Here is a 93,948-nt window from a genome sequence, read left to right as displayed (position 1 = left end):
TAGACCAGTTATCAAAAACTTCATTGATGACTTTATTCTCGATAAAAATCATCTGCTACCACAGAGAATCTATAAATAATAGTGCGTAAGTCCTATTAATTATGAAAAAGCTGCTGATCAGGCAGCTTTTTTATTAGCCATAAGTCTAAAAAATAGATGAAAAATAAAGCTTTACAAATGCGATAAATTTAGGAAGAATCATGCGCGAAATTTAGAAAAGATTCATATAACTAAACAATTAGGACTTACGCACTATTATTTATAGATTCTCTGTGGTAGCAGATGATTTTTATCGAGAATAAAGTCATCAATGAAGTTTTTGATAACTGGTCTAAATAATTTCTTCTGCCAACGATATACATTTTCAAAGATCCGCTCAAACTGGTTCTTTTGTATCTCAACGTAGGCCATCAAGGCTGAAAAAATATGATTCAAAATCAGTTTAGATCGTCTTACTTGAAACTTTTCAATATGACAAACCTGTTTAATCACCCGGTGATATTGCTCTATTTTCCAATGACTTGAATGTAATTCATGAAAACCCTCAAAGGACAATAAATCATCTTCATCTTGATGCACAATATAAAACCTCTGCTGTTCTTTTAACTGAGTCTTAAATAATTGTACAAAGCCAAAATCTTTGAGCCAGACCACTTGACCCTGATGGAAATCTGGCAATAAACGCAGTTGAAACCATTGTCCTTTTTCTGGGGAAACCTTACGGTTACAGTCGATACCAAACATAAATCGAATACCATATTTTCTTATGGTTTTTAGATTTCCAGTCGATGAATACCAACTATCACCTGTAATAAATTGAATCTTTGCACCCCAACTGAGTACTTCACTTAACATATCCATAAAGTAATCATTCTTGGTTTTACTTTCAGATTTGTCATAAATTCGGAAATTAATTGGAATATTTTGACCATTCTGATCTGTCGCATACAAGGTAATGAGATTAATACCCTTGACGGATCGGTGGTGTTTGCCTGACCAAAAATAGCTAACCAAGTCCATATGTTGACTATATGGTTTATCTAAAACAGTATCATCAATACTGACTATAAGTTTATTATTATCAATATGTTGAATTGATTCTTGATATAGGTCGTGAGGTGTGTAGTCTTCACGCTCTAGAAAGCGATTTACACTATCATGCGAGATATTATAAGTCTCGGCAAGTTGTGTGCAGCTAATAGAGTTCGGTTCTGTCATGAGAAAGCCCATATAAATGGGTAATGTACAAGTTGCTGTAGAAGCATGTTTAATTCGTCTAATCACAGATACTTTATAAAGTATTTTAATACTTTTTTGAATCCGTCAATGCGTAAGTCCTAACAATTTAAATTTTTTAGTGTTTTTGAGGGGGAGTAATGAGCTTCATAAAACTATTTTCACTTTCAACTTTTGTACTGATGACTGGCTGTAGTTCTATGGTCGTCACTTATGACGCATCGGGTCAGGTGATTGGATCATGTAAAGCTACACGTGGTCTGCTTTCAATTGCTAGTGCTCATTGTAATGGATCAGGCAATGCAATTGGCGTGAACTACAATACGGTGGATGCCAAAACAGGTTTATTGCCAGTACCACCAAGTCAAAATCAGATTCATTTAGCACCATAAATCTTAGAGGGGAATATCATGAAATTATCAGCACTTATTGCATTAGCAGCGACTATTGTACTAACTGGTTGTGCATCAACAGTGACTACATTTGACTCACATGGCCGTATGATCGGTTCATGCAAAGCAGAAAGCGGTTTTATTATCGGTGGTGGTGCAGGCTGTTCAGGTTCTGCAAACCAGGAAGGTCGCGATCGTTAATTTTTAATAATGATTGCAATAAAAAACCGAAGCCTAAGCTTCGGTTTTTTCTTTTTTACCATCAAAAATTATTTTTGATCAGGTAAAGCAAAGGCAATGATATAGTCGCCGACATCTTTAGAGTGGCTTGCACCACCTGCAGAAATCACAACATATTGTTTGCCAGTTTTTGGAGATTTATAAATCAGCGGTGCAGCAACAGCAGCAACAGGAAGCTCTGCTTTCCACACTTCTTTACCAGTTTTTGAATCAAGCGCACGTAGGTAATAATCCTGAGTACCTGCGAAGAACACTAGACCAGACGCTGTTGAAGTAGGACCACCGAGTGTTGGCATACCTAAAGGAATTGGCATATGGGTTTTAACACCTAACGGCCCCAATTCTTTTGCTGTCCCCATTGGCACTTCCCAAACAACTTTTTTAGATTTCAAGTCGATGGCAGTCATGGTACCAAATGGAGGTTTGTTACAAGGAACACCCAGTTTAGATTGCATGATGTCAATTTTCACACCCGCATAAGGACCAGCCAATTGCGGACGTACGGTACCCATGAATCCTGGTACTTCGTCAGTTGACATATAATATTTACCCATATCTTCTTTACGAACCAATGACATACGAAGTGGCATACGCATATCGTTAACGTACATCATGCCAGTAGATTCATCAATGGAGATACCACCCCAGTTGAAACCACCAAGCAGGCTAGGCCATTCGATATATGGTTTTTCACCAGGTGCAGTATAAAGACCGTTATACACAGAGTCTTTAAAGTCAATACGACAAGCCAATTGGTCAAAGGTTGAGATGCCCCACATATCCTGTTCAGTCAATGTCGCATTACCAATTTGTGGCATGCCAACAGAGAATGGTTGGGTAGGAGAAAGTTTTTCACCTTCAGCACCATTGGTGTCGACTGGACGTTCTTCAACTTTAGTGACTGGTTTACCAGTACGGCGGTCAAGAACGAAGATTTGACCCATTTTGGTAGTTTGAATCAACGCTGGAACTTTTTTGCCATGATCATCAGTCATGTCATAAAGTACAGGTTGTGACGGCAAGTCATAATCCCAGACATCATGGTGAACAGTTTGATAAGACCAAACAGTTTTACCAGTCAAGGCATTTACGGCAACAATGGCAGAACCAAATTTTTCTTTGGCTCCGTTACGGTCACCACCCCAGTAGTCAGGAGGACCATTACCTGTAGGTAAGTAAACCAGATTCAGGTCTTTGTCATAAGTCGGGATGGTCCACATGTTTGGTGTTTCTAAAGTAAAGCCTTTGCCATCTTTAGGTTCACCAACCAGTTCAGGATTACCGACATCCCAAGCCCAGGCCAATTTACCAGTACGAACGTCATAAGCACGAACCACACCAGACGGTTCGCCATGCACAATATCACGTACCCAGCCACCTAATACGGCAACATGACCCACAATGAGTGGAGTAGACGTTGGATGGTAACGTTTACTTTGTTCGGTAGGACCCATGTCATGCAGAACATCGACCTGACCGTTAGTACCAAATTCTGGACATAAAGCACCAGTTTTAGCATTTAAGGCAATTAAACGGCCATCAACAGTAGAAGTTAGAATACGTTGTGGACAAGCTTTAATACCAGGTGCTTGTAGGTCTGCCGCAGTTAAAGATTTGTCTTTAGTTGCATCATAGTAACCGACACCACGGCAGGTAATATGCTCTGCAGTTTTTGCATGTGGATCATATTTCCAAAGTGCTTTACCACTGTCACCATCAATCGCTGAAATGATATTAGTTGGTGTACATGAGTACAATGTGCTGCCAATTTGGATCGGTGTATTTTCATCGACACCGGCAGAGGTATCACGACCAGTGTGATAAGTCCAAGCGACTTTCAGATCTTTGACATTTTCAGGGGTAATGTCAGTGTACGGTGCAAAACGGGTACCATTACCATTACGACCGAAATATTCCCAGTTGTCCGGGTTTTCTGCATTTGGTTTAGCCAGCGCAGGGTCTTGTACGATGTCCACTGGATTGAGGATTTTGCCGTGTGGGAAGAATGCAGCAATCAGGGCTGCCACACAGGCAAAGAAACCGACAAAGCCAACAAGATTGGCAGCTTTGATTTTTGCAGCATCGAGTGCTGGCAGGTTTTTGCTTGCCCACATGCTGAGGACAAACAGAATAGTTGGAACCACCAAACGTGGAATATATTGCCAGAAGCTCAAACCTTGAACTTCAGCAATCGCCCAGATGATGGTTGCAATAAAAGTAACAATAGAAAGCCAGAAACCAAGGGCTTTTTTCATCGCATAGAAAATGGCGATTGCAACATAGGCAATCCCTGCGATGAGATAATAACTTGTACCACCGAGGATGAGTAATTTAGCGCCTTGAATGATCAAGTACAGCGCAACGAGTAAAGTTAATACCACTACAAAATAGCGATAGACTTTAGACCATGTACGCTCGATAGAGGAGGGTTGTTCAGTGCTCATACCTTGCCTATAGAAAACGGCTTGGTTGCATAAACGGTGAAACAGGAGAATGGGATCTAAATAGATCGAATTAAAAGTTTACAGAGTTTATGTAACTAAGTCTTTAGCGAGGATAAATCCTCATGAGAAATCAATTACAGTTACATATTCTAACATTTAAGAATGAATTTTTGACTAAAAAATATAATGTGAGTATTGATATTTATCATTTATTTTACTTTTTTAAGTAATTACATTTTTATAAATACGCTAATTATAAGAAATTTTAAGTAGAGAGTAGGTTGAGTTAATTCTTTCAGATTAAGACTTACTGGATATAAAAAACGCATGCTTAAAGCATGCGTTTTGGGTTGCAAAAGGTTTTTTTGCAGATTATTTTTCTACGAATGCACGTTCAATTACATAGTCACCCAAAACACCCATACGTGGAGATTCTTTCAGGCCGTGTTGATCTAGCAGTGCAGCAACGTCGTCAAGGAATGCAGGAGAACCACAGAGCATTGCACGGTCAGTTTCAGGGTTGAAACGTGGTAGTCCGATTTTCTCGAATAATTGACCAGATTCAATCGCAGTGGTTACACGACCTTGGGTATGGAACTCTTCACGAGTAACAGTTGGGTAATACACTAATTTTTCTTTAGCACCCAATTCACCGAAGAATTCATGGTTTGGAATTTCATTCAAAATCAAATCTTGATAAGCCAGTTCTGAGATGAAACGTGTACCGTGAACGACGATGATTTTTTCAAAACGTTCATAAGTTTCTGGATCACGGATTACAGAAAGGAAAGGTGCAAGACCAGTACCTGAAGAAAGAAGATACAAGTTCTTACCTGGATTCAGGTCATCAAGAACCAGCGTACCTGTAGGTTTTTTAGAAACCAGGATTTCGTCGCCAACTTTAACTTTTTGTAGAATAGAGGTAAGAGGACCATCTGGAACTTTGATTGAGAAAAATTCCAGCTCTTCTTCATAGTTTGCACTTGCAATTGAATATGCACGCATTAAAGGCTTGCCATTGACTTCAAGACCGATCATCACAAACTGACCGTTTTTAAAACGTAATGCAGTGTCACGAGTCGTTTTAAAAGAGAATAAAGTGTCATTCCAATGGTGGACGTGAGTAATCTTTTCGACGTTAAAAGCAGCCATTAAAGGTCTCAATAAGTTATCAAATTAGAACAGGTTGCTATTCTAATCTAAATTCATTCTCTATAAACTGAATATATTTAATTGAGCTTATCAAAAAAAGTGATTATGACCGAACTCACTCTGCCGATTATTGGCTATATGCATTCTCCCTATAAAGAAAAGTTTGGCATCCCGCGTCAGCCTAATTTGGTACAGGTTGAAAGCTATATTGAAATGACCGGTCCATATAATGATTTACTCGCATTTGAGGGCATCGAAGAGTTTAGTCATCTCTGGTTAGTCTGGCAGTTTCATGACAATAAAAATCAGCAGAGCCAGCAGTTTCGTCCGCAGGTTCGACCACCACGTTTAGGCGGTAATAAGAAAATAGGTGTATTTGCTACGCGTAGTATGTACCGTCCTGCACCCATTGGTTTATCAGTCGTGAAATTAAATCGTGTCGAAAAAGTCGGTAAAAATGTCCGGGTTTATGTCGCAGGAAGCGACCTGTTAGATGGAACGCCGATTATAGACATTAAACCTTATATTCAATATTCGGATTCAGTGATTGATGCGCAAAGCGGTTATGCTCAGGACGAACCATCACGTAAGCCCGTGATTTGGAGTGAGGACGCTGAACAGCAAAAAAAATTATTATTAGAAAAAGGAAAAATATCTGCTCAATTGCTAGAAGAACTTGAAGCCGTTTTATCTCTCGATCCTAGGCCGGCATATCAGGATGATGAGAACCGGGTTTATGGAATGAAGTTTGCGGACTTGGATGTGAAATTTAAAGTTACTTTAGCTGATATTGTAGTCGATCAGTTAATTTTTTGAATTTTTAAAATGAAATACTGATTTAAAAATAGGAACCTCAACTAAATTGGAGTTCCTATTTAATATTAATCTACAGCACTCGAAGTACTTTATATCAAGTTGTTACGAGTATTTTTTAATTTGCTTTCTTAATTCTTCAGATGCAGTATTATTAAATAAAGTGCATGCATTTTCTTGTAAAGTTGCATATTCCTGTAGAGCTGGTTTGTCCTGAGCAGATGCTGAATTAACCAGTGCTTTAGATGCGGTTAAAATATTTTTGATATTGTATTCCTCTCCAGCTGGATGATAATCAACTTCATAATATTTGTTCTTATATTCAGCTAGTCCCCATTGCTGATCTTCTCTAAGATCTAGATATGTTATAGCATCCTTAAAAGTATGTTTGGCATATTTACTATCTTTTGAAATATCAGCCCATTCAAGTTTTAAATAATCTTGTACATAATCTTCAAGTGAATATTTATATAACTCAATATATTTTTGTGAGTTATTAATAGTTTGGAGTTGAATACAAGTAGATCCGGTAGGGAAGGTTGAATTAGAAAGTACTCGATAAAAATCTTCCCCTTTTTCTCCCATAGGGTAGGTATCGAGTAAATTATATTTTAAATTGACATAATGGTCTGGACTGAGGACTTGAGCAATATTTTTACCACTAATATCAAAGACCTTGAATGTAAGTGTACTGCTTAATCCTGTGGAATTAATTGGAGAATATGGAACTTGCTTCCAAGTGGTTGCATTAGCCGTAATAGTCCCTTGCAATTTGCCATAGGTCGCATGTGTAGAACCGTGATCATATAATCCATTTTCAGTTAGATAGAAAGTTTCACTTTCATCCCAGCCTGTTGTCTCATCAACTTTGATATAGACATTTCCTTGATCAAAGGTTAGCTGTTCAATTTCATAATTTAGGTCTGAATCGGAATATTCATCAATATAGAATGATGACCATTGTTGGAAGGCAGGTTTTGTAAGGGTAGTATTTCCAGTTCCAGTTCCAGTTCCAGTTCCAGTATTACCGCCATTTGAATCAGAAGATGAACCCCCACCACATGCAGTTAACATGAAGGCACTAAAAATTGCGAATGATAAAGCCTTAAATTTCATAAATACCTTATAAAAATTATATTAATTCAATTGTTGTGTAAACGTAAAGCAAATCAATTATAGCGAGAAAATATTAAAATTAAAATTGAAAAATAAATAAAAATTAAATAAAAATTAAATATTTATATATACTTAATAATCAAAAACTATCCACCACAACAAGCCAATCAAAACTACCATATGCAAAATCTGCACAGGCGCGAAATAAAGGACAAACTTCAAGCCTCCGGTCAAAGCGGCATTGGCTGACTTGGCCAAGGCATGAGCACCCAGACCTAAAAGCAAGGCATAAATCAAACGTAGATTGGAGGGATCGCCTTGAACGACAACACTGGCCATCGCGGCATGAATCTCGAACAAAGAGGCAAGTAAGGTCCCGGCCAGTAAGCCGGCATCCCCGAGCCAGACCTCCAGTCCGTAAACTCCAGCCTGAATCAATGTTAATGTCACTGCAATAATCACCGCTTCTTTTAAGCTAAACATCTGGCTGTCTGATGATTCCATGCTCGGCGCAGGTTTTGCCTTGCGCAATAATAAAAATGCACAAGCTGCCAGAAGGATTACGGCAACTAAAGAGGGCAAGAGCAGGATTTTAAGCCAGCTCCAGGATACGCCCCCGACCACAATCAATAGCAACACAATAGTCGAGATACATGACATCAGCGCGGCACCGGCATTGGATTTTGCATCCATTTCACCTTTACGGACCTGTATACCTAATTGAGCAATAGTGGCGGTACTGGAAACAAAACCGGAAGCAATGGAGGACAGCATCAGGGCATTTTTAGTCGAGAAGAAACGTTTAGCGATATGTGCCAAAGCTTGAACTACCAGTATGAGAATCACTAATTTTAAAATCAGATAAGGGTTCAGCACTTCACCCCATAAAGGTCGGTCAGGGGTTAGTGGTAAACCAATCAGAATTAAGGCTAATAATAGTAATCCATCCCTAAATTCAGCCTCAGTAATCCACTGTCCGGCAATATTATGCATAGAGTGTTTGGCCATTAAAATTATCGTGATCAGAACTGCTAGTCCTGCAGCCAGAGGAATATTCCACAGACAAATCGCCCCAATAAAATAGGTCATGATAAAGGCCAATTCAGTTGTAATTCCCGGATCTTCTATCTGGTTTCTAATAGAAAAAATGACAATGCCGCCAATAATGAGTGCACCGGCCAGACCCATTGCCATTCCAAATAGAAAGCACAATGCGCCTAATAAAGCACAGATGGCAAAAGAGCGTAGCCCGGCAAAACTGGCCTGTTCCTCACGCTGTTTGTGCCGTTCACGTTCCAGCCCGATTAGTAAACCACATCCTAAGGCAGCAGTCAGGATGGTAAGCAACTCATGAAAGGAGCTACTTTCACTTAAGGGAACCACGCTTAAATCCATACCTGGCCTCAGCGATTAAATAAGATATCCTGATTGAAATATAGGCGAAAAATTGACACATCGACAAGCAGAAAAAGGTTATGAACTAAAACCCATATGATGTGCTTAATATTCATGAAAGATAAATCCGCTTTCTAGTTTTGAAGTCGCAATGGAATGCGAAAAACAGGAAAAACTTGTTATAGTGGAGACAGTTTTGGGGACCATCAATCATGAAATTTGATTTTGAAATTGATACAGGCTGGTGTTTGGATCAGCTTTTAAAAGACGGAAAAATAACTGAACGTGACCGGATGCGAGTTCAGACCACACATCGTCAACGTGAACAAATAAAATGGCATCCTTTACAATGGATCGCGAACTTTAGTCTGGTTGATCAGTCCCATCCTCAAAGTACTTTGACACTCAACCGCTTATGCCAGTGGCTGGCAGAAAAAACCGGTTTAATGTTCTATATCATCGATCCGCTCAAAGCTGATGTGCAGGCCTTGACCAATGTTATGTCACAGGAATATGCACTGCGTAACCGTATTCTGGCAGTAGAAATTCAACCAGATAAAGTTCTGATCGCCACAGATCAGCCTTATAAAACTGAATGGGTATCTAATCTCGAACAGAATATTGCACCGAAAAAAATTGAACGGGTATTGCTCAATCCGGAACAGCTCCAGCGTTATATTGTTGAGTATTATCAGGTGAGTCGTGCAGTCAGTGGCTCGCAAAAATCATCTGCTTATGAGCGGGAAAATAAAGGTGTAGAAGCCTTGCTGCAACTGGGTGATTCCCAGAATCCGGATGCCAATGACCAGCATATCGTGAAACTGGTAGACTGGGTGTTACAGTTTGCCTTTGAGCAGGGTGCCAGTGATATCCATATGGAACCGCGCAAAGACACCGGCAAAATCCGTTTCCGGATTGATGGGGTATTGCATACCATCTATAACATGCCAGCCAATACCCTGACTGCAGTCATTTCCCGAATCAAGATTCTGGGTCGGATGAATGTGGCAGAAAAACGTAAACCACAGGATGGCCGTTTAAAAACCCGAACTCCAAAAGGACAGGAAACAGAACTGCGTTTATCGACCTTACCCACCGCATTTGGTGAAAAGCTGGTAATGCGTATTTTTGATCCGGAGGTTCTAGTCAGAAGTTTTCAGCAGCTCGGTTTCGAAGGACATTTACTCAATGACTGGAATAATCTGACCAGTCACAGTCACGGTATTATTCTGGTCACAGGCCCGACCGGTTCAGGTAAGACTACGACCTTGTATTCGACACTGAAACAGCTTGCGACTGAGCAGGTGAATGTCTGCACGATTGAAGATCCGATCGAGATGCTGGAACCAAGCTTTAACCAGATGCAGGTCAATAACGGAATTGAACTAGGCTTTGCAGATGGTGTGCGTGCACTGATGCGTCAGGATCCGGACATAATCATGGTCGGTGAGATTCGTGACCAAGATACGGCCAATATGGCGATTCAGGCAGCATTAACCGGTCACCTAGTACTTTCTACCTTACATACCAATGATGCACCGTCGAGTCTGACCCGTTTGCACGATCTGGGCGTACAACCATTTTTAACAGCAGCCACCATCTTGGGCGTTTTGGCCCAACGTCTGGTACGTAAGCTATGTCCGCACTGCAAGCAGGAGAGTTTCCTGGATGAGCAGGAATGGCAGCATCTGGCGGTGGACTATCCTTTACCACGTCCGGAATTTGTTTTTAAAGCAGTCGGTTGTGAAGAGTGTCGCCATACCGGTTATAAAGGCCGAATCGGGATTTATGAGTTTATGCCGCTTAGCCTGACTACCAAGCAGTTGATCGGAGCGGATGCTAATCTGAATCAGTTACGTCAGCAGGCAAAAAAAGAAGGGGTAGAACCTTTACGGATTGCCGGTGCTCGCAAGATTCTGGAAGGGGTCACCACGCTTGAAGAAGTTTTGAGAGTTGTGCCATTAAATTAATTCTGAAGATGAAGCGATCTTAAGATTCAATTCATCTTCGGCTGTTTTAATAGCATTATCGAAACAGGGCAAGACTTTAAAAAGAGGTAACTGCAATGAAAATGATGATGAATACTGTTTTAGCAGCTGCATTAATGGGTTCAATTGGGACTGCCGCAGTTGCGAGTAGTGAAACTGCGGTGAATCAGGCTGCATTTGCTAAAACGACTACAGTTAAGCAAGCGTTGACCATGAAAGATGACAGCAAGGTACAGCTAAAAGGTTATGTGGTAAAAGCTGTCGGTGATGAAAAATACCAGTTCCGTGACAATACCGGCACCATTACTGTCGAAATTGATGATGAACTTTGGCAGGGTAAACCAGTATCAGCTAAAACACCTGTGGTAATCATTGGTGAAGTGGACATTGACTATAAACCTGCGAAACGTGTTGAAATTGATGTCGACCAAGTTCAGTTTTAATTTCAGCATGATTTCCTGAACTGAATCTGAAGATAGCAACAAAAAACCACATGCAAGTTACCAAAAAGCATGTGGTTTTTTTGAGTCTGAAACTTTTTCAAGGCAAGATAGAAAGGTAAAACAAGCGGAGCATAACATGCGTATTCTTTTGGCAGAGGATGATGAATCTCAGGCGGAAAGTATTCAAACCTGGCTGGAAATGGACGGTTATGTGATTGATCGGGTTGATCGTGGGGATCATGCCATTCTGGCGATTGAACAGCATCAGTATGACTGTATTTTGCTGGACCGTGGCCTGCCGAATGCAACCGGAGACGACATTCTTAAAAGCTTGCGCAATAAACAGAAAGATACGCCCGTTATATTTATTACCGCCAAGGACAGTATTCATGATCGGGTCGCAGGACTCGATCTAGGGGCCAATGATTATCTGGTAAAACCTTTCAGTCTGGAAGAACTTTCCGCTCGCGTTCGTGCCCAGCTCAGACAAAAACAGCAAATGCCAAATCATATCCTGCAATGGCAGGATCTTAGTCTGGACAATCAGGCCAAGACTGTAATGAAGGCGGGGCAGAGCATTAATCTGACTGCAAAAGAATTCCAGATTTTATATAAGCTGATGCAAAAACCAGAACATATCATTACCCGAGAACAGCTGGAAGAATCACTCTATGCCTGGGGAGATGAAATCGAAAGCAATGCGATTGAAGTCTTTATTTATCAGCTACGTAAAAAAATCGGTAGCCAGATGATTAAAACCATTCGTGGCTTGGGCTACCGGATGCATAAACCCGAGGCCTCCATATGAAGGCACCTATTTCCCTGCAAAGTCGGCTGATTCAACATGCCATGTTCAGTTCCATACTGGCAGGATTTCTGGCGTGGCTGCTGTTATTGGGAATTTCCAGCTATCAGGCGATTGATCTGCATGATGACCTGATGGAAGAAATTTCAGAGTTACTTCTAGGAGATGTGAACCAAGCCAAAAATACGCAGGTCGATGAAATCAGTGAGCAGTTTGATATTCAATATGCCTTACTACTGAATCAGCAGGTACTGACCACTTCAATTGATGATGAACTGATTAATGAGATACCAGTTGCACAGAAAAACGGATTTCACTTTGATTATGAAAATGGCCATTTTATTCGCATCCTGATTGCTGAAGATCAAGACTTGAAAGTGAAAGTGGTACAACCGCTTTCAGTACGCTTTGATGAGCTTTGGCAAACGACTTTAGGTTTCGCCGGGATTTTATTTATCCTATGGATATTACAGTGGCTGATTTTACGTTTTGCCATTAAGCGGCAATTAAGACCTTTAAATAAAATTTCCCGAGAAATTGGTTCCAAATCTGCTCAAGATCTCAGTCCGGTTCAAAGTCCTGATCCTGAGATTACTGAACTGCAACCGATTGTCCGTCAGCTGAATGCCATGTTGAGCAGGCTGGAAAAATCATTGGCTGCCGAGCAACGTTTCACTGCCGACGCTTCACATGAGTTGCGTTCCCCATTGTCTGCCATTCAAATGCGTTTACAGGTGCTGAAACGTGAATATCAGGAAGATGCTCAACTTAGGCAAGCGTTACAGATGATTCAGAATGACGTCAACCGCGGAACGCAGATTCTGGAAAACTTACTGCTATTGGCTCGGCTTGATCCAGAACATGCAGAGCATTTGCCCAAACAGCAGGTGAATCTTAAAGTATTGGTTCAGGAGGTCTTACAAGCTTTACAACCTCTTGCTCAGGAAAAAGAGATTCACTGGAACTTAAAACTTGAAGATGCAGTGATTGAAGCAAATGCAGAGCTGATTTTTAGCTGTATCCGCAATCTGGTTGATAATGCCATTCGTTATACGCCTGTGCAGGGACAGGTCGAAATCAGGACGATAGTTGAAAGTCAGAATGTACAACTCATGATTGAAAACTCTGGAGAGGGGATTCAGGCCGACGTATTGCAACGTTTAGGTGAGCGTTTTTACCGGGCCTTGGGTACGCGAACACAAGGTTCAGGTTTGGGACTGTCGATTTGTCAAAAGATTATGCAGCTACATACGGCCAAGATTGATTATGCGCCGTCAGTTTTGGGTGGACTTAAAGTTTCATTAATTTTTCAATCTAAATAATATAGTCATTGGATCTAGCAATTAAAAAAGCAGTATGCGCTGATTCATACTGCCTGTTCCCACGTTTATTATTTTTGGAGTATTTAAATTACTTAGTCAGGATGAGACGATTGTTACGAGTCAAACGTAGACGGTATTCTTCACCCGCATGCATGATCCGAATTTCTCGTCCTAGCGCAAATAAATTGTTCGAATGCAACATCGGTAGCGCATGCTGAGTATCATTATTACGGGTAAATAGGCTAAATGGTGCGTTCATTCCGTCGACTCCGTGGTGTGTTTTGGATTGATTTAAATGATAATCATTATCGAATAGATCTGTCAACGAATTATTGCCTCATTTATAAAAAACACTAATTTGCTTACAATCTGTAAAACTTCAATGGTTCAGAACATTATGTCCAAAGCCACAATTCATGTCGCAATCGCTATTTTATTTCATCAAAATCAGGTTCTGGTCGGCTGGCGGGAAGCTAAACAGCATCAGGGCAATAAGTATGAGTTTCCAGGCGGAAAAGTAGAACAGGGCGAATTGCCTGTAGAGGCATGTCGACGTGAAGTGATTGAAGAAGTCGGAATTGATATTGAGCAATGGCAGGCTTTTGACTTTATTTCACATGAATATGAAGATGTCATCGTCAATCTGCATATTTTCCATGCTTCGGTTCAGCCAGAACAATTAGCTGAGATCAAGCAGCCTTGGCGCTGGTATAGCCGGGATGAACTCAGTGAGCTGAACTTTCCTAAAGCGAATCAGGCCATGATTCAAAAGCTACAATGGCCGCGGAAGATCAAAATTTCTGACGACTTAAGTCACCTGAATAATCTGGAAAAAGACCAGATGCTATATTGGCGAGTAATGGCCAGCCCTGGATACATCAGCCAGTTACAACAGATTCCAGTCGATCAGTTATCCAGATTGATCATCAATCAGGGACTTTGGTCACAACTGAATGAATTGCAGCAGCAAACCATTCGTACCATTCACCTGAAACAGTCTCAATTGATGCAACTACAAAAAGGGGAGCTGGCTGGTGGTTATCGTTATCTTGCAGCCTGTCACGATCTGGAAGCATTAAAACATACAGAAAACATAGGCTGTGAAGCAGCTTTACTCAGCCCGGTACTGGCAACAGAAACACATCCTGATACCGCAGCTTTGGGCTGGGAAAAATTTAAACAGATGGCTAAACAGGTACAGATTCCTGTATTTGCCTTAGGTGGTATGAAGGCTGAAGATCTAGACTATGCTCAAAACCAGCATGCTTATGGGATTGCAGGGATCCGTTATGTTTAAGTCAAAAACTTATTATAAATAACTAGGCTCACGTCAGGGCCTTAAAATTTCTTTAAGGCCTGCTGAGCTTGCTGAATGGCTTTGGTGTTTTTTTGCAGTTGAGCTGCTTTCAGGCGTACCTGCCAGAGCTGCTTTTTCATTGCATTGGTTTGCGCATAACTCAAACCACGTAGGGCAAAAGCATCTGCACGGGCCGGCTGGTTTTTACGGTTTGCGATCAGACCAAGATACAGATAAGTTTCTGAGGCTTGAGGTGCCAAACGCTGGGCCTGGACTGCAGAAGTTTCAGCTTGATTATATTGCTGCTTGCTATAAGCCTGCTGAGTTTGCTTCATCAATTTTTTAAATGCAGGTAAGTTACGTCCGTCATCAAATTTTTGTGACTGGGGCTTTTGCTCAGGGATCAAAATTTTTTGACGTTTAATCTCTGGTCGATCATAGGGCGTAATCACTACACCATCAGGTGTAGAGGACTTCGGTTTTTGCTGAACCGGAGGTTTGGACGGAGCCGCAGGCTGTTCTGGTTCCGACATGCTTTGGCAGCCCACCAGACCGAGGATGAGCAGACCAGGAATCAATTTTCTTAACATAAACATAGGCTCAATTATTGGCTATAACTTCCACTCGCGATAATACGGGTTTGTTTAGCAACTTCGCGTTCTATTTCTGTTTCACTTTCTTGTATATAACGACTGAGATCATCTTCTTCCTCATCTTCTAGTGAAGGTTCTGAATCAATCGTATAAGGCTCGGTGGCGTAATGTGAGATGCCACAAGCAGTCGCCTGATTTGGTAGAGCATGGCGTGAAATCGGAATATACATGGCACCATCACAGCCTTGGGCAGTCAGTTTACCTGTATAACGGTCCAGCCAGTGCCATTCAATTTCATTAGGCTGAGCCAGATTCACCGGCTTCTGACGTAGCTGTTTCATGACATTGGTCCAGACCGGAAGTGCACCTGAAGAACCGGTTAATCCAGTGACTTTGTTGTCATCCAGACCTAACCAGACCACTGTCATATAGTTGCCAGAATAACCTGCAAACCATGAATCACGGGTATCGTTTGTCGTACCCGATTTACCCGCCAGATTCAGATTACGTGGCAAACTGTTATAAGCAGAACGACCAGTACCACTCGACATGACCTGTTGTAAACCATAATTCAGAGCATAGGCTGATGCTGGATCAATCGTCGGCTGAACACTTAAGCTGTAACGTTCAAGCGAGTGGCCATTCGCATCGACTACAGAACGAATCGATTTCACCGGATATTTAAAGCCACCTGTTGCGAAGTTGCCGTAAATATTCATCACTTCCATCGGTGACATATCTACCGCACCTAAATAAATAGATGGATAATTTGGTATGTCAGAAGTCACACCAAATTTTTGCAAATGGTTAATAAAGGTCGACAGGCCAAATTCCTGTGCCAAACGCACCGCAGACAGGTTATAGGATTGTGATAGGGCAAGAGACATCGGTACTACACCATGTACACTACCGCTATAGTTTTTCGGAGTCCATGGTTTGCCATCACTTTGAATGGTGATCTGACTGTCTTCAATTGGACTGGCCCAGTGGTAACGATTTGATTCTAGCGCTGTCAGATAAATCACCGGTTTGAGTAAAGATCCAACCTGACGTTTGGCATCTAAAGCACGGTTAAAACCGGTAAAGTCCTGAGTAGAGCCTACTGCTGCAACCAGTTCGCCATTCTCAGGGTGTGCGACCAGAACAGCGCCTTGCAAATCTTTTAGACGGCCTGGATTGGCTTTGCTTAAACGGGCTACACTTTCCTTAAAGCTGTCTTGAATTCGGGTTTGTGCCAATGGATCTAAGGTGGTGAAAATACGCAGACCCTGGTTGGTTAAATCAGTTTCCTGATATTCGGTACGCAATTGACGGCGAACAATGTCCAGAAAATCCGGGAAGCGGGCAGGGCCCAAAGTTGGCTTGGAAATGACGTTCAGTGGACGGGCAGTTTCTGTTTCATACTGATCTTGGGTCAGATTACCCATTACCAGCATATTATTCAGAACCACATCACGACGTTTTTTCGCAAGTTCAGGATTACGCCATGGGTTGTACAGACTTGGACCTTGTACCAGACCGACTAAAAAGGCTTGTTGAGAAATATTCAGTTCACGTAACGGGAGGCCAAAATAAAATTGTGAAGCAAGACCATAACCATTTACAGAATAGTTGCCATTTTGGCCCAGATTCACTTCATTTAAATAGGCTTCCAGAATCTCATCTTTGCCATAATGCAATTCAATCAGCATCGCCATAAAGGCTTCATTTACCTTACGCTTTAAGGTACGTTCTGGTGTTAAGTAGAAATTCTTGACCAGCTGCTGGGTGAGGGTTGAACCACCTTGACGCTTACCACCAGTAATATTGCTCACCACTGCACGTGCAATCCCGCGTGGAGATACGCCATGGTGATTATAGAAATTGCGGTCTTCAGTAGCAATTAAAGCATCAATTAACGGTTTAGGCACTTTATTGAGCTTAATTAGCACACGGTCTTCATTATGTTGCGGGTAAATACCGCCAATCAATAATGGTTCCAGACGGGCAATCCCGCTAGAAGAGGGCTTGGTCGCACTTACTTCAGCAATCTGATCGCGATTAAAGCTGACTTTCAATACTTGTTCAGGTTCAACGCGATCGCCAAAATCAAAGCCACGGGTATGCACATACATGGTATTGCCAGTGCTGACAAAGCTGCCCGATTTGGTATAGCTGTCTGAACCTTTATAACCCAGTAATTTTAATTCTTGTTGGAAATCCTGCTGGCTGACCGGGGCATTTACATACACTTCCATCGGGCGTGCGAAAACCTTGGCCGGAATATCCCAGCGTTGGCCTTCAAATTTTTCACGCACAATATTATCTAATTTAATCAAATAGATACTAAATGCTACAAATGCAGAAATGACCAGAATGGAGAAGATTAAGGCAATGAACCCCATACCTCGTTCAGATTTCATAAATGACGATAAGACCCTGTGAAATTGTGCTAATCATGCGAAGCTTTTCATTATTTTGCAATATTTAATCAATTATTGAGATTAAAATTAAAATTAAACTTCACATTTTCTCCTTAATTTCAATCTATTTCAATTCAATCCTGCACAGCTTTGTCATGTTATAAATTGTCATCCTATTCAAGCTTAATGTTATGATAAGCAAGATTCGAAGCGGAGCGACGACACTGGTGCAAATTTCCCACAAGACATTTCGAAATATCGGGTTGATTGGACGCCCGGATAAATCTTCAGTGGTTGAAACCTTATGCCTGATCCACGATCATCTGCTCAATTTAGGTCTACATCCTGTTTTTGATGCAGATACAGCTGAACTGGTTCCTTATCAGAATACCCAAACAGTTAGCCGCGCCTTGTTGGGCGAAGTGGTTGATCTGGTGATTGTGGTAGGTGGGGATGGTTCACTGTTACATGCAGCGCGGGCATTGGTAAAATACAATACGCCAGTGATCGGGGTGAACCGTGGTCGTTTGGGCTTCCTGACCGATATCAAGCCAACTGAAGTCATCTTCAAACTGGATCAGGTATTAAAAGGTGATTTTCAGGCAGAACGCCGTTTCTTATTGGAAATGGAAGTTCGCTCTAAAGGTGAAATCATCTATGACGCGATTGCTTTGAATGATGTGGTCTTGCACTCAGGTAAATCGGTACACATGATTGATTTCGAGCTGAATATTGATGGACAATATGTCTATCGCCAGCATAGTGATGGCCTAATTGTATCTACACCGACCGGTTCAACAGCGTATGCACTGTCCGGTGGTGGACCGATTGTGCATCCAAGTATGGATGCAATTGTGCTGGTGCCGATGCATCCGCATACCTTGTCTTCACGTCCGATTGTGGTCGGAGGGCATAGTGAAATTAAACTGATGATTCGTGAAAATCGCGTACTGCCGATGGTGAGTGCGGATGGACAACACAGTGTGTCTTTGAATGTTGGCGATAGCGTCCATATTCGTAAGCATCCCTTTAAACTGAATCTTCTGCATCCGCCAGGTTATGACTTCTATAATGCATGTCGAACTAAACTGGGCTGGAATCAGGACTTCGACTATCTTAAGCAGGATTAAATATGAATATTGAACAAATGCTTGCTGTACTCAATCCTGAGATTGTAGAGCGCCTAAGAACAGCCATTGAAATTGGCAAGTGGCCGAATGGTGTAGCGCTGACTCAGGAGCAGCGTCAGACCTGTATGCAGGCTGTCTATGCCTGGGAAATGAAAAACCTGCCAGAAACCGAACGTAGTGGTTATATAGATCGTGGCACTAAAGAAGAAGGTGAACAGTGTGATGATGATCATCACAAAAATGAGCCGGAATTCAAGCCAATCCGTTTCGTTTAATCGGAACCAAAAAAGACCACAGATGTGGTCTTTTTTAATGTCTGTTTTCAGGTCTGATCAAACCGAAAGACGGGTATCCCAAAGCTCTCTGGCTTTTTGCATCGCTACTTCATAGCTGTCACATTCGCCCATGGTATACAGTGCAATGCCCATAGTTTCGACAACTGCGATCTCACCATATTCATGTGAGCGTTGACCTTCCCATACTTGTTTAAATATAGCCAGATCCAGCTCTTCTTCAATCGGACTACGGTTGTCAGTCAGTTTTGGTAATTCGTGCTCATAAAGTTCGCCATTTTTAATACCACAAATTAAGGTTTTGGCATCCGGGTTACGTTCAAATTCGCCACCTTCACCTTTAATGACCGCACTATTTTGATAACCTAACTTATAAGCGGACTGCTGATGTGAACTACGATAAGCAGGGTGGAAAATAGCCTGTAAAGTCGCTTTGGCATTAAATGGATTAATCAGACGTGCCAGCGTATGAATCGGGGAGCGTAGGCCCATAACATTACGTAGCCCGATCAGCTCAGCCAGAATTGGAGAGATCACCTCCAGAGGCAGGTAAGCAAAATGTTTGTCTTTAAGCTGCTGTTCCACGTCAGCATCATTCTGGCAGATTGGATAGCCTAAGTAGTTAAGTACCTGTTCGGTATAGACCCGATTCAAGGTATGACCTGAAGCACCATGCATCACGATATTATAGCCATGTTTGGCAAGGGTAAGCGCAGCCAGAATGAACCAAGGATAATGTTTGCGTTTGCCTGCATAAGAGGACCAGTCCAGATCAACATCCAGTGCCTTAAAATTCAGCTGGTCCCGGGTCGCCTGCACAAAGCCTGCGAGTTCATCAACAGATTCTTCCTTGACACGTAATAGCATCAGAAAAGCGCCCAGTTGTACGTCCAGCACCTCATTTTTCAGGATCATGCTAAAAGCCTGATAGGCTTCTTCATAGCTTAAAGAACGTGCACCATTTTTTCCCTTGCCAATAATACGAATAAACTGGGCAAAAGGATGTTCGGCATCTTTATAAATATTTCGCTTTGTGGTCATGGGCATAGATCAATCATGTTCATCAAGTATTGGCATATTTTACGCTGATATTGGTATTTCACCTTCTTATTTTGCAGAATTATTATAGTTTTATAAGACTATAGTCTAAGAGGTATTGTTTAGTATTTAGGCAAATTTAACATTTCGGGTTAAACAAAAGTCTAAAAAGCGGTTAAAATTTCACGCAATTCTTGTGTTTGCTTTATCTCCTGATCAATGCACTGACTTTTCTTAAAGATCAGTGTTCCTGTGATTGTTAAATGTACATACACATTCTAATTTCAGTATCAGATTAATTTTTTGATACATAGGCACTTTTTTGTTTCAGACAATGAAGTATTGGACGCTTGTTTTTTAAAAATAAGTGAAAACTGAATATTACTTCTGGTTAGAAGTATATCGTGAAGTAAGGTTATGGCTAAAAAACCAATTTATAAGTCGCTTTATTTTCAAGTGATTGTAGCCATTATTGCGGGTATCCTCGTCGGACATTTCTCGCCAAGTGGTACACAAATCATTAATGGTGCAGAACAATATGTTCCAGGTCTGGGCGAACAACTGAAGCCGCTGGGTGATGCATTTATCCGTTTAATTAAAATGATCATCGCACCTGTGATTTTCTGTACCGTGGTTAGCGGGATCGCAGGCATGGAGAGTATGAAATCAGTTGGTAAAACTGGTGGTGTCGCTCTACTTTACTTCGAAATCGTGTCAACGATGGCGCTGATCATTGGTCTTCTGGTAATTAATATTGCCAAGCCAGGCGTTGGGATGAATGTTGATCCGGCATCGCTGGACACGGCCGGGATTTCTAAATATGTAGAGTCGGGTGCTTCTCAGTCTACCGTTGATTTCTTTATGAATATCATTCCAAATACGGTGGTTGGAGCATTTGCTGAAGGCGAAATCCTGCAAGTCCTTTTATTTGCGATCCTGTTCGGTTTTGCATTACACAAACTGGGTGCACAAGGTAAGCCAGTCCTCAAACTGGTAGATCAGATTTCACATGTGTTCTTTAACATCGTGAACATGATCATGAAACTTGCGCCTATTGGTGCATTTGGTGCGATGGCTTTCACGATCGGTAAATATGGGATCGGTTCTCTGGCGCAATTGGCCCAGTTGATCATCTGCTTCTATATCACCTGTTTGCTGTTCATCTTTATTGTGCTGGGTTCAATTGCTCGTTTTACCGGCTTTAGCATTGTCAAGATGATTCGCCTGATTCGTGAAGAGCTGTTGATTGTACTGGGTACTTCATCGTCTGAATCTGTATTGCCACGTATGCTGAAAAAACTTGAGCTTGCAGGTGCTGAAAAGTCAGTGGTAGGTCTGGTCATTCCAACAGGTTATTCATTCAACTTGGATGGTACTTCGATTTACCTGACAATGGCGGCAATCTTCATTGCACAGGCGACCAATACGCAACTTGATTTGTCTCACCAGATTACCTTGCTTCTCGTATTGCTCATTTCTTCTAAAGGTGCAGCGGGTGTAACAGGTTCAGGCTTTATCGTGATGGCAGCAACCTTAGCGGCTGTAGGTAATATTCCGGTTGCAGGTCTGGCCTTGATTCTCGGTATTGACCGCTTCATGTCTGAAGCTCGGGCCTTGACCAATCTGGTCGGTAACTCTTTGGCAACTCTGGTTGTAGCAAAATGGGTCGGTCAGTTAGACATGGACAAGCTGAACTATGCATTAGCAAATCCGGCTGAAATTGATGAAAAAATGGCGCAGGAAGGCAACAACGCTCATTAAATTCGAGTTCGTCTTGTAGGTCATAAAAAGGAAGCTTCGGCTTCTTTTTTATTTTTATCTGACTGTGAAGTTAGCGAAAAAATAAGTCAGGCACATGACAGTCTTTCTAAAAATAGTTAGCCTGTGCACAGGAAATAAAACGATAAACACGATAAGGATAAAAGAATGCTGGCTTACGATGCTGACCTGGAACTTTTCCGCGACAATTTCAAACGCTTTATGAATGAACATGTAGCGCCTTACTATGAAGAGTGGGAGCGTGAAGGCATGATGCCGCGTTCGGTCTGGAATGCGATGGGTGAAAATGGCTTCTTATGTGTCGATGTTCCGGAAGAATATGGTGGCTACGGTGTTCCGACCCACTATTCCCTGATGTTAATCGAAGAGTCTGCAAGAGCAGGCTATAGCGCAATTTCAACTGGTCTGTCTTGCCATTCGGATATCGCAGCGCCGTATATCCTGCATATTGGTACTGAAGAACAGAAAAAATACTGGTTACCGAAAATGGTGTCTGGTGAAGTGGTCGGTGCGATTGGCATGACTGAGCCGGGTGCTGGTTCTGATCTGCAAGCCATGCGAACCAATGCCATCTTGCAGGATGACCATTATTTATTGAATGGTTCTAAAACTTTTATCTCCAATGGTCAGCATGCTGACTTAGTCGTATTAGCCGTGAAAACCGATCCGCAAGCACGCGCCAAAGGTGTGTCTTTGATGCTGGTGGATACGCATCTGGAAGGCTTTAAAAAAGGTAAGAATCTGGACAAGATTGGTCTGCATTCACAGGATACTTCAGAGCTGTTCTTCGATAATGTCAAAGTACCGAAAGATCAGTTGCTGGGTCAGCCAGGTCAGGGCTTTGTATACCTAATGCAGGAACTCCCACGTGAACGTACCGCTATTGCTGCTACTGCACTGGGCGCCATTCGTGGCTCGATTGATGTAACGACTCAATATGTCAAAGAGCGTCAGGCCTTTGGTCAGGCGATTGGTCAGTTCCAGAATACCCGTTTTGTACTGGCACAGGCCAAGATTGACGAGCTGGCAACAGCAGCTTTCTATAACCAGAATGTTGAGTTGTATATGCAAGGCAAGCTAGATGTTGAAACTGCAGCAGCGCTAAAGAGCTTCTCAACAGATATGCAGATGAAAGTTGCTGACAATCTGCTTCAGCTCTTTGGTGGTTATGGCTATATGACTGAATATCCGATTTCGCGTTTCTTTGTTGATGCCCGCATTCAAAGGATCTATGGCGGTACCAATGAAATCATGAAAGAAATTGTCGCTCGCGGTCTGCTTGGACGTTAAAACTTAACAGATAAAAAAAAGAGTCCGAAATGGACTCTTTTTTTATGGAAAGAATATTCTTGAAATCTAGATATTTTATTATTTTAAGATTTTAATACATCCAGACATTCATGAATAAAAATTGGCAAATCATTGGGTACTCGAGATGAAATCAGCTGATTATTGTCATTGACCAGTTCGACATCATAATAAGTCGCACCCGCATGTTGTACCCGAGGTGCATGCGCACGGATACTGGTAATAATCCGGTTCTTTAAAACATCAGCTTCACTGAGTAATAAAGATGCGTCACAAAGACTGAAGATGGTCTTTTTGGCCTCATTAAAAGCCTGAATGAAATGTAAGACTCGCGTATCGTTGGCGAGGGATACAGGCGATTCACCGCCCGGAATGAGTAGGCCATCAAAATCATCAATACTGATATGATCAATTCCCCGATCAATGATTACACTCGACTGGCCATGTAATCCATGTACGACTTTTCCGGCATGTAGTTCAATATTACAGACACTGTGCTCTGCAGCGAGTAAGGCCGCAACAGGCTCAGTATATTCAAGATCTTCAAAATTATTCGTTACAAGTACCGCTATTCTTTTTGGCATTATAGGCACCCCCAATATAGTTTTAAATTAGACTAGCGATTTAAGGTTTAAAAAACGTCTCTGCTTTGTAACTAAATAGTGATTTAGTGTAAAAAATCCAATTAAATCAAAGGAAAATGATCAAAAAAACAGTTTTCTATGGGCATTTTATTGTGAACTGTCACTCAAATTTTAAGTAGTCAAACTAGAGAGATCGAGATGGCTTTATTTTTATTTTCTTATGCTTAAAATCGTTATGTAGATTAAGAAATAGTGATATTTCATCTTGATAGAAATCAGTTAAGATGAGCGGGCAAAGTTTACAATTTGATAATGTAAAACATGCGAAAATGCTGAAAGAAATGTTACCAGATATGACTAAAGCGATGAACGGTTAAAAACAACTCCCTGTTTTTAAGAATTAATCTACTAAAGTTATATTGTGTAACATTTGCAGCGCACTAATTGTTATACTGCACAGATAAGGTTTATGAAGGGCGACATCACGATGATCAACGACGATCAAAACACAACGGCTTCTTTAGACTTGGCTAAAATTCGTGAAGATATCGATTCAGTTGATCAACAAATCCAGCAATTGATTAACCGTCGTGCACGTTTGGCTGAGGCTGTAGCAAAAGCAAAATTCGCATCTGAAGAAAATCCGCTGTTTTACCGTCCGGAACGTGAAGCACAGGTTTTGCGCAATGTTATGGAGCGCAATGAAGGACCATTGTCAGATACGACGATGGCACGTCTGTTCCGCGAGATCATGTCGGCTTGTTTGGCGCTTGAAGCACCGCAAAGTATTGCATTCTTGGGACCTGTTGGTACCTACACACACTCAGCAGTATTGAAACATTTTGGTCATGATGCTGTGGTTCGTCCATTACCCACCATTGATGAAGTGTTCCGTGAAGTAGAAGCGGGCAGTGCACATTATGGTCTGGTGCCGGTTGAGAACTCCTCTGAAGGTGTAGTGAACCATACTTTAGACTGTTTCAAGACTTCGCATCTGAATGTGATTGGCGAAGTAGAATTACCCATTCATCACCAGTTCCTAATCTCTGAAAATACCCGTAAAGACAGTATTAAACAGATCTATGCACATCAGCAAACTCTGGCTCAGTGCCGTAAATGGCTGGATGCTCATTATCCAGGTGTAGAGCGTGTGGCACTCAGTTCAAATGCTGAAGCTGCGCGCCGTATTCAGAATGAATGGCATTCTGCTGCGATTGCTTCTGAAATTGCTGCGAATATTTATAATCTTGAGATTATGCACAGCAATATTGAGGACAATCCAGAAAACACTACACGTTTCCTGGTAATTGGCCGTGAAAAAGTGCCACAAAGTGGTAATGATAAAACTTCATTACTGGTTTCTGCACATGACCGTGCCGGTGCATTGCTAGAGATTCTGGCTCCATTTGCCAAACACAACATTAGTCTAACCAGTATTGAAACTCGACCTGCACTTCCTGAAAAATGGGCTTATGTATTCTTTATCGATCTTGAAGGTCATATTGAGCAGGAAAATGTTAAAGCTGCGATCAAAGAAATTCGTCCGCTTGTGAAAGAAGTCCGCGTGCTTGGTTCATATCCTGCAGCTGTTTTATAAAAGCAGCCTTTCGTGGTTAGTGCGAGGGTGCTAACCACTGTTTCATCTGTAAATCGGAAGTATAAAATGTCGTTTGTCCCAGCCAATGAAGGCATCTCTAACTTAAAGCCATATCAACCAGGTAAACCGATTAGTGAACTTGAGCGTGAGTTGGGCATCACTGATATCGTAAAACTGGCTTCAAATGAAAACCCGCTGGGCTGTTCAGATAAAGTCAAAGAAGCAGTGGCTACGGAACTGGCGGAAATTGGCCGTTATCCTGATGGCGGTGGCTTTATCCTGAAAGATCAGATCAAGACACAATTCGGTTTTGATCATGATCAGATTACTTTGGGTAATGGTTCAAACGACTTACTTGAAATATTTGCCCGTGCATTTGTTTCTGAAAAAGATTCAGTGATTTATAGCCAGCACGCATTTGCGGTATATGCATTGGTCACTCAAGCGATTAATGCAGAAGCAATTGAAGTCCCAGCAAAAGGTTTCTCACATGACCTTGAAGCGATGGCGGCTGCGGTGAAAGACAACACCAAGCTGATCTTTATTGCGAACCCGAACAACCCGACAGGCACCTGGTTTGAAGAAGCTGAATTTGAAGCCTTCATGCAGAAAGTGCCAGCGAATGTCATCGTGGTACTGGACGAAGCTTATGTGGAATATTTCCCGGAAAACTTCAACAGCCTGAAATTCCTGAAACAGTATCCAAATCTGATCGTGAGCCGTACGCTGTCTAAGTGCTATGGTCTGGCTGCACTGCGTGTTGGTTTTGCTTTGGCATCTGTTGAAGTAACTGATTACCTGAACCGTATCCGTCAGCCATTTAACGTCAACCATTTAGCGATGGTGGCTGCGGTTGCTGCACTGAAAGACGAAGCATTCATCGAGAAATCTCGTGAAGTAAATAAAGCAGGTATGGCACAGCTAGAAGCTGGCTTCAAAGCTTTGGGCCTAAACTATGTACCTTCACGCGCGAATTTCATCTTGGTCGATGTACAGGCTGATCCAGCGGAAACATTTAACAAGTTGTTGAAAGAAGGTGTGATCGTGCGTCCAGTGGGTATTCCAAACCACTTGCGTGTATCGATTGGTACTGAAGCTGAAAATGCCAAATTCCTTGCTGCATTAGGCAAAGTGCTTGGCTTAGAGGCGAAAGCTTAAGTTATGTTGCAGCCACTGTTTGAAAAAGTTGCCTTTATCGGACTTGGACTGATTGGTTCAAGTCTGGCGCGTGTCATCAAGGCTGAGCATTTAGCCAATGACATCGTGGCATCAACCCGCTCACAAAAAACCTTGGAAGATGCCAAGGCACTTGGTCTGATTTCCCACGGCTATGCAGATCCTATAGAAGCCGTTAAAGGAGCAGATCTGGTGGTGCTGGCATTACCTGTTCGTGCTACCCAGAAAGTGCTAGAAACGATCAAGCCTTATTTGTCGGAAAATGTCATCCTGACTGATGTCGGCAGTACCAAAGGTAATGTGGTAGAAGCAGCCAAAGCCGTATTTGGTGAAAATCTACCAGCCGGTTTTGTGCCGGGGCATCCAATTGCGGGTGCTGAACATACCGGCGTGCATGCAGGTAAGGTCGATCTATTTGCCAATCACAAGGTGATTTTGACGCCGTTACCAAGCAGCGGACAATGGGCGGTCGATAAACTGATTCAACTGTGGCAGGTGGCTAAAGCGGAAGTGATTTGTATGGATGTGGAAAAGCACGATGAAGTGCTGGCCCATACCAGTCATCTTCCGCATCTGATGGCCTTCAACCTGGTCGAACAACTGGCCAAGCGCGAAGACAATCTGGATATTTTTCGTTATGCTGCCGGTGGCTTTCGCGACTTCTCGCGTATTGCCGCCAGTGATCCACAAATGTGGCATGACATCTTTTTTGCTAATAAAAAGGCGATTCTCAATGCCGTGGACGGCTTTGAAGCTCAACTCGCGATTATCCGCAAGCTGATTGAAGATGAAGATTCACAAGCTTTAATGGGCTTGTTGGGGCATGCGCAAGCCGCGCGTCAGCACTTCAATCATATGCTCGCCAAGAAACCTCTCATGGAGAAAAATAAAGTGACACAACAATTTACCATTCAACCAGGTGCCAAGACGTTCCAGGGTAAATTTACCGTGCCAGGTGACAAATCTGTGTCACACCGTTCCATCATGTTTGGTGCCATCGCTGAAGGCACAACGCATGTGACGGGTTTTCTTGAAGGTGAAGATGCGCTTGCAACTTTACAAGCCTTCCGTGACATGGGCGTGAGCATCGAAGGCCCGAAAAATGGTGAAGTGACCATTCATGGTGTGGGTATGCAAGGTCTGAAAGCACCGAAGTCTGCGCTTTACATGGGCAACTCAGGTACCTCAATGCGTTTGCTGTCCGGTATGCTGGCAGCGCAGAAATTTGATTCGGTGATGACGGGTGATGCTTCTCTATCTAAACGTCCAATGGAGCGTATTGCAAAACCATTACGTTTGATGGGCGCGCAGATTCAAACTACGGGTGAACGTGGTACACCACCAGTATCGATTACGGGTAATCAAAACCTGAAAGGTATTCAATACGACTTGCCAATGGCATCTGCTCAGGTGAAATCAGGTATTCTGCTGGCGGGTCTTTGGGCGGAAGGTGAAACTTCAGTGACTGAACCTGAACCAACCCGTGACCATACTGAACGTATGTTGCGTGCTTTTGGTTATGAAGTAAAAACTGAAGGCAACCGTATTTCCCTGCAAGGTGGCGGCAAGCTGGTGGGTACTAACATTCAGGTGCCTTCTGATATTTCATCTGCAGCTTTCTTTATGGTCGGTGCAGCGATTACTGAAAATTCAGACGTGACTTTGGAAGCGGTAGGCATTAACCCGACCCGTACTGGTGTGATTGAAATCCTGAAACAGATGGGTGCGGACATCACTGTTGAAAATGAACGTATTGCAGGCGGTGAACCGATTGCAGACATTCGTATTCGCGGTACACGTACGTTAAAAGGCATTCATATGCCAGAAGACCAAGTGCCACTAGCAATTGATGAATTCCCAGCATTATTCATTGCTGCTGCATGTGCGGAAGGCCAAACGATTCTAACTGGTGCTGCTGAGCTGCGTGTCAAAGAATCTGATCGTATTCAGGTGATGGCTGATGGTTTGAAAACCATGGGTATTGATTGCACACCAACTGATGACGGCATCATCATCGAAGGTAAAGGTAAGACAGGCGACTGGTCACCAATCTTTACTGGCGGTGAAATTGAATCGCATCATGATCATCGTATTGCCATGAGCTTCTCGATTGCAGGTCTGCGTAACTCAGGTGAAATCAAGATTGTTGGGACTGAAACCGTCGCAACCAGTTTCCCAACCTTCACTGAACTGACTTCTCAAGCTGGTCTGGCGATTGAAGTGACAGAATAATTCTAAAATTTATATGAAACAGCCAAGCTTTTGCTTGGCTGTTTTGTTTATATTGGCTTATGCTAAAACCATACAACAAAAAAGCCATTTGGATGTAGCAATGCGAAAATTAAAATTTATGGCCAACCCTCAAAGCCAGGAACAATTACAGGGCAGTCAGCAGACTCAGGAATATGTGGCACATCTGCTGACGGAAGAGCTCGGTAAATATGGCTTTAAAACCTTGGCGCAAAGTGGCGCACAAGTGGCCGTAAGTGTCGATGAACACGAGTTGCCATTATCAGTGAGCTGTGAGACACGAGACCAGGAAGGGCACCTGATTTGTGAAATCGCCTCTTACCCGGATGAAGAACAGGACTGGCTGGACCGGATTACAGAACAAAGTTTATTAAATCAGTTGGCACAAGCTGTTGAAGCATCGTTGAAAGAACAAGAAAGTTTTAGTGAGTTTGAGTGGAAGAACTAGTTCAACAAATGCAAAGTCTTTCGCCTATATTGCAAAGTAAACGTCTTGTTTTAGATTATTTTAAGTCATCCGATGCTGCGGAAGCCTATGCCTCGATTACCCCGAGTTTGACCCGTTTTATGGCATGGGATGCACCGGAATCTGAACAGGTATTTGCAACAGTCTGGCAAAACTGGCTAAACAATATGGCTAATCATAAAGAATATATCTTTGTGATTCGCCATATTGAAAGACATGAATTTATCGGACTATGCGGTTTGCATCGACTGCATGATGAAATACCTGAAGTAGGTATCTGGATTCGTGAAACGGCGCATGGTCATTATTATGGACATGAGGCAGTACGTTGTATTGTGGGCTATGCTTTTAATACATTAGGGATTAAAGTTTTGAGCTATCCGGTAGCAGAAGAAAACTGGGCTAGCCGAAAAATTGCAGAACGTCTGGGTGGGAAAATTTCTAGCCATTTAGATAAACCTAAATATCGGGCTGTAATTTATGAAATTCATGCTAAAGATTTTATTTCTGAATAAAAAAACCTCATCATTCGATGAGGTTTTTTTTGATCAGCTTAATGCGAGGAAACGGCTCATCGCAATCCGAAGCTGTTTTAAATAACCGGTAAAGAAATGATTTGCGCCAGGCAAGATCGTGACCAGATGACGTTGAGGCTTGGCCCATTCAATCATGTCGGATAAAAGCGTGACATCATCCGCTTCACCATGAATAAATAAAATATCACCTTTGATCTGTGGAGTAACATAGTGACGTAGGCCAGCTACGGTTGCAGTCGGTAGACCACACAAAATCACTTTTGAAGGTTGCAGTTCAACTGGCAGGGCGGCGTAACACTTGGCCATGACATGTGCACCAAAACTGAAACCACCTGCCAAGAAAGGCAGGTCAATATGCTGGCGACGCGCATATTTAATGACTTCAAGTATATCATCCGTTTCGCCAAAGCCTTCATCATGCAGACCGGCACTTTGACCAGAACCACGGAAACTTGGACGATAGACAATACAACCACGCTCTAAAAACATTTGTGCCAGTAACACCGGAACTTTATGTTGTGGTGTGCCACCTTGTAATGGATGGGGATGACAAACAATCGCGAATCCTTTCACTTCACCCTGAGGATAATCCACAAAAACCTCAAGTTGGCCAGCAGGGCCTTGGAGGAAGATTGGTTCGGACATAGCAAACCGATAAATTGCAGGAGAATTTTCTATTTTAACGATTATGATAAATAAAAACATGAATTGGAATTAAAATAAGTCTACTGATATAGTTTGATTAATCATTTTTTAACCAGGTTGCTATGCTTGCTTTAATTTCTCCAGCCAAGACTCTAGATTACGAAACACCTTTACCTACCGATCAATTTACTCGGGCAAGATTGCTGGAACATTCCCAGGAATTGATAGAAGTTGCCCGCAAGTTATCAGCAACTGAAATTTCCAGCTTAATGAGCGTCAGTGAAAAAATTGCCAATTTGAATGCGGAACGCTTCAGAGACTGGCAGCCGGATTTTGATTTTTCCAATGCTCGTCAGGCAATCTTTGCCTTTAAAGGGGATGTTTATACCGGTCTGGATGCTTACCAGTTAAAGCAGGATCAGATTCATTATGCACAGAACCATCTGCGTATGTTATCCGGCCTCTATGGCTTATTGCGTCCGCTGGATCTGATGATGCCTTACCGTCTGGAGATGGGAACCAAATTGACTAACTCACGTGGTGCTCATCTCTACGAGTTCTGGGGACATACCATCACTGACCTGATCAATCATGACCTGGCAGCAGCAGAGTCTGAAATTCTGGTCAATATTGCCTCCGATGAATATTACAAGGCAGTGAAAGAAAGCAAAATTCAGGCTGAAATCATCAAGCCGGTATTTTTAGATCAGAAAAATGGCAAATATAAAGTCATCAGCTTCTATGCCAAGAAAGCTCGTGGTTTAATGGCGCGCTTTATCATTGAAAACCAGATTAAACGAACTGAAGACTTAAAAGCCTTTAATACCGATGGGTATTATTTTGATGCTGAAAGTTCATTAAAAGGTGAGTTGGTATTTAAACGTGATGAGCAGCTGGCTGCTTAAGGTAAAAGATTCACCCAAGACTGAATGAAGAAATTTTCTTAAAAGTCTTGGGTAAATTTAAGTTTAGCAATATTAGGTTGAATTGAATAAAAATTAAAAAATAGGGAAGGAACTTTCAAAATATCATTTATTTAGAAGAATTTTTAACAGGAAATGGATGAATTTTTTAGAAGAAAAGCTAAATAAAATAATGAAAGCTATAGTGAGCTTTAAAAGATATTTTTCACTCGATAAATTTATATATAGGACTTACGCACTATTATTTATAGATTTTCTGTGGCAGCAGATGATTCTTATCGAGAATAAATTCATCAATAAAGTTCTTGATAATTGGTCTAAATAATTTCTTCTGCCAACGATATACATTTTCAAAGATCCGCTCAAACTGGTTCTTTTGTATCTCAACATAGGCCATCAAGGCTGAGAAAATATGATTCAAAATCAGCTTGGATCGTCTTACTTGAAACTTTTCAATATGACAAACCTGTTTAATTACTCGATGATATTGTTCTATTTTCCAATGACTTGAATGTAATTCATAAAAACCATCAAAGGACAATAAATCATCTTCATCTTGATGCACAATATAAAATCTCTGCTGTTCTTTTAACTGAGTCTTAAATAATTGTACAAAGCCAACATCTTTGAGCCAGACCACTTGACCCTGATGAAAATTCGGCAATAAACGGAGTTGAAACCATTGTCCTTTTTCAGGGGAAACCTTACGGTTACTGTCGACACCAAACATAAATCGAATACCATGTTTTCTTATGGTTTTTAGATTTTCAGTCGATGAATACCAACTATCACCTGTAATGAATTGAATCTTTGCACCCCAATCGAGTACTTCACTTAACATCTCCATAAAGTAATCATTCTTGGTTTTACTTTCTGACTTATCATAAATTCGAAAATTAATTGGAATATTTTTGCCATGTTGATCTGTCGCATACAAGGTAATGAGATTAATACCCTTGACGGATCGGTGGTGTTTACCTGACCAAAAATAGCTAACTAAGTCCATATGTTGACTATATGGCTTATCTAAAACAGTATCATCAATACTGACTATAAGTTTATTATTATCAATGTGTTGAATTGCTTCTTGATATAGATCGCGAGCTGTGTAGTCTTCACGCTCCAAAAAGCGATTTACACTGTCATGCGAGATATTATAAGTCTCGGCAAGTTGTGTGCAGCTAATAGAGTTTGGTTCTGTCATGAGAAAGCCCATATAAATGGGTAATGTACAAGTTGCTGTAGAAGCATGTTTAGTTCGTCTGATCACAGATACGTTATAAAGTAGTTTGAGACTTTTTTAAATCCCTCAATGCGTAAGTCCTAATATAGTAAAGAAAAATTTCTAAAAAAATAAAAAATAGAATCAATCAATTAATTTCTTTTAATACTCAAAAAATGACTAAAAAATAAAAAAATATGGCTCAAAAAATTATGATTAATTGAATAAGAAGTATAAAAAAATGAAGAATATAAAAACTCTAAATAATTGAAAAAACTACATTTTATCGGGTTATTTGTAAACTATGTCACAATTTTATTGTTATTTTGTTAGCATAATTTCAATACTGTTACATAACTCAACTACAAAAATGAAAATTTATACGATTCCTATTTTTGTGCTGATGGTGGGTTTACTCGGTTATTGTGTTCACCAACAGGCCGAAACAAGAAAACATGAAGAGCTTCATCAGATTTTGAAAGAAGTACAACATTCAACTAAATTGCTGAATGCAAATCGGCCCCGACCTTAATAGATTTGCATAAGCTTTTTGATTAGAGGACAGGTAAAAAGATAAAAATAAAATCATAATAAATAAAAGAAAATTTAATAATAATAAAACTGACTTATATTAATTTTTAATAAAATATAAATTCTAAGAAGCAATCAGAAATCAATGTGTTATAATTTGCAAAAGATAAAGTTAAATCAAATTTACTTTAATTAAGTATTTGATTCTAATGATGAAAAAAGCTGCATAGGGGTTATGCAGCTTTTTTGTTTAGATTGTTTTTTGAGTTTTTCTAGCGCAGTTTTCTTACTGTTCGCTATTGAAACATTTTGACCCGCTAAATGGCGAAGCTGGCATATTCGTTGCTAACAGATCCTTAAAATTCATGAAGTTTTCTATAAAATTTCCTGGATTCGGCGGCATGCTTAAAGCATAAAGTTTACTCAATAGGGGCTAGGTCATGACGACTCCTAATCCATCTTCAGAAAATATGCTGGAACGTCTGTTCAAACTGAGTGAAAACAAAACCAGTTTCCGTACAGAAGTTCTGGCAGGTGTAACCACGTTCCTGACAATGTGTTACATCATTATTGTTAATCCGATGATTTTATCCGAAACCGGGATGGATCATGGGGCTGTCTTTGTAGCCACCTGTCTTGCAGCCGCAATTGGCTGTCTGGTAATGGGGCTAATTGCCAATTATCCAATTGCACTTGCGCCAGGTATGGGGCTGAATGCCTTCTTTACCTATTCAGTCTGTCTGGGAATGGGTGTGCCTTGGCAAACTGCATTAGGTGCAGTATTTGTATCAGGTTTGGTTTTCATTGCCATTAGTATGTTCAAAATACGTGAGGCGATTGTCAATGCCATTCCAATGTCTCTCAAACTGGCGATTGGCGGTGGTATTGGCCTGTTCCTGGCTCTGGTAGCACTGAAAAATGCTGGCATCATTGTTGATAATCAAGCGACCTTGGTGGGTCTGGGTGATTTGAAACAGCCAACTGTTATGCTTGCGCTACTTGGCTTCCTGTTAGTGGTGGTAATGCATCACTTCAAAGTACGTGGTGCGATCATTATCAGTATCTTGGTAATCACTGCGATTTCTACTGCTTTAGGTTATAACCAGTTCCAGGGTGTAGTGGGTCAAATTCCTTCACTGGCACCAACCTTCTTGCAAATGGACTTTCAAGGTCTGTTTACAGCTAGCCTGATCGGTGTGATCTTCGTATTCTTCTTGGTCGATCTGTTTGACTCTACTGGTACGCTAGTAGGTGTTTCACATCGTGCAGGTTTGTTAAAAGATGGTAAATTGCCGCGTCTGAAAAAAGCATTATTTGCCGATTCTTCTGCGATTGTTGCAGGTGCTGCTTTGGGTACTTCTTCAACTACACCTTATATTGAGTCATCAGCGGGTGTTGCAGCAGGTGGTCGTACCGGTCTGACTGCAGTTGTGGTGGGCTTGCTGTTCATTGCCTGCCTGTTCCTGGCTCCATTGGCTCAATCTGTACCAGGTTTTGCTACTGCTCCAGCATTGCTATTTGTCGGTGTATTGATGATTCAGGGTATTGTCCATATTGAATGGGATGATATTACTGAAGCGGTTCCGGCGTTCCTGACCATTGTATTCATGCCATTTACGTATTCAATTGCAGATGGTATCGCAATGGGTTTTATCAGCTATGCGCTGATTAAACTGCTGACAGGTAAAGCGAAAACTGTTCCATACATGGTATGGATCATCGCAGTACTATGGGCATTGAAGTTCTGGATGTTTGGCGGCTAATTTTTGTCGAATATCAAAAGGGTGTAAACTCAGTTTGCACCCTTTTTTATTTTTCTCAGGTTTAATCAGGAGTAGTGATGAACCGTCTTGAATTGATTCAGGCCTTGCCAAAGGCTGAGCTGCATGTGCATATCGAAGGTACCTTTGAACCTGAGTTAATGTTTGCGATTGCACAGCGTAATGAAGTTAGCATTCCTTATAAATCAGTTGAGGAAGTGAAGCGGGCTTATAATTTCCATAATCTGCAATCTTTCTTGGATATCTACTACGCGGGTGCCAATGTTCTGATTCATGAACAGGACTTTTATGATCTGGCTTGGGCATATTTTGAAAAATGTGCGGATGATAATGTCGTGCATACTGAAATGTTCTTTGATCCGCAGACGCATACCGATCGTGGCATTGCCTTTGAAACCGTAATTAATGGCTTGCAGAAAGCCTGTGATGATGCGAAAGCTAAGTTAGGCATTACTTCACATCTGATCATGTGCTTCCTGCGTCATCTTAGTGAAGAAGCAGCATTTGAAACATTAGAACAAGCGCTGCCTTATAAAGATCGGATCATTGGAGTGGGGCTGGATTCAAGTGAAGTCGGTCATCCACCGTCTAAGTTTGAACGTGTTTTCGCTAAAGCACGTGAAGCCGGTTTTCTGGTAGTCGCGCATGCGGGTGAAGAAGGTCCGGCAGAATATGTTTGGGAAGCTTTGGATTTATTAAAAGTTAACCGTATTGACCATGGTGTACGTTCTGAGGAAGATCCAGAATTGATGCAGCGTTTGATTGCAGAGAAGATGCCGCTCACAGTATGTCCACTTTCAAACCTGAAACTGTGTGTGGTGGATGATATGCAGCAGCATAATATCCGTCGCCTGTTGCAGCACGGTGTGCATGTGACAGTTAATTCAGATGATCCATCGTATTTCGGTGGTTATATGAATGACAATTTCATTGCGATTGCTGAAGCTTTAGATCTAAGCAACGAAGAACTTAAACAGCTCGCAATTAATTCTTTTGAAGCTTCATTTATTTCTGATACTGAAAAACAGAAATGGATCAGCCTGATTCAGGCACTTGTTTAAAGCAATATTCTAGTCAATCGTTGCGCCCAAAGAGGGTAGAGTTCGCTCTGCCTTTTATAATCTGATTTGTGAACCAAAGATGAAATTAAAATTCCTGTGGTCTGTTCTGGCTGTTAGCTTAATCAATCCTGCTTGTGCAGATACCTCAATGACTCAGAAAGCCCTGAAACCTGTGATTGAGTATCAGTGTGGCCAAGAGCTGAAAGATTCCAAAGTCTGGAAAATGGGTACTTATTTCATGGCTGAAGCCAATAAACAGCATTTACAGCAAAAAGTGTGTGGCTGTGTGGGTGAGCATGCTTTGGAAGGTGTGCCGGCCAAAACCCTGTTAAAAGCAACCATTGATGAAGAAACTAAAAAAGAGCTAACCCGCAAAGCAATTGCCAATAGCTTAAAAGGCTGTATGGGTGAGTTTATCAATTAAAGATTTTTGGGTGCTGGCTTATCTAGACTTTACCTTTAGATTAGTAGTGAGTCTTCTTTCCTGTGATGGCTATGAGTCTAGCTGCGTGCAGATTAGACATCATGACTCATTTTTAGATTTCTTATTGCGATAAACTTCGGCACAATAGCCGCATATTTTAAAAGCTGAAAAAAGGATAAAATCCGTGAAAAAATTATTGGCTGTTGTTGCTCCATTAACACTTGTTCTTTCTGCATGTGTAGCACCACAAGGTGCCAGCACCACAACTCAAGCAAGTACAGGTCAGCAACTCGGTTCTGCAGCCATTAAAATTGCCATCAATGCAAAATGTGTCACTGAACTGAACAATATTCCGGCTTGGCAAACTGCAACACGCTTAATGACAGAAACGCAAAAACAGAATATCCAGTCTGAAATCTGTGGTTGCGTGAGTGAAAAAGCACCACAAAACGTGACTGCAGTGGATTTGGCAACTGCAGCAATTGATCCGACAGCACGTGCGACTATTGTAGGTAATGTTGTTGCAAATACTATTAACGCTTGCGTGGCTGAAGCGGTAAACTAATTCAAAATCAAATTTGAATAGGCTGACTGGTTCAGCCTATTTTTTATGGGAAATAAAATGAATATTGCTGGTGTAGATGAAGCAGGTCGTGGGCCATTAGTAGGATCGGTGGTCGCTGCGGCTGTGATATTGGATCCGAATAACCCGATTGAGGGCTTAAATGATTCCAAGAAGCTAAGCGAGAAGAAGCGCGAAAAACTTTTTATTGAGATTCAGGAAAAAGCCCTAGCTTGGGCCATTGCTGAAGCCTCTGCAGCAGAAATCGACGAGCATAATATTTTGCAGGCCTCTTTACTGGCAATGCGCCGCGCTGTGGAAGCATTAAGTATTCAGCCGGAACATGTACTGGTCGATGGCAACAAGATTCCTCAGGGCCTTGCGATGAGTTGTGATGCGGTCGTAGGTGGGGATGCTTTGCATCCTGAGATTTCAGCAGCCAGTATTCTGGCTAAAGTGACCCGTGATCGCCAGATGGTGGAGATGGATCAAAAATATCCGCAATTTGGCTTTGCCAAGCATAAGGGCTATCCGACCAAAGCACATTTTGAAGCGATTGCCTTACACGGGGTGATTGATGAACACCGTCGTAGTTTTGGACCAGTGAAAAAAGTGCTGGCAGCGTTGCTTGATTAGCAGCAGGCGGGCTAAAGTCTGATTATTTTGCTATGCAGTTGAAAATTAGCCAAATTAAAAGCGGCTTAAAAGCCGCTTTTATATTCATACAAAATTAACGGTTAAAGTTATTTTGTGTCTGGTTATCATCTTCATAAGAAGAAGGTTGATAATCCTGGTCAATATGCTGAAGATGTTCATGCATTGCACGTTCATGCTGGATACGCTGGTAAATCTCTTCACGGTGTACAGAGACTTCTTTTGGAGCATTTACCCCAATACGAACCTGGTTGCCTTTTACGCCAAGTACAGTCACGCTGACTTGGTCTCCGATCATTAAAGTTTCCCCGACGCGTCGAGTCAAAATCAGCATGTTTCTCTCCTTGCAAAATGCAAAACCTGCAATCTATTGAATGTAATAAAAAAACACAACCTAAAATTATATAATTAAAGTTTGAATAGAAAGTCCTGTCCATGAAATGAAGAGGTTAACTATCCAGACTGTTGAAAATCCTTAGGCTTAATATAACAGAGCCACTATAAAAAAAACTATAGTGGCCCTGCATTTTTGTAGAGATTTAATGAAATACTGTCAGACAATGACGGTATTTTGTAGTTCTCTTAAGCGCGTGCGCTAGATTCACCATGTTCACGGTCTAAACCGAACGCAGTGTGAAGTGAACGAACTGCAAGCTCAAGATAATTCTCTTCGATAATTACTGAAATCTTGATTTCAGAAGTAGAAATCATCAGGATGTTGATGCCTTCATCAGCAAGGGCAGTGAACATTTTGCTCGCTACACCAGCGTGAGAACGCATACCTACACCTACGATAGACACTTTTACGATGTCATCACGAGTTGCAACTTCACGTGCGCCAATCGCTTGAGCAGTTTCTTCAAGGATTTTTTTGGCTTTAGCGAGTTCACTGCGGTTTACAGTAAATGTGAAATCAGTCGTACCATCTTCTTCAACGTTCTGGATAATCATATCCACTTCGATATTGGCATCACCAATTGGTTTAAGAATTTTAGATGCAATACCTGGCTCATCTGGAACACCCAGAATAGTCAGTTTAGCTTCGTCGCGGTTGAACGCGATACCAGAGATAATTGGCTGTTCCATGTTGTCTTCCAGTTCAGTAGTAATAAGAGTTCCGACGTTGTTTTTGAAGTCTTCGTCAAATGCGCCATCAGTGTCATTATCGAAGCTTGAGAGTACGCGTAAAGGCACTTGGTACTTGCCTGCAAATTCTACAGAGCGAATTTGAAGAACTTTAGAACCTAAAGATGCCATTTCCAGCATTTCTTCGAAAGAGATACGGTCTACTTTTTTCGCTTTAGGAGCAACACGAGGGTCAGTCGTATATACGCCATCAACATCTGTGTAAATCTGACATTCATCTGCTTTTAGCGCTGCAGCAAGGGCAACACCTGAAGTATCAGAACCACCACGACCTAAAGTTGTGGTATTGCCATCAGCATCAAAGCCCTGGAAACCTGCAACCACAATCACGCGGCCTGTATCTAGGTTTTCAGTCAATACATCAGTATCAATAGATTCGATACGTGCTTTGGTGAATGCGCTGTCAGTTTTAATACCAACCTGGCGACCAGTTAAAGATTTAGCTTCAACGCCAATTGAATTCAGCGCCATAGCTAACATGGAAATCGTTACCTGTTCACCCGTAGAAACCATTTGGTCAAGTTCACGGGGGTCAGGGGTTTCGGTAATGGCTTTCGCGAGAGCAAGCAAGCGGTTGGTTTCACCACTCATAGCAGATACGACTACAACCACCTTGTGGCCATGGTCATGCCAGCGCTTCACACGACGAGCAACATTGAGAATGCGCTCGGGAGTACCCATTGAGGTACCGCCATATTTTTGAACGATTAATGCCATAGTTGTTCCATATAAACCATGACCCTGATTTTCCGATCAGGGTCAGTTACACAAAATGAAGTTTTTATTTTGCTTCAAGCCAAGCTGCTAAATCAGCCATCACTGGAGCAAACTTCTCGTTAAGTGGCGCGCCACCTTGTGCCAAGTCAGGTTTACCACCACCTTTACCACCTAGCTCAGTTGCCAAGTGTTTGATGATGTCACCCGCTTTAATAGAAGCAGTAAAGTCTTTCGCCACAGATGCAATCAAGCTAACCTTGTCACCCTCTACACCTGCAAGAACAATGACTGCATTTTCTAATTTTGATTTCACACCGTCGTGCAGGTTACGTAATGCTTTTGTATCCATATTCTGAACGGTAGTGATTAATGTTTTACGGCCTGCAAGCTCTTGAACCTGACTTAAAAGTTCACCGGCTTGTAAGCTTGCCAATTTTTGATTCAGCTGTTCGATCTGTTTTTGCAATTGATGTGCAGTGTCCACCACAGCTTCAACTTTTTCGACTGTTTGATGGTTCTGTGCTTTTAACAAACCATTGATGTATTGAACATCACGATCGACTTTCTGTACGGCTTCAACCGCTTTAGTACCGGTTACAGCTTCAATACGACGTACACCTGCTGCGACACCACCTTCAGACGTGATTTTAAACAGACCGATGTCACCTGTACGTTTAACGTGAATACCGCCACACAATTCGATCGAGAAGTTTTTCTCGTCAATTACTGAACCCATAGACAATACGCGAACTTCTTCACCGTATTTCTCACCGAACAGCATCATCGCACCTTTGGCTTTCGCAGATTCGATGTCGAGCAGTTCAGTCGTAACAGGCGTATTGGCAATTACTTCAGCATTTACCAGACGTTCAATTTCTTGCAGCTGTTCAAAAGTTACAGGCTGATCATTGGCAAAGTCGAAACGTAATACGTCAGAAGCAACCAATGAACCTTTTTGCTGTACGTGTGAACCCAGGATTTGACGTAGGGCAGCGTGGAGTAAGTGAGTTGCAGAGTGGTTACGAGCAGTTGCAGCACGAATCTCGGCTTTAACCGTTGTTTCAACATTTTGAGTAACTTTTAGATTACCCATAGTCACGATACCTTGGTGAACGAATGCACCACCAGATTTTTTGGTATCTTGAACTTCAAAGATACCTGTATCGTTTTTGAAGAGCCCTGTATCACCGATCTGACCACCGCTTTCTGCATAGAAAGGAGTTTGGTTCAGAACAATCAGTGCTTCGTCGCCTTCAACAACTTCGTCAACTTGCTCGCCATCTTTGTAGATTGCGATGATTTGACCTTGACCTGCTGTTGCGTCATAACCTTCAAACTGAGTTTCGCCTTCAACTTTAACAACGCTGTTATAGTCGATTGCGAATTTACCTGCATCACGTGCACGTTGACGTTGAGCCGCCATTTCTTTTTCAAAGCCAGCTTCGTCAATGGTTAAATCACGTTCACGTGCGATATCTGCTGTAAGGTCAGTTGGGAAGCCATAAGTATCATAAAGTTTGAATACGATTTCACCTGGAATCACAGAACCTTTCAGATTTGACAATTCGCCTTCAAGCAATTTCAGACCTTGCTCAAGTGTTTTAGCAAACTGTTCTTCTTCTTTCAGCAAAGCGGCTTCGATACGTGCTTTGTTTGCTTCAAGTTCAGGATAAGCTGCGCCCATCACATCAATTAAAGGCTGAAGCATTTTGTGGAAGAATGAACCAGTCGCACCCAGTTTGTTACCATGACGAACTGCACGACGGATAATACGGCGCAGTACATAACCACGACCTTCATTTGAAGGGTTCACGCCATCTGCAATCAGGAAGCAGCATGAACGTGCATGGTCAGCAACCACTTTAAGTGAAGCAGGGTATTCAACCGGTTTGTTTTCAGCTTGTGCTTTCGCTTCAATGTCTGAAGTATCTAGACCGATGATTTCAGCAGCAGCTTTCAATAGATTTTGAAACAGGTCGATTTCATAGTTAGAGTTGACGTGTTGCAGAACCGCAGAAATACGCTCAAGGCCCATACCTGTATCAACAGAAGGTGCAGGAAGAGGGTGCAGGACGCCATCCGCAGTGCGGTTGAACTGCATGAATACGTTGTTCCAGATCTCGATGAAACGGTCGCCATCTTCTTCAGGTGTGCCCGGTAAACCGCCCCAGATGTGATCGCCATGGTCATAGAAAATTTCAGAACATGGACCACAAGGACCTGTATCGCCCATTGCCCAGAAGTTATCTGATGCGTATTGACCGCCTTTGTTGTCACCAATACGGATAATGCGAGATGCATCCAGACCAACTTCTTTGTTCCAGATGTCAAAAGCTTCGTCATCGGTGTGGTAAACCGTGGCATAAAGTTTGTCTTTAGGAAGACCTAACCATTTTTCGTTGGTTAAGAAATCCCAAGCAAATTTGATCGCATCACGCTTGAAGTAGTCACCAAACGAGAAGTTACCCAGCATTTCAAAAAATGTGTGGTGACGCGCTGTGTAGCCAACGTTATCTAAGTCGTTGTGTTTACCACCTGCACGTACACATTTTTGTGAAGATGTTGCACGAACGTAGTCACGTTTTTCCAGACCCAGGAAGCAGTCTTTAAACTGGTTCATACCAGCATTGGTAAACAATAATGTTGGGTCGTTGGCAGGAACCAGAGAACTCGACGCGACACGTGTATGCCCTTGCGATTCAAAGTAGCTTAAAAAAGCTTCGCGAATTTCAGCTGATGTCATAAAACGAGTACTCACAACCAAGTCACTCCATAATTTCCGATTTGGCTAAAAACATCACAGTCTGACAAGAAGGTTGGTTCTCTGCTGCAATGCGGGGCTTAAATATTTAAAAACGCCAAATTATAACGGAAAATGCCTGTTCAACCAATGATTTTCATATTTATAGATCATAAAACTATAAGGAATGAATATTGGAAAAATCAGAAAAATGCCTTGCAAAATCAAAAGCTATTGTCATTACAGCAATTTATCTTAATTCACGCTGATAGAAAGACTGGATTGCTTGAAGTAAAGTATGAATTTTTCGATGAAATATTGGACATTCTGTGTAATTTTTAGTGGATTTAGCTGAATAGTTATCAGTCAGCTGGATAATTCCATTAATATAGGCGCACAAAGTTTTATGCCGCAGTAGGGAATGTCGATGCAACGTATCGCAATTAATGGTTTTGGACGAATCGGACGCAATGTGTTGCGTGCATGGTTTGAAAATCCGAAAGATTTTAATTTTGACATCGTTGCCATTAATGACGTTGCCGACGTTGAAACCTTATTGCATCTATTTAAATATGATTCTACTCATGGTCGTTTCCCGGGGCAGGTTGATCTGACTTATGAAGATGAGTATGCCTACCTGCATGTCACTTATCGCGATGCCTATCAGAAAGTTCAGGTGTTAAGACAGGCGAATCCGGTGGAAATGCCATGGCATGAACTGAATATTAATGTGGTATTGGAATGTACCGGCCTGTTCCGTTCGCGTGAGGCTGCGACTCAGCATATTACTGCCGGGGCAAAACGGGTCATTATCGGTGCTGCACCGTTTGATACAGTGGATGCCGCAATTGTCTATGGCGTCAACCATCGTGATGTCAAAGAAAGTGACCAGATTATTTCCAGTGTCTCTTGTACTACGCAGGCATTGGTACCTCTAGTCAAAATCATTGATGATGCCTTTGGTATTGAGACTGCACTGATGACTGAAATTCACGCAGTGACAGCGGATCAGTCAGTACTGGATCATGCCCATCGTGATTTAAGACGTGCCCGAGCTTCTGGGCAAAATATTATTCCAACCACATCTTCGGCTTTGGGTGCTTTAAAACGCGTAATGCCGAAGATGGAAAACCGGATTGATGGTTATTCGATTCGCGTGCCAACCATTAATGTAGCGGCCATTGATTTAACCTTTATCTCCCAGTCACCCATTACTGATCATCAGTTGAATGAAGTATTAATGAACGCTGCACGTCAGGATTTTGCTGAAATCATGTCTGTGACAGATGAGCCTCTAGTATCTTCAGACTTTAATCATTCGCCTTACTCATTGATTGTGGATCTGACCCAAACCTTGGTAGTGGGGCATCAGGCCAAAGTATTTGCCTGGTATGATAATGAATGGGGTTATGCCAACCGTTTGCTGGATCTCTGTGAATCCTTTTATACAGATTAAGCTATTTTGAAAGCATCCCAAATGGGGTGCTTTTTTATGCAAGATTAAAAAATTAGAAGAAAATGAATAAGAACTTGAACGTAATTGATCGAAAAGCTCTGGATTTATGCCGAATATTTCTGTGATCTGGATATTTTTTCGTTAAGATAAAGATAATTAAATGGAATAAGAGCAAGCACATGATGTTGATCTGGGGATTTATCATATTACTGACCTTGGCTGTGATTTTTTTGATCTGGCTGCAATTTAATAATAATGAGAGTTCACAAAGTGTGGAAGGCGTGCCAGTTGAGGAAAAAGTGGCGCATCTGGAAGAAAATTTAAAAAAGACCTTGGAAATTATGCAGGATCTGGCGAAAAAAATGCATGTTCAGCAGGAAGTACTGGATCAGACTACGGCTAAACTGCAAAAAGTTGAGCTGCAAAATGCAGAACTGGTAAATCTGCTCGCTAAAGTAGTAGAACCAAAGTCATAAGACCTTTTTATGCTGGCTTAGCCTTATATAAAGGATTTAAACCAGTAAGGTTCTTAAAATAGCTGCCGAGGCCATGCTAATCAAAATGGTCGGCAGCATGCCAAACCGTGATGCAACGAATAGTGTCACCATTATGGCTATCAGATCAGCCGGATCATCTCGTAAAAAATATGGGGTGATCATCGAAATCAGTACACAGCCTGGAATCACTTCCAGAATTTTACGCTGACGTTTGCTCAAAGTTTTATTTTTGAGTATGACATAGCCAAGTATCCGCGTGCAGTAAGTCGTTAGCGCAACTAATAAGATTGCGATAAAAGTACTCATCTGGATCATGCTTCATCCTCCTGAATTAGCCAGAAGGCAGCGACAATGCCAGCAAGCGCATCAATCAGCACATACCAGTTGCCTGGCAGATAGCTATAAGTCAGAGCAGCAAAAATTAAACTGATTAGCCAAGGTCTGGCTCCAGTAAAGCCTTTCCACATACCTTTCAGTAAGATCAGAATAATGGCTGGGAAAGCTATATCAAAACCAAAATAGTGAATATCTCCTAACACCGGCCCAACCAAAGCACCTAAAGTGGTAAAGCCGACCCAAGCCAGATAAAGAACAATACATAGCCCGGCATAATAAGGCAGACTAAAAGCATGTTGATATCCAAACTGTGCCAGTCGAAGCTGTGCATCTGTCAGGCTTAAGGCCCAGCTTTCATCGACCATAAAGAATAGACTTCTTGCGTTAGTCAAAATTTAAACAGCCCAAAGCTACATTTTATAAGGTTTTAGCCAATTCAAAAATTAGGTAAAACGATACTTTCGCAAGAGGTCTAATAATGCCGGAAAGATTTTTCGATTTGGAAGATGTCTTAAATAAGACACCAGACTGGCATCGAATAGAATATAGCGGCTGTTAATGAGAAAAGTAATAAAGATCAAGGTAAGCAGATGCGGTGGATCAGTCCAGGCTTCTAAAACTGCAAACTCGTAACCGCCAGCAAAGTTCAGCCCGGTCAGTAAAGGCACTTCAAGCAGGCTAAAATCTTTTTGTGCTGTTGTTGCACCCAAAATCAGCGCCAGAGGAATTACACCCAATAATAAAGGTATGCAGTCTTTCACACCACGCTGAAACTCACTCAGAGAAGTGGCATCAGAAGGCGTTATACGTGGCTGAAAGGGAGGCATGAGATGATCGGGTTTTATTCTAGAAGGAGAAAGAAAGTTTATAAGAAATACCGGAGTCTTTGCAGTCCCTTTAAACTCTACCAGAATGATGCTGTTTTCTTGGTCATTTAAGTCTCCACATTGGGTTTTTGTATAGTATTATTTTTAAGCATCTAGTGCTGATATTTTATAAATTTTTACCCTTGGATAGATGAGGATTGAATCAAGAATAAGTTTTTCATCATTGTTTTGGTCGTGAAAATACATTAGAAAATCAATTTGATATGTTGGTTATTAAATTTTATTCACCCTATCTTCTCTTAATAAGAGGGAGATGATTTGGTTTATCTATCTAAGTCCTTTGTTCAGTCAGAGAAAATTATCAAAATTGCGATGCACAGCCTAAACGATCGTGCTAGACTAGGAGAAATCGGGTGTGCTCCCGATTTTTTTATGCGGTTTATTCCGCGCTGACAAGAATTTAGGTTTACAACATGCCCATTTCAGAGACATGGTTATTACCTGATGGTGTAGCTGATGTATTACCAGAACAAGCGCAAGTCATCGAAAGCCTGCGCCGTCAATCACTGGATTTCCTCGCATCTCGAGGTTATCAGCTGGTGTACACGCCATTTATTGAATACATTGAATCTCTATCTTCTCTCTCAGAATCGAATCAGGATTTAGACTTAGCCACTTTTAAAGTGATCGACCAGCTGTCTGGCCGTTTGCTTGGTGTGCGTGCCGATATGACACCACAAGTGGCTCGTATCGATGCGCATGTACATCCAGTGGAAGGTGTGGCTCGTTATTGTTATGCGGGTACGGTTTTACATACGAAACCTCAAGGATTTAATACCACACGTGCACCATTGCAATTGGGTGCAGAATTATTTGGTTCTGACAGCATTGATGCTGACGTGGAAATGGTTGACCTGATGATCAGCCTGATTCAGGAAGCAGGTCTGGCCGACAGTATCCACCTTGACTTAGGTCATGTGGGGCTGTTCCGTAGTCTGATTGTACAAGCCGGTTTAAGTAAAGCAACCGAACGCCAATTGTCTGATCTTTATCAACGTAAAGCATTGCCAGAACTGGCTGAATTTACTGCAAATCTTAAGTTTGGATCAGACTTCTATACGCTTGGCCGTTTTGCAAGTGACCTGGATGCCTTAAAAACGAATTTAAGTGCTGAAGTATTAGAAAATCCAGCCTTCAAACAGGCGTTTGATGCACTGCAAACCACCAAAAATGAAGTTCAGGCACGTTGGCAGAATCTGCATATTGGGATTGATGTCGTCGAGTTACGTTCATACCATTATCACACTGGCCTGATGTATGCCGTTTATGCACCGAACCGGGCTGCTGCATTAGCACAAGGTGGCCGTTATGATGGCATTGGTGAGCATTTTGGTCGTGCACGTCCGGCAACCGGTTTCTCCTGTGACTTATATGCTTTAAGTGCAGGCAAGTTTGCTATAGCTAAAGTTGTGGTAGCACCTAAGGGTACAGATGCTGCGCTGTTAGATGCGATTCAGGCAACCCGTGCACAAGGCTTAAGTGTAATTCAGTTATTAGGTAATGATGATTTAAACTCGGTACCGTATGCAACTCACCAGCTGGTGAATGTGGACGGTGAGTGGACCATCAAAACGATTTAATCGCTTTAATTGTTTTACTCAGTGTTCATGTCGCTGAGTGGGACTTTCAACTTTAACAGCATGATGTAATGAGGCTATTATGGGCAAGAATGTTGTGGTACTTGGTACCCAATGGGGCGACGAAGGTAAGGGTAAGATCGTCGACCTGCTCACAGATCAAGCGGCTGCAGTAGTTCGTTATCAAGGCGGACATAACGCAGGTCATACTCTCGTGGTTGGTGGTAAGAAAACTGTATTACACCTCATTCCATCAGGTATTTTACGTGAAAACGTATTGTGCTTAATTGGTAATGGTGTGGTTCTTTCACCTGAAGCGCTCATCAAAGAGATGGATATTCTTGAAAAAGAAGGCGTGCCAGTACGTGAACGTCTACGCATTTCTCCAAACTGTCCATTGATTCTTCCGCACCACATCGCACTTGACCAAGCTCGTGAGAAAAAACGTGGTAATGCGAAAATTGGTACAACTGGTCGTGGGATCGGGCCTGCTTATGAAGATAAAGTGGCACGTCGTGCAATCCGTGTTGCTGACCTGGTACGTGGTGGCGAACATCTGAAAGCTCAGCTTGAAGAATTGCTTGAATACCACAACTTCCAATTGACTCAATTCTTCGGTGTTGAAGCAGTTAAAGTTGAAGACGTACTTGCGCTTTGCGACGAATGGCGCAAAGTGATCGAGCCTATGGTTATGGACGTGACTGGTGAACTTCACGCTTACCGTAAAGCTGGCAAGAAAATCATGTTCGAAGGTGCGCAAGGTTCATTGCTTGACGTTGACCACGGTACATACCCGTACGTGACTTCTTCAAACACAACTGCTGGTGGCGTAAGTTCAGGTTCAGGTCTTGGTCCATTACACCTTGACTATGTTCTTGGTATTACTAAAGCATACACCACTCGTGTAGGTTCAGGTCCATTCCCAACTGAGTTGGTGTATGACGCTGCAACAGATACAGGTGATGCAATTGGTAAACACCTGGGTACTGTAGGTTCAGAATTTGGTGCGTCTACTGGTCGTCAACGTCGTTGTGGCTGGTTCGATGCTGAAATCCTGCGTCGTTCAGTAGAAGTGAACTCACTGTCTGGTATTTGCTTGACTAAACTTGACGTTCTTGACGGTTTAGAAGAAGTGAAAATCTGTGTAGGTTACGAAGCTGCTGATTCTGGCTGTGTTGGTTCTTCTGATGCGCTTGCATTTGAAACTTTAAAACCAATCTACGAAACTATGCCAGGCTGGAAAGAATCTACTTTTGGGGCGAAATCACTAGACCAATTACCACAAGCGGCAATTAACTATGTGAAACGTCTTGAACAATTGATTGAATGTCCAATCGACATCATTTCAACTGGTCCAGATCGTGAAGAAACCATTATTCTTCGCCATCCGTTTGATGCTTAATCGCTTAAGCTAAAAATGATAAAAACCCTGTGATTTCACAGGGTTTTTTTATTTGAACGAACTTATAAAAAATGATTGAAAACCTGTTTGGATTCTTTATGATGTTTTGACCTTATATATTTGAGAAGGTCATGAAATATAAAAATTTATTGGTGGGGATGGTCGTCGTGACCACATTAACGGGGTGTACTACGGTTGCAGATCTGATGGGAGCTGATTCAGCCACATTAAATCTGAGTGCAGCACAAAGCTATAATCAGATGCTGACAGAGGCCAAGCAGAAACAGATTCTGGATACGACATCTGCCACCTATAAAAAGTAAATCGGGTTTTTCTGAAAATGAAGCCGTATGCAGATCAACTGAACCAGACCGGTCAGAAGTTTGACTGGCAAGTGGCGGTGATCAAATCCAACGAGATTAATGCCTATGTCGCACCAGGTGGCAAGGTGGTGTTCTATACGGGTATTGTTGATACACTAAAACTCACAGACGATGAAGTTGCTGCCATCATGGGGCATGAAATGGTGCATGCGCTTGAGGAACATTCTAAGAATAAGGTAGGAGCGCAAGCACTTACTGATCTGGCAGTAAGTATCGGTAGCAAGTACGTCGGGCAGTCCGCTGGTGGTTATGGTGGGCTACTGCTGGATATGGGTGCTCAATTTGGTGTAGGCTTGCCATTCTCTCGTAATCTGGAAAGCCGTGCCGATAAAGGTGGTCTCATGCTAATGGCACGAGCAGGCTATAACCCGAATGCAGCGATTACTTTGTGGCAAAAAATGAATGCACAAGACAGCCGTGGTAATAGTGTCCTGAATAAATTTACTTCTACACATCCAACGAATGATGACCGAATTGCAGCCTTACAACAGCTGATGCCTGAAGCTATGACGGTATACAAGACTAAGAAATAATTTCGAAATTCAGGACTAAAGTCTTAACGGCAAGTGCTGTGCAGTGGCATGGCGCTTGTTAGAATAAAACAAAATAAAATATGAGTATGCAGGATGCATAAAAATATATCGGGAACGATGTTCTATTCCTTGTTATTCGCGATGGGTGGCGCACCGACCATTGCGATGCTGATCATCCGTGCCCAGACTCAGGATCCTGACATTATTTATGGGGCATTCATTGGCTTGAGCGTGATCATTGCCTGTGTATTGGTACCGGTCATCTTGCTGCAGAATGCTTTTCTATTTTTTAAGCGTAAAAGTGAAATTTTAGAAGAAAAAATTAAACCTTTGTGTCATTTATATTTAGGTTTAAATATTGTCTGTCTGATTTATTGGCTTGCGATACAGTATTGGGGTTAAAATTACATAAAATATAACAAGATGAAGTAATTGTACATTTAGTTGCTCCAGCCTTTAACTTATAATTTTTTACTATGTAAATTAACCTTTTGCTTATGGTGGAGTCACTATAATGAAAAATAAATTCTTGTTAGGTATGGGTGCAGCCGCAGCCATTACTTTGTCTGGTTGTACAACTATTGCCGATATTGCGGGCGCAGATACAGCGACTTTAAATGCTTCAGCCAGCCAAAGCTACAATGCCATGGTGGCAGACGCTAAAGCGAAAGGCCAGCTGGATACCAGTTCAGCGACATATAGTCGTATTAATGCTGTTTTTAACCGTTTAAAACCTTATGCCAACCAGCTGAACCAGACAGGCACTGCATTCCAATGGCAGTTGGCTGTATTGAAATCTGATCAGGTCAACGCTTTTGTGGCACCTGGTGGTAAAGTGGTATTCTATACCGGTATCGTGAACAAGCTGAATCTGACCGATGCTGAGATTGCAGCCATTATGGGTCATGAAATGGTCCATGCCCTAGAAGAGCATGCGAAACAGAAACTTGGTGCACAAGCCCTGACTGATCTGGCATTGGGTATTGGTTTAAATGCAGCGGGCGTAGGACAAGGTGGTGCTGCAGTGGCACAATTGGGTAGCCAGATCGGCATCGGCTTACCTTACTCACGTAACCTAGAAAGCCGTGCTGATCAGGGCGGTTTAACTCTCATGGCGCGTGCTGGCTATAACCCGAATGCAGCGATTACTCTTTGGGAAAAAATGAACAAGCTTGAAGGTGGTAGCAATGGCGCGACTTTCCTGTCTACTCATCCATCGAACAGTCAGCGTATCGCAGCAATGCGTCAAAATCTGCCAGCAGCAATGCAGATCTATAATAAACGTTAATGATTGCGTAATTTGAGTGATCCGTGATTTTAATGATGAAAAGCAGGGCAGTAGTCCTGCTTTTTTTATATTTAAAATCTTAAGGCACTAAAAAAGGCAAAGTTTTCACTTTGCCTTTTTGTGCTAAAGACCGGGAAGTCTTAGTGGTGGTGACCACCTGCACCGTGTACGTGACCGTGATCAAGTTCTTCTTGAGAAGGTTCACGGATAGACACGATTTCAACTTCGAAAGTTAAATCTTGACCAGCAAGCGGGAAGTTAGCATCAACAACTACGTTGTCACCTTCAACTGCTTTAACAGTTACGATTTGAACGCCGTCATCAGTTTGTGCTTGGAACTGCATGCCTGCCTGGATGTTGTCTACGCCTTGGAACATTTGTTTAGGCACTTCTTGCACTAGCTCTGGGTTATATTCGCCATAGCCTTCAGCAGCAGGAACATTTACAGTGAATTTTTCACCAACAGTTTTGCCTTCTAAAGCTTTTTCTAAACCAGGGATGATGTTACCTGCACCGTGCAAATAGGCAAGTGGTTCACCTTGAGATTTGTCGAGAGTTTCACCCTCTGCGTTAGTCAATGTGTAGTGGAAAGAAACCACGAGGTTATTTGCAATAGCAGTCATATTAATTGATCCATTCAATTTTTTAAGGGTACATCATAAAGTGAAATTGTATTTTTGTAGACTAAAAATAGCAAAAAAATGCAATTTGACATGTTTAATGATGATTTTTTCATATATGAGGACAATATTTACAATTTCAATGCAATTTCAGCTTGGGTGCAATTTTTCGTGTAACAAAGTCTTTGGCAGTTAACAGGCCAGCATGGGTATAGCCATGAATGGTGGCCTGATGAATCCGGTACAGGGATACATACATGGATTTCGCGACAAAGCCTTGAACATTGACCTGACCCAATAATTCACCGACAGCGCTGTTTTGACTTAAAGACACTAATGAGCCTTTGTCAGAAAACTTGAACATCGGTAAATAGCTTTCGCCATTAATGCGTGCTTTTAAGGCTCTGACCAGAAAAGCGGCCTGCTGGCTGGCGACCTGTGCACGAGGGCCTAAAGCTGGTTGATCTGCTTCAGGCTGACAGTGAGCACAATCACCAAAAACGAAAATATCCGGGTCTGACAGAGTTTGCAGAGTTGCATAAACTTTTAGGCGATTAATGTTGTCTTTTTCCAGCTCTTTAAGTTTTGCCAGAACTTCAGGTGCTTTAATTCCAGCAGCCCAGACTTTAATTTCTGCTTCGAGGCTTGAATCATCAGCAAAGTAAATCTGGTCTTCATCGACTTTAGCGACCCTATGACTGGTTAATACCTCAATACCTAGACGATCGAGTTGCTCCATGGTGTGTTCAGCCATTTTCTCAGACAGTGCAGGTAAGATCCGATCAGCGGCTTCAATCAAAGTGATTTTGACTTTATTTGGATCAATCTTGTTCAGACCATATTTAAAAAAGTTTTGTTTGGCGATCACCAGCTCGGCAGCCAGTTCTACACCAGTCGCACCAGCCCCAATGATGGCAATTTTAAGCTCACGGGAAGAGGTTTGATTTTGAGCATTGAGATAAAGATGTAGCAGATCCTGCTGGAAGACATCGGCCTGCTGGCGGCTGTCGAGAAAATGACAGTATTGGGCAACACCTTCAGTATTGAAATCATTGGAAGTGGAACCTAGTGCTAACACTAGCGTGTCATAGCTGATGTGTTTCTTCTGTTTAGGCTGAGCTTTTTTAGAAAAATAATCTGTTTCCAGAATAATTTCTTTAGCCTCACGATCCAGATCAATAAATGTTCCCAGCACAAAGTGATAATGATGAGCTGCAGCATGACTAAAATAATTGGTTTCTTCTGCATGCGGATTAAGCGTACCTGCAGCAATTTCATGCAATAAGGGTTTCCAGATATGCGTCAGTTTCTGATCTACTAGGGTGATATGTGCTTTGCCACTCTTGCCTAAGGTTTCGCCCAATTGAGTAGCCAGTTCCAATCCACCTGCGCCACCACCTACAATTACGATTCGATGTGCTGTCATATATTATTAACCTATTTATTTTTCTAATAAAAATAAGAGAAATTTAGACCAAATATACTATGGCATGGGCAGCAGGCCGTCTTGATTAGAATTGTTATACAAATTACAAAACGTAGCAATTATGTCAGAAGAGGTAAAATTGACGAGAGAAAGAAGAAATTCTAAGGAGAGAGTTAGAAGGCAAATGAGAAGCCTTCTAACTGTATTCAGCGCTTATTTCTGGATTGGATAGAGTTTGGCACTTGGTGCACTTTCTGCAAAGATGCCAAAGAAGCTAGATAACCAGCTCAGGAATTTCTGGAAGAAACCTGCTTCTTCAAGTTCGACCATATCTTCAATCTGGATGGTACGAATAAGCTGATTATTCTGATAGACATGAATTGTCGCCAATGGCATCACTTTGGCCATAGGTGCAATCAGTTCAGAAGCATTCATTTCTACATTAATATGGGTCTGGGTTTCATGTAGGGGTTCAATGCTTTGCATTACACCATCACCTGTATTCAACATCACTCGTTGATGGTTTTGATCGAACTGGTTCAGGTCAATGGTATAATTCTGATCATATAAAGAGGTGGTAATAATCTGCGGCTGTTTAGTCTCAACCTTAAACATTTTCAAAGTCGATTTGATCACCGGTAATTCAGCCAGTAGCTGTTTGTCTTTAATGGCGACTTCATTGCGGGTATAGGTATATGCCAGATTCATTAACTTATGCGACACTTCAGCGCGTTTGGCAGCACTTTTGGTACCTAGAACTACCACGATCAAACGACGGTGGGGCAGTTCCATATCATAAGTCGGACGATTGGCAGTGAGCGCCAGGTTATAGCCGGCTGCGCGAGTAAAGCCCGTTTTTAAACCATCGACACTTGAGTCCACCTGCAACACGCGGTTAGTGGCACGGTGAAAATGGTTGTTATAGCTAAAACTTGGCTGCTTGGAATAATACAGATAGTCCGGAGTCTGGTTGACCACAGCTGCCGACAAACGCGCCAAATCGGCTGCAGTAGAATAATGCTCAGGCATGGTAATGCCGGCCGGATTCTGGAAATGGGTATGTACCATGCCCAAAGCTTTTGCTTCCCGATTCATTCGCTCGACAAAGCTTGGAATATCACCTGAAATTTTTTCTGCCAATGTCACAGCAGCATCATTCGCCGACATGATAATCAGGCCTGCTAGAAGCTGATCAATCGAAATCTGCTCACCTTCTTTCAGGTACATTTGTGACTCATCCCACATCACTGTTTTAACAATCGGCGTTGCAGTTAATACTTCACTTTTATCCAATTTACCTGCCTGAATTTCCTTGAGTGCAATATAAGCGACCATCATTTTGGTGAGGGAAGCAGGTGCACGCTGAACATCGGCATTGTGTTCGGCAATGACCTGACCTGATTGTGAGTCAAGAATGGTCCAGGCTTCTGCTTCAACGCTTTCAGGCAAAATATTCAGAAGGGCAGCATATGAAATTGCAGGCACAAACAGGCTGAGAACTGCAAGCAGTGAGATGATGTATTTCAAAGATGTTCCTTAATAACCAACCGGTCGATGAACGATTTAATTTTCACGCATGCTATGCCTTTTTTTTAAAGATAGCTAGTCAGAAATGTAGACAAATGCGACAGCTAAGCAATACTGGCCTAAAAAATGCTAAGCTAAGCTATAACTCATTTATTTGTATTTTATATCGCCCATTATGTTGCATTATCAAATCGAATTTGACGATTATCGTCAGCACCTTATTCACGTAACTCTTCGCTTTTTAGCAGACCCAACGCAAGTCCTTTCTTTACCGACCTGGATTCCGGGCAGTTACTTGATTCGCGAGTTCTCAAAGCATATTGAGGCGGTCAAGGCTTATGATGAGGATGGACGCCAGCTACAAATCCAGAAGTTTGAAAAGAATAAATGGCGTTTATTCAATACGGATCATGAACTGATTACTGTGGAATACGATGTCTACGCGTATGACCTGTCTGTTCGTGGTGCATATGTGGATCAAAACCGTCTCTATGTGAACCCGGCTTGTGCATGTTTGGGGTTGGAAGGTCAGGAAGATAAAGAAATTGAAGTTGAAGTATTCCTGCCGGATGAGCTGAAACATTTCCAGCTTGCGACGGGTATGCAGGCCAAAAGTCTGGTCAAAGGTCGCTATACCTTAAAAGCAAAAAACTATGCTGAACTGATTGATGCACCGTTTGAACTGGCAGAGCAGACCCGTTTCAGTTTTGAAGCCAATGGCATTCCGCATGAGTTTGTGGTGTCAGGCAAACATGCGATGAATGAACAGCGTATGAAGCAGGATATTGAGAAAATCTGTGCGACAGAAATTTCCATGTTCGGTTCTGCACCATTCAATGATTATACCTTTATGACTATGGCAACCGGTAACAGCTATGGTGGTCTGGAGCATCCGAACTCAACCAGTCTGATTACACCGCGTGATGACTTCCCTAAAGCAGATGAGCCTGAAGAGCCATCGAAAGATTATCAGCGTTTCCTTGGTCTATGTAGTCATGAGTATTTCCATTCATGGTTAGTTAAATTTATTCGTCCAGAAAACTTCGTGAATTATGACCTGAACAAAGAAGGCTATACCTCTTTGCTTTGGATCTTTGAAGGGTTTACGTCTTATTATGACGACCTGATTCTGCTACGTAGTGGTGTGATCAATCAGGAATCTTATATTGCATTGCTGAAAGCGCAGATTGATCGCTATTTGCAAAACCCGGGACGTTTTATCCAGTCAGTATCTGAGTCTAGCTTTGATGCCTGGGTGAAATTCTATCGTCAGGATGAAAACTCAAACAATGCCGGTACAAGCTACTACAATAAAGGCTGTTTAGTCGCATTGTGTCTTGATCTAGGTCTCCGTCTGCGTGGCTCAAGTCTGGACGCTTTGATGCGTAAGCTTTATGAAAATACGCAAAATGGCATTCAGGTCAATGAACGGACTATCTTTGAGTTATGTCAGGAATTGACAGGTGATAACTGGTTAGAACAGATCAATCATCTGATCAATACTACTGATGAATTGCCATTGGATCAGCTACTACCTGAATTTGGCGTGAGCTATACCCTGAAAAATGATAAGTCATTACCATTCGGTCTGAAACTTGCAGATAAGCCTGAAGGTGTGCTGGTTCAGTCTGCACGTCGTGATGGAGCAGGGGTGAAAGCGGGCCTTTCAGCGAATGATGTAATTGTGGCGATTGATGGCCTTAAAGCAACGACGAAACTTGTCGAGAAATATACGAAACAGGAAGGTACTTATACTGTCCATGCATTCCGTCGTGATGAGCTGATGACTTTTGACGTTCAAAATGGTGGTTCTGAACTGACTGAAGTTGAACTGAAAGTTGAAGATCAAGCTAAAGCCGAGAAATGGTTGAAAGCTTAATCAGAATGTTGCTATTAAAAAAACCGCTGTTAAGACAGCGGTTTTTTCATTGGGTTTTTTAGATGATTTATTTAATGATCAGTCGTGAAGTTCCACGGAATTCAGCCACGATTTGATCTTTCTGATTCAGGATCTGAATATCGTAAATACCACTACGACCGCTACTGGCCTTATGTTCAGCTATGGCGATAAGGGTGTCACCTAACGAAGCTGGTTTTAGATAATGAATACCGCAATGCTGGCCGACTGCTGGATGTTCGCCGGTATTGCAGGCAATGGCAAATGCAGCATCAGCTAATGCAAAAATCACAGCGCCATTACAGGTCTGATGTCCCTGTAAATGTTGTTCAGTCACTTTAAGTTTAATCTTCGCATGATTGTGGTTATAGGAAATTAGATGCGCACCGAGATACTGAATTAATCGGTCCTGGTGAAACATTTGATTCACTTGCTGATCCATTGCAAAACTCCTTTTTAGATACACTTTATTTTAAAAATATTAATTATGTGAATCATAAATAGCATTCCAGCAGATAAATAACAAGCGAAAGCCAGATGAATGATAAAATGCAGCTGTTTTACACATCAAAATAAAGCGCCATGTAAATGACGCTTATAGATAATAAGGATTAGTTGCCACGATAGGTTGAATAACCATAAGAGCTCAGTAATAAGGGAATATGATAGTGCTCTAGGGTACCGTCAATCGTAAATACCACAGGCACTTCAGGGAAGAAGGTGCGTTGATTATTGGCCTTAAACCAGTCACCGGTTTTGAAGGTCACTTTATAGATGCCTTTCTGTAAAGCAGTATCTTTAGGATAAAACTCTTTAATACGGCCATTGGCATCTGTTTTTAACTCATTCAGTTTTATCCACTTGTCACCTTGCTGAGCTTCCAAAATCACCGCGACATTGGCGGAAGGCAGACCAGTTTCCTGATTCAGCACATGCACACTTAAAGGATTCTGTGCAAAAGAAAAGCTTGCTGTCGCCGCTAGAAGAGCACCAAAAATAATTTTTTTCATTTGTCTGTTCCTACTCTAGAGATGGATAAAATTAAAGTTGTTTTAAAGTATGTTGAATGCCTTGTACGGCACACTGATGATCCTGTTCAGAGCCACCAGAGCCTGCAACACTAACAGCGCCAATGAGCTGGTTTTTACCCCGCCGCCCAATAATAACAATTCATCCAAGGTATTTAAATTCTGTGCATCCGGGTTCTTTTGTGCATGACGCATAAAATCCAATGTACTTGTCTTAGTCGAGTATGCAGTAAAGGCTTTACGCTGTGATGCAGTTAAATTGTGAATTCCGACAGATTCATGCCGTTGACTGGCCAGAACATTGCCGCCTTGATCCAGTACCGTGACTGCAGCGGGTTTGCTGGCTTTCTGACAAGTTTGCATGACATTCTCAGCAAGTTGGTTTGCTGTGTTCAAGTCCATAATATAGGCCGTTTTTAATTCAGCATGGCTTAAGCTGACCATCGCTAAGCTCGCTAGATATAACAATATTTTTCTCTGATTCAATCTGCTTCTCATGATAATGTTCAGTCATATAGAAATTGAGAAGATCATAATCAAAGAATTGAAGCTCATAGATGACAATCAGATTACCAATTTTTAATCTTTGCGCTGTATGAAATTGATTAAACTCAGCCCATGCATATTTTAATTGTAGAGGATGAAGCCAAAATTGCCGGCTTCTTGGCCACAGGCTTAAATGAATCCGGCTACCAGACTACACAGGTGGGTAATGGCCTGCATGCCTTATCAGTGCTGGAACAGCAACCGATTGATCTGGTATTTCTAGATGTGGTGCTGCCCGACCTGGACGGCTGGCAAGTCCTCAAAACCTTGCGTACTTTCTCTAAAGTTCCCGTACTCATGCTGACTGCCAAAGATCATGTGCTTGACCGGGTCAAAGGATTGGAACTAGGTGCAGATGACTATTTAACTTAACCAAACCTTTCTCTTATATCGAACTTTTGGCCCGGATTAAAAGTCTGCTGCGCCGTGTCCCCAAAACTGAACATGAAGTGTATCAGGTGGCCAATTTAGAGCTGAATCGTTTAACCCGGGAAGTGTTTCGAGACCGGCAAAAAATTGAGCTTACCCAAAAAGAGTTTGCACTTTTGCAGTTGCTGATGGAACACCAGTCCGAAGTGTTAACCCGGACACAAATTGCTTCACTGGTCTGGAATATTAATTTTAATACCGATACCAATGTCGTTGATGTTGTTGTACGCCGATTACGTTCTAAAATTGATGACCATTTCAGTCCAAAACTTATTCATACGGTACGTGGTATGGGCTATAAGCTGGATGCGCAAGCATGAAAATGCATTTGGGTATACGACTCGGTATCGCCTTCGGCCTCATTTCCTGTATCGTTTTTTTAAGCATCGGCGGGTTGTCCTATCATAATATGCAGCAGATGGTGCTACAACAGCAGGATGAAGCTTTGGCCTTGCGGATTTCCAGAATAGAAATATTTCTGGCTGATCAGCAAAGCTTTCAGGTACTGATCGAACATCCGGAGCTTTATGAAAATATGCTTGGACAGGAAGATAATTTATTGATCCTTAAAAACGCGCAGAATACCTTGATTGACATTAATCCTTTAAATATTACTATTCCTCTATTGGATTATCACACCAAGCTAAATTATCAAAATAATAAAATTGAACAACCCACGACCCGTTTGGCATTTAAGCAAGTGGACTTTAATGGACAGACTTATCAACTGATTGCCGGTAAGCAACTCATAGCAGGGCAACAGGTTTTAAAGCATTACCTGATAAAATTAGTGATCTACACTCTGCTTGGTATTATTTTATCCACCTTGTTAGCCTGGCTGATGGGACACTATCTGCTACGATCCATGCGTCAATTAATTTACGCCACTCAGCAGATTAATGTACAGCAGCTGGATCAACGCATCGAGTTGCCATCCCGAACTATTGAGGTACAGCAACTAACAGAGGCATAAATGCCATGCTGGACCGAATACAGCAAGGCTATGAACAGCTGGTCCGATTTTCTGAAGATATTTCTCATGAATTACGAACGCCCCTGAATAACTTGATGGGGCAAACCCAGATTGCCTTGTCGAAGTCACGTAGTCGTGATGAATTAGAAAATTTGCTGTATTCCCATCTGGAAGAATATGAACGTCTGCCCCAGATGATTGAAAACATGCTGTTTATCGCCCGGGTAGAACATGGTCATTATCAGATAGAAAAACAGACACTAGAACTGAGCCAGATCATAGAGGATTTGCTGGCATATTTTGAGTTTATGGCAGAAGAAAAAATATGTCTATTTATACGGATATTCCGGCTCAACTGAATATATCTGCGCATCCGGAACATCTGCAACGTGCGCTTGCCAATTTACTCAGCAACGCAGTGCAGTATGGAAAGGAAAATGGAGAGATCAGAATCACGGCGATGACTACAGAAAATAGCTGTCGGATTGATGTGCTGACAGCAGGTGTACATATTGGCGAACAGCATTTAGCCCATCTGTTTGAACGTTTTTACCAGATTGATAGCAGCCGGCATCAAAAAGCCCAAACGGGTGGTTTGGGCTTGGCGGTTGTGCAGTTGCATCAGGGGGAAGTTCAGGTGAATAACCATCCTCAAGGTGTGGTCTTTAGTTTGATCTTCCCGACCTGAGCAGTGGCTTAACGGGTACGACGGCCACGACTCTTAGTATTTGGACGGGTAGTACCATTAGTCTTGCGACGTGGTTTTTCACCTTCTTCCATTTGCCAGATACGCGGTGTACCGGTTTTTTTCTTGGTGCCGTCTTTCGTTACTTTCTTGTTAATCGGTTTACCACCGGTACCACCTGGCTTTTTCACATAAGAGCGCGAGCGGTAAGGTTCTTGAGCAGGCACATCTTTAAAGTCTGGATAAAGTAGGGGTTCAATTTCTTTAGTTTCACCTGGCTGTAAACCTAATTGAACCAGATCAATCGAACCGATTTTGGTGCGAATCAAACGTAAGGTAGGAAAGCCGACTGCTGCAGTCATACGACGAACCTGACGGTTGCGACCTTCACAGATTGAAATTTCGACCCATGAAGTTGGAACAGAAGCACGGAAACGTACCGGGGGATTACGTTCCCATAACCATTCCGGTTCAGTGACTTTAATTGCTTTGGCTGGTAGCGTAATACCGTCATTCAGTTCAACGCCCTTACGAAGCTGTTCCAAGGCTTCTTCAGTTATATCGCCATCGACCTGAACCAGATAAGTTTTGAATTTTTTGCTGGCTGGATTGGTAATATATTGGTTTAAACCGCCATGATCGGTCAGGAACATCAAACCTTCAGAATCCATATCCAGACGACCAGCAATACGCAGATCCGGATCGTCTACAAAATCCGCCATAGTCTGATGTTTTTCATCTGGACGAAATTGGGAGAGGACGTCATAAGGCTTGTTAAGAATGACAATTTTCACTTTAACCTACTAAAATATATAAAATAATTCTGATGTGGCAGTCATGTTGCCCATTGTAATACTCCTTTACTTATAAATAGGAGATAAGGGAAGACATAAAAGAGTCCACTAAGTGGAAGCTATCATAGCAGATTCTGATTTATCTTCCTCGAATTTATGTTTTGCATCAAATTTGATTGCGTTTGATTGCGACCATGCCGCTTTAAAATGATGTGCTTTTTGTATTCAAATATGATCTTCCGTTTAAGAATGTTAATCCTCGATAATCTACATTTTCGACTGTACTTGTCGATTTAGTTAAGGGAAAATAAGACAATTCAAGGCAAAGCAAAAAATTGATAATGATTTTTATAGACCTGAAATGGCTTTGATGAATTTACATACCATACAAAAAGCTTTCCAAATTGGCTTAGACCACTACAAAGCAAGCTGATATTTTAATTTCACAGTTTCTAATATTTTTAATTTTGAGGTGAACAATGAAATTGTTGACTTTAATTAGTATGGGTATTGCAGCAAGTTATTGTTATAAAACCATCAAACATAACAAGCAAAATCTTTCAAATCTAAGTTTTGATGAAGTGATAAATCAACACATTTTACGAGATTTTATAGCCTGAGCATTACTTATATTTACCGCTAGTTTAATTTGATTATAAATAGAAAATCTCAACATATATTGTTGGGGTTTTTTATTTTTTATCGTTTGAATATTTTTAAATAAGGTGCATAAGAAAATTTATATCAAAATAAAAGTTACATGATTAATCTATTAAATAGTCAATTAATACAACTCTATAAAGCAATGTAAACGAAAAATTTAAATCTTCTGCTAAATTAAAAATAAACCAAATGTGTGGAGGTTTGTATGAGAAATATACCAGAAGGAACCCAGGTTATTCATCATATATCAGCTCAGGACTGTGCATTCTATAAGGAAGAAAATGGAATTCTGAAAGTCTGGAATAGTGGCACTTGGGTGAATGCGATTGTACCAAATCTGGAAAAGATGATGGAGCTTGATTTCGAGTTAGAAGTACTCAAATCTATGTAGTAATTTAAAATTTAAAGATCCTTCTATGTAGGATCTTTAAATTTATATTGAGGTTTTAAAAATAATAAAAAATATCTTTACGATAAAAGAGAATTTTATTGAAAATAAAATAGCAGTTGTTGATTAATTAAAAATACATATCAGTTGTTTAGTTTTAATTTAATATAAAATATGCAAAATAAATTATGAAATAGTAAAGTTAGAACCTATGAAATAACTTAAAAAGACATTAAGTTCAGAAGCTTAAATTTTGGAATGGCAATATATTACATAGAAAAATTTTTTATAAACAAAGATTATTTTATGATTTCAAAGAAATAATCTATTAATTTTTTAAATAAAATCCATTAAGTAGTTGAAAATTAAGAATATATTTGTTGATAATTAAGGTTTAATTTATAGTTTTACTCTCTTATATTGTGTTTTACTTTAGTTTAAATATTCAAGATTATGTAATATTTTGTTATTTGGTTTTATGCTTATGTAGTGTATAAATAATATACAGCTCTCCATGAGGGTAAAACACATGACTAAAGCAGAAATAGCTGTCTCCGCATTGGCCGTATTCCTTATTACCTTGATGGTTTATGGAGTAGGACAATCATTGAGTTATTAAAATAACTTTTTTCTAATGATTCCCATATGTAAATAAAGCCCTTCGTGGGCTTTATTTTGTTTTCAGTCTGAGTCTGAATCACTCTTCTGATTTTCAGAATATTCTAGCGCAGCTTTTTGTGCTTCTACGGCAGCTTTAGCTTCCAAAGGAATAGCATCTGCTGCAATAGTAGAAGTACCATAAAGGCCTATCATAATGAGTATTAGAATTTTCGAAAACTGTTTCATATGAAATCCTCTAATTTTCTAAAACTTGATTTCAGTGTAGGGGATAAAACTCTCTGGGCATGTATGAGCGGTGTCTGCTTATGTAAGATATTCGAGCTTAGCGTGAAAACCCTTTCACCTTATGTAAGAACAATTATCTTATGAATTATTTTGTAGACTTAATTAAAGAAATGTTTTAGAAATTGAAAATATTAAATTTCTTAAATTTATAACGAGAAAGATATAAATTTAATAAACTTAAAATTTAATTCCTATAAAGAGAATATAAGCATTTATTGAATAAAATAATGTGGATTAAAAATAGTTCAAATAGGAACAATAAAAAATATTATAGAGCTAAGAATATTTGAACCTTAGCAGATTCTATGCAAGTAGCAGCACAATCGGAAATTAATAAATTTTTAAACTTCAAAATTGTGGCAAGATGACTCTGAATACAGATCTAATATTCAATCTACCTGATCATCCAGTTATTCCTTTACTGCGAAAACTGTGGTGGCCTACATTTTATAGCCTCTCATACTAAATATACTATTACTGCGTTGGTTCGATTCTGAACTGGAAACTTTGTGAACGTTGATACATCAATGCTAAATTTGAATCATCACGTTAGACCCGCATTTATTGTTAAATATTTGAAGGGTTTCATTCAGAAAACCATATTTATATTCAGGGTTAAAACAGGTATCAACATGCAACGCTATGTAAGCGATGTAAATACCTCGAATAAAGATCTAATCAGAATTGAATGACTTAACTAAAGATGCTTTTACATTGACGTATTTGGATACAGCTCCGCGATTGGCTTATTTTATATAAAGGTTAGAGTGATTAATGCAACTTCCAGTGATAGAGACAGTTCTCCAAAGGAGTTTATGCTATGGCTAAATCAAGAGCAAAACATAAGCAGGTTCAGCAAAAGGATAAAAAGGACAGCGCTCAGAATGAAGAGCAGCAACAACAGCAACAGCAGCCCTCTAAACCATCCCGTGCGAAAAAGCGTAAATAAAATTTAGACTTGATTCAACAAAACCCTCAGCTGAGGGTTTTGTTATTTTTTAAGGTTATTTCAAAAACAACCTGGAAAAAACATCACTAAAAATAACAGGATTTTGACTTTAAATTTTTCTGTATTCCTTAAGATAAAACGAACCCCTCATTAAACAGCTAAGCGAGCTATTGTGAAAATTCCCAGAATTCTGCTTTTAATATTTTCCTTAAGCATATTACTTACTGCCTGTCAGCCACCGCCATCAGGTGAACCAGTGGACTGGAAAAGTCCCTACCTCTATTGGCAATTAAAAAAAGCTGAGCTGATTAGACCAGTAGAAATTCCTGTACAAGGAGTAAAACCTCGCCAGATTCAGGATACTTGGGGTGGAGCACGGAGTGAAGGTCGCAAACATGAGGGGACTGATATTTTTGCTAAACGGGGAACACCGGTAGTCAGTGCGACCCAAGGGATCGTCCGTAAGATCGGCACCAATAATTTGGGTGGTAAAGTTATCTGGATTACTGGCCCGAATTTAAGCCAACATTATTATGCTCATCTAGATGATTATGCTGAACATATTCAGGAAGGAGATTGGGTAGAAGCAGGTGAAATCATTGCCTATGTCGGCAATACAGGTAATGCTAAAAATACACCACCACATTTGCATTATGGGATTTATCTCAGTGGGGAAGGTGCGACCAATCCTTATCCTTATTTAAAGGTAGAAGAATTGGAATAAGCGCAGGTGAATGTAAAAAAAATGTAAAAGATCGCCATCTAAAGAATGAAAAGCATAAAATAGCGTATCTCCCGTTTTTCCTGTTTTTATGAGTTTTGCTTATCGAACAGATATCGATGGCCTGAGAGCGATTGCAGTATCATTGGTCATTTTCAATCACCTCGGCTGGTCACTATTTTCTGGCGGCTATATTGGTGTTGATATTTTCTTTGTCATTTCCGGTTATCTCATTACGATCATTTTGAAGTGCGATATTGAGTTGCAGCAATTTTCAATTGCACGGTTTTATAAGAAACGGGTGATCCGTCTGGCACCTGCATATTTTACTGTACTGGCAATTGTCAGCCTGATTGCTTGGCAGGTGATGTTGCCGGGTGAGCTGACGGAATATTTTAAAAGCGTCATGTATGCCACTGTGCTCATTGCTAATCTGTATATGCGAAATGAGGTGGGAGATTATTTCAGTCCGAATGTAGAAAATGTGCCTTTGTTGCATTTATGGTCATTGGGCGTAGAAGAGCAGTTTTATATTTTCTGGCCGCTCTTGCTATGGCTATTCTTGAGTAAAACCTCACGTAAATATCTTTGGCTTGTTATTAGTGTATTTATTGTCGTTTTAGTTATATACGCCCAGCAGCAACTGACTCATGATCCAGCCAAAGCTTACTATAGCATGCCGGTACGAGCGTTTGAGTTATTGATTGGCGCATTGATTAGCTGCTTGCCAAAACTGAATCTGCCAAAAAAACTATTACAGGGATTGGTCTGGGCTGGAGTAAGTGTTCTATTTGCAACTGCAATTTATTTTGATCAGCAAACACTATTCCCAGGACTGATGGCATTGATCCCGTGTCTTGCAACAGCACTGATTATTTATCTGGGACAATCTATATCTTCAAGTAATTTATTACTGAGTAATCGTCTTAGTACATGGATTGGCAAGATTTCATATCCTCTGTATCTATGGCACTGGCCAATCATCGTGTTCTTTGGCATTTATATGCTGCCCTTGAATCTGGAAAATCAGATTATTATTGTTTTTCTATCACTTATATGTGCATTTCTGACTTATAAACTGGCTGAAACACCACTGAAACGCTTTGTGATGGCTGCAAATTATAAAGTGATTATTCTTGGGTTTCTGTTACCTGCAGTCAGTTTTATTGCGATCGCCCAAACCATCAAAACACATGAAGGTTTCCCGGAGCGTTTTCCAAAATCGGTGTATGACAAACAGGAAGCATTACATACCTATGCACATGTGATTCGTAGTAACTGCATGGATACTGCGGATCCAAATGTTTTACCCAATGCTCAGGATTGTGTTTTAGGACAATCTAAAGAAGATATTGATTTCCTGTTGATTGGCGATTCGCATGCCAATGCCTACACAGCAATGCTGGATGAATGGGCAAAGGATGCTGATTTACGCGGTTATGACGTTACGCAAAGCTCAACCTTTTATCTGCCAGATGTGCAGCGATTTGAATTAAAGTTGAATCAATGGAAAGAATTGACCAAATTCCAAAAACGTAATGATGCTATTACTGCGCATCTTAAAGAAACCCATTATCCAATGATTATTCTGGCAGGATCTTATGCACCGTATTTTGGTGATGAGTTAAAAATTAAGGATGGAATCCATAATTCAGATCAAGAGATATTTAAAGCAGGCTTGATGAAGGCCTTAGAAATTGCCCATCAATCTAGTGATCAGGTGGTGCTAATTAATGATGTCCCACATCTAGACTGGGAGGGGATTCCATCTGATTGTAATATTCGTAAAGAGATTCTTCATCGAGACGCTTCATGTACGGTTTCTCGAAAAAGTTATGAAGCACATTTAAAGCAATTCAATCAGATTTTGGCAGAAGCAAAACTGAAATATCCACAATTAAAAATTATTGATCCAACCAAAGTCATCTGTGATCAGCAGACATGTAAAACGATGTTGAATGATGTGCCTTTGTATCGTTTTAAAGATGATAATCATCTTAATGATCAGGGTTCACGGCAATTGGGTGTTGAATATCTAAAACAGTTTGGTAATCCGCTTAAAGATTTGAAAAAAGATTAAATGGAATAAAACCACGTTTAATGACGTGGTTCTATTCCTTGGGATTTGGGTCATTGACCGATTCTAATCTTTATTTAATTCTTTTCTTCTTGAACAGAAACCGGTTGCGGTTGCTCATCCGTCTTATATTTGGAAGAACGTGTATTCCAGAACAGTTGTAATGTTCCCCCTAATAAAACTAAAGCAGCCAGCATAAACTGTTGATGATAGTTCAATCCAAGATATTGCAGGGCGCTAAAACTTAATCCACCAATCAGCTGAACAGAGGCAAAACATAGAGTCGCAATACTCCAGAGCTTTTTATAGGCCAGTCCATACAGTTGCAAAATGGTATAAGAGGTGAGGAAAACCACAGCGGGATTCAACATTCCGGTAAAAAAAGAAGAACTGAAAGTGAGGAACGGGTTAGCATTTAAAGTCGCGATGAAAATCGCCAGAATATACACACTATAAAGAATCTTTAAGGCGGTAAAATTGCCAAATTTTCTTGCCAGAATATAGGCAGAAAAAGCACCTAAGGCACTGCCCAAACCATATAGAATCCAGTTAAAGTTAATCCAGAATAAGCTTAATCCTAGTTCATGGCTGAGATAGTCAATCCAGAACAGGGAATGCGGAATATAGGCAAATGCACTACAGGCATAAACCGCCAGTAAACTATAAAAGACTGTATTTAAAGGTACTTGAGCAGCATGAGAAACAGATGGTTTAGCTAGATAGGGTTTAAATTGTTGTATCAGTAGGCTTAAGCAGATACAAATCATCAGGGCAAACCCACATAAGATCAGCCAAGCCGTACGTATGGAAATCTGGTCAAGATAAGGCAAAAACAGGGTAGCTAATAAAACCCCTAATCCAATCCCGCTAAAACCAATAAAATTGATTTTAAAACGGTCTTTTAAATCACAACACTGAGCCACGACACTCGGTGACAAAATCATGAGCAGGCCACCACTAATGCCGGAAATCACGCGCCAGCTGGTATACCAGATTTCAGGAAATCCTGAAAAAGCGCAACAGAATAGGCTAACCATTCCAGCTATTGCAGCAAGCTGGATATAGGTACTCATGCTTCGATCTTGGGGCAAGCGCATCGCTGCAAAAGCACCAATTAAATAACCCAGCAGATTGGCACTACCTAAAAGACTGGCAAAGCTCGCGCTCCAGGCAAAGGCTTCACGTGTACCAGGTAACAGGGCAGTATAGGAAAAACGCAGAATGCCGATGCCTAAGCACATGCTCAGGCAGAGAAAAAGACTAAGCTTGACCGTATTTGAGGACATCCATATACTCTTGAAGTTTTATATTTTTTTAAAAAATAGCATGAATCATCAAGCTAAAGGAGAAAAGGCTGAATAGATTTTATTGAGAAAAGAAACTCTGGATTAACAGCATGCTTCTATTTTAAATATCTGTAAAGCTTATCGCGGAACTTTTTAGACAATAAAAAACCGCATTCATGAATGCGGTTTTTTGAGTTAACTTTTATAAATTAACGCATTTTTGCCAGGAAACGGCCTAAACGGGTAATCGCTTCACGCAGTTCATTTTCTGCTGGCAGGAATACCACACGGAAATGATCCGGTGTTGGCCAGTTGAAACCAGTACCTTGAACCAATAGAACTTTCTCGGCACGTAACAGATCAAGCATCAGTTTTTCGTCATCCTGAACCGGATAGATTTCTGGATCAAGACGAGGGAAACAGTACATCGCACCTTCCGGTTTCACACAAGATACCCCTGGAATCTCGTTTAGCATTTCCCAGGCAATATTACGCTGTTCATATAGACGGCCACCTGGGCGGATCAAGTCATTAATAGACTGATAGCCACCGAGTGCAGTCTGAATTGCATATTGTGCTTGATGATTCGCGCAAAGACGCATTGAAGCCAGCATATCCAGGCCTTCAATGTAGTCCATTGCACGTGATTTATCACCAGTAATCGCCATCCAGCCTGAGCGATAGCCAGCAATACGATAGGCCTTAGATAAACCGTTGAACGATACACATAATTGCTTGCCTGCAAGCGAAGCTACTGAAACATGTTCAATACCATCGTAAACGATCTTGTCATAGATTTCGTCTGCAAACAGGATCAGATCATATTTCTTCGCCAGATCCACGATTTGCTGTAATACATGACGCGGATAAACCGAACCAGTCGGGTTATTCGGGTTGATAATCACGATCCCGCGGGTATTTGGCGTGATTTTGCTTTCCATATCCGCAATATCTGGATACCAGTGATCTTCTTCATCACATTTATAGTGAATCGCAGTACCGCCAGACAGGTTCACTGCTGCAGTCCATAATGGATAATCCGGCATTGGAATCAGCATTTCATCGCCGTCATCCAGCAGGCCTTGCATCGCCATCACGATCAGCTCAGATACGCCATTGCCAACATACACGTCGTTCACGTGCATATCCAGAATGCCTTTTTGCTGGTAATACTGGCAGATCGCTTTACGTGCCGGGAAAATCCCTTTGGAATCTGTATAGCCAATCGCATTTGGCAGGTTCAGTGCAACATCATTAATGATTTCTTGCGGGGCTTCAAAGCCGAATGGGGCGGGATTTCCGATATTCAGTTTGATAATTTTATGTCCGGCTTCTTCCATCTCGTTGGCCGCTCGTAACACTGGTCCGCGAATGTCGTAGCAAACATGCTCAAGCTTAGACGATTTCTTGATCTCGCGAGGGGGGGTGTTACCAATACCGGACATAATTCCATCCAATTAATTTTTAAGTTAAACCTATAGATTACGCAAATATCACAATCTATGCTGAAATTTCGCTAGAAATTTTTTCATCTCTAGCGTAAATATGGAAGTACTGAAGCATGACATTGAATGTCAAAGATTTAAAGGAGTTAGTGATGGGAAAACTCAATAAAACAGACCGGGAATGGCAAAGAGAGTTATCACCAGAAGAGTTTCGCATTACGCGTGAAAAAGGAACTGAACCGGCATTCACAGGCAAGTACTGGAATACAAAACAGGAAGGGACTTATGTCTGCCGTTGCTGTGGTACACCACTATTTTCTTCAACCACTAAATATGACAGCGGTTGCGGTTGGCCAAGCTTCTATCGTCCTGTGAGCAGCTCAGTTGTAGAAGAATTACCTGATACTTCACATGGTATGGTGAGAACAGAAATTGTTTGTCATCATTGTGATGCACATTTGGGACACGTTTTCCCGGATGGTCCGGAACCGACTGGCTTACGTTATTGTGTAAACTCAGCCTCTTTAGAATTACAAACACAAGAAAAAACTGACGAGGAAACTTATCCATGACCAGCATTTATCAGTTTGAAGCTGAGTTGTTAGATGGGAAAAACAAACGACTTGCAGATTATGAAGGAAAAGTACTTTTAATCGTAAATACCGCGAGCAAATGTGGTTTCACTCCACAATTTGCAGGTCTGGAAAAGCTTTACCAGAAATATAAAGAGCAGGGACTGGAAGTTTTAGGTTTTCCATGCAACCAGTTTGGTGGACAGGATCCAGGTTCAAATGAACAGATCGGTGAATTTTGCCAGAAAAATTATGGGGTTTCTTTCCCAATGTTTTCCAAGGTAGATGTTAAAGGTCCAGAAGCGCATGCGATCTTCCGTTACTTGACCAATAATTCTAAAGGAATTCTAGGAAATGGTATTAAGTGGAATTTTACCAAATTCCTAATTGGTCGTGATGGCAAGGTATTAAACCGTTTTGCACCTACCACCAAACCTGAAGATCTCGAAACAGAAATTGAAAAGGTTTTATAAGTTTATTTGAAATGTCTAATTTCTAATGAATAGAAAATAAGTTAAATAAAAAATAATTTGTAGTCAATATCCATAAAAAAACCCACTTCTGGAAAGTGGGTTTTTTTTATTCGCAGATTCAAATACCAAGTGCGACATATTTGTAGTTAGTTGAAAAAGTTAGGTGTATTAAAATCATTAGACTTTTTTCAACTCGCAATTGGAAAGCACCCAATGAAGCAATACACCCAACTTTCTCAAGATGAAAGATACGAAATTTATGCTGCTTTGAAAAGCAAATCTTCAATCTCTACCCTTGCCAGGGAGCTTGGACGTTCTCGATCAACCCTTTATCGTGAGATCAAAAGAAATACTGGAAAACGTGGATATCGAGCTCAACAGGCAGAGAAATTTTCAAGTCAAAGACGATATCGATCCTCTTCACAAATGACGGATTTTGCTCTCGTTTATATTCGTTATCTGATTGGCTTAGATTGGTCTCCTGAGCAAATTTCAGGTGCTTTAACACAACGAGGTTGGCTTGATGTGCCTTCACATGAATGGATTTATCAGTACGTCTATCTAGATAAATCTAAAGGCGGTAAGCTCCACATTCATTTAAGACATCAAAAGAAATATCGTAAACGAGGCTATAAAAATACAGACCGTAGAGGCCAACTCGTTGATAGAACAAGTATTCACTGTCGCGATGAGGTCATCGAGAAACGTCAACGCCTAGGTGATTTTGAAGGTGATACCGTGATAGGCAAGAATCACAAGGGGGCATTATTAACTCTGGTTGAGCGCAAAAGCTTGTATGTAAATATCGTTCATTTGGGACAAACTAGAACCACAACTAAAACGATCTCGTGTGCTTTAGCATGTTTGCGCAGCAGTCATGCCTACAGTGTAACCTTTGATAATGGTAAGGAGTTCTCCGAGCACCGGCGGATAACGGAAGCAGGGATAGAGACGTACTTTGCAGATCCATACAAGTCGATTCAACGAGCCAGAAATGAAAATACCAATGGTCTGATCAGGCAATATCTGCCAAAATCATCTTCGTTTGATGAAGTGTCAAATGAACAAATAGAGCAGATAGAATTTGCTCTCAATCATCGCCCTAGAAAAACACTAGGCTGGTATACGCCTAGTGAAGTTATGGCTGGTTTTTATACTGTTGCACTTGCTGCTTGAATCCGCCATTTGTGTTTAGGTCTTAGAAGATTAAAGAATCGCTTTTAAACGCTGAATTACCTGCTCACATTGTGCCAGATCAGCCACCAATGCCAGACGCACATGATTTTCACCCGGGTTGCCTTGTGTAGTTTCACGAGACAGGTAACGGCCTGGTAATACTTTGATATGCGCTTTTTCCATCAACATTTTGGCAAAAGCTTCATCATTGTCCACTTTGAGCCAATAGTAGAAACCCGCATCCGGTTTTTTCAGCGGAAGCAAGTGCCCCAATTCTTTCTGGAACAGATCGAACTTGGCACGATACTGTACCCGGTTTTCTTCCACATGGGCTTCATCATTCCAAGCGGTAATTGATGCTAGCTGGTGTTGCACCGGCATCGCTGCACCGTGATAAGTACGGTATTGCAGATAAGGTTTGAGTAAAGTGGCATCACCTGCAACAAAGCCTGAACGCATGCCTGGCAGGTTGGAGCGTTTAGATAGAGAATGGAAAACGACACAGTTTTTATAGTCATCTCGGCCAATCTCGGCACACACTTCCAGTAAACCTGTCGGTGCTTCATCAAACCAGAGTTCTGAATAGCATTCATCAGAAGCAATGACAAAATCATATTTGTCTGACAGTGCAATCAGCTTTTTAAACTGCTCTTTAGAAAGAACAGCACCTGTTGGGTTGCCCGGTGTACACACAAATAACAGGGCAGTTTTTTCCCAGACTTCAGCCGGAACTGCATCAAAGTCACCTAGGTAGCCATTTTCTTCAGTACAGTTAATGAAATAAGGTTTTGCACCTGCAAGCAGGGTAGCACCTTCATAAATCTGGTAGAAAGGGTTTGGCATCACCACATAAGGCGCATCTTCACGATTAATCAGCGCCTGAACAAAAGAGAAGATCGCTTCACGGGTACCGGAAACCGGCAATACATTGCTGTCTGCACTGATGCTATTCAGTTTAAAACGACGAGTCAGCCAGTTGGCAATGCTTTCTCGTAATTCAGGTAAGCCTTTGCTGTTCGGATAAGTCGATAGATGCTGGAAATTATCAATAATCGCCTGTTTCACAAACTCGGGTGCTGGATGCTTTGGTTCACCAATTGAAAGGGGAATCAAAGGCATATTCGCAGGCTGGATATCCGCGAAAAGTTTATTCAACTTTTCAAACGGATATGGGTGCAATAAAGACAAGCTAGAGTTCATGAATGTGTTACCGAGCAGTGTATTAGTGTTGAGCATTGACCTGATGTGAGGCCTCATCCAGAGCAGCTTTTAATGCCGCTGCAAAATTGTCGGACTCTGTTTGGGTCATTGGGCTGCCATCTTTTTTGGTGACAAAGAAAATATCTTCAGCACGTTCGCCAAGCGTGGCAATTTTAGCAGAGTGAATATCCAGACCCTGCATCATAAATAAACCGCCAATTTTCGCAAGTAAACCAGGATGGTCAAGTGTCGCAATTTCCACCATATTCTGATTTAAAGCCTCATTGAGAGTGATATCGACAGTATTTTCAATATCAAAATGACGTAACTGACGCGGAATACGGCGCTGCATCAGACCTGGATATTCATCAGAATGACTTAAGGCATCCTGTAAGGCTTCAATCACAGTCGCTTCACGTTCCGGGTCAGTCAGCAGCGTGCCAAAACGGTCAAGTACCACATAGGTATCCAGACTAAAGGCTTTGGTCGCGGTAATAATCCGGGCATCCTGAACGTCCAGATTCATGCGATCCAGAACAGCAACCGTGGTAGCGAACAGATTTGGCTTGTCTTGGGTATAGATGAAGATCTGCACGGCATCCTGCGCATATTTACGATGCGCACGCATTAATACCAATGGTGCAGGATTATCACCATGTTCCAGAATGGCACGGGTATGCCAGGCGATTTCATCGGCAGATTCTTTCAGGAAGTAATCATCGCCCAATTCCTGCCAGACTTTTTCGACATCATAAAGGGAAAAATGTTCCACCAACCGTTCACTGGCTTCAAATTTGGTATCTTCAATCAGCATCTGGTAATCAACCGGACGGCCCAAGCCAGAACGGATCACATCACGTGCATGCGTATAAAGCTGACGCATTAAAGAAGAACGCCAGGTATTCCAGAGTTTTGGATTGGTCGCATTAATATCTGCCACTGTCAGCGTGTACAGATAATCCAGATGCTCCATATCGCCCATTTTTTCAGCAAATTCTTTGACTACATCCGGATCGGAAATGTCTTTTTTCTGTGAAGTCACCGACATGGACAAATGGTTTTCAATCAGCCAAGCAACCAGATTGCATTCACGTTCGGTAAAGCCATGGGTACGGCAGAACTGAATCGCATCGGCTGCACCAAGCTCACTATGATCGCCACCACGACCTTTGGCAATATCATGGAAAATAGCCGCTAGATAAACAATGTCACGACGTGCTAAGCGCTGGAACACGGAGCTGACTACAGGGAATTCTTTGGCAAATTCAGGTTCCTTAAAGCGGTTCAGATTGCGGATCAAGAGCAGGGTATGTGCATCTACGGTATAGATATGGAACAGGTCATATTGCATCAGGCCGGTAATCTGTCCGAAAGCCGGAATATATTTGCCCAGGACACCATAACGTTTCATTGCCACCAAGGTTTCATAGAGGCGATGCGGTGAACGAATGATGGCCATAAATAGGGCCTGGTGTACCGGATTATCACGGAAATCCTGATCAATACGTTTAGCTGCCAGAGTAAGCAGACGTAAAGTACGGGCACGTATGCCCTCAATTTCAGGACGATTAGCCAGCAAATAGAAAATTTCCAGAATGGCACTTGGCTTTTCCGAGAAAATCTTGTGATGTTGAACTGCTAACTTGCCATCGACCAGTTTGAAATTTTCATTAATTTCTTCAATCTGGCGTTCATATTGAGGTAAACGCGGAGTAATGACCGATTCATTAAAATAGGCCAGCAGCATTTCATTCAGAGTCGAAACCTGCTGTGCGCTACGGTAATAGCGCTTCATAAACTGTTCGATTGGATAGTTCGGTGACTGACCTTCTTCACGGGTATAACCAAACATCGCCGCAATATCTCGTTGATAATCGAACAGCAGGCGATTTTCATCGCGCTTGGTCAGACGGTGTAAATGATGACGAATTTCCCAGAGAAAGCTTTCAGCTTCTTCGAGTACGGCAAGTTCAAACTCTGAAATAAAGCCCAGATGCACCAGGTCATAAATACGGTTGACACGGAAATGACGTTTGGCAATCCAGCCAATCTGGTTAATATCACGGATACCGCCCGGTGCATTTTTAATATCCGGTTCCAGATTGCTTTCAGTATTATTGTGTTGAGCATAACGTTTGTGCTGCTCATCCATTTTCGCATCAAAAAAGGTTTTATCGGTCCAGGTTTGTGAAACGATTCGGCGTGGCCACTTGGTCAAATTTTCATTGCCAATAATCAGACGTGCCTCGATCAAGGACGTCGCTACAGTAAGGTCGCTGCTGGCCTGATTGACACATTCATTGATGGTACGAACACTGATGCCCGGTTTGAAGTTGCCTACATCCCAAAGAGAGGAAATAAAGCTGGAGATCAGCTTTTCCTGCTCTGGAGTGAAATCATCTTCAGAAAGGATCATGATATCGACATCTGAATAAGGCAGCATTTCGCGGCGGCCATAACCGCCGACTGCGAAAAGTGCCAAATCGGTTTGATCCAATTCAGCATGATTCCACAGGAATTGCAGAGCCTCATCAATCAGGTTGGAACGGGCCTGAATGATGTCACGGATAGACTGTCCATTTTCAAAACATTCCTGAAGCTGATTTTCTACATCGCTACGCCATTGGTTGATCGCTTTGATGTCATTGTGACTTTTAATGTAATTCAGCAGTGGGGAGGTATTGATCATGAACAGTGGTCCGTTGTATTTACTTAATTTTGATTCACATTAACTTGGTCAGCAACCTGTTGAGCCAGCTCGCGAGCCTGTTCAATGCTTTCTGCACGCGCAGTCACGACACCCATACGGCGGCGTTTAAAACCTTCAGGTTTACCAAACAGGCGTAAATCGGTATCGGCATGGGCTAAAGCAAGATTCAGGCCAGAAAATGAAAGATTGCGATCATCGACACCTGCGTAAATTACGGCACTGGCAGCCACACTATGGCGAGCTGTATTGACTGGTAAGCCTAAAATAGCACGGGCATGCAGTTCAAATTCACTCTGGAACTGGGAAGCCAAAGTGACCAGACCAGTGTCATGCGGGCGAGGTGAAACCTCACTAAACCATACTTTGTCGCCTTTGACAAAGAGTTCTATACCAAAAATGCCGCAACCGCCCAATGCCGTGGTGACTTTATTGGCGATACGTTTTGATTCTTCCAGAGCAGCCGGGCTCATTGGCTGAGGCTGCCAGCTTTCTACATAGTCACCTGAGTCCTGACGATGTCCGATTGGATCACAGTAAGAGGTTTCGATTTCGCCAGTTTGAGGATTCTTAGCCCGCACAGTAAGCAGGGTAATCTCAAAATCAAAATCAATTTGTGATTCGACAATTACTTTGCCCTGATTAACTCGACCACCTGTTTGCGCATATTCCCAGGCAGCATCGACTTCTTCAAAACTCTTCACGCGAGATTGGCCTTTACCTGAAGAAGACATCACCGGTTTCACAAAGTTTGGATAACCAATGTCATCACAGGCTGCGCGGAAAGATTCCAGAGAAGCGGCAAAGCGATAAGCAGACGTCTGTAAGCCTAGTTCTTCAGCTGCCAGACGACGAATGCCTTCACGGTTCATGGTCAAGTTCACTGCTTTGGCAGACGGAATCACAGTGGCAATATTCTGTTCTTCAATTTCAACCAATACTTCTGTTGCAATCGCTTCAATTTCAGGAACAATAAGATGCGGCTGAATTTTTTGAATGAGCTGTTTGAGTTCCGCTGCATCTGCCATATTTAAGGCATAAGAAAAATGTGCCACCTGCATGGCAGGAGCATCTGCATAACGATCTGCAGCATGAACTTCTACACCTAAACGTTGCAAGGAAATCACCACTTCCTTACCTAGTTCTCCTGAACCTAGCAATAGAACTTTAAAAGCTGAAGATTGAAGAGGAGTACCAATAGTCACGTTCATGTGTATTATCCATGCTTGATTTTATGGACTTTTAGCATAACAGAACTCAATGCCGAGGTAAGCCGAGTTTCATACAAAATTGTGATATTGACCAGCAGTTTTATTTATAAAACTTTATAGAGAATTGCATCTGAAATCAGGCAGTTCGCTTTACTGTATTTTTCATAGGGTTTAAATCATAAATACGGTTTTGCGGATTGAGTTTTTCCATATGCAGAATTTGCATGTCATTGAGTTGAAGTTGATGGAGAAGTTTCAGACTTTGTATTCTCTTAAAGGTGTAAGAGGGAATGACAAAAGGACAGATAAAACCAAATATCCATAGCAATAAACCAAATCCTGAAAATTGCAGTGCATCGAGGAATACAGTGAAAAAATGGAATTGATGATTTGACACTGCGACAAGTGAAAAGAATAAAAACAGTAATATTATACTAAAGCAAAATACATAAATAAGATTTGGAATGCCTTTATGTAGCAGGCTCCATCGGCTAAAAATGATTTGTTTGGGATGCAGATGGATTACCTGTTGAGTCTGGTTATATAGGGCAATGATTTTATTTTTGCCATGCTTCTGAATATAAATGACACGGACATGATCTGCGGGTTCAGCAACCACTTCTACAAAATGACCAGTAAAATTCTGTGCATTGATAAAACATTCAAAATAACAGCCGGGTAATTCATACTGGTTAAAATAGCCAACATTTCATCACGTCGATGATGAATAAATATTTTCCCTTCAATCATTTGCTTTGGCTCGAACATACCAATACTTTCCTTATTTTTCTTCTTATATAAAAAAGACTTATATATTTAATTTAGCATAAGTCTTGAATGAGATTTCTAATTTTCTAAAAGGCTTAAAAAGGCACGGGGATATAGGTATAAATCAGGCCATAAGTTAAGGCTGCAGTTAAGGTCGCCATGACGATTTTCTTGAACTTGAAATATAGTCCAGCGAGTACAATAAAACCGATCAGCATGGCAAAACTTTTATCTGGCGTTTCCAGTAAGGATGGTAAGGTCGCCACAACCAGCATGGAACTGATGGCAGCAATTCCAATCGAACCCAAAGCGATTTTCAGCCAAAGCGCACCACGTTTTTGCGAACCCTGCTGAAATTTTTGAATCATATAGAAAGGACCAAAACGTGAGGCAAAATTGGCAATTCCGACAATAATCCCGACCAAAATAATTTCAAGGTTCATGATTGATCTCCTGCATATTCAGGATCTGGTTTTTTCAGTACATAGTGCTTGAACAGGCCGGCCAAAATGCCGGAACTGATGCCAATAAAGATCGCAGCGGACAAATCGATAAAATAACAGGCAACTGCTGAGACAATAATCGTGATGGTCACGACAAAGGTATGTTTCTTTTCAAAGGCTGCCAATAAAAAACTTAAGAACAGGGCAGGTAGCAGGAAATCTAAAGCCGCCTGCAAGAATTGTGGCAGATGACTAACCTGATCAGCAAATAGGCCGCCTAGAAATGAACCTGTCGCCCAAGATAACCAGCTAAACAGACTCAGACCGAGCATCCACGACTCTGACCATTCCTGACGCCGTTGTGACAGCTTGATCATACCTGAAGCAAAGACTTCATCAGTAAGACCCCAAGCCCAGACTGCGGTTTTCTTTAAGTTGAGTTGGTCCTGAATCAGGTTTTGTAAAGCTGGGCCGTATAAAAGATGGCGAATGTCCAAAGCAATTACGGTCAATGCAGTCATCCAGATCGAAGTACCGCTACCAAGTAGAGCTACAACTAAAAATTGACTGGCACCGGCATACATGGAGCAGGACAGAAATAAGGCTTCCCAGGCAGTAAAGCCGAACTGGGTGGCAGAAACGCCAAAAGCAAAGGAGACCGGAAGGTAAGTAAATATAATGGCCTGGCTATCTTTGGCACCTTGCCAGAAACCGGCAGGTTGCATCGCTACTAGATTGTGGTCAGACACAAAACACCTTGAGGGAGAGAGTTAAAACAGGGATTAAATCAAGATTGTGTATTGTACGCGAATTTACTAGCATAGTGCCGAAATATTTAACTGGCGATTCTGATATGTTGATGTTCAAGACACGTGCAATGCTGGTCGGTGTTTTAATCGGCAGCACCTTATTTCTTCAAGCTTGTGGAAATGACAGTCAAGCGCCAAAGGCCGAAATTAAAGCGGCACCTAAACTCTCCAATGATGCAACAACTTATGCTAATGCTGCATGGCAATTCATGAATGAAGTCGATCCGCTGGTCTATAACAAGGAAATGGAGCAGATTGATGCTCAGGTGCGTCAACCGGCCCGTAAATTAAGTACTGACTGGCGCATTAATGTGAAAATGACTGACTCAGTGACGGAAGGAAAATATGCCTTATGTCGTAAGGCTTTAACCAGTCTGGAAATCTGGGCACGTAGCACCGTTGAAAATAGCAGTAGCGTGGCACAGAGACAGGCCGACTATGAGCGTGATAAACAGCAATGTCAGGGAGCAATTGCTCATCCTGAACTGGGAAATACTGATCCAAAGCAGAAAGGTAATGCAGTAGCTGAACAGTCTTAATCGGGTTTTATAATCTTCAGGCGGAACTTTGGTTCCGCTTTTTTGTTATAAAAAACGATTATATTTATATAAATAAACAATAATTAAAATCAAGAAATATTGCCCTGAGTCATTAAAAAAGTCCTATAATTGACTAATAATCAAGCGATTTGGAAATAGAAGTTAATTTTCGGAGTAAGTTTAAATGTTAAATAAATTGTTTTTAGCGATAAGTATAAGTACTGTTTTAGTAAGTGCAGTACAAGCTTCTCATGCGTGTGAAGTGGCATCATGTACCAATGGCTTTGATAGCGTCAATGTTTGTGAATTGCGTTCTTAAATTTTAAATTCATCTCCCTATAGAAAATTCAAACAGCAAAAAATAAAAGAAGCCTCAGAATAAGGCTTCCCATACAGTTAGACGATCATGTCTTAAAGCAACATGAAGAGACGTTCTAGATACAACACTGCTCCGCCCAAAAGAATACTGAGGCCGCAGATCAAGCGTAAAGAGTGCCAAGACATGAGATTTCGTCCTACTGTATTCATTTATATTGAAAGTGCTTCCAGATAACGGCGATTCACTTCCTTCCAGTTCACCACATTAAAGAAAGCGGCAATATATTCAGGACGACGGTTCTGGTATTTCAAATAGTACGCATGTTCCCAGACATCCAGACCTAGAATCGGAGTATTGCCATGCATGAGTGGTGAGTCCTGATTGGCGCTACTTTCTATAATAATGGTTTGATCAGGTGCTACGCTGAGCCAGGCCCATCCACTACCAAAACGGGTTAAGGCTGCCTTGGTAAAAGCTTCTTTAAAAGCTTCAAAGCCACCAAGCTCCTTGTCGATCGCTTGTGCAATTTCACCTTCAGGATTGCCACCGCCCTCTGGGCTCATTACTGTCCAGAACAGGGAATGGTTGGCATGACCGCCACCATTATTAATCACATTATTTTTCAAATCTTCAGGTACCTGATTGGCTTTGCTTACCAGTTCTTCCACAGAAAGATCTTCCCATTCTGTGCCTTCAATACTTGCATTGATGTTGTTGATATAAGTTTGATGATGTTTGGTATGGTGGATTTCCATAGTTTTAGCATCAATATGCGGTTCCAATGCATCATAAGCATAAGGGAGTTCGGGAAGGGTATAGCTCATCTTTAATTGTCCTTAAGCGTAATTGAGTGAGTGGAATTTTCGACTAAATTTTAAAATACGCTTGAGTTGTATTAAATACAATGAGAATTATTATCATTAATGTTATGGGGTGAGATTTTTATAAATAAGGTGTAAAGATGCGTATGAAAATGGCAAGAAATCAAATTTGGTAACAAAAAAGCCCCAGATTTGGGGCTTTTCTTTGGTTTTAAACTTATACGTTGAAACGGAAGTGCAGAACGTCACCGTCCTGAACGATATAAGTTTTACCTTCCAGACGCCATTTACCAGCTTCTTTAGCGCCAGCTTCGCCGTTGTACTGTACGAAGTCATCATAAGCAATACATTCTGCGCGAATGAAGCCTTTTTCGAAGTCAGTATGAATGACACCCGCTGCTTGAGGGGCAGTAGCACCGACTTTAACCGTCCAGGCACGAACTTCCTGTACACCGGCAGTAAAGTAAGTTTGCAAGCCTAGCAGTGAATAGCCTGCGCGGATTACCACGTTCAGACCCGGCTCTTCCATATCCATTGCTTCCAGGAATTCGGCACGGTCTTCATCTTCAAGCAATGAAATTTCAGCTTCGATCTGGTTGCAAAGTGGAACCACGATTGCATTTTCAGCAGCTGCCAGTTCACGTACCGCATCGAGGTGCGGGTTGTTTTCAAAACCGTCTTCTGCCACGTTAGCGATGTACATCGTTGGTTTAAGTGTTAATAGACCAAAGCCACGAACCAGTTTACGTTCGTCATCATCCAGATTTGCTGCACGGGCAGGTTTGCCTTCATCTAGAAGAGGTAGGATTTTTTCTAGAACGGCTTTAGTGGCTACAGCTTCTTTATCGCCACCTTTGGCAGACTTCGCCAAACGAGTCACTGCTTTAGTCACAGTTTCAAGATCAGCTAGAGCAAGTTCAGTGTTAATCGTTGCGATATCATCAAGCGGATCAATTTTACCGTTGACGTGAATCACGTTTTCATCTTCGAAACAACGAACAACGTGAGCAATTGCATCAGTTTCACGGATGTTAGCTAGGAACTGGTTACCCAGACCTTCGCCTTTAGATGCACCAGCAACCAGACCCGCGATGTCCACGAATTCCATGGTAGTTGGTACCACGCGTTGTGGTTTCACAATTTCAGCAAGTTTGTCTAGGCGTGGATCAGGCACAGGCACGATACCGGTGTTTGGTTCAATCGTACAGAATGGGAAGTTTTCCGCAGCAATTGCAGCTTTAGTTAATGCATTGAAAAGCGTAGATTTACCAACGTTAGGCAGGCCTACAATACCACAATTAAAACCCATGAAATAACTCACAAAGCGTTATATAAAAATTGCCAGTGATTTTACATGAAAGCCATGACAAAGTCAGGTCATGGCTGGGTGCTTTGTTGAAAACTTATGAAATAGATGTTTTTAAATTTTACGTTTATCGAGCTGATTCGATAGGGTGTCACCAGTGGCCTGAACTAGCATGACCAGAATTACCAGCACCACAATTACGGCTAGCATGATCTGCATATCAAAACGCTGATAGCCATAACGATAGGCAATATCACCCAATCCACCTGCACCGATCGCACCGGCAATCGCCGAGGAGTTAATCATGGTCACCAAAGTGACGGTAAAACCAGCCACAATCCCCGCTAAAGCTTCAGGCAATAGCACAGCCAGATAATCTGCTTACGGTTACAACCAATTGCTTGAGCCGCTTCTATCAGCCCCTGATCGACTTCACGTAGGCTTACTTCAGCAATCCGGGCAGAGAAAGGAGTCGCCGCTAAGGTTAAAGGTACAACGGCTGCCCAGACCCCATAACTGGTGCCGACAATCCAGCGGGTAATAGGAATCAGCGCCACCATCAAAATCAGGAAAGGCACCGAACGGGTAATATTCACAACCCAGCCCAAAGCCTGATTAATGGGTTTAGATGGGTAAATACCATGTTCAGACGTACTGACTAACACAACCGCCATCGGTAAACCAATCAAAAAGGCAACGATTGCGGATACACCAACCATGATGAGGGTATCGGTGGTTCCTGTTAGTAATAAATCAATGAGTTGGTCGTGCATAGCCAATCACCTCAATCTGTGCAATGTGTTGTTTTAATTTTTGCTGAAGTAAGTCGGTATCCAGATTCAGATCAGCAACCGCGACAATCAGGCTACCGACCAGATGATTCTGGATGCTGTCGATATGACTTTGATAGAGATGCACCGGATGCTCGAACTGTTCAAAAATCACTTTCAAATCTGGTGAATGCTGAACACTAGAGGCATAGCGAAGTTTGATAATGCTATGTGTAGTATCAGCAGCGACTTCAGGACTGATCGCAAATGGCAGTTCCAGTTGTTCCAGATTCAGCAGTTCCTGGGTGATTTGTTGCTGTGGATTGGAGAATACAGACCAGACTTCACCGGCTTCAACAATTTCACCTTTTTCAATTACGACGACTTGATCGCAGATTTCACGAATAACCTGCATTTCATGGGTGATCAGCACAATGGTAATGCTGAGTTTCTGGTTAATTTCTTTTAACAGTGATAACACCACAGAAGTACTTTCCGGATCCAGTGCAGAAGTGGCTTCATCACAGAGTAGAATCTCCGGATAGTGTACCAGTGCACGGGCAATGCCGACACGCTGTTTCTGTCCACCGGATAACTGAGAAGGGTAGTTCTGCGCTTTTTCGCTTAAGCCTACCAGTTGCAGTACTTCGTTTACACGTGCATCAATGTCTGATTTTTTATAATTCGCGACTTTTAAAGGTAATGCCACATTTTCCCATACGGTTTTGGCAGACATCAGGTTGAAGTGCTGAAAGATCATGCCAATGCGCTGACGTAACTGGATCAGTTCAGCATGGGTGAGCCCAGCCAGATCTTGTTGATGGATATGGATATGACCCTCACTGATCTGTTCCAGACCATTCAAAGTGCGTAACAGCGAAGATTTCCCCGCGCCACTTTTCCCGATAATCCCGAAAATTTTACTTTCAGGAATATCTAGGTTGATGTTTTTTAAGGCATGTACCGATTTGCCTTGTACCTCATAGTATTTATTCAGGTTGCGGATTTTGATATGCGGGACGGAAAACGCCACCTGAGAACCAAAACTCACCATAGTATTCTCCTTATTTCCAGCCCGGGAACCAGAGCTTCGCACCAAAGTCAGCATCTAATGCTTCCTTCACGCGAGGTGAGTTCTGATAGATTTCAACAAATTTTTTCAGCTTGTCATTTTTGTCCTGATAGTCCTCACGTACGGCAAACAGGATCGCATAACGGTTGTCTTTGCTAGAGTCAAATAACAACGCTTGTTCTGGATCAGCTGTTTTAGCCAGACGTAAGTAGTGTGGATAGCCAAATGCCAGATCAACATCATCAATGGCACGTGCGGTTTGTGGACCTTCAACTTCAATAAAATGCAGGTTCTTTGGATTCACTGCAATATCTTTCAGACTGGACAGGTGGTTGTTAGGATCTTTCAGTGTCACCAGTTTAGCCTGTTGCAATAACAGTAGCGCACGTCCCTGATTGACTGGATCGTTTGGCACCACCACTTTTGCGCCGTCTTTTAACTCATCCAGACTGTTAATTTTCTTGGAATACAGGCCAACGTGAGTCGCTGCACCTTTGGCAAATGCTTTGATTTTAAAATCAGTTTCTTTCTTGGCATTATCCAAAAATGGCTGATGCTGGAAGAAGTTGGCATCAATATCGCCATGATTCAGGGTGATATTCGGTGTATTCCAGTCCGAGAATTCGACCAGTTTGACATTGACACCTTGCTGTTTGGCTTCTTCTGCTGCGACCTGTAAAGGTTTGGCAAAAGATGGGCTGATACCGATGACCAGTTCATTCGAACCAGATTTTTTTTGTTGGTTACATACCACCAGTCCGATAATGACGACGGCAATAATTACCCCAATAATGCTGAATTTTGTTTTAGCAGTTTGTGCCATGTTGCACCTCAAAATGAATTTATGCTGATTGTTTTTGCTTTAAGTTTGTGTTCGCTGTTGAGGCGGATTTTTGACATCGGAATTGCTGTACTGGATGCGCACTAGGTAAGCGGTCTCCTTGCTGAAACAGCTTGTGTCTGAAACTGCCTCGTTCATATTCAGTCTTATAGCGTCCGTGCTGCTGTAATTCAGGAATCACTAATTGGATAAAATCCTGATGCGATTCAGGTGCAACCGTGCGAGTCAGGTTGAAGCCATCAATACCGGTTTCATCAATCAGCTGAATCAGTTTTTCTGCCACCGTTGCGCCACTGCCCACGATCAGTGGATAACGCCCACCCAGTACATGCTGGGCTTTCAGGTCATTTGGCGTGATCTGCTGTTCCTTAAACTTGTTATTCACTGAAGCAATGCTATTGGTTTTCTGATAAGGAATTGGTTCATCATCGGCGAACTTAGACAGATCGATGCCGACAGAACTTGAGAAATGTGCAAGACCCGCTTCAGGGCTGACATAAGCACGGTATTCATCCAGCTTTTGCTGTGCTAGTTCATCCGTTGCTGCAGTGACCACGGTAATGCCGACAAAAAATCTTGATCGCTTCAGGATCACGGCCTTGTTCAGTGGCCTGACGACGAATCTGATCAACCTGTTTTTTAATCTTGTCCGGATGATCACCACCAATAAACATGCCTTCAGTATGTTGAGTAGCAAAGGCCATACCCCGTGGTGAAGCACCGGCTTGGAACAGCACAGGCGTACGTTGAACAGAAGGTGAAACCTGGAACACGCCCTGGCTACGATAAAATTGACCCTGATGATTGACCTGGTGCACCTTGGCTGGATCAGTAAAGATACGTTGCTGCTTGTCTTTCAGCACAGCATCATCTTCCCAGGAGCTTTCCCAGAATTTGTAGCATAGCTGTAAAAATTCCTCGGCCTGTTCATAGCGCAGGTCATGGTCTTTCAGGCCATTTTCACCAATCAAGCGCTGCGCACTGTCCAGATAACCTGTCACGATATTCCAGCCGATACGACCATGGGTCAGATGATCCAGACTGGCAAAACGGCGAGCGAACTGATATGGCGATTCATAGCTGAGATTCACCGTGACCCCAAAACCGAGATTTTTAGTGACAGCTGCCATGGCAGACACCAAGGTGCTTGGATCATGGCTCGGTAATTGAATTGATTCTCTTAAAGTCAGATTAATACCATTCTGGTAGACGTCATACACCCCGGTAATGTCGGCAATAAATAGACCATCAAACAATCCTAGTTCTAAGGTTTTTGCCAGATCGGTCCAGTAGCTCAGCTCATTAAAGCGATGCGATTCATCCCTCGGATGAGCCCATAAGCCATGATTAATATGTCCCACACAGTTCATATCAAAGGCATTGAGCAAGATTTCCTTCGCTTTCGAGCTGTTCATAATATTTGTCATTACAACGTCCCCCGGCGTGGAGGTAGTATGCCATTCAGCAAATAATTGGCGATAAAATAGTATTTCCAGCGAGAGGCATCATGTAGGGTATGTACGCGGGCATTGCGCCAGAAACGATCCAGACCATCTTCGCGTTGGCTACCACGACTGCCAGCCAATTCAATCAGCTTCGATGATGCTTTTAATGCAGTTTCACTACTGTGCGCACGGGCCTTGGCTACATCCAGAGAGGCTTTGGCAACCCTAGCTTCAGTCGGATCAGCTTAAGCTGCATCGACAGAACGGGCTGCCTGTTTCAGTAACACTTCAGAAGCACGCACATCAGCGATCACACGACCCAGTTCGAGTTTGGTCAGCGGATCATCGGTGGCTTTGTCCACACCCGAATCAATCCAGGGACGCGCCTGACGTACACGGTTCAAGGTTTCCTTAAATGCAGCACGGGCAATGCCGGTTTCAATGGAAGCATGTAGCAATTGCGCGAAAGGGCCGGAAACGGTAGGGCGGGAATAGGCCGTATCAAAACGTACGGCATCTTTTTCGAGCACCTGCACGTTGTCGAATTTCACCGTTCCACTGCCAGTAGTACGCTGGCCAAAACCGCTCCAGTCATCAATCAAGGTGAGACCTTCGCTGTCACGTAGCACAAAAACCAAGAATTGCTGCTCGTTTTCATCTACGACCAATGTTGGAATGCAGTGCGCAAACAGGCTGCCGGTGCAATAGAATTTTTCGCCGTTAATGACATAGCCTTGCTCGGTTTTGCGGATCGCGGTTTGACGCTGTGCAGCAGTCTTGGTCTTGAATTCAGCTAGGGCATTACCAAAACGTGCACCTTTTAAGACTTCGGCATAGAGTTTCTGTTTTTGTTCCTCCGTGCCGTTATTGCGCAGGATTTCGAGACCATAGAAATGGTTTTGCGGAATCTGACCGATTGATCCATCCATACCGCTCATTAGGGCAATGACTTGTGCCACCGTATAGCTAGACACTTCTGCACCACCATATTCTTTAGGTACAGTAATAGCCCAGAGTCCGGACTGGCTATAAGCCTCGATTTCCTCAAATGGCAGAATACGTTCAGCATCACGCTGTACCGCACCGGCCTTGAAGTGATCTGCTAGATTGCGGGCAATTTCTAAGGCTTCCTTATCAGACTGGATGATGTGAGCCTGCGCCAGCTGCTCGGATTGAAATGGAATAATGTTTTGAAATGAAGTCATGGCAAATCTCCTTAAATCCAGGCGTGGCGGGCAGGGAGTTTATGATTCAGGTAATAATCCCCAAGTGCATGCAGCTTCCAGCGGATCGGGTCATGCAAGGTATGCACACGGGCATTACGCCAATGCTGATCCAGATTGTGCTGACTGAGGCTGGAGCGACTTCCACCCAATTCCAGTAATTTTTCCGAGATATGTAGCGCAGCATCGTTGGCATAGACCTTGGCTTCAGCAACCAGAATTGAAGCTTTGGCTGCCTGCTCATCAGTCAAAGATTCCAGCTGATCCAGTTCATCCAGATATTCAGCGGCTTCATCCAGCAGTAAAATCGCGGCATCGAGCAGCACAGAAGATTTGCCAACTTCCTGCAGGGTATAATGTTCTAAGCTGGCTTTTTCGACTTGAGCATCGACAATTGGACGTGCTTTTTGTACGGCAGTCAGCGTATCGGCAAAAGCTGCTTCGGCAATGCCGACATCAATCGCGACCTGCATCAATTGGGAATAGGCACCGCGGTAGCTTGGTTGATTTCCTAACAGACGCTCATCAAAAATCAATAGCGGATCAACTTCGACATGCTGAAGTTTGACGGTACCACTCGAAGTCGTGCGTTGACCAAAGCCATTCCAATTGTCGATCACTTCCACACTTTCAGTATTGCGGTCGACAATGGTTAGTACTACATGGCCTTCTGGATGAATCGCTTTAATCGCCAGCCAATGGGCAAAGCTTACTGCCAGTTGAATAGAATTTCTCGCCATCCACAAAATAGCGACCGTTTTCAAGGGTAAGTGTAGTTGCCAAGGTTTTAGTATCTTTAGTATTTCGTTCCGGGCCACCATTCGCCAGACGCTTACCTTTTAGAATTTCGTTATAAATAAACTGTTTTTGTTGTTCTGTGCCCATGATCTGGATCATGTTGAGTAATGCAATCTGGTTCTGCGGAATCTGTCCAACACTAGAGTCAGCCTTATTAATAATCCGGAATACATGCGCCAGGGTTTTATTGGTAACAAATGCACCGCCATACTGTTTCGGAATGCGCATGCCGCCCAGACCTTTCTGGCTGAACAGGTCAATCTCAGCAAAAGGTAATAGACGTTGCTGATCACGCTGATTACGACCTTCCAGGGCAAAGTCTGCAACCTGATAAGCAGCATTAATCGCGTCGAGATCATTTTCGATGATATGAACTTTTTCAGAAGTTAAACGAGACATAATGACATCCTAAATCGATGCCAAAACGTTACAGCGAAAGCTTTATGTAATTAAGCAATTGCTTTTGCAAAGCTTATGAAAAAAGCTATTTAAGATAAAAACTGCTAAATTCTTATAAATTTGGAATATAGTAACTGATTAAAATTAAATAGGTTTTTAATATTTCCTTGTTTTTAAAAGATGAGTTTAAAGCGGTGGATATCTGCTTTATAGATAATCAAGACAAAAAAATGTATAAAAATACTCATCGTCGTGTTGAATAAGCAACTTCTTTATTTTGAATAAAAAGTTCATTGTATTTCCAGTCTGGGGTGACTAAAGTATCCGACTAAATTAGATGGTTTTAATGCGATCTGACCTAAAAACAAGTATGGAGAATTTATGCGCATCTTATACCAGTTTCCACTTTCTCATTTTTGTGAAAAGGCACGTTGGATGCTGGATTACAAAGAGCTGGAATATGTTGCGCAAAATCTGATGCCGGGTGCCCATCGTGCCTTTGCCCGCCTAAAAACTGGACAAAATCGTTTACCGATTCTGCGTGATCGGGAACAGTGGATTGCGGACTCGACCAAAATCGCCCTATATCTGGATGAGCAATATCCTGAACACCGTCTGCTACCTGCAGAAGCAAGCTTGCGCCAGCAGGCATTAGATATTGATGAAATCACTCAGGAATTAGGCCGCCATGTGCGTCGCTGGATGCTGGCTCAGGCTTTATCGCATGATCATGAATCGATGGATATTCTGATTGGAGAAAAAGGCTATCTGCGTCAGTTTGAAAAATTCTCCAAGCCATTGCTAAAAACCATTTTGACCAAGGGTTATGCCTTAACTGAAGAAACACTGGAACAGTCCAAACAATTTATCAAGGATTCGGTTGAGCAGCTTAACCAGATCCGTGTGGAAAAAGACGGGGCTTATCTGGTCGGTTCACGTTTCTCTCTGGCCGATATTGCTGTCTGTTCGATTCTGGCACCTTTACTGGCAATTTCTGGAACACCGTGGGAGCGGGAAAGCTTTGAGTCGATGTCGGATGAATACCGTGAATATCAAAGTCATCTGGCTGAATTGCCATTAGGGCAATATATTCAAAAGATGTATCGTAATGAGCGCAATGCCCGTGTTGATTGGCGTGGTGTATAAAATAAAGATGAAATATAAAAAACGCGCATAAAGCGCGTTTTTTGATGAGATTAGAATTAACCCCAAGGGGCTGGTCTGATCAATATCACTTGGTTTATTGAAGCCACTGAGCAGTGAGCTAAAGTCAAACTTCGGCAGAGAGCTACCACTTGAGATATTCGTACCCGTATCAGTATTACTAATACCGGAAATCAATTCACTAAGATCAGGCAGTTGTAGGGATGAGTTGTTGCCGACTAAATTGCCAAGACTATCCGTGAATGCATCCAAACCTAAACCGTCTAAGCTTGGCACGCCAGAACCGAGTGACCTGAGCAGGTCGCCAATTTCAGGAAACTGAACACCATCCAGAAGATCCGAGAATTGACCTTCGCTATCAATCAGCGCAATCACAGGTTTTAGTGCGGTAATCACATTGTTGAGATCGCTGGATAAGGTGAACAGTGATGGGTTATTCACAAAGTCCAGTACCACTTGTACGCCATTCAGGACATCGTAAAGCGTATTTACGATTTCTGCCTGATCAGCATCAAGAACGTTATAATTCGCTAATAGATTCAATAGTGAATTGATGCATTTTAGTACATCTGTGATGGTTTCTGGCACATTACCTGAACCTGCAGAACTGATTGTAGGTATCAATATAGTCACACTGCCGACAATAGTTGGTAAAACCTCAGTAAGCTGTTCCATATTAATGGATGAATTACCTGTATCAATCGATGTAAGCAGTGGCATCAGGCTTTGTGTTACAGTTTGCGCAATGGTGCCCGTATCGATATTGCATGAATTGCTGATTAGACCACTGAGCAAATTGCTAATAGCACCGATATCAAGGTCACTGCTTGCATTGCTCATTAGGTTACTGGCTAACAGATTGACTGAACTGGTATCTAAACTACCTGTTGAGCCACCGATCAATCCGCTGATCAAGTCAACAATTGCACCGATGTCGAGATTAATAGCGGCATTGCCACTGATGAGACCACCGACGAGGCCTGCAATTGCTCCTATATCAATGCTGCCTAATCCACCTGAACCACCGATCAGACCGCTCAATAGTTGGGTAATTTGAGTAATATCAATATCACCACCTTGCAATAAGTTGCCAGCCAGTTCAGCAATTCTACTAACATCCAGATTGCCAGCACTGCTACCCATCAATCCGCTGACCAATTTGATAACTGCATTTAAATCCAGGGTTGATGTATTACCACCCATTAAACTGCCAAGCAAATTGCTGATTGAACCTATGTCAAAACTGCCACCATTGGCTTTCGTTAATTGGCTAATTAAACTATTGATATCAAGTTTAGAAGCATTTGAGCTTGTAAATTGGCTAATTAAATCAGTGAGGGAACTGGAAGCTGAACTCTTGCCAGAAAGCAGGCTGTTTAAGAGAAAATCCAGTGAGGGCGTAGAGGGGGTAGAACCTGTAATAGAGCCAATGATGCCAGAAAGACTGCCACCCAATAAACCGCTAAGTAAACTCGTATTTTGTGTCTCTGTCGTGAGCACTGGACTGAGTTTAGTTTTAATTGAACTAAGAATACTAAAAGCCATAACCGTTCCTTGCGAATTTTTATCTTGTTATGTTTGTTGTGTATTTTAGATAAACCGCTCAATTCTTATTTAATTTCTATGCAAGTGTAAATCTAAGTTGGATTAATCATGCTTTGCAAATTCAGTTATCAGCTTTATAGTTTTTATTCATAAATAGTTTAGTAATAAATAAGAATGATTTATTTAAAAGCGTGGCTTATCGAAAATTTATTTTATACGACGAACGACCATAAACATGGCTTAAAACTGGCTATTAAGATATGTCTGGCATTTTTTTTCAAATAACTGGTAATTTACGAAAAAAATCACAATACTAAGAGTTAAATGATGATGTATTTAAATAAAATGGCAAGAGATTAGAGATGGAATTAGATCGTTTTGATAAGCACATTCTTGAAATTTTGACCCATGAAGATGTCAATCTGAATGAACTTTCTGAGAGAGTAAATTTATCTGTAAGTTCAGTACATCGCAGGATCAAGCATTTAATCGATCATAATATTATCAGTGGCTTGAAGCGCGAGATTAATTATCAAAAATTGGGTTTTAGCCTGCATGTGCTGTTGCAGGTTTCCTTAAGCAAGCATGATAGCGATACTTTTGCCAAATTTTTAGAAGAATTAGAAAATATTCCGGAAGTCATTAACGCTTTCCTGGTGACAGGACAGTCTGCGGATTTTATTGTCGAAGTTGTGGCACGTGATATGGAAAATTATAGTCAGATTCTATTAAGTAGAATTGGTAAGATCGAGCATGTTGTAGCACTGCATTCCAGCTTCGTTATTAAGGAATATAATGTTTTTAACTGTAGTGGTCTTTTAAATAAGGTTTAAAATTCCAGGTATTTTTTAACAAATATAAAAAACGCACCCGAAGGTGCGTTTTGATCTGCTAGAAGATTAGGCATCAAGTTGCGCTAAAACTTCATCAGAGAATTCAACGTTAGTATAAACGTTTTGAACATCATCCAGATCTTCAAGCATATCAATCATTTTCATGATTTTTTTCGCTTGGTCGATATCTGTGATTTCAGCTTTGGTAGACGGGCTCATCACCACTTCAGCGTTATCAGATTTTAAACCTGCAGCAGCTAAAGCATCTTGTACTGTACCGAAGCTTTCTGGCGTAGTGATGACCAGAATTTCATCGTCATCCACTTCGATGTCTTCCGCGCCCGCTTCAAGTGCTACTTCCATGATTTGATCTTCTAAAGACACATCTTCAAAAGTAATCTCGCCACGTTTAGTGAACAGGAAGGATACTGAACCGTTGGTACCGAGGTTACCATCAGTCTTAGTGAAGCAGTGACGTACATCAGGAACCGTACGGTTCAGGTTATCTGTCATGGTTTCAACGATAACCGCAACGCCGCCTACGCCATAACCTTCATAGGTTACTTCTTTCAGATCGTCGTTATCTTCACCACCGGCACCACGCTGAATCGCACGGTTGATCACATCACGTGTCATGTTTACAGATAATGCTTTTTCTACAACAGCACGTAGACGAGGATTACTACCCGCATCAGCGCCACCGAGTTTGGCAGCAGTTGTTAATTCACGAATGTATTTGGTAAACAACTTACCACGACTGGCATCTTGTTTTGCTTTACGATGCTTAATATTGGCCCACTTGGAATGACCCGCCATGCGAAATATGCTCCTTGTAGATTGGCTGTATGCCTATCGAATTGCGCCGATTCTACCATAAGCTCTTTTTTTGAAAAAAGAGTCTGGATTTGAGATTTAATGATATTGCCAAAAAAATAGGCAGTAAAACAGAAAGGCAAAGCAATAAATGTAAATAAAAACTTAAGAAAATGTTTGCTGAGAAAATACCTAAATAAGAAAAGGGCAGGAGAAATATTATTCTCAAGCCCTTTCATGGAGTGTTTATTCCGGGATAATAATATCCAGACCAACATTCTCTTTATAGAGCTGCTTGATTAAAGCCAGATCATGTGCAAGATCAGTCGGATAAATTTTGCCAAAAATCCCACCTTGCTTAGTCTTGGAATTGGCATACATAAGCACAATTGGCACATTGGCAGCTTTGGCAATATGCCAGAAACCGGTACGGATCGGTTTACGCGTTTCACCATTTTTGGCACGGGTGGCTTCAGGTGCGATCACCAGATTGAATTTTTCATTATTCTGAAAATGTTCAACCATTACGCTGACAATATCCTTATTCGCCTTACGGTCGACCGCGATACCACCCATGGCTTCCAGAATTGGTTTCATTGGGCCTGTGAACAGTTCTTTCTTGATCAGGGTATGAATTTTGATGTCATACATCTTAAAGAGCGCCAAAGATAGAACCGCATCCATCATGGATGTATGTTCAAATCCAACAATGACCTGTTTATCTTCGAGCACATCAGGTTCGACATGATATTGCCAACCGGCAAGTTTAAATGCAGATTTGCCAATAAATTTGTTGAGCATAAATAGAAAGAAATAAGAGCTAACGGTATGAACTGCATAATTTCTTCCTGTTCTTATTCACAGTCAATAGGCTTTATTTCAAATTCATTAATAATATGAAAAATCCAAGATCAAAAAAGTATATTCAATAGTTTTTAAGACCTGAAAGATATAAATAAATACTTAATAATCATTAGCATATATCATCTTATATAAAATAAGTCTTAAAATGATGAAAAAATGACTATCCAGCACAAATTTTAGTTATTAGACTTTTGTCGAAGAAAAGAAGAAATTGTGTCTTTTCTATTTTCTGGTCATTTTCTCTTTGAGATTGAAACCTATGACGTATATTACAGCTTTCATGTTCTCAATGCTTCTTTTAGCACTGGTTATTGTATGGTCTTTAATCGAAATCTATATGGATTTGCGTAAAGACGAGAAATTGGAATCGGAATTTTAATCTTTATAACTTTTTAAAGAATATCTTCTGGGATTGTATTTCTATAAATAATAGTTGGTATTTTTGTTGGTTATGATTGTGTTGAGACGTAAAAGCGATCAATTTATTAATTTGATATTCGAATAATTAGCACAGCTCTCTTTATTTTAAATAGAAAATATAGATGTCATACGAGGCTTTTGCTAGCTCAACTTAGACTGAAGTCTTAAATCCTAAACAGAACAGTTATTAAAGATAAAAAATGATTGCTGGCTAAGTGTGCAAGCAGCAAGAAAAGTACTTGTTTTTTGATCTAATCTTGGCTAGTATTCAATGCGCCTGAACTAGTTGAAATATAACAAATTCAGCCTATATAGGGCCTATAGCTCAGTTGGTTAGAGCAGCGGACTCATAATCCGTTGGTCGACAGTTCAAGTCTGTCTGGGCCCACCATATAAAACAACCACTTACGTGTACTAATCGTAAGTGGTTTTTTTGTTTTTGAATCCTAGTAAGCAAATGGTAAGCAGCTTAAATCAACATTATTCTTAATTGTTTT

Annotated in this window: 78 protein-coding genes, 1 tRNA gene and 9 pseudogenes; 45 read left to right on the top strand and 43 right to left on the bottom strand. The window is 41.6% G+C overall.

What is annotated here, in order from left to right:
• Nucleotides 1–255 precede the first annotated feature (255 nt).
• A complete protein-coding gene (locus F897_RS12800) occupies nt 256–1,284 on the bottom strand; it encodes an IS701 family transposase (protein ID WP_079255106.1) in 1,029 nt (342 codons plus the stop codon).
• Between the two features lie 92 nt (nt 1,285–1,376).
• Between F897_RS12800 and F897_RS12795 the strand changes: the two genes are divergently transcribed.
• Entirely contained in the window at nt 1,377–1,628 is a 252-nt protein-coding gene (locus F897_RS12795; protein ID WP_004784277.1) for a hypothetical protein, read from the top strand.
• An 18-nt stretch (nt 1,629–1,646) separates the two neighbouring features.
• Nucleotides 1,647–1,829 carry a hypothetical protein gene (locus F897_RS12790; RefSeq protein ID WP_005236502.1) on the top strand — a complete coding sequence of 61 codons (183 nt, stop codon included), beginning with the start codon at nt 1,647–1,649 and terminating at the stop codon, nt 1,827–1,829.
• Nucleotides 1,830–1,897: 68 nt separating this feature from the next.
• On the opposite strand, the gene F897_RS12785 is transcribed toward F897_RS12790, so the two are convergent.
• Both F897_RS12785 and F897_RS12780 read right to left on the bottom strand, forming a co-directional pair.
• Nucleotides 1,898–4,312, bottom strand: a complete 2,415-nt coding sequence (locus tag F897_RS12785; RefSeq protein ID WP_005236500.1) for a membrane-bound PQQ-dependent dehydrogenase, glucose/quinate/shikimate family — start codon at nt 4,310–4,312, stop codon at nt 1,898–1,900.
• 372 nt (nt 4,313–4,684) lie between these two features.
• Nucleotides 4,685–5,464 (bottom strand): ferredoxin--NADP reductase, encoded by a 780-nt coding sequence (locus F897_RS12780; protein WP_005236496.1) that lies wholly within the window; start codon nt 5,462–5,464, stop codon nt 4,685–4,687.
• 105 nt (nt 5,465–5,569) lie between these two features.
• Here F897_RS12780 and tsaA point away from each other — a divergent pair, with 105 nt between their 5' ends.
• On the top strand, nt 5,570–6,280 hold the full coding sequence (gene tsaA, locus F897_RS12775; RefSeq protein WP_005236494.1) for a tRNA (N6-threonylcarbamoyladenosine(37)-N6)-methyltransferase TrmO: 711 nt from the start codon (nt 5,570–5,572) through the stop codon (nt 6,278–6,280).
• Nucleotides 6,281–6,382: 102 nt separating this feature from the next.
• On the opposite strand, the gene F897_RS12770 is transcribed toward tsaA, so the two are convergent.
• Together F897_RS12770 and F897_RS12765 are read right to left on the bottom strand one after the other, a co-directional pair.
• Nucleotides 6,383–7,393 (bottom strand): hypothetical protein, encoded by a 1,011-nt coding sequence (locus tag F897_RS12770; protein ID WP_005236492.1) that lies wholly within the window; start codon nt 7,391–7,393, stop codon nt 6,383–6,385.
• Nucleotides 7,394–7,525: 132 nt separating this feature from the next.
• Nucleotides 7,526–8,788 (bottom strand): MgtC/SapB family protein, encoded by a 1,263-nt coding sequence (locus F897_RS12765; RefSeq protein WP_005236489.1) that lies wholly within the window; start codon nt 8,786–8,788, stop codon nt 7,526–7,528.
• Nucleotides 8,789–9,000: 212 nt separating this feature from the next.
• On the opposite strand from F897_RS12765, the gene tfpB reads away from it, so the two are divergent.
• From tfpB to F897_RS12745, 4 genes are all read left to right on the top strand, one after another.
• Nucleotides 9,001–10,758: a type IV pilus assembly ATPase TfpB gene (tfpB, locus tag F897_RS12760; RefSeq protein ID WP_005236488.1), complete on the top strand. Its 1,758-nt coding sequence runs from the start codon at nt 9,001–9,003 to the stop codon at nt 10,756–10,758.
• A 95-nt stretch (nt 10,759–10,853) separates the two neighbouring features.
• Complete coding sequence (locus F897_RS12755; RefSeq protein WP_005236486.1) at nt 10,854–11,219, top strand: NirD/YgiW/YdeI family stress tolerance protein; 366 nt, start codon at nt 10,854–10,856, stop codon at nt 11,217–11,219.
• Between the two features lie 136 nt (nt 11,220–11,355).
• Nucleotides 11,356–12,027, top strand: a complete 672-nt coding sequence (locus F897_RS12750; RefSeq protein WP_005236483.1) for a response regulator transcription factor — start codon at nt 11,356–11,358, stop codon at nt 12,025–12,027.
• A complete protein-coding gene (locus F897_RS12745; protein ID WP_005236481.1) occupies nt 12,024–13,346 on the top strand; it encodes a sensor histidine kinase in 1,323 nt (440 codons plus the stop codon). Before F897_RS12750 ends, F897_RS12745 begins: the two co-directional genes overlap by 4 nt.
• Nucleotides 13,347–13,434: 88 nt before the next feature.
• On the opposite strand, the gene hemP is transcribed toward F897_RS12745, so the two are convergent.
• Nucleotides 13,435–13,605, bottom strand: coding sequence for a hemin uptake protein HemP (gene hemP / locus F897_RS12740; RefSeq protein WP_004784247.1), 171 nt, complete (start codon nt 13,603–13,605; stop codon nt 13,435–13,437).
• 138 nt (nt 13,606–13,743) lie between these two features.
• On the opposite strand from hemP, the gene F897_RS12735 reads away from it, so the two are divergent.
• Entirely contained in the window at nt 13,744–14,643 is a 900-nt protein-coding gene (locus F897_RS12735) for an NUDIX domain-containing protein (RefSeq protein ID WP_034581045.1), read from the top strand.
• A gap of 41 nt (nt 14,644–14,684) precedes the next feature.
• On the opposite strand, the gene F897_RS12730 is transcribed toward F897_RS12735, so the two are convergent.
• A complete protein-coding gene (locus F897_RS12730; protein WP_005236474.1) occupies nt 14,685–15,233 on the bottom strand; it encodes a hypothetical protein in 549 nt (182 codons plus the stop codon).
• A 14-nt stretch (nt 15,234–15,247) separates the two neighbouring features.
• Nucleotides 15,248–17,638 carry a penicillin-binding protein 1B gene (mrcB, locus tag F897_RS12725; RefSeq protein ID WP_005236472.1) on the bottom strand — a complete coding sequence of 797 codons (2,391 nt, stop codon included), beginning with the start codon at nt 17,636–17,638 and terminating at the stop codon, nt 15,248–15,250.
• A 191-nt stretch (nt 17,639–17,829) separates the two neighbouring features.
• Here mrcB and F897_RS12720 point away from each other — a divergent pair, with 191 nt between their 5' ends.
• Nucleotides 17,830–18,768: an NAD(+) kinase gene (locus F897_RS12720; RefSeq protein ID WP_004784240.1), complete on the top strand. Its 939-nt coding sequence runs from the start codon at nt 17,830–17,832 to the stop codon at nt 18,766–18,768.
• 2 nt (nt 18,769–18,770) lie between these two features.
• A complete protein-coding gene (locus tag F897_RS12715) occupies nt 18,771–19,043 on the top strand; it encodes a YeaC family protein (protein WP_004784238.1) in 273 nt (90 codons plus the stop codon).
• A 57-nt stretch (nt 19,044–19,100) separates the two neighbouring features.
• Here the strand turns inward: F897_RS12715 and F897_RS12710 are convergent, their stop codons facing one another.
• Nucleotides 19,101–20,102: a glycosyl transferase family protein gene (locus F897_RS12710; RefSeq protein ID WP_005236470.1), complete on the bottom strand. Its 1,002-nt coding sequence runs from the start codon at nt 20,100–20,102 to the stop codon at nt 19,101–19,103.
• Nucleotides 20,103–20,516: 414 nt separating this feature from the next.
• On the opposite strand from F897_RS12710, the gene F897_RS12705 reads away from it, so the two are divergent.
• Together F897_RS12705 and F897_RS12700 are read left to right on the top strand one after the other, a co-directional pair.
• The gene (locus F897_RS12705) at nt 20,517–21,860 is read left to right on the top strand and encodes a dicarboxylate/amino acid:cation symporter (RefSeq protein WP_005236469.1); all 1,344 of its coding nucleotides are present in this window, start codon (nt 20,517–20,519) and stop codon (nt 21,858–21,860) included.
• Nucleotides 21,861–22,025: 165 nt separating this feature from the next.
• Nucleotides 22,026–23,168 carry an acyl-CoA dehydrogenase family protein gene (locus F897_RS12700; RefSeq protein WP_005236468.1) on the top strand — a complete coding sequence of 381 codons (1,143 nt, stop codon included), beginning with the start codon at nt 22,026–22,028 and terminating at the stop codon, nt 23,166–23,168.
• A gap of 83 nt (nt 23,169–23,251) precedes the next feature.
• Here F897_RS12700 and F897_RS12695 read toward each other — a convergent pair whose 3' ends face one another.
• Entirely contained in the window at nt 23,252–23,770 is a 519-nt protein-coding gene (locus F897_RS12695) for a DJ-1/PfpI family protein (protein WP_005236467.1), read from the bottom strand.
• Nucleotides 23,771–24,257: 487 nt separating this feature from the next.
• Here F897_RS12695 and pheA point away from each other — a divergent pair, with 487 nt between their 5' ends.
• The 5 genes from pheA (at nt 24,258) to F897_RS12670 (ending at nt 29,774) form a co-directional block, all read left to right on the top strand.
• Nucleotides 24,258–25,367 (top strand): prephenate dehydratase, encoded by a 1,110-nt coding sequence (gene pheA / locus F897_RS12690; protein WP_005236466.1) that lies wholly within the window; start codon nt 24,258–24,260, stop codon nt 25,365–25,367.
• Between the two features lie 66 nt (nt 25,368–25,433).
• Entirely contained in the window at nt 25,434–26,525 is a 1,092-nt protein-coding gene (hisC, locus tag F897_RS12685; protein WP_005236465.1) for a histidinol-phosphate transaminase, read from the top strand.
• Between the two features lie 3 nt (nt 26,526–26,528).
• The gene (locus tag F897_RS12680; protein ID WP_005236462.1) at nt 26,529–28,775 is read left to right on the top strand and encodes a bifunctional prephenate dehydrogenase/3-phosphoshikimate 1-carboxyvinyltransferase; all 2,247 of its coding nucleotides are present in this window, start codon (nt 26,529–26,531) and stop codon (nt 28,773–28,775) included.
• A gap of 100 nt (nt 28,776–28,875) precedes the next feature.
• Nucleotides 28,876–29,241, top strand: coding sequence for a hypothetical protein (locus F897_RS12675; protein ID WP_004815377.1), 366 nt, complete (start codon nt 28,876–28,878; stop codon nt 29,239–29,241).
• Nucleotides 29,229–29,774: a GNAT family N-acetyltransferase gene (locus tag F897_RS12670; RefSeq protein WP_005236461.1), complete on the top strand. Its 546-nt coding sequence runs from the start codon at nt 29,229–29,231 to the stop codon at nt 29,772–29,774. The genes F897_RS12675 and F897_RS12670 overlap by 13 nt, the downstream gene beginning before the upstream one ends.
• 33 nt (nt 29,775–29,807) lie before the next feature.
• Here the strand turns inward: F897_RS12670 and F897_RS12665 are convergent, their stop codons facing one another.
• Nucleotides 29,808–30,440, bottom strand: coding sequence for an alpha/beta hydrolase (locus F897_RS12665; RefSeq protein WP_034581042.1), 633 nt, complete (start codon nt 30,438–30,440; stop codon nt 29,808–29,810).
• A 122-nt stretch (nt 30,441–30,562) separates the two neighbouring features.
• On the opposite strand from F897_RS12665, the gene yaaA reads away from it, so the two are divergent.
• Nucleotides 30,563–31,345, top strand: coding sequence for a peroxide stress protein YaaA (yaaA, locus tag F897_RS12660; protein ID WP_005236457.1), 783 nt, complete (start codon nt 30,563–30,565; stop codon nt 31,343–31,345).
• A 259-nt stretch (nt 31,346–31,604) separates the two neighbouring features.
• On the opposite strand, the gene F897_RS12655 is transcribed toward yaaA, so the two are convergent.
• Nucleotides 31,605–32,633, bottom strand: a complete 1,029-nt coding sequence (locus F897_RS12655) for an IS701 family transposase (protein WP_077067961.1) — start codon at nt 32,631–32,633, stop codon at nt 31,605–31,607.
• A gap of 923 nt (nt 32,634–33,556) precedes the next feature.
• On the opposite strand from F897_RS12655, the gene F897_RS12645 reads away from it, so the two are divergent.
• From F897_RS12645 to rnhB, 5 genes are all read left to right on the top strand, one after another.
• Nucleotides 33,557–34,879 carry an NCS2 family permease gene (locus tag F897_RS12645; RefSeq protein ID WP_004815389.1) on the top strand — a complete coding sequence of 441 codons (1,323 nt, stop codon included), beginning with the start codon at nt 33,557–33,559 and terminating at the stop codon, nt 34,877–34,879.
• A 77-nt stretch (nt 34,880–34,956) separates the two neighbouring features.
• The gene (locus F897_RS12640; RefSeq protein ID WP_005236451.1) at nt 34,957–35,958 is read left to right on the top strand and encodes an adenosine deaminase; all 1,002 of its coding nucleotides are present in this window, start codon (nt 34,957–34,959) and stop codon (nt 35,956–35,958) included.
• Nucleotides 35,959–36,037: 79 nt separating this feature from the next.
• Complete coding sequence (locus F897_RS12635) at nt 36,038–36,382, top strand: hypothetical protein (protein ID WP_005236449.1); 345 nt, start codon at nt 36,038–36,040, stop codon at nt 36,380–36,382.
• Between the two features lie 184 nt (nt 36,383–36,566).
• Nucleotides 36,567–36,947, top strand: a complete 381-nt coding sequence (locus tag F897_RS12630) for a hypothetical protein (RefSeq protein ID WP_005236447.1) — start codon at nt 36,567–36,569, stop codon at nt 36,945–36,947.
• A 57-nt stretch (nt 36,948–37,004) separates the two neighbouring features.
• Entirely contained in the window at nt 37,005–37,580 is a 576-nt protein-coding gene (gene rnhB, locus F897_RS12625) for a ribonuclease HII (protein ID WP_005236446.1), read from the top strand.
• Nucleotides 37,581–37,674: 94 nt separating this feature from the next.
• On the opposite strand, the gene csrA is transcribed toward rnhB, so the two are convergent.
• The 3 genes from csrA to alaS form a co-directional block, all read right to left on the bottom strand.
• Entirely contained in the window at nt 37,675–37,932 is a 258-nt protein-coding gene (gene csrA / locus F897_RS12620; RefSeq protein WP_004784202.1) for a carbon storage regulator CsrA, read from the bottom strand.
• Between the two features lie 248 nt (nt 37,933–38,180).
• A complete protein-coding gene (locus F897_RS12615; protein ID WP_005236437.1) occupies nt 38,181–39,461 on the bottom strand; it encodes an aspartate kinase in 1,281 nt (426 codons plus the stop codon).
• A gap of 64 nt (nt 39,462–39,525) precedes the next feature.
• Nucleotides 39,526–42,219: an alanine--tRNA ligase gene (alaS, locus tag F897_RS12610; RefSeq protein ID WP_171065453.1), complete on the bottom strand. Its 2,694-nt coding sequence runs from the start codon at nt 42,217–42,219 to the stop codon at nt 39,526–39,528.
• Between the two features lie 409 nt (nt 42,220–42,628).
• Here alaS and F897_RS12600 point away from each other — a divergent pair, with 409 nt between their 5' ends.
• Nucleotides 42,629–43,657 (top strand): type I glyceraldehyde-3-phosphate dehydrogenase, encoded by a 1,029-nt coding sequence (locus tag F897_RS12600; RefSeq protein ID WP_005236434.1) that lies wholly within the window; start codon nt 42,629–42,631, stop codon nt 43,655–43,657.
• Nucleotides 43,658–43,836: 179 nt separating this feature from the next.
• Nucleotides 43,837–44,133, top strand: coding sequence for a hypothetical protein (locus F897_RS12595; protein ID WP_005236433.1), 297 nt, complete (start codon nt 43,837–43,839; stop codon nt 44,131–44,133).
• A gap of 36 nt (nt 44,134–44,169) precedes the next feature.
• On the opposite strand, the gene F897_RS12590 is transcribed toward F897_RS12595, so the two are convergent.
• Both F897_RS12590 and F897_RS18250 read right to left on the bottom strand, forming a co-directional pair.
• On the bottom strand, nt 44,170–44,469 hold the full coding sequence (locus F897_RS12590; protein WP_005236432.1) for an AzlD family protein: 300 nt from the start codon (nt 44,467–44,469) through the stop codon (nt 44,170–44,172).
• Nucleotides 44,466–45,317: pseudogene (locus F897_RS18250) on the bottom strand (AzlC family ABC transporter permease). The gene F897_RS12590 and the pseudogene F897_RS18250 overlap by 4 nt, the downstream one beginning before the upstream one ends.
• A 473-nt stretch (nt 45,318–45,790) precedes the next feature.
• On the opposite strand from F897_RS18250, the gene F897_RS12575 reads away from it, so the two are divergent.
• From F897_RS12575 to F897_RS12555, 5 genes and pseudogenes are all read left to right on the top strand, one after another.
• The gene (locus F897_RS12575; RefSeq protein WP_005236429.1) at nt 45,791–46,957 is read left to right on the top strand and encodes an ATP phosphoribosyltransferase regulatory subunit; all 1,167 of its coding nucleotides are present in this window, start codon (nt 45,791–45,793) and stop codon (nt 46,955–46,957) included.
• Nucleotides 46,958–47,036: 79 nt separating this feature from the next.
• On the top strand, nt 47,037–48,356 hold the full coding sequence (locus F897_RS12570) for an adenylosuccinate synthase (protein ID WP_004784184.1): 1,320 nt from the start codon (nt 47,037–47,039) through the stop codon (nt 48,354–48,356).
• A 131-nt stretch (nt 48,357–48,487) separates the two neighbouring features.
• Nucleotides 48,488–49,272: pseudogene (locus F897_RS12565) on the top strand (M48 family metallopeptidase).
• A 93-nt stretch (nt 49,273–49,365) separates the two neighbouring features.
• Nucleotides 49,366–49,674: a hypothetical protein gene (locus F897_RS12560; RefSeq protein WP_004784177.1), complete on the top strand. Its 309-nt coding sequence runs from the start codon at nt 49,366–49,368 to the stop codon at nt 49,672–49,674.
• A 112-nt stretch (nt 49,675–49,786) separates the two neighbouring features.
• Nucleotides 49,787–50,560, top strand: a complete 774-nt coding sequence (locus F897_RS12555) for a M48 family metallopeptidase (protein ID WP_005236423.1) — start codon at nt 49,787–49,789, stop codon at nt 50,558–50,560.
• A 140-nt stretch (nt 50,561–50,700) separates the two neighbouring features.
• On the opposite strand, the gene slyD is transcribed toward F897_RS12555, so the two are convergent.
• The 3 genes from slyD to F897_RS12540 form a co-directional block, all read right to left on the bottom strand.
• Nucleotides 50,701–51,183, bottom strand: coding sequence for a peptidylprolyl isomerase (slyD, locus tag F897_RS12550; RefSeq protein WP_004784172.1), 483 nt, complete (start codon nt 51,181–51,183; stop codon nt 50,701–50,703).
• A gap of 136 nt (nt 51,184–51,319) precedes the next feature.
• Nucleotides 51,320–52,606, bottom strand: a complete 1,287-nt coding sequence (locus F897_RS12545; RefSeq protein WP_005236422.1) for an NAD(P)/FAD-dependent oxidoreductase — start codon at nt 52,604–52,606, stop codon at nt 51,320–51,322.
• Nucleotides 52,607–52,819: 213 nt separating this feature from the next.
• On the bottom strand, nt 52,820–54,133 hold the full coding sequence (locus tag F897_RS12540) for a D-alanyl-D-alanine carboxypeptidase PBP6B (RefSeq protein ID WP_005236419.1): 1,314 nt from the start codon (nt 54,131–54,133) through the stop codon (nt 52,820–52,822).
• 175 nt (nt 54,134–54,308) lie between these two features.
• Between F897_RS12540 and F897_RS12535 the strand changes: the two genes are divergently transcribed.
• On the top strand, nt 54,309–56,012 hold the full coding sequence (locus F897_RS12535; RefSeq protein ID WP_005236417.1) for a M61 family metallopeptidase: 1,704 nt from the start codon (nt 54,309–54,311) through the stop codon (nt 56,010–56,012).
• A gap of 67 nt (nt 56,013–56,079) precedes the next feature.
• Here F897_RS12535 and paaI read toward each other — a convergent pair whose 3' ends face one another.
• The 3 genes and pseudogenes from paaI to F897_RS12520 all read right to left on the bottom strand — a co-directional run bounded on the left by paaI (nt 56,080) and on the right by F897_RS12520 (nt 57,502).
• On the bottom strand, nt 56,080–56,472 hold the full coding sequence (paaI, locus tag F897_RS12530; protein ID WP_005236416.1) for a hydroxyphenylacetyl-CoA thioesterase PaaI: 393 nt from the start codon (nt 56,470–56,472) through the stop codon (nt 56,080–56,082).
• A gap of 169 nt (nt 56,473–56,641) precedes the next feature.
• Nucleotides 56,642–57,040, bottom strand: coding sequence for a hydroxyisourate hydrolase (gene uraH / locus F897_RS12525; protein WP_005236413.1), 399 nt, complete (start codon nt 57,038–57,040; stop codon nt 56,642–56,644).
• A 31-nt stretch (nt 57,041–57,071) separates the two neighbouring features.
• Nucleotides 57,072–57,502 (bottom strand): annotated as a pseudogene (locus F897_RS12520) (GlcG/HbpS family heme-binding protein).
• Between the two features lie 174 nt (nt 57,503–57,676).
• Between F897_RS12520 and F897_RS12515 the strand changes: the two are divergent.
• Nucleotides 57,677–58,353, top strand: a pseudogene (locus F897_RS12515) (heavy metal response regulator transcription factor).
• Nucleotides 58,350–59,694 (top strand): annotated as a pseudogene (locus F897_RS12510) (heavy metal sensor histidine kinase). The pseudogenes F897_RS12515 and F897_RS12510 overlap by 4 nt, the downstream one beginning before the upstream one ends.
• 8 nt (nt 59,695–59,702) lie before the next feature.
• Here F897_RS12510 and F897_RS12505 read toward each other — a convergent pair.
• Nucleotides 59,703–60,485 carry an rRNA large subunit pseudouridine synthase E gene (locus tag F897_RS12505; protein WP_005236402.1) on the bottom strand — a complete coding sequence of 261 codons (783 nt, stop codon included), beginning with the start codon at nt 60,483–60,485 and terminating at the stop codon, nt 59,703–59,705.
• A gap of 479 nt (nt 60,486–60,964) precedes the next feature.
• Between F897_RS12505 and F897_RS18195 the strand changes: the two genes are divergently transcribed.
• Nucleotides 60,965–61,105 (top strand): hypothetical protein, encoded by a 141-nt coding sequence (locus tag F897_RS18195; RefSeq protein ID WP_005236401.1) that lies wholly within the window; start codon nt 60,965–60,967, stop codon nt 61,103–61,105.
• A 248-nt stretch (nt 61,106–61,353) separates the two neighbouring features.
• Nucleotides 61,354–61,539 (top strand): hypothetical protein, encoded by a 186-nt coding sequence (locus F897_RS12500; protein WP_004784145.1) that lies wholly within the window; start codon nt 61,354–61,356, stop codon nt 61,537–61,539.
• A 678-nt stretch (nt 61,540–62,217) separates the two neighbouring features.
• Here the strand turns inward: F897_RS12500 and F897_RS17760 are convergent.
• The gene (locus F897_RS17760; protein WP_005236398.1) at nt 62,218–62,382 is read right to left on the bottom strand and encodes a hypothetical protein; all 165 of its coding nucleotides are present in this window, start codon (nt 62,380–62,382) and stop codon (nt 62,218–62,220) included.
• 880 nt (nt 62,383–63,262) lie between these two features.
• Between F897_RS17760 and F897_RS18065 the strand changes: the two genes are divergently transcribed.
• The 3 genes from F897_RS18065 to F897_RS12490 all read left to right on the top strand — a co-directional run bounded on the left by F897_RS18065 (nt 63,263) and on the right by F897_RS12490 (nt 66,192).
• Entirely contained in the window at nt 63,263–63,391 is a 129-nt protein-coding gene (locus tag F897_RS18065; RefSeq protein ID WP_004784138.1) for a hypothetical protein, read from the top strand.
• A gap of 172 nt (nt 63,392–63,563) precedes the next feature.
• Nucleotides 63,564–64,115 carry a M23 family metallopeptidase gene (locus F897_RS12495; protein WP_005236397.1) on the top strand — a complete coding sequence of 184 codons (552 nt, stop codon included), beginning with the start codon at nt 63,564–63,566 and terminating at the stop codon, nt 64,113–64,115.
• A gap of 88 nt (nt 64,116–64,203) precedes the next feature.
• Entirely contained in the window at nt 64,204–66,192 is a 1,989-nt protein-coding gene (locus tag F897_RS12490) for an acyltransferase family protein (protein WP_005236396.1), read from the top strand.
• Between the two features lie 74 nt (nt 66,193–66,266).
• Here the strand turns inward: F897_RS12490 and F897_RS12485 are convergent, their stop codons facing one another.
• The gene (locus F897_RS12485; RefSeq protein ID WP_005236393.1) at nt 66,267–67,475 is read right to left on the bottom strand and encodes a YbfB/YjiJ family MFS transporter; all 1,209 of its coding nucleotides are present in this window, start codon (nt 67,473–67,475) and stop codon (nt 66,267–66,269) included.
• A gap of 209 nt (nt 67,476–67,684) precedes the next feature.
• Nucleotides 67,685–68,920 carry a pyridoxal phosphate-dependent aminotransferase gene (locus F897_RS12480; RefSeq protein ID WP_005236391.1) on the bottom strand — a complete coding sequence of 412 codons (1,236 nt, stop codon included), beginning with the start codon at nt 68,918–68,920 and terminating at the stop codon, nt 67,685–67,687.
• A 152-nt stretch (nt 68,921–69,072) separates the two neighbouring features.
• Here F897_RS12480 and msrB point away from each other — a divergent pair, with 152 nt between their 5' ends.
• The 3 genes from msrB to F897_RS12465 all read left to right on the top strand — a co-directional run bounded on the left by msrB (nt 69,073) and on the right by F897_RS12465 (nt 71,141).
• Nucleotides 69,073–69,492 carry a peptide-methionine (R)-S-oxide reductase MsrB gene (msrB, locus tag F897_RS12475; protein ID WP_004784131.1) on the top strand — a complete coding sequence of 140 codons (420 nt, stop codon included), beginning with the start codon at nt 69,073–69,075 and terminating at the stop codon, nt 69,490–69,492.
• Nucleotides 69,489–69,965, top strand: a complete 477-nt coding sequence (locus tag F897_RS12470) for a glutathione peroxidase (protein WP_004784130.1) — start codon at nt 69,489–69,491, stop codon at nt 69,963–69,965. Before msrB ends, F897_RS12470 begins: the two co-directional genes overlap by 4 nt.
• A 213-nt stretch (nt 69,966–70,178) precedes the next feature.
• On the top strand, nt 70,179–71,141 hold the full coding sequence (locus tag F897_RS12465; RefSeq protein ID WP_005236389.1) for an IS30 family transposase: 963 nt from the start codon (nt 70,179–70,181) through the stop codon (nt 71,139–71,141).
• Between the two features lie 30 nt (nt 71,142–71,171).
• Here F897_RS12465 and dapC read toward each other — a convergent pair whose 3' ends face one another.
• The 5 genes from dapC to F897_RS12435 form a co-directional block, all read right to left on the bottom strand.
• Nucleotides 71,172–72,341, bottom strand: coding sequence for a succinyldiaminopimelate transaminase (gene dapC, locus F897_RS12460; protein ID WP_005236387.1), 1,170 nt, complete (start codon nt 72,339–72,341; stop codon nt 71,172–71,174).
• Between the two features lie 22 nt (nt 72,342–72,363).
• On the bottom strand, nt 72,364–75,030 hold the full coding sequence (gene glnD / locus F897_RS12455; RefSeq protein ID WP_005236380.1) for a [protein-PII] uridylyltransferase: 2,667 nt from the start codon (nt 75,028–75,030) through the stop codon (nt 72,364–72,366).
• Nucleotides 75,031–75,053: 23 nt separating this feature from the next.
• A complete protein-coding gene (gene purT, locus F897_RS12450; protein WP_171065475.1) occupies nt 75,054–76,268 on the bottom strand; it encodes a formate-dependent phosphoribosylglycinamide formyltransferase in 1,215 nt (404 codons plus the stop codon).
• An 854-nt stretch (nt 76,269–77,122) separates the two neighbouring features.
• Entirely contained in the window at nt 77,123–77,470 is a 348-nt protein-coding gene (ygaH, locus tag F897_RS12440) for an L-valine transporter subunit YgaH (protein ID WP_005236372.1), read from the bottom strand.
• On the bottom strand, nt 77,467–78,195 hold the full coding sequence (locus tag F897_RS12435) for an AzlC family ABC transporter permease (RefSeq protein ID WP_171065474.1): 729 nt from the start codon (nt 78,193–78,195) through the stop codon (nt 77,467–77,469). The genes ygaH and F897_RS12435 overlap by 4 nt, the downstream gene beginning before the upstream one ends.
• A gap of 128 nt (nt 78,196–78,323) precedes the next feature.
• Here F897_RS12435 and F897_RS12430 point away from each other — a divergent pair, with 128 nt between their 5' ends.
• The gene (locus F897_RS12430; RefSeq protein ID WP_005236368.1) at nt 78,324–78,818 is read left to right on the top strand and encodes a hypothetical protein; all 495 of its coding nucleotides are present in this window, start codon (nt 78,324–78,326) and stop codon (nt 78,816–78,818) included.
• Nucleotides 78,819–79,346: 528 nt separating this feature from the next.
• On the opposite strand, the gene F897_RS12425 is transcribed toward F897_RS12430, so the two are convergent.
• From F897_RS12425 to F897_RS12390, 8 genes and pseudogenes are all read right to left on the bottom strand, one after another.
• On the bottom strand, nt 79,347–79,961 hold the full coding sequence (locus F897_RS12425; protein ID WP_005236365.1) for a superoxide dismutase: 615 nt from the start codon (nt 79,959–79,961) through the stop codon (nt 79,347–79,349).
• A gap of 214 nt (nt 79,962–80,175) precedes the next feature.
• Entirely contained in the window at nt 80,176–81,267 is a 1,092-nt protein-coding gene (gene ychF, locus F897_RS12420; RefSeq protein ID WP_005236355.1) for a redox-regulated ATPase YchF, read from the bottom strand.
• 111 nt (nt 81,268–81,378) lie between these two features.
• Nucleotides 81,379–82,037 (bottom strand): annotated as a pseudogene (locus tag F897_RS12415) (methionine ABC transporter permease).
• On the bottom strand, nt 82,018–83,088 hold the full coding sequence (locus F897_RS12410) for a methionine ABC transporter ATP-binding protein (protein WP_005236349.1): 1,071 nt from the start codon (nt 83,086–83,088) through the stop codon (nt 82,018–82,020). Before F897_RS12410 ends, F897_RS12415 begins: the two are co-directional and overlap by 20 nt.
• 10 nt (nt 83,089–83,098) lie before the next feature.
• Nucleotides 83,099–83,929, bottom strand: coding sequence for a MetQ/NlpA family ABC transporter substrate-binding protein (locus F897_RS12405; protein WP_005236348.1), 831 nt, complete (start codon nt 83,927–83,929; stop codon nt 83,099–83,101).
• 19 nt (nt 83,930–83,948) lie between these two features.
• Nucleotides 83,949–85,362: pseudogene (locus F897_RS12400) on the bottom strand (LLM class flavin-dependent oxidoreductase).
• 11 nt (nt 85,363–85,373) lie between these two features.
• Nucleotides 85,374–86,597 (bottom strand): annotated as a pseudogene (locus F897_RS12395) (SfnB family sulfur acquisition oxidoreductase).
• 11 nt (nt 86,598–86,608) lie between these two features.
• Nucleotides 86,609–87,812 (bottom strand): annotated as a pseudogene (locus F897_RS12390) (SfnB family sulfur acquisition oxidoreductase).
• A 381-nt stretch (nt 87,813–88,193) separates the two neighbouring features.
• On the opposite strand from F897_RS12390, the gene F897_RS12385 reads away from it, so the two are divergent.
• On the top strand, nt 88,194–88,958 hold the full coding sequence (locus F897_RS12385; RefSeq protein ID WP_005236339.1) for a glutathione S-transferase family protein: 765 nt from the start codon (nt 88,194–88,196) through the stop codon (nt 88,956–88,958).
• Here F897_RS12385 and F897_RS12380 read toward each other — a convergent pair.
• On the bottom strand, nt 88,890–90,521 hold the full coding sequence (locus F897_RS12380) for a hypothetical protein (RefSeq protein ID WP_005236338.1): 1,632 nt from the start codon (nt 90,519–90,521) through the stop codon (nt 88,890–88,892). The two genes, F897_RS12385 and F897_RS12380, sit on opposite strands and share 69 nt — an antisense overlap.
• A gap of 362 nt (nt 90,522–90,883) precedes the next feature.
• Between F897_RS12380 and F897_RS12375 the strand changes: the two genes are divergently transcribed.
• Complete coding sequence (locus F897_RS12375) at nt 90,884–91,354, top strand: Lrp/AsnC family transcriptional regulator (RefSeq protein ID WP_004784091.1); 471 nt, start codon at nt 90,884–90,886, stop codon at nt 91,352–91,354.
• 66 nt (nt 91,355–91,420) lie between these two features.
• Here the strand turns inward: F897_RS12375 and F897_RS12370 are convergent, their stop codons facing one another.
• Together F897_RS12370 and F897_RS12365 are read right to left on the bottom strand one after the other, a co-directional pair.
• On the bottom strand, nt 91,421–92,170 hold the full coding sequence (locus F897_RS12370) for a YebC/PmpR family DNA-binding transcriptional regulator (protein ID WP_005236336.1): 750 nt from the start codon (nt 92,168–92,170) through the stop codon (nt 91,421–91,423).
• Between the two features lie 243 nt (nt 92,171–92,413).
• The gene (locus tag F897_RS12365; protein ID WP_005236334.1) at nt 92,414–92,968 is read right to left on the bottom strand and encodes a 1-acyl-sn-glycerol-3-phosphate acyltransferase; all 555 of its coding nucleotides are present in this window, start codon (nt 92,966–92,968) and stop codon (nt 92,414–92,416) included.
• Between the two features lie 797 nt (nt 92,969–93,765).
• On the opposite strand from F897_RS12365, the gene F897_RS12360 reads away from it, so the two are divergent.
• Nucleotides 93,766–93,842, top strand: a tRNA-Ile gene (locus tag F897_RS12360).
• Nucleotides 93,843–93,948: the final 106 nt, after the last annotated feature.

This window comes from Acinetobacter variabilis, from assembly GCF_000369625.1.
Classification (GTDB): Bacteria; Pseudomonadota; Gammaproteobacteria; order Pseudomonadales; family Moraxellaceae; genus Acinetobacter; species Acinetobacter variabilis.
Note: the sequence above shows the minus strand (reverse complement) of the source record. Positions and strands in the feature narration are given on the sequence as shown.

What these genes read in the sequence shown, in the direction of transcription:
- hemP (WP_004784247.1), bottom strand. Translation starts at nt 13,605, where the DNA reads ATGAACGCACCATTTAGCCTATTTACCCGTAATAATGATACTCAGCAT.
- F897_RS12700 (WP_005236468.1), top strand. Translation starts at nt 22,026, where the DNA reads ATGCTGGCTTACGATGCTGACCTGGAACTTTTCCGCGACAATTTCAAA.
- F897_RS12470 (WP_004784130.1), top strand. Translation starts at nt 69,489, where the DNA reads ATGACCAGCATTTATCAGTTTGAAGCTGAGTTGTTAGATGGGAAAAAC.
- F897_RS12465 (WP_005236389.1), top strand. Translation starts at nt 70,179, where the DNA reads ATGAAGCAATACACCCAACTTTCTCAAGATGAAAGATACGAAATTTAT.
- rnhB (WP_005236446.1), top strand. Translation starts at nt 37,005, where the DNA reads ATGAATATTGCTGGTGTAGATGAAGCAGGTCGTGGGCCATTAGTAGGA.
- tfpB (WP_005236488.1), top strand. Translation starts at nt 9,001, where the DNA reads ATGAAATTTGATTTTGAAATTGATACAGGCTGGTGTTTGGATCAGCTT.
- glnD (WP_005236380.1), bottom strand. Translation starts at nt 75,030, where the DNA reads ATGATCAATACCTCCCCACTGCTGAATTACATTAAAAGTCACAATGAC.
- ygaH (WP_005236372.1), bottom strand. Translation starts at nt 77,470, where the DNA reads ATGAACCTTGAAATTATTTTGGTCGGGATTATTGTCGGAATTGCCAAT.
- F897_RS12765 (WP_005236489.1), bottom strand. Translation starts at nt 8,788, where the DNA reads ATGGATTTAAGCGTGGTTCCCTTAAGTGAAAGTAGCTCCTTTCATGAG.
- F897_RS12410 (WP_005236349.1), bottom strand. Translation starts at nt 83,088, where the DNA reads ATGGTGAGTTTTGGTTCTCAGGTGGCGTTTTCCGTCCCGCATATCAAA.
- F897_RS12435 (WP_171065474.1), bottom strand. Translation starts at nt 78,195, where the DNA reads ATGCAACCTGCCGGTTTCTGGCAAGGTGCCAAAGATAGCCAGGCCATT.
- F897_RS12730 (WP_005236474.1), bottom strand. Translation starts at nt 15,233, where the DNA reads ATGTTAAGAAAATTGATTCCTGGTCTGCTCATCCTCGGTCTGGTGGGC.
- F897_RS12780 (WP_005236496.1), bottom strand. Translation starts at nt 5,464, where the DNA reads ATGGCTGCTTTTAACGTCGAAAAGATTACTCACGTCCACCATTGGAAT.
- F897_RS12375 (WP_004784091.1), top strand. Translation starts at nt 90,884, where the DNA reads ATGGAATTAGATCGTTTTGATAAGCACATTCTTGAAATTTTGACCCAT.
- F897_RS12545 (WP_005236422.1), bottom strand. Translation starts at nt 52,606, where the DNA reads ATGACAGCACATCGAATCGTAATTGTAGGTGGTGGCGCAGGTGGATTG.
- F897_RS12380 (WP_005236338.1), bottom strand. Translation starts at nt 90,521, where the DNA reads ATGGCTTTTAGTATTCTTAGTTCAATTAAAACTAAACTCAGTCCAGTG.
- yaaA (WP_005236457.1), top strand. Translation starts at nt 30,563, where the DNA reads ATGCTTGCTTTAATTTCTCCAGCCAAGACTCTAGATTACGAAACACCT.
- F897_RS12385 (WP_005236339.1), top strand. Translation starts at nt 88,194, where the DNA reads ATGCGCATCTTATACCAGTTTCCACTTTCTCATTTTTGTGAAAAGGCA.
- F897_RS12745 (WP_005236481.1), top strand. Translation starts at nt 12,024, where the DNA reads ATGAAGGCACCTATTTCCCTGCAAAGTCGGCTGATTCAACATGCCATG.
- F897_RS12405 (WP_005236348.1), bottom strand. Translation starts at nt 83,929, where the DNA reads ATGGCACAAACTGCTAAAACAAAATTCAGCATTATTGGGGTAATTATT.
- F897_RS12755 (WP_005236486.1), top strand. Translation starts at nt 10,854, where the DNA reads ATGAAAATGATGATGAATACTGTTTTAGCAGCTGCATTAATGGGTTCA.
- F897_RS18195 (WP_005236401.1), top strand. Translation starts at nt 60,965, where the DNA reads ATGAAATTGTTGACTTTAATTAGTATGGGTATTGCAGCAAGTTATTGT.
- ychF (WP_005236355.1), bottom strand. Translation starts at nt 81,267, where the DNA reads ATGGGTTTTAATTGTGGTATTGTAGGCCTGCCTAACGTTGGTAAATCT.
- F897_RS12735 (WP_034581045.1), top strand. Translation starts at nt 13,744, where the DNA reads ATGTCCAAAGCCACAATTCATGTCGCAATCGCTATTTTATTTCATCAA.
- mrcB (WP_005236472.1), bottom strand. Translation starts at nt 17,638, where the DNA reads ATGAAATCTGAACGAGGTATGGGGTTCATTGCCTTAATCTTCTCCATT.
- F897_RS12720 (WP_004784240.1), top strand. Translation starts at nt 17,830, where the DNA reads ATGATAAGCAAGATTCGAAGCGGAGCGACGACACTGGTGCAAATTTCC.
- F897_RS12795 (WP_004784277.1), top strand. Translation starts at nt 1,377, where the DNA reads ATGAGCTTCATAAAACTATTTTCACTTTCAACTTTTGTACTGATGACT.
- csrA (WP_004784202.1), bottom strand. Translation starts at nt 37,932, where the DNA reads ATGCTGATTTTGACTCGACGCGTCGGGGAAACTTTAATGATCGGAGAC.
- F897_RS12370 (WP_005236336.1), bottom strand. Translation starts at nt 92,170, where the DNA reads ATGGCGGGTCATTCCAAGTGGGCCAATATTAAGCATCGTAAAGCAAAA.
- paaI (WP_005236416.1), bottom strand. Translation starts at nt 56,472, where the DNA reads ATGGATCAGCAAGTGAATCAAATGTTTCACCAGGACCGATTAATTCAG.
- F897_RS12640 (WP_005236451.1), top strand. Translation starts at nt 34,957, where the DNA reads ATGAACCGTCTTGAATTGATTCAGGCCTTGCCAAAGGCTGAGCTGCAT.
- F897_RS12560 (WP_004784177.1), top strand. Translation starts at nt 49,366, where the DNA reads ATGCATAAAAATATATCGGGAACGATGTTCTATTCCTTGTTATTCGCG.
- F897_RS12425 (WP_005236365.1), bottom strand. Translation starts at nt 79,961, where the DNA reads ATGAGCTATACCCTTCCCGAACTCCCTTATGCTTATGATGCATTGGAA.
- F897_RS12500 (WP_004784145.1), top strand. Translation starts at nt 61,354, where the DNA reads ATGAGAAATATACCAGAAGGAACCCAGGTTATTCATCATATATCAGCT.
- F897_RS12595 (WP_005236433.1), top strand. Translation starts at nt 43,837, where the DNA reads ATGATGTTGATCTGGGGATTTATCATATTACTGACCTTGGCTGTGATT.
- F897_RS12535 (WP_005236417.1), top strand. Translation starts at nt 54,309, where the DNA reads ATGTTGCATTATCAAATCGAATTTGACGATTATCGTCAGCACCTTATT.
- F897_RS12490 (WP_005236396.1), top strand. Translation starts at nt 64,204, where the DNA reads ATGAGTTTTGCTTATCGAACAGATATCGATGGCCTGAGAGCGATTGCA.
- F897_RS12645 (WP_004815389.1), top strand. Translation starts at nt 33,557, where the DNA reads ATGACGACTCCTAATCCATCTTCAGAAAATATGCTGGAACGTCTGTTC.
- F897_RS12485 (WP_005236393.1), bottom strand. Translation starts at nt 67,475, where the DNA reads ATGTCCTCAAATACGGTCAAGCTTAGTCTTTTTCTCTGCCTGAGCATG.
- msrB (WP_004784131.1), top strand. Translation starts at nt 69,073, where the DNA reads ATGGGAAAACTCAATAAAACAGACCGGGAATGGCAAAGAGAGTTATCA.
- F897_RS12785 (WP_005236500.1), bottom strand. Translation starts at nt 4,312, where the DNA reads ATGAGCACTGAACAACCCTCCTCTATCGAGCGTACATGGTCTAAAGTC.
- F897_RS12790 (WP_005236502.1), top strand. Translation starts at nt 1,647, where the DNA reads ATGAAATTATCAGCACTTATTGCATTAGCAGCGACTATTGTACTAACT.
- F897_RS12715 (WP_004784238.1), top strand. Translation starts at nt 18,771, where the DNA reads ATGAATATTGAACAAATGCTTGCTGTACTCAATCCTGAGATTGTAGAG.
- dapC (WP_005236387.1), bottom strand. Translation starts at nt 72,341, where the DNA reads ATGAACTCTAGCTTGTCTTTATTGCACCCATATCCGTTTGAAAAGTTG.
- uraH (WP_005236413.1), bottom strand. Translation starts at nt 57,040, where the DNA reads ATGAAAAAAATTATTTTTGGTGCTCTTCTAGCGGCGACAGCAAGCTTT.
- F897_RS18065 (WP_004784138.1), top strand. Translation starts at nt 63,263, where the DNA reads ATGGCTAAATCAAGAGCAAAACATAAGCAGGTTCAGCAAAAGGATAAA.
- F897_RS12365 (WP_005236334.1), bottom strand. Translation starts at nt 92,968, where the DNA reads ATGCTCAACAAATTTATTGGCAAATCTGCATTTAAACTTGCCGGTTGG.
- F897_RS12705 (WP_005236469.1), top strand. Translation starts at nt 20,517, where the DNA reads ATGGCTAAAAAACCAATTTATAAGTCGCTTTATTTTCAAGTGATTGTA.
- F897_RS12695 (WP_005236467.1), bottom strand. Translation starts at nt 23,770, where the DNA reads ATGCCAAAAAGAATAGCGGTACTTGTAACGAATAATTTTGAAGATCTT.
- F897_RS12590 (WP_005236432.1), bottom strand. Translation starts at nt 44,469, where the DNA reads ATGATCCAGATGAGTACTTTTATCGCAATCTTATTAGTTGCGCTAACG.
- F897_RS12665 (WP_034581042.1), bottom strand. Translation starts at nt 30,440, where the DNA reads ATGTCCGAACCAATCTTCCTCCAAGGCCCTGCTGGCCAACTTGAGGTT.
- F897_RS12430 (WP_005236368.1), top strand. Translation starts at nt 78,324, where the DNA reads ATGTTGATGTTCAAGACACGTGCAATGCTGGTCGGTGTTTTAATCGGC.
- F897_RS12575 (WP_005236429.1), top strand. Translation starts at nt 45,791, where the DNA reads ATGCCCATTTCAGAGACATGGTTATTACCTGATGGTGTAGCTGATGTA.
- F897_RS12570 (WP_004784184.1), top strand. Translation starts at nt 47,037, where the DNA reads ATGGGCAAGAATGTTGTGGTACTTGGTACCCAATGGGGCGACGAAGGT.
- F897_RS12710 (WP_005236470.1), bottom strand. Translation starts at nt 20,102, where the DNA reads ATGACCACAAAGCGAAATATTTATAAAGATGCCGAACATCCTTTTGCC.
- hisC (WP_005236465.1), top strand. Translation starts at nt 25,434, where the DNA reads ATGTCGTTTGTCCCAGCCAATGAAGGCATCTCTAACTTAAAGCCATAT.
- F897_RS12675 (WP_004815377.1), top strand. Translation starts at nt 28,876, where the DNA reads ATGCGAAAATTAAAATTTATGGCCAACCCTCAAAGCCAGGAACAATTA.
- F897_RS12615 (WP_005236437.1), bottom strand. Translation starts at nt 39,461, where the DNA reads ATGGCATTAATCGTTCAAAAATATGGCGGTACCTCAATGGGTACTCCC.
- F897_RS12635 (WP_005236449.1), top strand. Translation starts at nt 36,038, where the DNA reads ATGAAATTAAAATTCCTGTGGTCTGTTCTGGCTGTTAGCTTAATCAAT.
- F897_RS12750 (WP_005236483.1), top strand. Translation starts at nt 11,356, where the DNA reads ATGCGTATTCTTTTGGCAGAGGATGATGAATCTCAGGCGGAAAGTATT.
- tsaA (WP_005236494.1), top strand. Translation starts at nt 5,570, where the DNA reads ATGACCGAACTCACTCTGCCGATTATTGGCTATATGCATTCTCCCTAT.
- F897_RS12770 (WP_005236492.1), bottom strand. Translation starts at nt 7,393, where the DNA reads ATGAAATTTAAGGCTTTATCATTCGCAATTTTTAGTGCCTTCATGTTA.
- F897_RS12600 (WP_005236434.1), top strand. Translation starts at nt 42,629, where the DNA reads ATGCAACGTATCGCAATTAATGGTTTTGGACGAATCGGACGCAATGTG.
- F897_RS12480 (WP_005236391.1), bottom strand. Translation starts at nt 68,920, where the DNA reads ATGTCCGGTATTGGTAACACCCCCCCTCGCGAGATCAAGAAATCGTCT.
- F897_RS12555 (WP_005236423.1), top strand. Translation starts at nt 49,787, where the DNA reads ATGAAAAATAAATTCTTGTTAGGTATGGGTGCAGCCGCAGCCATTACT.
- pheA (WP_005236466.1), top strand. Translation starts at nt 24,258, where the DNA reads ATGATCAACGACGATCAAAACACAACGGCTTCTTTAGACTTGGCTAAA.
- F897_RS17760 (WP_005236398.1), bottom strand. Translation starts at nt 62,382, where the DNA reads ATGAAACAGTTTTCGAAAATTCTAATACTCATTATGATAGGCCTTTAT.
- slyD (WP_004784172.1), bottom strand. Translation starts at nt 51,183, where the DNA reads ATGACTGCTATTGCAAATAACCTCGTGGTTTCTTTCCACTACACATTG.
- F897_RS12680 (WP_005236462.1), top strand. Translation starts at nt 26,529, where the DNA reads ATGTTGCAGCCACTGTTTGAAAAAGTTGCCTTTATCGGACTTGGACTG.